General features: G+C 31.6%; 113 protein-coding genes, 1 tRNA gene and 1 riboswitch (2 of these 115 running past the window's edge). Of the genes, 69 read left to right on the top strand and 45 right to left on the bottom strand.

The window, feature by feature from the left end; genetic code table 11:
* The 5 genes from M890_RS0101720 to M890_RS0101700 form a co-directional block, all read right to left on the bottom strand.
* Positions 1-547 carry the 5' portion of a hypothetical protein gene (locus M890_RS0101720; RefSeq protein WP_028281861.1) on the bottom strand. The gene continues 176 nt to the left of window position 1, outside the view, so only the first 547 of its 723 coding nucleotides appear in the window; its start codon is at positions 545-547; its stop codon lies off the left edge, out of view.
* A gap of 82 nt (positions 548-629) precedes the next feature.
* Positions 630-2,624, bottom strand: coding sequence for an NAD-dependent DNA ligase LigA (gene ligA / locus M890_RS0101715; RefSeq protein ID WP_028281860.1), 1,995 nt, complete (start codon positions 2,622-2,624; stop codon positions 630-632).
* A 1-nt stretch (position 2,625) separates the two neighbouring features.
* On the bottom strand, positions 2,626-4,227 hold the full coding sequence (locus M890_RS0101710) for a hypothetical protein (protein ID WP_028281859.1): 1,602 nt from the start codon (positions 4,225-4,227) through the stop codon (positions 2,626-2,628).
* Positions 4,227-5,090 carry a peptide chain release factor N(5)-glutamine methyltransferase gene (gene prmC / locus M890_RS0101705; RefSeq protein ID WP_028281858.1) on the bottom strand — a complete coding sequence of 288 codons (864 nt, stop codon included), beginning with the start codon at positions 5,088-5,090 and terminating at the stop codon, positions 4,227-4,229. Before prmC ends, M890_RS0101710 begins: the two co-directional genes overlap by 1 nt.
* 3 nt (positions 5,091-5,093) lie before the next feature.
* The gene (locus tag M890_RS0101700) at positions 5,094-5,585 is read right to left on the bottom strand and encodes a GNAT family N-acetyltransferase (protein WP_028281857.1); all 492 of its coding nucleotides are present in this window, start codon (positions 5,583-5,585) and stop codon (positions 5,094-5,096) included.
* Positions 5,586-5,650: 65 nt separating this feature from the next.
* On the opposite strand from M890_RS0101700, the gene M890_RS0101695 reads away from it, so the two are divergent.
* Genes M890_RS0101695 through M890_RS0101675 form a run of 5 tightly spaced genes read left to right on the top strand, consistent with a single transcriptional unit; the run spans position 5,651 to position 9,316 of the window.
* On the top strand, positions 5,651-6,106 hold the full coding sequence (locus tag M890_RS0101695; RefSeq protein WP_028281856.1) for a hypothetical protein: 456 nt from the start codon (positions 5,651-5,653) through the stop codon (positions 6,104-6,106).
* Positions 6,087-7,196, top strand: a complete 1,110-nt coding sequence (ribD, locus tag M890_RS0101690; protein WP_036597019.1) for a bifunctional diaminohydroxyphosphoribosylaminopyrimidine deaminase/5-amino-6-(5-phosphoribosylamino)uracil reductase RibD — start codon at positions 6,087-6,089, stop codon at positions 7,194-7,196. The genes M890_RS0101695 and ribD overlap by 20 nt, the downstream gene beginning before the upstream one ends.
* A 30-nt stretch (positions 7,197-7,226) precedes the next feature.
* Positions 7,227-7,838, top strand: coding sequence for an HAD family hydrolase (locus tag M890_RS0101685; RefSeq protein WP_028281854.1), 612 nt, complete (start codon positions 7,227-7,229; stop codon positions 7,836-7,838).
* Positions 7,838-8,701 carry an EamA family transporter gene (locus M890_RS0101680; RefSeq protein WP_028281853.1) on the top strand — a complete coding sequence of 288 codons (864 nt, stop codon included), beginning with the start codon at positions 7,838-7,840 and terminating at the stop codon, positions 8,699-8,701. The genes M890_RS0101685 and M890_RS0101680 overlap by 1 nt, the downstream gene beginning before the upstream one ends.
* 3 nt (positions 8,702-8,704) lie before the next feature.
* Complete coding sequence (locus M890_RS0101675) at positions 8,705-9,316, top strand: IMPACT family protein (RefSeq protein ID WP_028281852.1); 612 nt, start codon at positions 8,705-8,707, stop codon at positions 9,314-9,316.
* Here the strand turns inward: M890_RS0101675 and M890_RS0101670 are convergent.
* On the bottom strand, positions 9,305-9,709 hold the full coding sequence (locus M890_RS0101670) for an acyl-CoA thioesterase (RefSeq protein ID WP_028281851.1): 405 nt from the start codon (positions 9,707-9,709) through the stop codon (positions 9,305-9,307). The two genes, M890_RS0101675 and M890_RS0101670, sit on opposite strands and share 12 nt — an antisense overlap.
* Before the next feature lie 185 nt (positions 9,710-9,894).
* Here M890_RS0101670 and dnaA point away from each other — a divergent pair, with 185 nt between their 5' ends.
* From dnaA to M890_RS0101655, 3 genes are read left to right on the top strand one after another with little or no spacing between them, the layout of a single operon-like run.
* Positions 9,895-11,322 carry a chromosomal replication initiator protein DnaA gene (gene dnaA, locus M890_RS0101665; RefSeq protein ID WP_028281850.1) on the top strand — a complete coding sequence of 476 codons (1,428 nt, stop codon included), beginning with the start codon at positions 9,895-9,897 and terminating at the stop codon, positions 11,320-11,322.
* Positions 11,323-11,334: 12 nt separating this feature from the next.
* Positions 11,335-11,796, top strand: coding sequence for a low molecular weight protein-tyrosine-phosphatase (locus tag M890_RS0101660; protein ID WP_028281849.1), 462 nt, complete (start codon positions 11,335-11,337; stop codon positions 11,794-11,796).
* Between the two features lie 20 nt (positions 11,797-11,816).
* Positions 11,817-12,530 carry an SAM-dependent methyltransferase gene (locus M890_RS0101655; RefSeq protein ID WP_028281848.1) on the top strand — a complete coding sequence of 238 codons (714 nt, stop codon included), beginning with the start codon at positions 11,817-11,819 and terminating at the stop codon, positions 12,528-12,530.
* Here M890_RS0101655 and M890_RS0101650 read toward each other — a convergent pair.
* The 5 genes from M890_RS0101650 to dapF form a co-directional block, all read right to left on the bottom strand.
* A complete protein-coding gene (locus M890_RS0101650) occupies positions 12,527-13,165 on the bottom strand; it encodes a hypothetical protein (RefSeq protein ID WP_028281847.1) in 639 nt (212 codons plus the stop codon). The genes M890_RS0101655 and M890_RS0101650 overlap by 4 nt on opposite strands.
* A gap of 106 nt (positions 13,166-13,271) precedes the next feature.
* Positions 13,272-14,177, bottom strand: coding sequence for a DUF2279 domain-containing protein (locus M890_RS0101645; RefSeq protein ID WP_316929338.1), 906 nt, complete (start codon positions 14,175-14,177; stop codon positions 13,272-13,274).
* Positions 14,178-14,182: 5 nt separating this feature from the next.
* A complete protein-coding gene (gene mltG, locus M890_RS0101640; RefSeq protein WP_028281845.1) occupies positions 14,183-15,226 on the bottom strand; it encodes an endolytic transglycosylase MltG in 1,044 nt (347 codons plus the stop codon).
* Positions 15,216-15,749 (bottom strand): GNAT family N-acetyltransferase, encoded by a 534-nt coding sequence (locus tag M890_RS0101635; RefSeq protein WP_028281844.1) that lies wholly within the window; start codon positions 15,747-15,749, stop codon positions 15,216-15,218. The genes mltG and M890_RS0101635 overlap by 11 nt, the downstream gene beginning before the upstream one ends.
* Positions 15,743-16,522: a diaminopimelate epimerase gene (gene dapF / locus M890_RS0101630; protein ID WP_028281843.1), complete on the bottom strand. Its 780-nt coding sequence runs from the start codon at positions 16,520-16,522 to the stop codon at positions 15,743-15,745. Before dapF ends, M890_RS0101635 begins: the two co-directional genes overlap by 7 nt.
* A gap of 125 nt (positions 16,523-16,647) precedes the next feature.
* Here dapF and M890_RS0101625 point away from each other — a divergent pair, with 125 nt between their 5' ends.
* From M890_RS0101625 to M890_RS0101615, 3 genes are all read left to right on the top strand, one after another.
* Entirely contained in the window at positions 16,648-18,060 is a 1,413-nt protein-coding gene (locus M890_RS0101625) for a S1C family serine protease (protein WP_028281842.1), read from the top strand.
* Between the two features lie 151 nt (positions 18,061-18,211).
* On the top strand, positions 18,212-19,660 hold the full coding sequence (locus tag M890_RS0101620; protein WP_028281841.1) for a glyceraldehyde-3-phosphate dehydrogenase: 1,449 nt from the start codon (positions 18,212-18,214) through the stop codon (positions 19,658-19,660).
* 129 nt (positions 19,661-19,789) lie between these two features.
* Positions 19,790-20,419 (top strand): hypothetical protein, encoded by a 630-nt coding sequence (locus M890_RS0101615; protein WP_051437421.1) that lies wholly within the window; start codon positions 19,790-19,792, stop codon positions 20,417-20,419.
* 265 nt (positions 20,420-20,684) lie between these two features.
* Here the strand turns inward: M890_RS0101615 and M890_RS0101610 are convergent, their stop codons facing one another.
* Positions 20,685-21,533, bottom strand: coding sequence for a DUF2911 domain-containing protein (locus tag M890_RS0101610; protein ID WP_028281839.1), 849 nt, complete (start codon positions 21,531-21,533; stop codon positions 20,685-20,687).
* 140 nt (positions 21,534-21,673) lie between these two features.
* Here M890_RS0101610 and M890_RS0101605 point away from each other — a divergent pair, with 140 nt between their 5' ends.
* From M890_RS0101605 to M890_RS0101510, 21 genes are all read left to right on the top strand, one after another.
* Positions 21,674-22,003: an ArsR/SmtB family transcription factor gene (locus tag M890_RS0101605; RefSeq protein WP_028281838.1), complete on the top strand. Its 330-nt coding sequence runs from the start codon at positions 21,674-21,676 to the stop codon at positions 22,001-22,003.
* Positions 22,004-22,037: 34 nt separating this feature from the next.
* Positions 22,038-22,508: a DUF6428 family protein gene (locus tag M890_RS0101600; protein WP_028281837.1), complete on the top strand. Its 471-nt coding sequence runs from the start codon at positions 22,038-22,040 to the stop codon at positions 22,506-22,508.
* A 1-nt stretch (position 22,509) separates the two neighbouring features.
* Positions 22,510-22,998 (top strand): GNAT family N-acetyltransferase, encoded by a 489-nt coding sequence (locus tag M890_RS0101595; protein WP_028281836.1) that lies wholly within the window; start codon positions 22,510-22,512, stop codon positions 22,996-22,998.
* A gap of 223 nt (positions 22,999-23,221) precedes the next feature.
* A complete protein-coding gene (locus tag M890_RS0101590) occupies positions 23,222-23,878 on the top strand; it encodes a TetR family transcriptional regulator C-terminal domain-containing protein (RefSeq protein ID WP_028281835.1) in 657 nt (218 codons plus the stop codon).
* Between the two features lie 67 nt (positions 23,879-23,945).
* Positions 23,946-25,256, top strand: a complete 1,311-nt coding sequence (locus M890_RS0101585; RefSeq protein ID WP_028281834.1) for an ABC1 kinase family protein — start codon at positions 23,946-23,948, stop codon at positions 25,254-25,256.
* Complete coding sequence (locus M890_RS0101580) at positions 25,257-25,874, top strand: flavin reductase family protein (protein ID WP_028281833.1); 618 nt, start codon at positions 25,257-25,259, stop codon at positions 25,872-25,874.
* A 256-nt stretch (positions 25,875-26,130) separates the two neighbouring features.
* Complete coding sequence (locus M890_RS0101575) at positions 26,131-27,555, top strand: SDR family oxidoreductase (protein WP_028281832.1); 1,425 nt, start codon at positions 26,131-26,133, stop codon at positions 27,553-27,555.
* Between the two features lie 4 nt (positions 27,556-27,559).
* Positions 27,560-27,700: a DUF2256 domain-containing protein gene (locus M890_RS16590; RefSeq protein WP_232219124.1), complete on the top strand. Its 141-nt coding sequence runs from the start codon at positions 27,560-27,562 to the stop codon at positions 27,698-27,700.
* On the top strand, positions 27,670-28,983 hold the full coding sequence (locus M890_RS0101570) for a DASH family cryptochrome (RefSeq protein ID WP_028281831.1): 1,314 nt from the start codon (positions 27,670-27,672) through the stop codon (positions 28,981-28,983). The genes M890_RS16590 and M890_RS0101570 overlap by 31 nt, the downstream gene beginning before the upstream one ends.
* Before the next feature lie 71 nt (positions 28,984-29,054).
* Positions 29,055-30,587, top strand: coding sequence for a cryptochrome/photolyase family protein (locus M890_RS0101565; protein WP_028281830.1), 1,533 nt, complete (start codon positions 29,055-29,057; stop codon positions 30,585-30,587).
* A 293-nt stretch (positions 30,588-30,880) separates the two neighbouring features.
* A complete protein-coding gene (locus M890_RS0101560) occupies positions 30,881-32,365 on the top strand; it encodes a cryptochrome/deoxyribodipyrimidine photo-lyase family protein (RefSeq protein ID WP_198018187.1) in 1,485 nt (494 codons plus the stop codon).
* A gap of 113 nt (positions 32,366-32,478) precedes the next feature.
* Positions 32,479-32,907 carry a hypothetical protein gene (locus M890_RS0101555; RefSeq protein ID WP_028281828.1) on the top strand — a complete coding sequence of 143 codons (429 nt, stop codon included), beginning with the start codon at positions 32,479-32,481 and terminating at the stop codon, positions 32,905-32,907.
* Entirely contained in the window at positions 32,908-33,186 is a 279-nt protein-coding gene (locus M890_RS0101550; protein WP_028281827.1) for a TIGR03643 family protein, read from the top strand.
* An 80-nt stretch (positions 33,187-33,266) separates the two neighbouring features.
* Positions 33,267-33,944, top strand: a complete 678-nt coding sequence (folE, locus tag M890_RS0101545; RefSeq protein WP_394331858.1) for a GTP cyclohydrolase I FolE — start codon at positions 33,267-33,269, stop codon at positions 33,942-33,944.
* A gap of 4 nt (positions 33,945-33,948) precedes the next feature.
* Positions 33,949-34,173 (top strand): hypothetical protein, encoded by a 225-nt coding sequence (locus M890_RS0101540; RefSeq protein WP_028281825.1) that lies wholly within the window; start codon positions 33,949-33,951, stop codon positions 34,171-34,173.
* A 98-nt stretch (positions 34,174-34,271) separates the two neighbouring features.
* Positions 34,272-34,955: an SDR family NAD(P)-dependent oxidoreductase gene (locus tag M890_RS0101535; RefSeq protein ID WP_028281824.1), complete on the top strand. Its 684-nt coding sequence runs from the start codon at positions 34,272-34,274 to the stop codon at positions 34,953-34,955.
* Between the two features lie 4 nt (positions 34,956-34,959).
* A complete protein-coding gene (locus M890_RS0101530; protein ID WP_028281823.1) occupies positions 34,960-35,502 on the top strand; it encodes a glutathione peroxidase in 543 nt (180 codons plus the stop codon).
* Entirely contained in the window at positions 35,499-35,960 is a 462-nt protein-coding gene (locus M890_RS0101525) for a TspO/MBR family protein (protein ID WP_028281822.1), read from the top strand. Before M890_RS0101530 ends, M890_RS0101525 begins: the two co-directional genes overlap by 4 nt.
* Before the next feature lie 10 nt (positions 35,961-35,970).
* Positions 35,971-36,432 (top strand): SRPBCC family protein, encoded by a 462-nt coding sequence (locus M890_RS0101520; protein WP_028281821.1) that lies wholly within the window; start codon positions 35,971-35,973, stop codon positions 36,430-36,432.
* 3 nt (positions 36,433-36,435) lie between these two features.
* Positions 36,436-37,740 carry a cryptochrome/photolyase family protein gene (locus tag M890_RS0101515; protein ID WP_028281820.1) on the top strand — a complete coding sequence of 435 codons (1,305 nt, stop codon included), beginning with the start codon at positions 36,436-36,438 and terminating at the stop codon, positions 37,738-37,740.
* A gap of 174 nt (positions 37,741-37,914) precedes the next feature.
* Positions 37,915-38,274 carry a nuclear transport factor 2 family protein gene (locus M890_RS0101510; protein ID WP_028281819.1) on the top strand — a complete coding sequence of 120 codons (360 nt, stop codon included), beginning with the start codon at positions 37,915-37,917 and terminating at the stop codon, positions 38,272-38,274.
* Between the two features lie 65 nt (positions 38,275-38,339).
* Here the strand turns inward: M890_RS0101510 and M890_RS0101505 are convergent, their stop codons facing one another.
* The 4 genes from M890_RS0101505 to M890_RS0101490 form a co-directional block, all read right to left on the bottom strand.
* Positions 38,340-38,723 (bottom strand): lipocalin family protein, encoded by a 384-nt coding sequence (locus M890_RS0101505; protein WP_028281818.1) that lies wholly within the window; start codon positions 38,721-38,723, stop codon positions 38,340-38,342.
* A 5-nt stretch (positions 38,724-38,728) separates the two neighbouring features.
* Positions 38,729-40,045 (bottom strand): UDP-N-acetylglucosamine 1-carboxyvinyltransferase, encoded by a 1,317-nt coding sequence (murA, locus tag M890_RS0101500; protein WP_028281817.1) that lies wholly within the window; start codon positions 40,043-40,045, stop codon positions 38,729-38,731.
* An 8-nt stretch (positions 40,046-40,053) separates the two neighbouring features.
* Positions 40,054-40,713, bottom strand: a complete 660-nt coding sequence (locus M890_RS0101495; protein WP_028281816.1) for a DUF4290 domain-containing protein — start codon at positions 40,711-40,713, stop codon at positions 40,054-40,056.
* A 72-nt stretch (positions 40,714-40,785) separates the two neighbouring features.
* Entirely contained in the window at positions 40,786-41,079 is a 294-nt protein-coding gene (locus M890_RS0101490) for a DUF493 family protein (protein ID WP_028281815.1), read from the bottom strand.
* Positions 41,080-41,168: 89 nt separating this feature from the next.
* Here M890_RS0101490 and M890_RS0101485 point away from each other — a divergent pair, with 89 nt between their 5' ends.
* The 5 genes from M890_RS0101485 to M890_RS0101465 all read left to right on the top strand — a co-directional run bounded on the left by M890_RS0101485 (position 41,169) and on the right by M890_RS0101465 (position 45,704).
* Positions 41,169-41,711, top strand: coding sequence for an AAA family ATPase (locus M890_RS0101485; RefSeq protein ID WP_028281814.1), 543 nt, complete (start codon positions 41,169-41,171; stop codon positions 41,709-41,711).
* Complete coding sequence (locus M890_RS0101480) at positions 41,711-43,612, top strand: RecQ family ATP-dependent DNA helicase (RefSeq protein WP_028281813.1); 1,902 nt, start codon at positions 41,711-41,713, stop codon at positions 43,610-43,612. The genes M890_RS0101485 and M890_RS0101480 overlap by 1 nt, the downstream gene beginning before the upstream one ends.
* The gene (gene fmt, locus M890_RS0101475; protein WP_028281812.1) at positions 43,609-44,559 is read left to right on the top strand and encodes a methionyl-tRNA formyltransferase; all 951 of its coding nucleotides are present in this window, start codon (positions 43,609-43,611) and stop codon (positions 44,557-44,559) included. Before M890_RS0101480 ends, fmt begins: the two co-directional genes overlap by 4 nt.
* A gap of 192 nt (positions 44,560-44,751) precedes the next feature.
* Entirely contained in the window at positions 44,752-45,024 is a 273-nt protein-coding gene (locus tag M890_RS0101470) for an HU family DNA-binding protein (RefSeq protein ID WP_028281811.1), read from the top strand.
* Positions 45,025-45,143: 119 nt separating this feature from the next.
* Positions 45,144-45,704, top strand: coding sequence for a YqgE/AlgH family protein (locus M890_RS0101465; RefSeq protein ID WP_028281810.1), 561 nt, complete (start codon positions 45,144-45,146; stop codon positions 45,702-45,704).
* On the opposite strand, the gene M890_RS0101460 is transcribed toward M890_RS0101465, so the two are convergent.
* Both M890_RS0101460 and M890_RS0101455 read right to left on the bottom strand, forming a co-directional pair.
* Positions 45,701-46,543 carry an aminotransferase class IV gene (locus tag M890_RS0101460; RefSeq protein WP_028281809.1) on the bottom strand — a complete coding sequence of 281 codons (843 nt, stop codon included), beginning with the start codon at positions 46,541-46,543 and terminating at the stop codon, positions 45,701-45,703. The genes M890_RS0101465 and M890_RS0101460 overlap by 4 nt on opposite strands.
* Positions 46,544-46,595: 52 nt before the next feature.
* On the bottom strand, positions 46,596-46,982 hold the full coding sequence (locus tag M890_RS0101455) for an START-like domain-containing protein (protein WP_028281808.1): 387 nt from the start codon (positions 46,980-46,982) through the stop codon (positions 46,596-46,598).
* A 142-nt stretch (positions 46,983-47,124) separates the two neighbouring features.
* Here M890_RS0101455 and M890_RS0101450 point away from each other — a divergent pair.
* From M890_RS0101450 to M890_RS0101415, 7 genes are all read left to right on the top strand, one after another.
* Positions 47,125-47,198, top strand: a tRNA-Met gene (locus M890_RS0101450).
* Between the two features lie 202 nt (positions 47,199-47,400).
* Positions 47,401-48,174, top strand: coding sequence for an XRE family transcriptional regulator (locus tag M890_RS0101445; RefSeq protein WP_028281807.1), 774 nt, complete (start codon positions 47,401-47,403; stop codon positions 48,172-48,174).
* Complete coding sequence (locus M890_RS0101440) at positions 48,171-49,502, top strand: exonuclease domain-containing protein (protein WP_028281806.1); 1,332 nt, start codon at positions 48,171-48,173, stop codon at positions 49,500-49,502. The genes M890_RS0101445 and M890_RS0101440 overlap by 4 nt, the downstream gene beginning before the upstream one ends.
* A 464-nt stretch (positions 49,503-49,966) precedes the next feature.
* Positions 49,967-50,482, top strand: a complete 516-nt coding sequence (locus M890_RS0101435; protein WP_028281805.1) for a GNAT family N-acetyltransferase — start codon at positions 49,967-49,969, stop codon at positions 50,480-50,482.
* 550 nt (positions 50,483-51,032) lie between these two features.
* A complete protein-coding gene (locus tag M890_RS0101430) occupies positions 51,033-55,709 on the top strand; it encodes a M14 family zinc carboxypeptidase (protein ID WP_028281804.1) in 4,677 nt (1,558 codons plus the stop codon).
* Positions 55,710-55,886: 177 nt separating this feature from the next.
* A complete protein-coding gene (locus M890_RS0101425; RefSeq protein WP_028281803.1) occupies positions 55,887-60,539 on the top strand; it encodes a DUF8693 domain-containing protein in 4,653 nt (1,550 codons plus the stop codon).
* A gap of 246 nt (positions 60,540-60,785) precedes the next feature.
* Entirely contained in the window at positions 60,786-66,155 is a 5,370-nt protein-coding gene (locus M890_RS0101415; RefSeq protein WP_051437420.1) for a DUF8202 domain-containing protein, read from the top strand.
* A 259-nt stretch (positions 66,156-66,414) separates the two neighbouring features.
* On the opposite strand, the gene hisS is transcribed toward M890_RS0101415, so the two are convergent.
* The 7 genes from hisS to rpsF all read right to left on the bottom strand — a co-directional run bounded on the left by hisS (position 66,415) and on the right by rpsF (position 73,752).
* Positions 66,415-67,785: a histidine--tRNA ligase gene (hisS, locus tag M890_RS0101410; RefSeq protein WP_028281801.1), complete on the bottom strand. Its 1,371-nt coding sequence runs from the start codon at positions 67,783-67,785 to the stop codon at positions 66,415-66,417.
* Positions 67,786-67,912: 127 nt separating this feature from the next.
* A complete protein-coding gene (locus M890_RS0101405; RefSeq protein ID WP_028281800.1) occupies positions 67,913-68,380 on the bottom strand; it encodes a DUF6495 family protein in 468 nt (155 codons plus the stop codon).
* A 5-nt stretch (positions 68,381-68,385) separates the two neighbouring features.
* Positions 68,386-69,324: a glycerophosphodiester phosphodiesterase family protein gene (locus M890_RS0101400; RefSeq protein ID WP_157243242.1), complete on the bottom strand. Its 939-nt coding sequence runs from the start codon at positions 69,322-69,324 to the stop codon at positions 68,386-68,388.
* An 87-nt stretch (positions 69,325-69,411) separates the two neighbouring features.
* Positions 69,412-72,528, bottom strand: a complete 3,117-nt coding sequence (locus tag M890_RS0101395) for a TonB-dependent receptor (protein ID WP_028281798.1) — start codon at positions 72,526-72,528, stop codon at positions 69,412-69,414.
* Positions 72,529-72,657: 129 nt separating this feature from the next.
* Complete coding sequence (gene rplI, locus M890_RS0101390; RefSeq protein ID WP_028281797.1) at positions 72,658-73,101, bottom strand: 50S ribosomal protein L9; 444 nt, start codon at positions 73,099-73,101, stop codon at positions 72,658-72,660.
* A gap of 13 nt (positions 73,102-73,114) precedes the next feature.
* Positions 73,115-73,411, bottom strand: coding sequence for a 30S ribosomal protein S18 (gene rpsR, locus M890_RS0101385; RefSeq protein ID WP_028281796.1), 297 nt, complete (start codon positions 73,409-73,411; stop codon positions 73,115-73,117).
* Positions 73,412-73,413: 2 nt separating this feature from the next.
* Positions 73,414-73,752: a 30S ribosomal protein S6 gene (rpsF, locus tag M890_RS0101380; RefSeq protein ID WP_028281795.1), complete on the bottom strand. Its 339-nt coding sequence runs from the start codon at positions 73,750-73,752 to the stop codon at positions 73,414-73,416.
* 212 nt (positions 73,753-73,964) lie between these two features.
* Here rpsF and M890_RS0101375 point away from each other — a divergent pair, with 212 nt between their 5' ends.
* Positions 73,965-74,660, top strand: coding sequence for a LytR/AlgR family response regulator transcription factor (locus M890_RS0101375; protein WP_028281794.1), 696 nt, complete (start codon positions 73,965-73,967; stop codon positions 74,658-74,660).
* A gap of 70 nt (positions 74,661-74,730) precedes the next feature.
* Here the strand turns inward: M890_RS0101375 and priA are convergent, their stop codons facing one another.
* The 4 genes from priA to nadC are packed head-to-tail and all read right to left on the bottom strand — an operon-like array spanning position 74,731 to position 79,465.
* Positions 74,731-77,184, bottom strand: coding sequence for a replication restart helicase PriA (gene priA, locus M890_RS0101370; RefSeq protein WP_028281793.1), 2,454 nt, complete (start codon positions 77,182-77,184; stop codon positions 74,731-74,733).
* Between the two features lie 30 nt (positions 77,185-77,214).
* Entirely contained in the window at positions 77,215-77,634 is a 420-nt protein-coding gene (locus M890_RS0101365) for a DUF2147 domain-containing protein (RefSeq protein WP_028281792.1), read from the bottom strand.
* 2 nt (positions 77,635-77,636) lie between these two features.
* Positions 77,637-78,566 (bottom strand): YihY/virulence factor BrkB family protein, encoded by a 930-nt coding sequence (locus M890_RS0101360; RefSeq protein ID WP_028281791.1) that lies wholly within the window; start codon positions 78,564-78,566, stop codon positions 77,637-77,639.
* Between the two features lie 38 nt (positions 78,567-78,604).
* On the bottom strand, positions 78,605-79,465 hold the full coding sequence (gene nadC, locus M890_RS0101355; RefSeq protein WP_028281790.1) for a carboxylating nicotinate-nucleotide diphosphorylase: 861 nt from the start codon (positions 79,463-79,465) through the stop codon (positions 78,605-78,607).
* Positions 79,466-79,600: 135 nt separating this feature from the next.
* Here nadC and M890_RS0101350 point away from each other — a divergent pair, with 135 nt between their 5' ends.
* The 5 genes from M890_RS0101350 (at position 79,601) to M890_RS0101330 (ending at position 84,627) form a co-directional block, all read left to right on the top strand.
* Positions 79,601-80,431 (top strand): hypothetical protein, encoded by an 831-nt coding sequence (locus M890_RS0101350; RefSeq protein WP_028281789.1) that lies wholly within the window; start codon positions 79,601-79,603, stop codon positions 80,429-80,431.
* A gap of 25 nt (positions 80,432-80,456) precedes the next feature.
* On the top strand, positions 80,457-80,930 hold the full coding sequence (gene rlmH, locus M890_RS0101345; RefSeq protein ID WP_028281788.1) for a 23S rRNA (pseudouridine(1915)-N(3))-methyltransferase RlmH: 474 nt from the start codon (positions 80,457-80,459) through the stop codon (positions 80,928-80,930).
* Between the two features lie 32 nt (positions 80,931-80,962).
* The gene (locus M890_RS0101340; protein WP_028281787.1) at positions 80,963-81,541 is read left to right on the top strand and encodes a non-canonical purine NTP diphosphatase; all 579 of its coding nucleotides are present in this window, start codon (positions 80,963-80,965) and stop codon (positions 81,539-81,541) included.
* Between the two features lie 245 nt (positions 81,542-81,786).
* Entirely contained in the window at positions 81,787-83,667 is a 1,881-nt protein-coding gene (locus M890_RS0101335) for a DEAD/DEAH box helicase (RefSeq protein WP_028281786.1), read from the top strand.
* Positions 83,668-83,781: 114 nt separating this feature from the next.
* Positions 83,782-84,627 (top strand): carboxypeptidase-like regulatory domain-containing protein, encoded by an 846-nt coding sequence (locus M890_RS0101330; RefSeq protein WP_036597017.1) that lies wholly within the window; start codon positions 83,782-83,784, stop codon positions 84,625-84,627.
* 83 nt (positions 84,628-84,710) lie between these two features.
* Here the strand turns inward: M890_RS0101330 and M890_RS0101325 are convergent, their stop codons facing one another.
* Together M890_RS0101325 and M890_RS0101320 are read right to left on the bottom strand one after the other, a co-directional pair.
* The gene (locus tag M890_RS0101325) at positions 84,711-85,370 is read right to left on the bottom strand and encodes a TrmH family RNA methyltransferase (protein ID WP_028281784.1); all 660 of its coding nucleotides are present in this window, start codon (positions 85,368-85,370) and stop codon (positions 84,711-84,713) included.
* A 62-nt stretch (positions 85,371-85,432) separates the two neighbouring features.
* Entirely contained in the window at positions 85,433-86,260 is an 828-nt protein-coding gene (locus M890_RS0101320) for a hypothetical protein (protein WP_028281783.1), read from the bottom strand.
* 104 nt (positions 86,261-86,364) lie between these two features.
* Between M890_RS0101320 and M890_RS0101315 the strand changes: the two genes are divergently transcribed.
* From M890_RS0101315 to M890_RS0101305, 3 genes are all read left to right on the top strand, one after another.
* The gene (locus tag M890_RS0101315) at positions 86,365-87,036 is read left to right on the top strand and encodes an SIR2 family NAD-dependent protein deacylase (protein WP_028281782.1); all 672 of its coding nucleotides are present in this window, start codon (positions 86,365-86,367) and stop codon (positions 87,034-87,036) included.
* A gap of 2 nt (positions 87,037-87,038) precedes the next feature.
* Complete coding sequence (locus M890_RS0101310; protein ID WP_028281781.1) at positions 87,039-87,965, top strand: DUF4421 family protein; 927 nt, start codon at positions 87,039-87,041, stop codon at positions 87,963-87,965.
* A gap of 117 nt (positions 87,966-88,082) precedes the next feature.
* On the top strand, positions 88,083-89,090 hold the full coding sequence (locus M890_RS0101305) for a hypothetical protein (RefSeq protein WP_028281780.1): 1,008 nt from the start codon (positions 88,083-88,085) through the stop codon (positions 89,088-89,090).
* Here M890_RS0101305 and M890_RS0101300 read toward each other — a convergent pair whose 3' ends face one another.
* Both M890_RS0101300 and M890_RS17000 read right to left on the bottom strand, forming a co-directional pair.
* Positions 89,091-90,728 carry an ABC-F family ATP-binding cassette domain-containing protein gene (locus M890_RS0101300; RefSeq protein ID WP_028281779.1) on the bottom strand — a complete coding sequence of 546 codons (1,638 nt, stop codon included), beginning with the start codon at positions 90,726-90,728 and terminating at the stop codon, positions 89,091-89,093. It abuts the gene before it with no gap.
* Positions 90,729-90,911: 183 nt separating this feature from the next.
* On the bottom strand, positions 90,912-91,052 hold the full coding sequence (locus M890_RS17000) for a hypothetical protein (RefSeq protein ID WP_316929336.1): 141 nt from the start codon (positions 91,050-91,052) through the stop codon (positions 90,912-90,914).
* 1 nt (position 91,053) lies between these two features.
* Between M890_RS17000 and M890_RS0101295 the strand changes: the two genes are divergently transcribed.
* From M890_RS0101295 to M890_RS0101285, 3 genes are all read left to right on the top strand, one after another.
* Positions 91,054-91,716, top strand: coding sequence for an RluA family pseudouridine synthase (locus M890_RS0101295; RefSeq protein ID WP_316929335.1), 663 nt, complete (start codon positions 91,054-91,056; stop codon positions 91,714-91,716).
* Positions 91,717-91,748: 32 nt separating this feature from the next.
* Positions 91,749-91,937 carry a hypothetical protein gene (locus M890_RS0101290; RefSeq protein WP_157243241.1) on the top strand — a complete coding sequence of 63 codons (189 nt, stop codon included), beginning with the start codon at positions 91,749-91,751 and terminating at the stop codon, positions 91,935-91,937.
* 127 nt (positions 91,938-92,064) lie between these two features.
* Entirely contained in the window at positions 92,065-92,511 is a 447-nt protein-coding gene (locus M890_RS0101285; protein ID WP_028281776.1) for a KTSC domain-containing protein, read from the top strand.
* A gap of 94 nt (positions 92,512-92,605) precedes the next feature.
* On the opposite strand, the gene M890_RS0101280 is transcribed toward M890_RS0101285, so the two are convergent.
* Both M890_RS0101280 and M890_RS0101275 read right to left on the bottom strand, forming a co-directional pair.
* Positions 92,606-93,850, bottom strand: a complete 1,245-nt coding sequence (locus M890_RS0101280) for a glycosyltransferase (protein ID WP_028281775.1) — start codon at positions 93,848-93,850, stop codon at positions 92,606-92,608.
* 25 nt (positions 93,851-93,875) lie between these two features.
* Positions 93,876-94,349, bottom strand: a complete 474-nt coding sequence (locus tag M890_RS0101275) for a heme-binding domain-containing protein (RefSeq protein ID WP_028281774.1) — start codon at positions 94,347-94,349, stop codon at positions 93,876-93,878.
* A gap of 35 nt (positions 94,350-94,384) precedes the next feature.
* Here M890_RS0101275 and M890_RS0101270 point away from each other — a divergent pair, with 35 nt between their 5' ends.
* From M890_RS0101270 to M890_RS0101260, 3 genes are all read left to right on the top strand, one after another.
* A complete protein-coding gene (locus M890_RS0101270) occupies positions 94,385-94,948 on the top strand; it encodes a hypothetical protein (protein ID WP_028281773.1) in 564 nt (187 codons plus the stop codon).
* A gap of 93 nt (positions 94,949-95,041) precedes the next feature.
* Positions 95,042-96,385, top strand: coding sequence for an adenylosuccinate lyase (gene purB / locus M890_RS0101265; RefSeq protein ID WP_028281772.1), 1,344 nt, complete (start codon positions 95,042-95,044; stop codon positions 96,383-96,385).
* 1 nt (position 96,386) lies between these two features.
* On the top strand, positions 96,387-96,590 hold the full coding sequence (locus tag M890_RS0101260; protein WP_028281771.1) for a hypothetical protein: 204 nt from the start codon (positions 96,387-96,389) through the stop codon (positions 96,588-96,590).
* A gap of 79 nt (positions 96,591-96,669) precedes the next feature.
* Here M890_RS0101260 and M890_RS0101255 read toward each other — a convergent pair whose 3' ends face one another.
* The 4 genes from M890_RS0101255 to M890_RS0101240 are packed head-to-tail and all read right to left on the bottom strand — an operon-like array spanning position 96,670 to position 98,784.
* Positions 96,670-97,212 (bottom strand): GFO_1091 family lipoprotein, encoded by a 543-nt coding sequence (locus tag M890_RS0101255; protein ID WP_028281770.1) that lies wholly within the window; start codon positions 97,210-97,212, stop codon positions 96,670-96,672.
* A gap of 4 nt (positions 97,213-97,216) precedes the next feature.
* On the bottom strand, positions 97,217-97,816 hold the full coding sequence (locus M890_RS0101250; RefSeq protein WP_028281769.1) for a GFO_1090 family protein: 600 nt from the start codon (positions 97,814-97,816) through the stop codon (positions 97,217-97,219).
* A 7-nt stretch (positions 97,817-97,823) separates the two neighbouring features.
* Positions 97,824-98,288, bottom strand: a complete 465-nt coding sequence (locus M890_RS0101245) for a PG0215 family putative anti-sigma factor (protein WP_028281768.1) — start codon at positions 98,286-98,288, stop codon at positions 97,824-97,826.
* Positions 98,275-98,784: a GFO_1088 family ECF-type sigma factor gene (locus M890_RS0101240; protein WP_028281767.1), complete on the bottom strand. Its 510-nt coding sequence runs from the start codon at positions 98,782-98,784 to the stop codon at positions 98,275-98,277. The genes M890_RS0101245 and M890_RS0101240 overlap by 14 nt, the downstream gene beginning before the upstream one ends.
* Positions 98,785-98,893: 109 nt before the next feature.
* Here M890_RS0101240 and M890_RS0101235 point away from each other — a divergent pair, with 109 nt between their 5' ends.
* Complete coding sequence (locus M890_RS0101235) at positions 98,894-100,330, top strand: GFO_1087 family putative carboxy terminal peptidase (RefSeq protein ID WP_028281766.1); 1,437 nt, start codon at positions 98,894-98,896, stop codon at positions 100,328-100,330.
* Between the two features lie 16 nt (positions 100,331-100,346).
* Positions 100,347-101,066 (top strand): Dph6-related ATP pyrophosphatase, encoded by a 720-nt coding sequence (locus M890_RS0101230; RefSeq protein WP_028281765.1) that lies wholly within the window; start codon positions 100,347-100,349, stop codon positions 101,064-101,066.
* Positions 101,067-101,153: 87 nt separating this feature from the next.
* On the opposite strand, the gene M890_RS0101225 is transcribed toward M890_RS0101230, so the two are convergent.
* Both M890_RS0101225 and M890_RS0101220 read right to left on the bottom strand, forming a co-directional pair.
* Positions 101,154-102,200: a YncE family protein gene (locus M890_RS0101225; protein ID WP_028281764.1), complete on the bottom strand. Its 1,047-nt coding sequence runs from the start codon at positions 102,198-102,200 to the stop codon at positions 101,154-101,156.
* Positions 102,201-102,208: 8 nt separating this feature from the next.
* Positions 102,209-104,059, bottom strand: a complete 1,851-nt coding sequence (locus M890_RS0101220) for a TonB-dependent receptor plug domain-containing protein (protein WP_028281763.1) — start codon at positions 104,057-104,059, stop codon at positions 102,209-102,211.
* A gap of 31 nt (positions 104,060-104,090) precedes the next feature.
* A riboswitch (cobalamin riboswitch) is annotated at positions 104,091-104,314 on the bottom strand.
* A 128-nt stretch (positions 104,315-104,442) separates the two neighbouring features.
* On the opposite strand from M890_RS0101220, the gene M890_RS0101210 reads away from it, so the two are divergent.
* The 7 genes from M890_RS0101210 (at position 104,443) to M890_RS0101180 (ending at position 110,146) form a co-directional block, all read left to right on the top strand.
* Entirely contained in the window at positions 104,443-105,654 is a 1,212-nt protein-coding gene (locus M890_RS0101210) for an ABC transporter substrate-binding protein (protein WP_316929334.1), read from the top strand.
* Positions 105,651-106,682 carry a FecCD family ABC transporter permease gene (locus M890_RS0101205; RefSeq protein WP_028281761.1) on the top strand — a complete coding sequence of 344 codons (1,032 nt, stop codon included), beginning with the start codon at positions 105,651-105,653 and terminating at the stop codon, positions 106,680-106,682. Before M890_RS0101210 ends, M890_RS0101205 begins: the two co-directional genes overlap by 4 nt.
* Before the next feature lies 1 nt (position 106,683).
* Positions 106,684-107,478, top strand: coding sequence for an ABC transporter ATP-binding protein (locus M890_RS0101200; RefSeq protein WP_028281760.1), 795 nt, complete (start codon positions 106,684-106,686; stop codon positions 107,476-107,478).
* A 96-nt stretch (positions 107,479-107,574) separates the two neighbouring features.
* On the top strand, positions 107,575-108,960 hold the full coding sequence (gene rmuC / locus M890_RS0101195) for a DNA recombination protein RmuC (RefSeq protein WP_028281759.1): 1,386 nt from the start codon (positions 107,575-107,577) through the stop codon (positions 108,958-108,960).
* 12 nt (positions 108,961-108,972) lie between these two features.
* Positions 108,973-109,338, top strand: a complete 366-nt coding sequence (locus tag M890_RS0101190; RefSeq protein WP_028281758.1) for a DUF8785 domain-containing protein — start codon at positions 108,973-108,975, stop codon at positions 109,336-109,338.
* Between the two features lie 2 nt (positions 109,339-109,340).
* Complete coding sequence (locus M890_RS0101185; RefSeq protein WP_028281757.1) at positions 109,341-109,592, top strand: hypothetical protein; 252 nt, start codon at positions 109,341-109,343, stop codon at positions 109,590-109,592.
* The gene (locus M890_RS0101180) at positions 109,592-110,146 is read left to right on the top strand and encodes an acyl-CoA thioesterase (protein WP_028281756.1); all 555 of its coding nucleotides are present in this window, start codon (positions 109,592-109,594) and stop codon (positions 110,144-110,146) included. Before M890_RS0101185 ends, M890_RS0101180 begins: the two co-directional genes overlap by 1 nt.
* Positions 110,147-110,198: 52 nt before the next feature.
* Here M890_RS0101180 and M890_RS16330 read toward each other — a convergent pair whose 3' ends face one another.
* From M890_RS16330 to rpmH, 3 genes are all read right to left on the bottom strand, one after another.
* Positions 110,199-110,828: a T9SS type A sorting domain-containing protein gene (locus tag M890_RS16330; protein ID WP_028281755.1), complete on the bottom strand. Its 630-nt coding sequence runs from the start codon at positions 110,826-110,828 to the stop codon at positions 110,199-110,201.
* Between the two features lie 72 nt (positions 110,829-110,900).
* Positions 110,901-113,753: a carbamoyl-phosphate synthase large subunit gene (carB, locus tag M890_RS0101170; RefSeq protein WP_028281754.1), complete on the bottom strand. Its 2,853-nt coding sequence runs from the start codon at positions 113,751-113,753 to the stop codon at positions 110,901-110,903.
* A 101-nt stretch (positions 113,754-113,854) separates the two neighbouring features.
* Complete coding sequence (gene rpmH, locus M890_RS0101165; RefSeq protein ID WP_028281753.1) at positions 113,855-114,016, bottom strand: 50S ribosomal protein L34; 162 nt, start codon at positions 114,014-114,016, stop codon at positions 113,855-113,857.
* Positions 114,017-114,227: 211 nt separating this feature from the next.
* On the opposite strand from rpmH, the gene M890_RS0101160 reads away from it, so the two are divergent.
* Positions 114,228-114,806 (top strand): tetratricopeptide repeat protein, encoded by a 579-nt coding sequence (locus tag M890_RS0101160; RefSeq protein WP_028281752.1) that lies wholly within the window; start codon positions 114,228-114,230, stop codon positions 114,804-114,806.
* Between the two features lie 62 nt (positions 114,807-114,868).
* On the opposite strand, the gene cls is transcribed toward M890_RS0101160, so the two are convergent.
* Positions 114,869-115,343: the end of a cardiolipin synthase gene (gene cls / locus M890_RS0101155; protein ID WP_028281751.1), read on the bottom strand. It continues 983 nt past the right edge of the window; the window shows 475 of its 1,458 coding nt (coding positions 984-1,458); its start codon lies beyond the right edge, outside the window; the stop codon is at positions 114,869-114,871.

Genomic DNA, 115,343 nt, shown 5'->3' with positions numbered 1-115,343 from the left:
AAAACAAAAGTAAACCTTGCTTTGTTTCGTGGTATAAATAATGTATTAACGACAATGATAATACCAACAATATCAACACGTTATAAGCTACTTCTATAATAAAATCTAAAGAGTACACAGACAATTGTGCATCTTGCATAATCATTTGATTTAATACATAAATTATATATGCATTAAAGAACAATAAAACTACTAAATGGAGTTTAAACTGTTTGAATAATAATTTAAAATTAAAATCTTTAACTAAAAAAATTATTAAGGATGCATAAGTTGCAATTACTAAATAATTAGCAACATAATAAGCCATAGTATCATTACCGTAAAATACTATTTTTAAAATTTCTACTAAAGAAAAGCCTATCAAAAAAAATCCAAAATAATGGTTAGTTTGTTTTGTTTGACTATAATACAAATAGGCAAACAATGGAAACACTAATATCCAGGAGTAATCCGACAAGTTTGGTGCACTAAATATGCGACCTGTAACGGTTAGTATAACGAGAATTACTAGGATTATCGATACTAAATTAAACTTAGTTAACTTCATCATTTTTACATTTGGGAAGACAAATATACAAAAATAATGTTACTAAACGATAAAATTAGCTTTTTATCGATGTTTTATGCGCTTATTCTAAGCTAGTTAGGAAATCATCCTCTGTAATCATCTCTATATTTAACTTATCTGCTTTGTCTTTTTTACTTGGTCCCATATTATCTCCTGCTATGATATAGCTGGTTTTAGAAGAGATTGAACTACTAACTTTACCACCATTATCTTCAATAAGTTTTTTCAACTCGGTACGTGAAACTTTATAAAAAACTCCAGATACAACTATGTTGTGACCTTTTAACTTTTCTGTTTGATTAGCTAGTTTTTCTGCCGAAATCTCTAATTGCAGACCATATTGCTTGAGTCTTTCAATAACTTTTTGATTTTCTGGGTTTGAGAAAAAGTCGACTACACTTTCTGCTATTCTAATTCCTATTTCATTTACTTGCTCTAAATCTAATACAGATGCAAATGCTAAAGCATCAATACTTTTATAGTGCTTAGCTAAAGTTTTTGCAACAGTTTCTCCAACAAACCTGATACCCAATGCAAATAATACACGCTCAAAAGGAATTTGTTTAGAAGCTTGGATACCTGCAATTAAATTATCTGCACTTTTTTCTGCCATACGATCTAACGGTAAAATTTGATCTTTAGTTAAATCGTACAAATCGGCATAATTATGTATTAATCCTGCATTAACTAAAAGCGCAACGGTCTCGCCTCCTAAACCTTCAATATCCATTGCTTTTCTAGAAATATAATGTTGGATACGTCCTATAATTTGCGGATTACAACCATTATAATTGGGACAAAAATGTTTAGCTTCTCCTGCTTCTCTTTGTAATAACGTATTACATTCTGGACAATGGGTTATATAAACTGTTGGTTGAGAGTTATTAGGTCTTTGAGATAAATCTACAGCTATGATTTTAGGAATAATTTCGCCTCCTTTCTCAACAAATACAGTATCACCTTCTCTAATATCTAATTTTTCAATTTGATCTGCGTTGTGTAATGAAGCACGCTTAACTATGGTACCAGCTAACTCTACTGGTTCCAAATTAGCAACAGGTGTTATAGCTCCTGTCCGTCCTACTTGATAACTTATTGTATTTAAAACAGTGCTTACTTGTTCTGCTTTAAATTTATATGCCATAGCCCAACGTGGCGCTTTAGATGTAAAACCAAGCTCGTCTTGATGATGCAGATTATTAACTTTTACAACAATACCATCAGTTTCATAAGGTAACTCATGTCTTGCTGTATCCCAATGGTTTATAAAAGCAAATACGTCGTCAATTGTTTTACACAACTTAACTTCTCTTGGGACTTTAAAACCCATTTGTCTTGCTTTTTCTAAACTTTCAAGGTGAGTTTTATAATCAAAATCACCACCTACTAAACCATACAACAAACAATCTAAAGGTCGTTTTGCAACTTCTGCACTATCCTGTAATTTTAAACTTCCAGATGCTGTGTTTCGTGGATTTTTATAAGGTTCTTCTCCATTAGCAATACGCTCTTCATTCATTTTATTAAAACCATCAAAGGGTAAAATAATTTCTCCTCTAATCTCAAACTCTTCTGGATATGGTCCTTTAAGTTGTAAAGGCACAGAATTAATTGTTTTAATATTTGCTGTAACCTCGTCACCTTGCATACCATCACCACGTGTAACCGCTTTAAGCAAACTACCATTTTGATACGTAAGATTTATTGAAGCGCCATCATACTTTAACTCACATACGTATTCAATTTCTCCATCCACCATTTTTTTTACTCTAGCTTCCCAATCTTTAAGATCTTCAAGAGAATACGAATTATCTAAACTATACATCCTATGCTTATGCACAATGGTATTAAAGTTTTTAGTTACCTCTCCTCCAACACGTAATGTTGGTGAATTTGCATCAAAAAATTCAGGGTGTGCTTCCTCTAAAGCTTGTAACTCCTTTAGTTTAATATCAAACTCATAATCACTTATTGTTGGACTATCTAAAACGTAGTAGTTATAATTGTGTTCGCGTAATTGTTCTCTTAAATCGTTAATCTTTAATTGTATGCTCATATTATATGCCTTCTAGCATTTCTAAAAATTGCTGTTTAATCTTGTATTTATAGTAAAAATAATTGTCTGAATCGGAATAGCACTCTGATGCTCCCCAAAATTTCACAATAAACTCGGTATTGCTTAACCAATAGAGCTCCAAGTCATCAGAGGTTTTTTCAAAAGTTATGTGATCATAGTTTTCTTCTAAATTATAATACAACTCAAAAGTCTTTATAATTTTACCATCCACTATTTTGTCTATAAATAATGTTCGTTGACTAGGACACTCAGTATCATAATCTATAGAGACTACCATATCTTTTTTAGGCGATACATAAGGGTAACCTCCTGCGTATTGACCTAATAATTCTCCTGTGCTTTGGCTTATAAAATCAAAACGTTGATAATCAAAAACCATGTGATAATGTACCAAAAACATATCATTAAAACCTGGGTTTTTAGTAACACTATATGTTTTTGTAGGACTAAACTCGGAGTTGTAAGTTGTGTCTTTATACATTACTTTTTTACCATTTTTAGCCAATAAGGTTAAGACTTTATCCTTCTTGTAAAGTTTGGTAACATCTATACTATTTGGTTGATATAACACTCGGTTTTTATAATCATTAATATTCACTTGTTTTACATCAAACAACTCATTAAGAGCTATTGGGTGTAAAGCATTTTTTTTAATAGTTAAGCCATCATAATTATAATGATTACCATCATCACTATAAGGTTTAAAAAAATAAGCTTCAGGCACGTAGCCTATATTTGCTTTATCAATATAAAAATTCTGGTCTTTTTTTAAAGCTTTAGGATTAATAATCACTTTAGCATTGCGACTATAAATAATTTGACCATTATCTATAATTTTTGTTTTATCTGCTGTATAATCAATAACCGAAACGGTTTCTAAATACTCATAATTACCAACGTTATTACCTAAACTATCCTTTATAATTAAACCGTCTTTAGCTTTTACAATCCTTTGTTCAAAGTTTGCTTTAAAATGATCCAAAGTTTGATAATCTATTAGTGGTAAATAATTAAATGTAATACTATCACTCTGTTTTTCAAATATTCCGTTTGGCTTTAAATAGTAATGGGTTGCCTTATTTAGCTGTTTGCCATGAACAAATAACTTATTATTATAAACATAAGTTTCCGTTTGATTCATTTGGGTGGTTAAGTCGTAATAAGAGACGTCAATTGCATCAATAAACTGATACTTATTAGTATAGTTTGCAAGTTTATATAGCATTTTTTGATCTTCATCAAATTGATAGACTACAAAGGACTTATAATTATTATCAAATCTTACATCTAACGCTATTCCAAACTTAGAAATAGTGTCGTGCTTTCTAAAAATTTGATTAATATTTAAAGCCTTACTTTGGTCTTTAGACAAAATATTAAAGGTATTAAACGACCTAGAGGTTATTAAACAAGGCTTTTTTAAGTCTGCAACAGCAACACTTGACAAAAAATCATTTTCAAAATTTTCAATAAAATCGGCATTTATAATGCTTACAGATTCGGTTGCATTATCATGCTGTGATTTGGACTGTTTACATCCAAAACCAACTAACACAACCATTATATAAATAAACTTTTTCATTAATTTATAATTCCACTAACCATACGATCTTTACCAAAAATATCTTGTTTTAATTCAATATTTTTAAAGCCATACTCCTGTAAAAGCTTTACCATATCTTCTCCAAGATATTCATTTATTTCAAAATATAGTCTACCATTTTTATTTAAATAACGTGTGGCAAATTGTGTAATTGCTTTATAAAAAATCAAAGGATTATCATCCGCTACAAATAATGCTAAATGTGGCTCGTTTTCTAAAACATTAGCATTCATAAATTGTTTTTCTAATTGTCTAACGTATGGAGGATTAGAAACTATAGTATCAAATTTTAACGCTTTAAATTGCTTATCCCAAATAGATGAATCTAAAATATCTGCCTCAATAAACGTAATAGTTACATTATTTAACGTAGCATTTTGTTTAGCTACATTAATCGCTTTCGCGGAAACGTCTAGCGCATAAACATTAGAGTCGGCAAGGTTTTTTGCTAGACTTACAGCAATACAACCACTACCTGTACCAATATCTAATATTGAATGTGATTTAGAAGGTTTTGAATTGTCAATAATTAAAGAGACTAACTCTTCTGTTTCTGGTCTTGGTATAAGTGTATTTTGATCCACTTTAAATGGTAGCCCAAAAAACTCTGTTTGACCTAACATGTATTGTATTGGTTTTTGTTGTTTTAAAAGCTCTAAAGCTTTAAACAACGGAACCTGCTCATTAGTAGTCACACTTAAATTTGTGTTTAAAGCAACGTCTAACCTAGAAATGTTACAATAATGCTCTGTTAACATAAAAAAAAATGTAAACACTTCGTCAGGTCCATAAATATGGTCCAATTCCTTATGAAATAATTCTTTAAGCGCTTTAATTAACATGAGTTATAAATGTTTTTCCATCCATATTCCACAATTAAAATGTCCTGTGCTTCCTAGTGGTCCATTTAAATGTTTAAACCCATTGGTTTCGTATATATGAATGGCTTCTTTTAATATCGGAATTGTTTCTAAATACGCACGATTAAATCCAAGTGACTTCCCTTTTTCTAAACATTTTTCAAATAGTTTTTTTCCATAACCTTTTCCGCGTAAGCGATTAGAAAAATACATTTTCTGAATTTCAAACACCTCAGATTCCATACCATTTAAAGGTTTTAAACCTCCTCCTCCTTCTACAACACCATTTACTAAAACCACGTAATACACTTCGTTGTTCTTAGCATATGACTCAAACATTTTTGGTGTCTCTGGGTCTGCATAAGCTGTCCCAACTAAAGGCAAATTATATTCTATAAAAACTTCACGAATAACAGCTTCGATTTGCGGATTATCTTGTGGTTGGATTTCTCTTATTTCAATAATAGTATTACTCACTTTTATATAGTATTTTTACGCCTTCTTTTAGAGGATGAAGATACATTAAATCCAAAAATAGATATATGAAGAAAACATTAATCTTATTAACAATATTAACCTGTTTTTTTAACTGTAAAGTCACAGAAAAACCAGAATTTATTAGGGTAGAAAATATAAAAGTATTAGAATCTTCATCAAAATTTATAACTGTTACTGCAGACGCTCTTTTTTTAAACCCAAATAGTATTGGTGGAAAAATTAAAACAGATGGTATACAAGTGCTTGTTAATGATAATCCTATAGGTGTTGTCTCTAGTGTTAGTTTTGATGTACCAGCTAATAAACAGTTTACAATTCCACTTCAAGCAAAGTTACCAACAGACAGCCTATTAAGTAATAAAAACTTAAGTGGTTTATTAGGTAGTTTTTTTAGCAAAAAAGTAAAAATTCAATACTTAGGAGATATAAAGTACAAAGTTTTAGGCTTCTCACACGCCTATAAAGTTGACCGAACTGAGGATGTTAAAATTAAACTATAATTTGTCAGATCAATTATACATAACACGTGCTTTACAAATTGCCAAAAATGGTTTAGGACTTACACGTCCAAACCCTATGGTTGGCTGTGTAATTGTATATAATAACACTATTATAGCCGAAGGTTTTACCAGTGAATATGGTGGTAACCATGCTGAAGTTAACGCTATTAATAACGTCCAAGACAAGGCGTTATTAAAAGAGGCTACTATTTATGTAACGCTTGAACCTTGCAGTCATTACGGAAAAACACCTCCTTGTAGCGATTTAATTATTTACCATCAAATACCAAATATAGTTATTGGCTGTGTTGATGATAATCCTGAAGTCGCTGGAAAAGGAATTAAAAAATTATTAGAAGCTGGAAGAAACGTTAAAGTTGGTGTTTTAGAAGCAGAATGTAAAGCACATCATAAGCGTTTTTTTACTTTTCACAACAAAAAAAGACCATACATTATTTTAAAATGGGCAGAATCCAACGATGGATTTATCGCACCAAAATCTAAAAACGAACAAAAACCAGTATGGATTACCAACACCTATTCTAGACAATTAGTCCACAAATGGAGAACTGAAGAACAAGCCATATTAGTAGGCACCAACACCGTTTTACATGATAATCCAACACTAAATGTTAGAGATTGGACTGGTAATAATCCATTACGCGTCGTATTAGATAAAAATAAAGCCTTAAAAGCAGACTGCAATGTTTTTAACGCTAAAGCGGAAAGCTTATTAATTTATCATAATAATAAAGCGACCCAAAACACAAAACAAACGTGGTCCATACATCCACCAAACAATACAATGGTTGGAGATTTAAATGCAGTAATAGATTTTAGTCAAAAAGAAAATCAAGCACAACAAATTTGTGACACTTTATTTAAACACAACATCAACTCTGTAATTATTGAAGGTGGCTCTAAAACATTACAACTTTTTATTGACGCTGGACTTTGGGATGAAGCTAGAGTTTTTAAAGGTCAAACTATTTTTAAAGAAGGTGTAAAAGCACCTAAATTACAAGGCAAATTAATTAACCAGTCATCCATTTTAGACGACTTACTATATATTTACAAAAACACTAATTAAGTTTTGCTTTAGCAAAATGATACTAACCCTATGATAAAAACCCTAATATTTGATTTTGGAGATGTCTTTATTAATTTAGATAAAGCAGGTGCAATGACCAACGCTTTAGAGCTGTTTGACGTTGATGAATTATCAGAAGAAATTGTTGCTTTTAATAGTTTTTACGAACAAGGTCTTATTGATACCAACGAGTTTATAGATTTTTACATGGGTAATTTTCCAAAATTAACAAAACAACAAATCATCGATGCTTGGAACTACATTATTTGTGATTTTCCAGTTAAACGTTTAGAGTTTATACAACAATTAGCAAAAGACAAAAAGTATAATCTAATATTACTAAGTAATACTAATGAGTTACATATTGATTGTATTAAAAATCAGGTATCGTTTTATGACGAATTTAAAAATGCGTTTGACAAATTTTATCTTTCACACGAAATACAATTACGTAAACCAAACAAAGATATATTTCAGTTTGTACTAAATGAAAACAACCTAAAACCAGAAGAATGCCTGTTTATAGACGACACTACAGAAAACACAGAAACAGCAAGTCAACTAGGCATTAACGTTTGGAACAATAACCCAAAAACGGAGGATGTAATAGATTTATTCACCATTAAAAAAGACTTGTTTTAATGTATTTATTACTTAGTATATGTGCGTCTACATTAATTTTTGTCATCTTTAAAGTTGTTGGTAAACGCAACATAAATACGTTACAAACTATTGTTATTAATTACTTTACAGCTTTTACTTATGGTATTTTAAGCTATGATGCACCTATAATTGTAAGCGATATTATACAATCTAAATGGTTTTTTGGCGCAATAGGTTTAGGTTTTTTATTTATTGCCATTTTTAACGTCATGGCATTAACAGCACAACGTAATGGATTATCTGTAGCTTCTGTAGCAAGTAAAATGAGTGTAGTAATACCCATTATATTTGGACTATTTTTTTATAACGAAAGTTTGGGTTGGCAAAAAGCTTTAGGTATTGTATTAGCTTTATTAGCTGTATACTTAGCATCCTATAAAGCAAAAACAGACCAACGTTTTTCAATTAAAACATTATGGCTGCCTATTATATTATTTTTAGGGTCAGGTACCATAGACACATCTATAAAATATATTGAAACTACTTTTTTAGCAGACAACGGAATTCCTATTTTTTCTGCTACAATATTTTTTATAGCTGGAGTGATTGGGATTGGCTTGCTTTCCGCGAAAGCGATACAAAAACAATTTACTTTTGACCCAAAAAGTATAGTCTCTGGTGTGATTTTAGGTGTGGTTAACTACTACTCTATTTATACTTTATTAAAAGCTTTAAATGCCGAAAACTTTGAAAGCTCGACCATTTTTACAGTTAATAATGTAGCTATAGTCATGCTAACAACCTTAATTGGTTTATTATTATTTAAAGAGCGTTTATTGACTAAAAACTGGATTGGTATTGGGATAGCTGTACTGTCTATTATATTAGTGACATTATCATAATTCATGGAAAAAGACACTTACAAAACAATAACAAAACCGTCAGAAGAAGTCTTATTTAAAGACAAAAATTCTAAATTTTTTGGGTATGCATTTCCTGTAAAAACAGAAGAAGCTGTTAAACAACATATAGAAGATTTAAAAAAACAACATCATCAAGCTAGACATTGGTGTTATGCTTACCAAATTGGCACAGAAACTATTGCCTACAGAGCCAATGATGATGGCGAACCTAATAATAGTGCAGGCATGCCTATTTATGGACAAATCCAATCATTTGACGTAACCAACGTATTAATTGTTGTTGTAAGGTATTTTGGAGGTGTTAAGCTTGGCGTTGGTGGTTTAATAAATGCATACAAAACTGGAGCTCAAATGGCTTTAGAAGCTTCAAAAATTGTAACACGCACTATTAACATTGACTATCTTATCAGTTTTGATTATAAAAATATGAATAAGGTTATGCGTGTAATTAAAGAGAAAAATTTAAAAGTTATTAACCAAAAATTAGAATTGGATTGTCAAATCACCATCTCTGTTAGAAAAAAAGAAGCACAAACTATTTTCGAAATTTTTGATACAATTTACGAAGTTAAAATTAAAGACTTAGCTATTTAAAGCTTCTAAAAAATATTTAGGCGGTCTAGTTGGTCGTCTAGTTTTCATGTCTAAAAAGGCTAAAACTACCGTTGCTGTACATAAAATTTGTTGCAAATCATTCAGTATTTCATATTCAAACTCGACTAACGCAGTTGGTGCTTTTTTTAATGTAGTTTTTACTGTAATTACGTCGTCATAATATGCTGATTTTTTGAAATTTATAGACAACGATACAACAGGTAAACCAAGTCCTTCTTCTTCCATTTTTCTGTAAGAAATCCCTAATTTACGCAACCACTCAATTCTAGCCATTTCTAGATATATTGCGTAATTCCCATGATGTACAATTCCCATTTGATCTGTTTCTGCATATCGTACTCTTATTTGAATTTCATCTTGCATTATACCCATAGTCTTGATTTTTTTTTGTAGTTTCGAATGGTTGGTTAACATGCACAAAAAAAACTATAAATTCAATAGTAAATGATTTTTTTTTTACGTTTTTTGTTCACATATTTGCCAAGCTAACAAACAGAGTTGTCTTATTGCTATTATTGGGACAAATTAACTAATAAAAAATACTTTTTACAATTAACATGAGTGTAACTGCGCAAACGGTCTGGAATAACTGTCTTCTATTTATAAAGGATAATATCCAACCACAAGCATACAAAACTTGGTTTGAACCAATAGTCGCGGTTAAACTAACAGACAATGCATTAAGTATCCAAGTCCCTAGTAAATTTTTTTACGAATGGTTAGAAGAGCATTACGTAAAATTATTAAAAGTCTCTTTAACTAAAGAGTTAGGTGAAACTGCCAAACTGGTTTACATTATTAAAATGGAAAACACGTATGGTAATAAACAACCGTTTACAGAAAAAATTCCGAGTTCTAACAGAAGTGCAGTAAAGTCTCAAAATGTAGATGTACCTCTAAATAACAAAAATCCGGAATTAAGAAATCCATTTATAATTCCTGGAATTAGAAATGTAAAAATCGAATCTCAACTTAATCCAAACTATAATTTTGATAACTTTTTAGAAGGTGATTCAAACCGTTTAGCACGTAGTGCAGGTTTAGCAGTCTCTGCAAAACCAGGTGGAACATCTTTTAATCCCTTATTAATTTTTGGTGGTGTTGGTTTAGGTAAAACACACTTAGCGCACGCTATTGGTGTTGATATAAAAGATAAATACCCAGAAAAAACTGTTTTATATATCTCTGCAGAAAAGTTTACGCAGCAATATATAGACTCGGTTAAAAAGAATAATCGTAATGATTTTATACACTTTTATCAATTAATAGATGTATTGGTTATTGATGATGTTCAGTTTTTATCTGGTAAGTCTGGTACACAAGACGTCTTTTTCCACATATTTAATCATTTGCACCAAAACGGAAAACAAGTTATTTTAACAAGTGACAAAGCTCCTGTAGATATGCAAGATATTGAGCAACGCTTATTATCTAGATTTAAATGGGGATTATCTGCCGAGTTACAAACTCCGGATTTTGAAACACGTGTGTCTATCTTAAAAAACAAATTGTATAGAGATGGTGTAGAAATGCCAGAAGATATAATTGAATATGTTGCTAAAAACATAAAATCTAATATTAGAGAGCTTGAAGGCGCCATTATTTCATTAATTGCTCAATCTTCTTTTAATAAAAAAGAAATTAACATTGAGTTAGCTAGACAAGTCGTAGAGAAGTTTGTTAAAAACACAAAACGTGAAGTTTCAATAGATTATATACAAAAAATAGTATCAGATTATTTCCAAATGGATGTTGATACGTTACAATCTAAAACAAGAAAACGTCACATTGTACAAGCTAGACAGCTAGCCATGTTTTTTGCTAAAAAGTTTACAAAAGCCTCTTTAGCTAGTATTGGTTCTCAAATAGGAAAACGTGATCATGCAACAGTACTACATGCTTGTAAAACCGTTGATAATTTATCAACTACAGATAAGCAATTTAGAAAGTACGTTGAGGATTTAACGAAAAAACTTTCAGTTTAATTTTTATTTAAAATGACTAAAATTTTAATGGTCTGCCTAGGAAACATTTGTCGTTCTCCTTTGGCTGAAGGTATCCTACAATCTAAATTAGATAACAATTTATTTGTTGTAGATTCTGCAGGCACTAGCAGTTACCATATTGGCAATAAACCAGATCCAAGATCTATTGCAATTGCCAAAAAAAAGGGAATTGATATTACCCAACAACAAGCTAGACAATTTGTAAAACAAGATTTTTTAGATTTTGATATTATTTATGCAATGGATAATTCTAACTATAATAATATTATTGCTTTAGCAGAAAATGATAAACAAAAATCAAAAGTAAATTTAATATTAAACGAAAGTTATCCTGAACAAAATCTAGACGTACCAGATCCATATTATGGTGGAGACAAAGGTTTTGAAACTGTATTTAACATGCTAGATGAAGCTTGTAATAAGATTAAACTTAGGTTAAGTAAACTAACATAAGTTTTATATATTTATAAACTATGACAAAAGGTAAATTATATTTAATTCCGTGTACACTTGGAGAGTCCAATCCATTTCATGTTTTACCTGCTCAGGTTAAAACAATTATTGATAGTTTGGATACTTTTGTTGTTGAAAATTCCAAAGCAGCTAGAAAATTTATAAAATCAATAGCTCCAGAAAAGCAACAATCTAGCTTAACACTATTTGAATTAAATAAATTTACAGAAGCTGCAGATTTACCTAATTTTATACAACCTTGTTTAGAAGGTAAAACTATTGGTTTAATATCTGATGCTGGTTGTCCTGGAATTGCAGATCCTGGAGCTGACGTTGTTAGTTTAGCTCATAAAAATGATATACAAGTTGTTCCATTAGTTGGACCATCCTCCATCCTATTAGCTATGATGGCTTCTGGTATGAATGGACAGAGTTTTGCATTTAATGGCTATTTACCAATTGATAAAGGCGAGCGTAAAGCTGAATTAAAACGTTTAGAACGTTTAAGTTTTGAACACAACCAGACACAGTCTTTTATTGAAACACCTTACCGAAATAATAAATTATTAGAGGATTTATGCAACACTTTAAGCGAAAGCACAGAAATTTGTGTGGCTTGTGATATTACTTTACCAACTGAGTTAATTAAGACAAAAACGGTAAATCAATGGAAAAAAAATAGTGTTGACCTACATAAAAGACCAACACTATTTATAATTCATAAAAGCTTTTAAGCGCTTTCGTATTTAACTTTAACCTTTTTAACAGGTTTAATTAATGAGGTATCATAACCCGAAAACTTTTTCATGTAATATCTAATGGTTGCGCCATTTGCGTCAGCAAAACCGGTTTCGCCATAACTTCTAAGAAATTTTTTAACACTTCCTGGACCTGCTAAATGTGCAGCAGCAAGTATACCAGACTCTGTTACCTTAACGCCTTTAATCAGTTTTCCTTTAAAACGTTTAATATCCTTACGTAAAACCCATTTATTACGCTGTGTATTAGCTATAAATGCTTTTTCTTGTAATTCTGGATTATTTAAAAATAGTTGAGGATGATGGATACCTAAGACTTTTAAGGTGCTTTTCCCAAATTGATATTTACCCAAGTAACCAAACTGGTTAACTCTAAAATAATCATTTTGAGACTCTTTAAAACCTAAAGCTTCTTTAAAACCTGTAAATGATTTACCTAAATGTGGCGAAAATAATTTTTGTTGATTTATTGCTAAATCCTGATTATCTAAATCATTAATATCGTATCGCTCAATTAGTTTAGCATTACCTTCTGTTTGATTAAAAACAACCAAAACTAATATAGATATGGTAAGTACTAATGATATAAACTTTCCAATATTTTTTTTCATTTGTATTGATTTAAAAGTCTAATAATTATTAAGGGATAGACTTAAATTTCAGCGTGCAAATATACGAAAAATAATTAAATACTGATAATCAATATGTTAACTTATGTTAAAAGTATAAAACATGTCCTTTTAGCTTTCCGTTTTCATTTAATTGTAATGTTGGGAAAGGTATTTTAACAACATTTATAAGGTTAAATACCTGTTTTAAAAATGTTGAATTTGTATTAATTTTAGTTAAGTCCATATCTAAACTTAAATAAAATTGTCTACTCCTATTTTGGTTTGGAAAATTTATGTTTTGAAGACTTGCATTACCATACAAAAGTCCATCAACGCCATAACCCACAGCTACATTTAACCATTTAGGTAATTTACTGTCTTTAAAAAACGAATGTATATTTGCACTTAACCAATAGGTTTGTCCATTATAATCTTTAATCATTTCTTCTAATAAACCCGCTCCTAATTTATTAGGATTTTGATTGGCATATGAGCTTTGATTGAAAGAGTATTTTAATTGAATGCGTTGTTCATCCCAAAGTAATTGTTGTCCAATATACAAACCTGTTCCTGCTGCATTTGCTGAAAAATCTCCCCAAGAAAAACCCCATTCTTCTGAAAAACCATCTAAAACTTCGACAGCTGTTAAAAAAGAAAAGCCTAATGTTGCTCCAAATAACAACTGATTTTTTTTGCTAACACCACTCCAATTTAAAGTTTGAGCTCCAAATTTACCTAATTGATACGCAGAAAAACTATGACCTAATTTATCCATTTTAAACCACTCTGAATTATCGTTTGTGGTATGAAATTTTGAACGTTCATAATCTGAATACCATAACGTATTTAAACCAACTATTGACAAAGTGGCCAAACTGGTTTGAGTAATTATTACACCTTGTTTACGTTTTGTATTAAGTGTGTCACTAGGTTTAAAAAACGAATCATCATCAATTTGCCCTAAAGCTAAAATTGAAGTCAATAAAAGTAATAAAGTGATTATTTTATTCAAAAAAATTATCTGTTAACTCCTTGACTATTAATCCAACGTACGTATTCGTTTTTATTGGCATTATGCTGACTTAATGTTTTAGCAAATTTATGATAACCAAAGTTTTGCACATTAGCGACAAAGTAATAGTAATCATGAGATTCTGGATTTAATACAGCGTCAATTGCTGATACGTCAGGCATTGTTATTGGTCCAGGAGGAATACCTGCATATTTATACGTATTGTATGGCGAATCAATTTCAAGGTCTTTATATAGTACACGTTTTATAATTTGATCAAAATCGTTTTCTTTTAATTTTTTAGAAAATATAACTGTTGGATCTGCTTGTAATGGCATTCCTTTTTTAATACGATTTAAATATACTCCTGCTACTCTTGGTCTTTCGTCAACTTTAGCAGTTTCTTTTTGAACTATAGAAGCTATTGTCATAACCTCGTTAACTGAAAGGTTTAAAGCTTTGCGTTTAGTTTGTCTAGTGGTATTCCAAAAACGGTAATATTCTTTTAACATACGGTCTCTAAAACCTTCTGCAGATGTATTCCAGAAAAACTCATAACTATTAGGGACATACATATTTAATACTGTCGCTTCTGTAAACTTGTGCTCTTTTAAAAAAGCATCCTCAGTCATTACTTTTAAAAGTTGTAAGCTATCAGGTTCTATTTGCTGTGCAATACGACCAGCAAGATTTTGAATACGTTCTTGATTATTAAAACTTAATTTAATTGGGATGTTTTTACTCCTAATCGAGTTTATAATATCATTATTACTCATGTTTTTAGTAATTGCAAAACGTCCTGCTGTGATATTGCTTATATATTTTTTTTGCTTTGCCAAAGCATCAAAACTGTCAATATCTTTTAATAGAGGTACTAATTGCGCTCTTACCTGATCGTAATTTGCATTGGTTGGAACATATATATAAGCTTTGTCATTATTAAACGCTGTGTTTTGCTTAAACATGGCTCCATAAATAAAATAGGCAAAATAAGCTGCAACTACTAATCCAATTAAGGCTATAGCTAATAAAATTTTTTTAATGTACATCTGTATTAATCAATTGAAATAAATATTCGTTTTTAAAGTGACCGTCTAAATAATTCCAGTCTTTTTTTAATCCTATCTCTTTAAAGCCTTGACTTTTAAAAAGCGCTAAACTTGCGGTATTGTCTTCACTTATGTTACAATATAATTGATGTAAATCTAAATGTTTAAAACAATAATTAGTCAATAATTGCAAAGCTTCTTTACCATGCCCTTTTTGTCTATTAGCAGTATCTTTTACTAAAATACCAATGCCTGCTCTTCTGTTTTTATAATCAAAATCAAATACATCAATCATTCCTATTGCATCTTGATCTTTATTACAAATGACTAAACGTAATTGTTTGACTTCGTAAATATCTTTGTGTGCATGATCTAAATACTGTTTGATTAGGTATTTGGAATATGGTGTTATCGTATTGCTAATTTCCCAAATGGACTCATCATTTTCAATCTCGTGTATAAATGACAAATCTTCTGGCTCTAAGGCTCTTAAATTTATATGTTTACCTTGTAATGTTAGCATGTAATTTCGCCTTTAAAAACCTGTGTTGCAGGTCCTATTAGCATGACATTTTTATAGACGTTATCTGTTTTAGTAAAGGATACTTTTAACTGTCCTCCTTGTACTTTTAAATTAATTACTGAAGCATTAATTTGACCTGTCTTATGCATGGCTATAGCGACTGCTGTTGCACCTGTACCACATGATAAGGTTTCATCTTCTACTCCTCTTTCATAGGTTCTTAACGCATAAGTGTCATCCTCAATTTTTTGAACAAAATTTACATTGCTTCCTACTTTATTATAAGGTTGTCCATTTCTAATTTTTGAGCCTTCCGTTTTAACATCAAAATTAACTAAGTCTTCAACACACTGAACGTGATGTGGTGATCCTGTGTCTAAAAATTGATGGTTTTCAAAAACTTCAATGGTATCCACATCTTTCATTTGTAAATGTATTAAACCATCTGTCAATTTTGCATAATGCAAACCGTCTATCGCTTCAAAAGTGGTCTCATGTTTTACAATCTGCAAAAATTCCGCGAAAGCGACAATACAACGTCCACCATTACCACACATTGTACTTTGGTTTCCGTCTGCGTTGTAATAAACCATTTTAAAATCTACGTCTGGATGATTTTCTAGTAAAATCAGTCCATCTGCACCTATTCCAAATCTACGATCACATAAAAATGCAACAAGTTTGGTATTATTTTTGTCGAATAAGTTTTGTCTATTATCAATCATGACAAAGTCATTACCTGTTCCTTGATATTTATAAAAAGTCAATGTCATTGGGCTGAAAAATTGAAGCACAAATATAAGTTTTTTCAGTTGTTAAAACGTCGTTAAAGTTGAAATAGACATTCAATATTTAATTAATTTTAATCGTTATCTAATAAATCTAAACTAAGTATTTTATGAAGAAGATGTTAACTTTGGTTTTAGTTTCGGTATTAGGAGGTGCAATTACTCTAGGAACATATAAAACCTTTCTTGAAAAAGACAACGTACAAATTGCAACTAACACTACGCTGGATAATCCTGTTTTTTTACCTACCAATTATAAAACAACCACAACTGCATTAGCTGCTGCTGAAGGGATTAATTTTACTAATGCTGCAGATAAAACAGTACATGCTGTAGTCCACGTTAAAAATGTGGCGTTAAATACAGCGCAACCTACCTTACAAGATTTATTTTATGGTCGCGTACCACAAAAAAGGCAATTGGGTACAGGTAGTGGAGTAATTATATCTCCTGATGGTTATATTATTACCAACAATCATGTTATTGAGGACTCGCAACAATTAAGTGTTACCCTTAATGACAACCGTACATTAACTGCTAAAATTATTGGGTCAGATCCAAAAACAGATATTGCTTTGTTAAAGGTAGAAAGTGATGAGCAATTACCTTATACAACATTTGGTGATAGTGATACTGCTAAAATTGGCGAATGGGTTTTAGCTGTTGGTAATCCGTTTAACTTAACATCTACAGTTACTGCAGGTATTATTAGTGCAAAATCAAGAGATTTAAGTGGACAAAGCACACAGTCTTTTATACAGACTGATGCTGCTGTAAATCCAGGAAACTCTGGAGGTGCTTTAGTAAACACTGCTGGTGAGTTAATTGGTATTAATACAGCAATTACCTCTCAGACTGGATCATACATTGGTTATTCGTTTGCTGTACCAAGTAATATTGCAAAAAAAGTGGTACAAGATATTATGGAGTTTGGTAATGTCCAAAATGGTATTTTGGGTGTCATTGGTGGATCATTAAATAGTACTTATGCAGAAAAGTTAGGTGTTGGAGAAACTGAAGGTTTTTATGTGGATGATGTTGAGGAAGACACTGGTGCTGCAGAAGCTGGTATTAAAAGTGGTGATATTATTAAAATGATTGATAATATTAAAATTAAAAAATTCTCTGATTTAAGAGGGTTTTTGGACACTAAGCGTCCTAATGATGTTGTTAACGTAACTTTATTACGTGATGGCCAAACCAAAGAGGTTGCGGTTACTTTACTTAAAAACAACACCTATATTTTACCTGTTATTGGAGTTATTAAAAATGCAAAACCAGAAGACTTAAAAAAATACAAAACTAAAAATGGTGTAAAAATCACTAAAGTTAATGGTACCTATGGTCAATATTTACAAAGAGAAGGTATTGAAGCAGGTAATATAATTACTGCTATTAATAATGTAAAAGTAAATACTATTGAGGATGTTGATCAAATTTTAAAAAACAGAGATACGTACCAACCTTTAAGTATTGAGCTAATAAACTCCAAAGGAGAGAAAAACAGATATGGTTTAAGGTAATTAATTATCCAACTTAAATTTAAAGCACTTAATTGTAAAAATTAAGTGCTTTTATTTTTTTACACTTTTTACTTTACGAAATCGTTTGAAATCTATACTTTTGCCGAAAATTTAGAAGTCTAAATTAACAACACACACTAAATAATTTAAAATGTCCATTAACGAAACTTACGAAAACGAATTAGCGTTTCAAGCAGACAGAAGACGAGCTACCGTAGAATTTATTAAAATTGTTAGCGATTTATGGTATGACAAATCTATCGAATTGGTGATTTTTAGAAACCAATTAATTGACAGAAATGTATCTGAAATTTTAAACCTGCATGAATATGCTGGCGAATTTGTACAAAAACCAATCTCAATATTTGATTCTGTAGAGATTGCACAAGCTATCAAAACTTTAGACGTTCCTCCTGCTAAATTAGATATTGGTAAATTAACTTATGAGTATCATTTAGAAGAAAAAAAATACAGTAATGCTTTAGCATTTGTATCTAACAAACTTAAAGGTGCAAGCAACACTAAAGATATCACACCTAAAGATGTAGTCCTTTACGGATTTGGACGTATTGGTCGTTTAGTTGCTAGAGAGTTAATGACACGTACTGGTAAAGGAAGCCAATTACGTTTACGTGCAATAGTAACACGTGGTAAATTAGATGCTACGGTTTTAGAAAAACGTGCTGCTTTATTACGTAACGACTCTGTACATGGAGATTTTTCTGGTACTGTAACTGCTGATATTAAAAACGAAGCCTTAATTATTAACGGAACAACTGTAAAAATAATTAATGCTAACCAACCAGAAGACATTGACTATACCAAATATGGTATTAATAATGCGTTAATTATTGACAATACAGGTGTATTTAGAGATAAAGAAGCCTTAACTAGACTTAAAAACTCTCCAGGTGCTGATAAAGTATTATTAACTGCTCCAGGAAAAGGGATTCCTAATATTGTTTATGGTGTTAACCATCTAGAAAATGATCCTGATAAAATAGACATCTTCTCTGCTGCATCTTGTACAACTAATGCTATTACTCCTGTTTTAAAAGCAATGGAAGATACTTACGGTGTAAAAAGTGGACATCTAGAGACAATACACGCTTATACTAACGATCAAAACTTAGTAGACAACTTCCATAGCAAATACCGTCGTGGTCGTGCTGCTGGATTAAACATGGTAATTACCGAAACTGGAGCTGGTCAAGCAGTCTCTAAAGCTTTACCAAGCTTTGAAGGTAAATTAACATCTAACGCTATTCGTGTACCTGTACCAAATGGATCTTTAGCCATTTTAAATTTAGAGCTAAGCTCTAAAGCTAGTATTGACAGTATTAATGCAACATTAAAAAAATATGCATTAGAAGGCGATTTAGTAGAGCAAATTAAATACGAAATGAGTGACGAGCTAGTGTCTACAGACATAATTGGTAGCTCTGCACCTTCTATTTACGATAGCAAAGCAACCATTGTTAGAAAAGATGGAAAAAACGCAATATTATATGTATGGTATGATAATGAGTATGGTTATAGTCATCAAGTTTTAAGATTAGCTAAGCATATTGCTAAAGTAAGACGTTTTACGTATTACTAACATCCAAATTTTAATTACAAACGTATATATAAAAGCCTCGCAATTGTGAGGCTTTTTGTTATATTTAAGCCTTATAGCAAACCTTTTTTTTATATTTTCGCAAAGACGAAAGACAACAAACAAAATACAATGCGTAAAACAAATTATCTATTAGCAGCTTTTTTTATTTTACTTTTTACTTTTACTGCTACTGCACAAACTGAAACCGAAGAAGAAGATGACCAATTATCTTTAGATTCTGGAACTCTAGAAAACCAATTTGAATATCTTACAAAAAGATCTAACAACTGGAGAGATGCACGTGGACAATCTTATGAAGTTGTCAGAAACGAATGGATTGCAAAAATTAAATCGCACACTTTAGATTCACTTAAAGCTTTAAAAAAAGAACTTTTAGACACTCAAAACAAGGTCGCTTCTCAAAGCCAAGAAGTATCGCAGCTAAAAAGCACCTTAAGCAATACAAAAAATAACCTTGAAGAAACAAATCTTGAAAAAGATAGCATGTCTTTATTTGGTTTACAAATGAGTAAAACTGGTTATAACACCTTATTGTGGTCTATTATTGCTGGTTTATTAGCTTTTCTATTTTTCTTTATATATAAATACAAAAATAGTAATGCTATTACTAAAGAAGCAAAATTAAGATTAGAAGAAACTGAAGAAGAGTTTGAAGAACACAGACGTAACGCTCTAGAGCGAGAACAAAAAGTAAGACGTCAACTTCAAGACGAACTAAATAAAAACAGAAACAGCTAGCATTAAGCTGCCTTTTCTATACATTATTAAAATCTGCAAATTAATATTTGCAGATTTTTTTTGCATAAAATTCATTTAATCTAAAACATATATGGCAATGTTTACATTACTTAAATAGCGAATGATCAAACAATAAATAATAGCGCTTTCGCGGAATCTAAGCCTGTACATATTAAAACACTTTAAAATCTATTGCTTACATAATAAAAAAAGCGCAACTCATTGAGTTACGCTTTTAAAAAATTTTAAGATTAAAAACTTAATACTATAATCCTCCCCATTCTTTTAATGAGTCTGTATTCATTTTAACATAATCAGCATTACCTGCTTTTTTAGCAAGCTCTAAAGACGCTTTAGCTGCCTTAATAGCTCCTTTTTTATCTCCTGCTTTTGCGTTAATTAAAGATTGTTGACGTAACCACCAAAATTTAGGTTCAGCTTTAGTCATCTCCACAGCTTTATTCATCCAAATTACTGCTTGATTAATATCTTTTCCAGCTTCTAAATAGTAACGTGCTGAGGCATAGTAATCATCTGCACTTGGTCCATTCATTGTTTTTTCAATAGCTGAAGTAACAGTCTTATCTGTAGGTACTGCTATTTTAAAGGCTACATAAACTTTTTCCCACATGATACCTACCATTGCAGAATCATTTGTTAAATCATCAAAAGACAATGTAAACGTTTCAATGTCAATTGGTAATGGATATACTTCTGCTGTTACTTTTGCCACTACTTTAGTTTCATCCCATTTTTGTGGTGTTCCCCAATTTTCAGTGTCTGCATAAAAAACAACATCCCAACTGTCTTCATTTGGTGTTGTAAATATAGCGTAAGAGCCTGCTTTTACATTACTATCTCCAATAGTAACATCTGTACTAAAAGTAATAATTGTATTTTGGTTTGCTCCTGTTCTCCATAGCTTTCCAAAAGGCACTAAATTTCCAAAAATCTCTCGACCTCTCATGGATGGTCTAGAGTATTCTAATGTAATGTCAGTCAATCCAACTTTTTGTTCCATTTTTTGAAATGGACTTGGTTGCGGAGTTTCAATTTGTGCATTAACAGCAAACGATACCGTTAATATCATAATTAAAGTAAATAGTTTTTTCATGGTTGTAATTTTATTTTATAGTGTATAAAATTAAGCATATCTAAAAGCTTGTTTGTTAATAAAAACTTAAATTAAGATTTTATTAAGACAAAAATCAAAATATTAATCGTAATATTGCGATATACAAATAAGTTAACAGTATGGGATTAATTAAAACCGAAAAATTTTCAGAATCACAAAACCAAATTGCACTTTTTGCAAAAGCATTTGGGCATCCTGCTAGAGTAGCTATTATACAGCATTTATTTAAAATTAATGCGTGTGTATGTGGTGATTTAGTAGAAGAAATTGGGTTAGCACAACCCACAATCTCACAACATTTAAAAGAACTAAAAAACTTAGGCTTAATCCAAGGGACTATTGAAGGTACTAGTGTTTGCTATTGTATAAACAAGGACAATTGGACAGCCATGAAAACTCTTTTAAATGACTTTTTTAACAACAATTTAGACAGCAACACGTGTTGCTAACATCAAAATATTAATCATAATAACACATTAAATTATGACACTTTCAGAAATTAAAAAACACTTATCACAATTAGAGACTATTTCTTTTACACTGCCTGATGGTAGTTTAGTCCCAAACCATTTTCATGTTACAGAAGTAGGCAAAGTAACAAAGCATTTTATAGATTGTGGCGGAACTGTAAGGGAAGAGAAAAAAGTAAATTTTCAATTATGGAATGCAAATGATTATGATCACAGATTACATCCTGAAAAACTGGTTAAAATTATCACGCTTTCTGAAGACATCTTTAATCTTCAAGATTTAGAGATTGAAGTAGAATACCAAGGAGAACAAACCATTCAAAAATTTGGTTTAGAATTTCAAAACAATTCGTTTCAACTAACATCATTAGTAACCGATTGTTTAGCAAAGGATAAATGCGGAATCCCAGAACCAAAACAAAAACTACAATTTTCAGACTTACAATCAGGTGAAACATGTACTCCAGGTTCTGGATGTTGTTAAAATGAAAATTATTACCATAAATAAAGCCAATTTTTCAGAAGTACAATCCATTTATCATGATGGTATTGCTACTGGAGTTGCAACGTTTGAAACAGTTGTACCTGATTGGGATTATTGGAATAATAACCACTTACCTATTGGTCGTATTTTAGCAATAAAAGACGACCAATTTTTAGGTTGGGCAGCTTTAAGTGCTGTTTCAAAAAGAAAAGTATATTCTGGTGTTGCAGAGGTTAGTGTTTATGTTTCAAAACATTTTAGAGGCCAAAAAGTGGGAGATTTCTTGCTAAAAAAACTAATTATAATTAGTGAGCAACATAATATATGGACGCTACAAGCCGGAATTATGAGAGCAAATAAAGCTAGTCTAAGACTTCATATCAATAATGGTTTTAGAATAGTTGGTTACAAGGAAAAAATAGGACAATTAAATGGCATTTGGCTAGACAATGTCATACTAGAAAGGCGTAGCAAAACTGTTGGTTGCTAAATTAAAAATGCAGATAAAGTTGTAAACCACACAGATTTATTCTTATCACTACCTAGCTCATTTTAAACTAATTTTAATAGAACATCAAGCTTACTTATTCTTCAATTTCAGTGTAAACTAAAACTAAAAACAGTACATAACATAAACTCATGTTAAATTTTGTTTAACTTTAATTAAACATCGTTAAACATTTTGTATCTTTATGCTATCAAATTTTCATAGGATGGCAAAAAAGAAAAACATAAGCAGTAACGACATTATTTCATTTTACATGGATTATGTCTTAGAACATAACGAACAACCTAAATCAGTTTACGCATTCACGAAGCATAATAATTTTGAGGAATCTAAATTTTATGAGCACTTCGGAACATTTGATGCTATAGAAAAAGGAATCTTCAAAGCCTTTTTTGACAACACGCATCACGCCTTAGAAGCTAGCGAAGAATACGCACATTTTGAGCCTAGAAATAAATTACTAAGCTTCTACTTTACTTTTTTCGAAAATCTTACCGCTAACAGAAGTTATGTGGTATATGCTTTACACAAACATAAAAACAGTCTTAAAGGCTTCGCTGCGTTATCAGAGCTTAAAGCAAGTTTTGCACACTATATACAAGAATTAGGTATCGAGCTTATAGATATCAAACAAGAACAGCTAAACAAAATTCAAGATAGAGGTCTTACAGAAACTGCATGGTTACAATTATTATTAACCATGAAATTTTGGATGGATGATACCTCTGCTTCGTTTGAAAAAACAGACATTTTTATAGAAAAATCTGTGAACACTAGTTTTGATGTTCTTAACGTCATGCCTTTAAAAAGCATTATTGACTTTGGAAAATTCATTTTTAAAGAAAAAATTAAGATGAATTAATACATTCTTCATTTAGAATGTTTGAGGTACTAAAAAATGTATCAAGAATAACTTAAATCCACAACTATTGAAAACGATAGACAAAATACCAACTTCAAAAATTTCTAGAGCAACTAAACTTGTTACTACTGGAGCCAAAGTTGGTGTTAATTACCTAAAATACTATGGTGACAAAATCACTAAAACTGAAGCCGAAGCTAAAGCTAGACTTAACGAAAATAATGCGGAAGACATTTACGATGGTTTAAAGCAATTAAAAGGAAGTGCACTTAAAGTAGCGCAAATGTTAAGTATGGAAAAAAGTATTTTGCCACAAGCTTATGTAGAGAAGTTTTCATTGGCACAATTTTCTGTACCACCACTTTCTGCACCTTTAGTTAGTAAAACTTTTAAAAAATATTTCGGGAAATTACCAAGCCAAATTTATGACTCTTTTAATCTAAATTCTGTAAATGCTGCCAGTATTGGACAAGTGCATTTAGCCGAAAAGGATGGGAAAAAACTTGCTGTGAAAATTCAATATCCAGGAGTCGCAGATAGCATTGCTAGCGATTTGGCTATGGTAAAACCTATTGCCATAAAAATGTTTAATATTAAAGGTAAGGACTCTGATAAGTACTTTCAAGAAGTAGAAAACAAATTAGTAGAAGAAACCAACTATATTTTAGAAGTTGAGCAAAGTAAGGCTATTGTTGAAGCGTGTAAACACATTCCTAATCTCAAGTTCCCTAATTATTATGAAGATTTATCTTCAGAACGTATCATAACTATGGATTGGATGGAAGGCGAACACCTTTCTGAATTTACTGCTTACAATAAAAACCAAAACAAAGCGGATCAATTAGGACAAGCCCTTTGGGATTTTTATATGTACCAAATGCATGTAATTAAAAAAGTACATGCGGATCCGCATCCTGGAAACTTCTTAGTCTCTAAATCTGCCGATTTAATTGCTTTAGATTTTGGATGTATGAAGGAGGTTCCTGAAGATTTTTACGTGCCTTATTTTGAATTAGCAAAACCAGAGGTTATAAATAATAAAATCTTATTTACCGAAAAAATGTACGAATTAGAGATTTTAAGAGAAGAAGACACTCAAGAAGAGTTAGATTTTTTCTCCTCAATGTTTCATGAGTTGTTAAGCTTATTTACAAAGCCTTTCCACGAAGATACTTTTGATTTTTCCGATCCAGAATTTTTTAACGCTATTTCAGAAATGGGACAACGTTACAGTAAAAGTACAGAGTTAAGAAAAATGAATGGAAACCGAGGTTCTAAGCATTTTATTTACATAAACAGAACCTTCTTTGGTTTATATAATTTAATGTTTGACTTAAAAGCAAAAAACGTTCAAATCAACAATTACAAATCCTTATAAATGGCTTATTTTAATTTAAAACAGATTCAAGAATTAGAGCATTTGTATAAAATTAATTTAATTAATAGTTGCTCTGGTTTTAAAAGTGCTAATTTAATAGGCACAAAATCTAATAATGGACAAGAAAATGTAGCTGTATTTAGTTCGGTAACACACGTTGGAAGTAATCCACCTTTATTGGGCTTTTTTTGTAGACCAACAACGGTAACACGTCACACGTATGATAACATAAAAAACACAGGTGTTTATACTATTAATCACATTGATTTAGACAATTTTGAAGACGCACATCATACGTCTGCTAAATACGACCAATCGATTTCAGAATTTGATATGACTGGTTTAGAGTCAGAATACAAAGACAATTGCAAAGCGCCTTTTGTTAAAGGAGCTCCAATTCAACTAGAAATGAAATTTGTTGAAGAATATCTAATCAAAGCTAATAACACAATTTTAGTAATAGGAGAAATACAAGGTTTGTATATTAATGGTGATTTATTAGAAGACGATGGATTTATAAACCTATCCAAAGCAAATATTGCTGCTATTAACGGATTGGATGGATACACAATCCCTAAATTAGAAAAACGCTTAGAATACCAAAGACCTAAAAAATAAAAAGAATAATAATGGTTTGAAATAAAACCAAACTATTTCAGATAGAAAGTCCCAAATTTCGACACAGTCGGAATCATCAATTTGGAGAAATAAAGAGTGAAGAAACGTAACTGCGAAGCAAAGTTTCAAGCATCAAGTTTCAAGAACGAATGTTCCGCAGGAATTTCCTCAAATTGATTTGAATTTTTGGTTCGTATTGTTTCAAGACAAAATGAACAGAAATAAATAAAATTACATAACAATTAAAACCAAACCCATGAGAATATTAGTAACAGGAGCAACAGGTTACATTGGTAAGCGCATTATCCCGTTACTATTAGAACAAGGACACACTGTAGTTTGTGCTGTTAGAGGTAAATTACGTACAGAACGTAAATATTCTGAAGAAGAAAACTTACACGTTATTGAGGCTGACTTTCTAAAGCCTGAAACTCTAAGTAATATTCCAAAAGATATTGATGCTGCCTATTATTTGATTCATTCTATGTCAAATTCGGTAGATCAATTTCATCAAATGGAAGAAGACTGCGCGGTAAATTTCAAAAATTATATTGAAACAACTAACGCCAAGCAAGTCATTTATTTAAGTGGTATTACAAACGACACCAAATTATCCAAGCATTTATTATCTAGAAAAAATGTCGAAACAACCTTGCAATCCCAGCACTACGCCTTAACTGTTTTTAAGGCAGGTATAATTGTTGGTTCTGGTAGTGCTAGTTTTGAAATTATAAGAGATTTAGTAGAAAAACTTCCAGTAATGGTTGCGCCTAAATGGTTAAATACAAAAACACAACCTATTGGCGTTAGAGATGTCTTAACGTTTTTAATTCGTGGTCTTGGAAACCAAAAATTATATAATACTTCACACGATATTTTTGGACCAGAAGTCATGACATATAAACAAATGTTATTAAAATTTGCTGAAGCCAGAAAACTAAAGCGCTACATATTAACTGTACCTGTAATGACACCAAAACTGTCTAGTTATTGGCTATATTTTGTGACGTCAACGTCTTATAAATTGGCTTCATCATTAGTAAATAGTATGGGTATTGAAATTATTGGCGAAAAAAGTAACATCAACCAATTATTAGACGTCACGCCTATGTCCTACAAACAAGCTGTAGAATTAGCTTTTGTCAAGATTGAAGGTAACGATATTATCTCAAGCTGGAAAGATGCACTTATTAACAGTAGATTTAAAAAACGAGCATCCACACAATATTTAAAAGTACCAAAACACGGTTGCTTTACAGACATAAAAGAACGCAAAGTCAAAGACGAGCAGCGTACACTTGAAAAAATTTGGGCTATTGGTGGCGAAAATGGTTGGTATTACGGTACATTTTTATGGAAAATCAGAGGTTTTTTAGATAAACTAGTTGGTGGTATTGGCTTGCGTCGTGGACGCACAAATAAAACAAATATAAAAACTGGAGATGCCTTAGACTTTTGGCGTGTCCTTTTAGCAGATAAAAAAGAACAGCGTCTAATACTCTTTGCAGAAATGAAACTTCCAGGAGAAGCTTGGTTAGAGTTTAGAGTTGCCAAAGGTAAAGTATACCAACGTGCCACTTTTAGACCTCGTGGACTAGCTGGACGTTTGTATTGGTATAGTGTATTACCATTTCATGGTTTTATTTTTAAAGGGATGATTAACAAATTAGCTAATGCCTAAAAACATAAAAAAACAAAATCTATCAACCAAAATATGCCCAACGTGCAAATTGCCATTTACTTGGCGTAAAAAATGGGAAAAGAGTTGGAATGACGTAAAATATTGTAGTGAAAAATGCAGACGCAACAAAACAAAAACAGCCTAGTTTGGTTTAAAAACGACTTAAGAACACAAGATAATATTGCACTTAAAAAGGCAATAGAAAACAGCAATACTGCCATTGCTGTTTATTGTTTTGACCCAAGACAATTTAAAAAATCCCCTTTTGGATTTAAAAAGACAGAAAACTTTAGAGCGCAGTTTTTAATCGAAACTATAACAGATTTAAAGCAACAGTTAAAGCTGCTTAATATTCCGTTGTTCGTTTACACGGAAACTCCAGAACACGCTATCCACAATTTAGTTAAGCAACATAATATTTCGACTGTTTATCTTCAAAAAGAATGGACAGATGAAGAGGTTTCGGTTATCAATCAAGTAAAAGCTAATCTTTCAGATGACATAAAATATATTGAAACTTACGACCAGTTTTTATACCATCCGGAAGATATTCCGTTTAAAACGGAAGCATTACCAAACGTGTTTACACAATTCAGGAAACAATGCGAAAAACTGAGTACGATCAGACCTTTAAACGTCACTAATTCAGCTACAGCTGAAAACTTCAACATAACAAACAACACAACAATTCCTACTTTAGAAACTCTAGGATTGGATGCTATTACTCCGCATCCTAATAATGCGTTTCCTTTTAAAGGAGGAGAAACCGAAGCTTTTAGACGTTTAAATAATTATTTTTTCGAAACCAAAAAATTAGGCTTTTACAAAAAAACTAGAAACGGATTAATAGGTACAGACTTTAGTTCTAAGTTCTCTCCATGGTTAGCTAACGGAAGTTTATCTGCTAAACAAATTTATCATGAAGTTATACGTTTTGAAAACCAACATTTAAAAAATGAATCTACTTATTGGCTAATTTTTGAATTGATTTGGCGTGATTATTTTAAATACGTATCATTAAAACACGGTAACCAACTATTTAAAATAGGTGGTATTTTAAACAAGCAATACCACTGGTCTACAAATCAAACAAAAATTAAACAATGGATTGATGGCAACACGCCAGAACCTTTTGTTAATGCTAACATGCTTGAGCTAAAAAAAACAGGTTGGATGAGTAATCGTGGACGACAAAATGTTGCCAGCTATTTTGCAAAATCTTTAGAATTAGATTGGCGTATTGGAGCAAGTTATTTTGAAAGTATGCTTATAGATTATGATGTGCATAGCAACTACGGAAACTGGATGTATGTTGCAGGTGTTGGAAACGATCCAAGAGACCGAAAATTTAACGTAAAACTACAAGTAGAACGCTATGATACTAACGGAAAGTATCAACGTTTATGGCTGCAAGACACCCTTTTTTAATATTCGTCCGTTTAAGTGTTTTATAAGCTCAAGTAAAATACACAAAGAACTAAACAGAAAACAAACAAGCATTGAAAACATTAAGACTAATACTTGGCGACCAACTAAACAGTAAACACAGCTGGTACAAAGACAATCCAGAAAACACAGTATATTGTTTGTTTGAAATGCGTCAGGAAACCGACTACGTGACACATCATATCCAAAAAGTTATTGGATTTTTTGCTGCCATGCGCGATTTTGGTCAACATTTAAAAGACCAAGGTTTTACTGTCCAATATTTAAAACTAGACGACAGTAAAAACACCCAAAGCTTAACAGACAACCTTAAGTTACTAATAGAGGAACATGACATTACTAAATTTGAATATCAATTACCAGACGAATACAGATTAGACGAACAATTGACTACTTTTTGTAACTCGGTAGATATTGATACAGAAGCATTTTCAACAGAACATTTTTACACAAAACGTCAAGATTTAAAACAGTTTTTTAAAGGTAAAAAGCAATACCTAATGGAAAACTTTTATCGTGAAATGCGTAAAAAACACGATATACTAATGGTTGCAGGACAACCTGAAGGTGGGAAATGGAATTACGACAAAAGCAATCGCAATAAATGGAAAGCCGAGCATCCCATTCCGCCTTACAAATATTTCAAAAATGATATTGAAGCTATTGCAACGCTAATAGAAAAAGAAGACATTAAAACACTTGGAACATTAGACACAAAAACCTTCAGTTATCCTATAAACAGGCAACAAGCACTAGAGCAACTTAAATATTTTTGCGAGGTATTGCTGATTCATTTTGGAGATTATCAAGATGCCATGCACACAGACCAAGTCTATTTGTTTCATTCTAGACTGTCTTTTGCTATGAATCTAAAATTGATTTCACCTAAAAATATAGTAGATACTGTACTTAATTATTGGCGCAAACATGGCGAGGATATAAATATTAGTCAAGTAGAAGGTTTTATTAGGCAAATCTTAGGTTGGAGAGAATATATGCGTGGCATGTATTGGGCTTTAATGCCAGAATATAAAACGCTTAATTATCTTGAAAACAATAATAATCTGCCAGATTTTTATTGGACAGGAAACACAAAAATGAATTGCCTAAAACAATCCATTACCAATAGTTTAGACAATGGTTATGCACACCATATCCAACGTCTTATGGTTACTGGTAATTTTGCATTATTAGCACAAATAGATCCTGATCAAGTGGATGCCTGGTATTTGGGTATATATGTTGACGCTGTAGAGTGGGTTCAGCTTCCTAATACAAGAGGGATGAGTCAATTTGCAGATGGCGGAAAAATAGCAACAAAACCATATGTATCTAGCGCAAGTTATATTCACAAGATGGGAAACTACTGCGACAGTTGCCACTATAATAAAAAAGAAAAACTAGGCGACACAGCCTGTCCTTTTAATAGTTTGTATTGGAATTTTTTGGATGACAAACGTAAACAATTAGGCGATAATTTCAGAATGAAAATGATGTACAGCCTATTAGATAAAATGGAAGCTAAACAACTAAGTAGCCTAAAAGAAAGAGCACAACAAATTATTGAAAATCCTGATAGTTTTTAAAAAACACCTCGATACAATTTTTAGAGAAAAACTAAAAACAGTCACACAAACGTCACTTCGAGTGGTTTGTGAGGTACGAGCAAATTGTATCGAGAAGTAGTAAAAGTGTAAAGAACAAAATAGCATCTCGATACAATTTTTAGAAAAAAACTAAAAACCACTCGATGTGACGATTACGTAAAACAAGAGATAAAACAGAATTAGAAACTCAAAATAGACATGCAACGTCAATTCGAGTGATTTATGAGGCACGAGCAAATTGTATCGAGAAGCAATAAAGAAAAATCAATAAAATGAAACAAAACCTAAGCATAGTATGGCTAAAACGCGACCTTCGACTACAAGATAACGAAGCCATTACTAATGCTTTAAACTCAGGTCAACACACGCTCCTACTCTACACTTTTGAAGATTTTTTATTACAAGACAAACATTATAGCCAGCGTCATTGGGACTTTGTAAAACAATCTTTAGAAGATTTAAACGCACAGTTAAAACCATACAATTCCAAAGTATTGGTTGTCCAAAATGACATCCAAAAGGTTATAAAAACTATCAACATAACTTTTAACGTCACCAACGTATTTTCTCATAAAGAAACAGGTCTTTTATCTACGTTTAAACGAGATATCGCTTTCGCGGAATTTTTAGCCAAAAACACTATTGTTTGGTCAGAAAATGACAATAATGGTGTGCAACGTGGACTAACCAACAGAAATACATGGTATCAGAATTGGGACAATTATATGATGCAAGCCGAGTTTCTGTTTCAACCGAAACCAAATCAATTACTACATATAAGTCAAATTGAAACTCTTGAATCGGAACTAAACACAATTTCCGTGTCAACGAAACATTCAATAACATTTCAAAAAGGAGGCACAACAACAGGATTAAAATACATGCAATCGTTTTACAACGGACGATACAAAAACTACATGTATCACATCTCAAAACCTTTAGAAGCTAGAACAGGTTGCAGCAGATTATCACCTTACATTGCTTGGGGAAACTTATCCATAAAACAGGTTATTAATGGCGCATCAGAGGTTGTAAAGCACACCAAATACAAACGTCATTTAAATGCATTTGTATCCAGACTGCGTTGGCAAGCTCACTTTATCCAAAAGTTTGAAATGGAACACCTTATGGAGTTTAAAAGTGTTAACAAAGGCTATCACCAACTAAATAAACCTGTAAATTTAAAATATCAAGACGCTTGGAAAAACGGACAAACAGGCTTTCCATTAATAGATGCTTGCATGCGTTGTTTAAAAGAAACTGGCTATCTAAATTTTAGGATGCGAGCCTTAGTAGTGTCTTTTTTTACACATAATTTATGGCAACCTTGGCAAGACATGAGCCAGCATCTAGCAAGCCTATTTTTAGACTTCGAGCCTGGTATCCATTATCCGCAAATACAAATGCAAGCTGGCGAAACTGGCATTAATACCTTACGTATTTATAACCCATTAAAAAATAGTTTAGAGCACGATCCAGATGGTAAATTTATTAAACAATGGGTTCCAGAATTGGCTAATTTAGAAGCGCCTTTTATTCACAATCCAAGTGATATGTCTTATTTTGATCAACAACTAACAGGCTTTCAACTTGGTACAGATTATCCTTATCCAATAATTGACGAGAAGCAAACTAGAAAATACGCAAGCGACACACTTTGGAACCTTAAAGATAATCCATTAGTCAAAAAAGAAAGTTATCGTATTTTAAAACGACATACTTTAAATGACCGTAATAAATTACTTCGCAATCAATAACTTACTTCTATCTAAGCATAATTAAATTCAATATGTTAAATTTTGTTTAACAATACTTAAAAAAAGTTAAACATTTTGTATATTTGAGTATAATTAAAAGAAAAGATTAAGATTTGTTATTAAACACGACACATAACAATAAAGAAAACAACAAGCTAATTGATGATATAGTTGGTAAACCTTTTAGTCTTATACAGTCTATCAAAATGAGAGGTGTCGGATCTAAAAGGATGATTGTTGATGAGGTTAGTCCTAATATGGCATCAATTTTGAATACAGTTAGTGACACTAATTACGGAAATATAGAGTTAAGACCAATTGGTATATTAATACATATTACTAAAGGCTTACAAAACTTTACTTGGGCAATTCCATATTATCAATTAGTAGTTTACAAAATAAATGGGTCAAGTATTCATTCTAACGGAAAATTTATTCATTTTAGAAACAATAAGACCTTTAAGGAAAATAAAAAGTTTTTTGATAAGTTAATGAATGAGAAAATTAAATATGACCAACAATTTAATTTTTCGCCACAATAAATGATAAAAGAGTTTACAATAGAAGAATTAGATCGCATTATTGAGATGGCATGGGAAGACCGCACACCTTTTGACGCCATTACATTTCAATTTGGATTAAAAGAGCAAGACGTCATTACATTAATGCGTCGCGAAATGAAACCTAGTAGCTTCAGGTTATGGAGAGCCAGAGTACAAGGCCGAAATACAAAGCATAGCAAAAAAAGAGTATTTGAAGACGGTCGTTTTAAGTGCTCTAGACAAAAACAAATTACCCACAATAAAATATCTAAACGTTAGATATTTATAAAAACTGCTTTGATTTGGCTTGATTTACCAAATACAGCATATAAAAAGAAAAAATGATTAAACAAAACGTAATGCCAACCCTAAACCATCAAGACCTTAATGGTATTGACTATCAAGACATTGGAGATGATCACATGTATACAGGTCTTGAAACACCTATGAAGAGTGACGCTTTCAAATTTTCTGATGAAGTAAAGAAAGAAAAAATTGCTATTCTTTTTGAAGAAATTATGGACGTTATGGGTTTAGATTTAACCGATGATTCATTAAAAGGCACACCAAAAAGAGTGGCCAAAATGTACATTGATGAAATATTTTCTGGATTAAACCCTCAAAATAAGCCAAAAATTGCGTTATTTGACAATAAATACAAATACAATCAAATGTTGGTAGAGAAAAATATTACTTTCTACTCCAACTGCGAGCACCATTTTGTACCCATTATTGGTAAAGCTCATGTGGCTTATATTTCTTCAGGGAAAGTAATAGGCTTATCAAAATTAAACAGAATTGTTCAGTATTTCGCTAAACGTCCTCAGGTACAAGAACGCTTAACAAACCAAATAGCAGAAGAGCTAAAAGCTGCATTACAAACAGATGATGTTGCTGTAATTATTGATGCCAAACACTTATGTGTATCGTCACGAGGTATTAAGGATGAAACTTCTGCAACAGTGACGACTTTTTATGGTGGAAGATTTAATACACCAGAAAAAATAGCCGAATTACAAAATTATTTAAAAGAGTAGCATTATGAGTATCGTAGAAAAAGCAATAGAGTTTACAGAAAAAAAGCACAAGTTTATTACAACAAGTGATCGTATTCTTGCGTCAAGAGAAGCTAAAGATTTAATCCTTGGTTTGAATGAGCTTTACAAAGAAAACAAAGATCCTAAGTTAATGGATATAATGAAAGATTTGACTGCTATCAAACAAAAGATTGAAAAACGATTAAAAGGAAGACCATCTGCTGCATAAGCATTAGATAATAATCTAAATTACATATTAGTGGTATTACTTAATAGGAGCAATCTTATTAATACCACTTTTTTTATACCTAAAAACGAAAAATAGCCATGAAAAATTTAGTAATAATTGGAGGTAGTAAAGGTATTGGAAAAGCCATTACCCAAACCTTTTTAGACACACACAAGGTCACAAACATTAGTCGCACTAAACCAGATTTTAACCACCAAAATCTGACACATTATAATTGCGATATTTTAACCGAAGATCTACCTGAACTAGAGGCTGTAGATACATTAATTTACTGTCCAGGAAGTATAAACCTAAAACCTATAGGAAGACTTAAATTAGATGATTTTAGAGCAGATTTTGAGATTAACGTTATAGGTGCAGTAAAAGCTATACAAAAATATCTTGATCCTTTAAAAAAAGGCTCAAATCCATCTATTGTATTATTTAGTACAGTAGCTTCCAAATTAGGAATGCCATTTCATGCAAGTGTAGCTGCTTCTAAAAGTGCTATTGAAGGATTAGTAAAATCTGTAGGTGCCGAAATGGCTCCAACTGTAAGGATTAATGCAATAGCACCAACAGTTACAGATACTGAATTAGCCTCAAAATTATTGCGTAACGAAAAAATGATTGAAAACATAACAGAAAGACACCCTTTAAAAAAGTTTTTAAATCCACAAGAGGTTGCAGACATGGCTCAGTTTTTAACGTCAGATAAAGCATTATCAATCTCTGGTCAAGTCTTTGAAATGGATTGTGGTATAGTAAGTTTTAAAATCTAAAAACATGAATCCATTTAAAGCATTTGTTGCTACATTTTTTAGTAGAAGTAATTCTAAAATAGATTTAAAAAATCTACCTAGTATTTACGATATTAAAATTAATAATTTACAAGGCAAACCAATATTATTAAGCAATTTTAAAGGCAAATATATCTTATTTGTAAATGTTGCTTCTAAATGTGGTTTTACACCACAATACAAAGATTTACAACTTTTGCACGACACGTATAAAGAAAAATTACAAATTATAGGTGTACCATGTAATCAATTTGGAAATCAAGAACCTGGAGATGCTAATGCTATAGAGGAATTTTGTGAAGTAAATTACGGAGTTTCTTTTTTGATTACCGAGAAAATAGATGTTAAAGGACAAAACCAACATCCTTTATATGCTTGGCTTACACAACAACAAAAAAACGGTAAAAGTAATTCTTCAGTAAAGTGGAATTTTCAAAAATATATTGTTAGCCCTAAGGGACAGTTGATAGACTACTTATACTCTACTACTAACCCAAACAGCTCTAAAATCACAAAATATTTAAAATGAAGCAACTTTTACTTTTCTTAATGTTTAGCGTCATTAATTTTGGTGGATTAGCTTTTGGAAGTTGGTTAATGGATAATGGTCCTTTATCAGATTGGTACACTAATTTAAACCAAGCACCTTGGACTCCTCCTGGTTGGATTTTTGGTGTTGCTTGGACAATCATAATGTTATGTTTTTCGGTTTATTTATCCAAATTGTTTACAGTAATAAAAACTAAACAACTAATAACTGTTTATATCTTACAAGTCATTTTAAATGTTAGTTGGAATTTTATATTTTTTAATTTACACCAAGTATTATTTGCCTTAATGACCATAATACTGCTTACTGTTGTTATTTTCTACATGTTTTTTAAATATAAAAAAACTGCTAATAACATCAGCTTCTTATTATTGCCATACATGGTTTGGCTATTAATTGCTACATCTTTAAACGCTTATATTTTAATATATAATTAGACTAATTATTATGAAAATTTATCGACTACATAAAAAACAAAACTTACCCATAAGTAAAGCGCAAGCTTGGGATTTTTTATCAGATCCAAAAAACCTTAAAACAATAACTCCAGATTACATGGGATTTAATATCTTGTCTGGAGCTGACAGACCCATGTTTGCAGGTCAAATTATACAGTACATTGTCACACCAGTTTTAGGTATAAAAACAAAATGGGTAACAGAAATAACACATGTTAAAACAGGTGAATATTTTGTAGATGAACAGCGTTTTGGACCTTATGCCTTATGGCACCACAAACACTTTATTAAAGAAATTGATGGTGGTGTAGAAATGGAAGACATCATAGATTACAAAGTCCCTTTTGGCTTTTTAGGACAGCTAGTACATCCAATAATAGTAAAACCTAAACTAGAAGAAATTTTTAATCACAGAACAAAAAAATTAGAAGAACTTTTTGGAAAATATTAATACATGAAAACACCCTTAAACATTTTTTGGTTTAGACGCGATTTAAGATTAGATGATAATGTTGGTTTTTTAAACGCTTTAAAATCTGACCATCCTGTATTACCAATTTTTATATTTGACAAAGCCATATTAGACCATTTACCAAAAGATGATGCTCGAGTAACCTTTATTTATAATACGTTACAAAACATGCGTAATACATTGCAAGAAGAGCATCAAAGTAGTATAGCAATGTATCATGATAATCCAAAAGATGTTTTTAAAACTTTAATGGATGAGTACACTATTGATACGGTTTTTACAAATCACGATTACGAGCCTTATGCAACCAAAAGAGATAAGGAAATAGAGGAAATACTTTCTGAAAACAAAATCAAATTTAAAACCTACAAAGATCAAGTTATTTTTGAAAAAGATGAAGTTGTAAAAAAAGATGGTGACCCTTATGTTGTTTACACACCATACATGCGTGTATGGAAAGAAAACTTTAAATCACTTGAATTAGAGATTTATTATACTAACTCGTATTTAAACAATTTAGTAGAACATACAAGATTGCCAAATTTAAGTTTGTCCGATATTGGTTTTACAAAATCATCACAAAAAATAGAAGACTACACAGTCACGCCAACATTAATTCAAAATTACGAAGCTACTAGAAACTTTCCTGCTAAAGATGCCACTTCAAAACTAGGACCTCATTTGCGTTTTGGAACGGTAAGCGTTAGAAAAATGATTAAAAAAGCTATTGCTGAAAACAATGAAATTTTCTGGCAAGAACTAATTTGGCGAGAATTTTTCATGCAAATATTATGGCATTTTCCACACACTCACAAAGAAGCTTTTAAGGCAAAATATGATCGTATAGAATGGCGTAATAATGAAACTGAATTTAAAGCTTGGTGTGAAGGCAAAACAGGTTATCCTTTAGTAGATGCTGGAATGCGACAACTTAACCAAACAGGGTTTATGCATAATCGCGTACGTATGTTAGTGGGTAGTTTTTTGTGTAAACATTTATTAATAGATTGGCGTTGGGGAGAAGCTTATTTTGCCGAAAAACTTCATGATTATGATATGTCTAGTAACGTTGGTAATTGGCAATGGGTAGCTGGATCAGGTGTTGATGCCTCACCATATTTTAGAATATTTAATCCAACAACTCAAATTGATAAATTTGATAAACAACATAAATATATTAAACAATGGGTTCCGGACTATCAGGAACTTACCTATCCACAACCTATTGTTGACCATAAGGAAGCTAGAGAACGTTGTCTAAAGGTGTATAAGGAAGCGGTTGGCTAATCTCTTGTATATTTGACCTTTAAAATAATACAACTAGCGTTTATTAGTAATTTTAAATACTAATAACAGTAATATTTAACAATACTTTCTAAACATCAATACACTCACAATTAAGTATTAATAAATTGATTTACAATTTATTACTATCTTTATATTCAAATAAAATCAATTATTATGAATACAAATGAAGTTGCCCAACAATGGGCTAATATGTGTAAAGAAGGTAAAAACTTAGAGTGTATTGAAAAATTATATGCAGACAATGTGGTTTGTAAAGAAATGCCAGGAATGCCAGGAGAAATAACCTCTGGAAAACAAAATATTTGGAATAAAAGTAAAGAATGGCTAGAAAATATGGAAGCGTTTCATGCTAGTTCCATTAGTGAACCTGTTGTGGCAGGTAATTTTTTTACTGCAAAAATGTCTTTTGATTGTACATTTAAAGACAGAGGAAGACAACAAATGGAAGAGGTTTGTGTTTATGAAGTTAAGGATGGTAAAATAGTTAGTGAGCAGTATTTTTATAATATATAGTAAGTCTAATACCTTTTTAAAACTAAAAAAAGCTTCAGTTTTTAATTGAAGCTTTTTTTATAATTTTATTTTCTTTTGAAATAAATTTCAATAACAACGTCCTCTTCTTTATTTACTGATTTCATAATAAGATTTTCGTTATCTAATTTCACTATTTTGTATTCTTCTTCAGGAACATATTCTTCTTTAACTGTTAGTATATTTTCATCTTCATTATATGTCCAAGTTCCAGAATGTTCAGTATCAATAGTGCCTTCATTAGTTATATACGAATTAACTATTCCATTTTCCAAAAATTCAATATAATTCCTGTCTTCTTCTTTTTCTTGCTCAACTGTATTGACCGTTACTTTATCAATTTCCCATTTACCTAATATCTTATCTATTGATTGAAAAGATAATAATGTAAATACTAATACTATAATTAATGGTGTTTTTAAGCTTTTCATAGGTATTAATTTCCTTCTAAACGTTCTATTTTTGCTCCAATAGCTTGTAAACGTTCTACAATTTTTTGGTAACCTCTATCTATTTGTTCAATATTATGTATTGTTGATGTTCCTTTAGCAGATAAGGCAGCAATTAATAATGAAATACCTGCTCTAATATCTGGAGACACCATTGTTGTTGCTTTTAACTGAGACTTGAAATCATGACCCATTACTGTTGCTCTGTGTGGATCGCAAAGTATTATTTTTGCTCCCATATCTATAAGTTTATCTACAAAAAACAGACGACTTTCAAACATTTTTTGATGTACTAAAACTTCTCCTTTTGCTTGAGTAGCTACTACTAAAACAATACTAAGCAAATCTGGCGTAAATCCAGGCCAAGGTGCATCTGCTATTGTTAAAATAGAACCGTCAATATAGTTTTGTATTTGGTAACCATCTTTATGTGCTGGAATATAAATATCATCTCCTTTTCTTTCGACAGTAATTCCTAATTTTCTAAACACATTAGGTATTTGACCTAAATCATCCCAACTTACATTTTTAATAGTTAGTTCACTTTTAGTCATTGCTGCTAAACCAATCCAACTACCTATTTCAATCATATCAGGTAGCATTGTATGCTCTGTTCCGCCTAAGCTATCTACACCTTCAATGGTTAGTAAATTAGAACCAACACCAGAGATTTTTGCTCCCATGCGGTTAAGCATTTTGCAAAGTTGTTGCAAGTAAGGCTCGCAAGCTGCATTATAAATAGCTGTAGTACCTTCTGCTAAAACAGCAGCCATAACAATGTTAGCTGTACCTGTTACTGACGCTTCGTCTAAAAGCATATCTGTACCAATTAATTTATCTGCTTCAACACCGTAAAAATAGTCTTCACGATTGTATCTAAATTTTGCTCCTAAGTTTATAAACCCTTCAAAGTGAGTATCTAGTCGACGACGCCCAATTTTATCTCCTCCTGGTTTTGGGATATACCCTTTACCAAAACGTGCTAATAAAGGTCCAACCATCATGATTGACCCTCTAAGTCCACTACCCTCTTTTTTAAAATCGGCAGTTTGCATGTAGTCTAAATTTACTTCGTCTGCTTGAAACGTGTAAGTTTCGTCTTTTATCTTATTAACCTTAACGCCTAAATTTCCCAAAAGGGTAATTAATTTATTAATATCAATAATATCAGGAATATTATTTATGGTTACTTTTTCTGGAGTTAATAAAACTGCACATAATATTTGTAATGCTTCGTTTTTTGCGCCTTGAGGCTGTATATCTCCTTTTAATTGGTGACCACCTTCAATTTTAAATGTTCCCATAAATAGTATTAGTATCTTTTTCTGTTTCTATTTTGATTATTGTTTTTCTTTTGTCCTGATTTTTTATTAGAACTATTAGAATACTTTTTACCACTAGAGGCTTTCATTAATCTAGTCGAGTCGGTTAAATCTTCGTCTGTATTTTTTAAATTAATTTTACCATCAGACAATTCATATAAATGATCATAAATCACATCATCTTCAACAGTGTCTTTATTCCAATTTAAAAAACACTTTTTCATGTGGTTAGCAATGGTATAAGTCAATGCTTCCTTCATTTCTCCATCTTCCCAAGTATTAGCAACATCAATCATGGTTTTAATATTATTACCATAAAAACGATATTTTGGAAAATTTTGAGGGTATTTTAACGGTTGAGGACGTTCTGATAATTCTTCTTTTGATGGTGCTCCATAAGGAGAGTCTGCATCCAACTCAAAATTTGACATAATAAACAGTTGATCCCATAGCTTATGCTGAAAATCTGCTACATCGCGCAAATGCGGTTGCATGTTTCCCATGACTGCTATTATAGATTTAGCTAGTTTATTACGCTCTTCTTTAGTCTCTTGTGCTTTAGCATGATTAATCATTTTTTGGATATGGCGTCCATACTCTGGAATGATTAAATGTTCACGCTCTGTGTTGTACTCTATGTCGTCTATCAAAATAAAAAAAGTGTAGAAATTTATATGTGTTGCATTGAAGTCTCTAATGCTTGTGCAAAATACAAAAAAAATCTAAAGACTAATCACGCCTTCAACTTTTTCTGTAACTTCTAGATACTTTTCTATAACATGTTCAGGATTTCTCATTGTTACATTAATAGATATACTTGTATATTTACCGTTGCTAGACTCTTTAGTTTTTATTACTGATCCCATATTATCAAATATAGCTTCAACTTCGGCAATTTTTTGTAAATCGGATAATACAATAAATTTGTACAAATATTCATTTGGCCACGTTGCTGTGTCCTCTAATTGCGACTTTAATTTTGCGTAAAATTCTTCTGGATTTGGTGTCTTGTTCATACCTATTTTATAAGCAACAAATATACCATTTTGTTTATATTTTTTTTTAAAGAATATATTTCGGATTTTTACAAATAAATTATTTCCCTTTGAAAGCAAAAAAAATAGTAATTACAGGAGGTCCAAGTACCGGAAAATCGGCAATCATAAACGAATTAACTAAGCGTGGTTACACATGTTACGAAGAGATTTCTCGTCAGGTAACACTAGAAGCAAGAGAAAAAGGTGTTGATCAAATGTTTTTAACACAACCTTTGTTATTTAGTGAGCTACTATTACAAGGTCGTGAGCAACAATATTTAGATGCAGTAAATAGTGATAGTGAATTTGTTTTTTTAGACAGAGGTGTTCCTGACGTTGTGGCATACATGGATTATGCAAATGAAGCCTATCCAGATAATTTTGTACAATCTTGTAAAGATAATATTTATGACTATGTCTTTATTTTAGCACCTTGGCAGGAAATTTACCAAAGCGATGCTGTGCGTTATGAAAGTTTTGAAGAAGCCAAAATCATACATCAAAACCTTTTAAAAACTTATAAAAAATACGATTACCACTTACAAGATGTCCCGTTTGGTAGTATAGAGACTAGAGCGCAACATATAATTGATGTTGTTAAAGCATTATAATGACACATCCAATAAACATATTAGAACGTTATTGGAAATTTACGGATTTTAGACCATTACAGGAGGATATTATTAATGCTGTAATTAATAATGAAGACACTTTTGCACTACTTCCAACAGGAGGCGGAAAAAGTGTTTGTTTTCAAATTCCTGCTTTAGCAAAAGAGGGTATTTGTATTGTAATATCACCATTAGTAGCTTTAATGAAGGATCAAGTTAATGCGCTTTTAAATAAAGGTATTAAGGCTATTGCTTTGACAAGCGGAATCTCAAATAAAGAAATAGACACACTTTTAGACAATTGTATTTACGGTAATTATAAGTTTTTATACTTATCTCCAGAACGTTTACAGCAAGAGCTAGTGCAAGATCGTATTAGACAGATGAATGTAAATCTAATTGCTGTGGATGAAGCCCATTGCATTAGTCAATGGGGAAACGATTTTAGACCTGCTTATAAAAACATAAACATATTACGTCAATTACATCCAACAGTTAACCTTATAGCTTTAACAGCAAGCGCAACGCCAGAAGTGGTTGAGGATATTATAACCGAATTGGATTTTATTAGTCCAAAAGTATTTAAACAATCTTTTTATAGACCAAATATTGCTTATATGGTTTTTGAAGAAGAAGATAAATACTTTAGACTTGAAGCCATTTTAATTAAAAACAAACAACCCTCTATTATTTATGTTAGAAACAGACGTTTAACATTAGAAATAACGCAATATTTAGAAAGTAAAAATATTACAAGCACATATTATCATGGAGGATTAAATAATACAGTTAAAGACCAACATTTAAATGATTGGTTAAGTAGTAAAAAGCAAGTCATGGTTGCTACCAATGCTTTTGGAATGGGAATTGATAAATCTGACGTAAAGACAGTCATACATATTAACTTACCTGATAGCATTGAAAGTTATTTTCAGGAAGCTGGACGTGCAGGTCGTGACGAAGCTAAAGCCTATGCTGTAATATTAAAAAACAAAAATGATAACATCGCTTTAAACAATCAATTTTTAAAAGTCTTACCAACTGTGGATTTTGTTAAAATTGTGTACAGAAAATTATGCAGCTATTTTCAAATATCCTATGGTGAAGGCTCTTACCAAACTTTTGATTTTAATTTTAATGACTTTTGTAAAACATACAAGTTTAATACTGTAACCACCTATAATACTTTAAACATATTAGATAATACAAGTGTTATTACTTTAAGTAAGCAGATTAATAAACGTATAGAAGTACAATTTTTAATTAGTAGTCATGCTTTATTTAAATATTTAGATTCTCATAAAGATTTTGATATTATTATAAAATCCATTTTAAGAACCTATGGCGGAATTTTTGAGCACAGTACTAAAATTAATAGTAGCTTAATATCAGATAAAGCAGGAATTAAAGAAACACGACTTATTAATGTTTTAGAACAATTAGCAAAAGACGAAATCATAACATTACTAATCAACAAAACAGATGCTCAAATAACGTTTATCGAGCCTCGTGAAGACGAAAAAACCATAAACCGTATCGCCTCTATTATTACACAACAAAATACATTAAAGCAAAAACAAGTTAAAGCAGTATTAGATTACGTTAACAATGATCAACTTTGTAAAAGCATACAATTATTAACTTATTTTGGAGAGAAAAATATAGAACCTTGTGGGATTTGTAGTGTTTGTATTTCCGCGAAAGCGAAACCTAAAACAGACTTTAAAATAGTTAAAAACAAAATAATTGAAAGCTTGGAATTTGGAGACAAAAACTCTAAAACCTTATTTACAACGTTACCTTTTACCGAAGCGGAAATTAATAAATCACTAAAAACACTATTAGAAGAAGACATTATTGTAATTACTAAAACTAATAGTTATAAATTAAAGCACATATGAATAAAGATATAAAAATTGTATTTATGGGTACACCAGAATTTGCGGTAACGACCCTTAAAACTATTTTAGACCATAACTATAATGTTGTTGGTGTTATAACAGCACCTGATAAACCTGCTGGACGTGGACGTAAAATGCACGAATCCGCAGTTAAAGTTTTTGCAAAACAAAAAGGCTTAAATATACTACAACCTACTAATTTAAAAAGTGAAGCTTTTTTAAAACAACTAGAAGCTTTGGAGGCCAACCTTCAAATAATAGTCGCTTTTAGAATGCTACCTAAAGTTGTTTGGGATATGCCAAAGTATGGTACTTTTAATTTACATGCCTCTTTGTTACCTAATTATCGTGGTGCTGCACCAATAAATTGGGCAATCATTAATGGCGAAACAAAAACAGGTGTATCAACCTTTTTTATAGACGAAAGAATTGATACTGGCGAAATGATTTTACAACAAGACATAGCGATTGATCCCTCTGAAAACGCAGGAAGTCTACACGATAAATTAATGATGTTAGGTAGCGACTTAATAATAGATACTATAAAACTTATTGAAAAAGGTGATGTCACAACAACACCACAACCAGAAGATGCTATTTCTAAAACAGCATACAAACTTAACAGAGACAATTGTAAAATAGACTTTACGCAACCAATTGATGCTATTTACAATAAAATTAGAGGACTAAGTCCATATCCTGCTGCTTGGTGCGAATTACACAATAATAAAGAAATCTTAGATATCAAAATTTACAAAGCAGAAAAAGAACTAGAGGACCATAACATGGAAATTGGTACAATTATTAGCGATAAGTCCACACTTAAAGTATCTGTAAAAGAGGGTTTTATAAATATTTTAGAAATAAAACTACCAGGAAAACGCAATATGGAAGTAAAATCTCTTTTAAATGGTTACAATTTTGACGAAGACGCAAAACTTCGCTAAACCCTTAGTATCATTGATATTACTATAAACCATTAAAAAAACGTCATCTTTATTAACAAATGCTATAAGTTATTAACAAATGTGCGCATTTCCCTTGCTATTACTTGCATAGTAGCATAATCCGTATAAATTTGTAAAAGGATTTAACAAAAACTGTTAATCAACTATTTATTAATAATTAAAATTAAAATTATGAACAAAACAGATTTAATCGATGCTATGGCAGAACACGCAGGAATTACTAAAGCAGCTGCAAAGAAAGCTTTAGAATGTGCGTTAATCGAAATTGAAGGATCTTTACAAAAAGGTAATAGAGTTTCTTTAGTAGGATTTGGTTCTTGGTCAGTATCTAAAAGAGCTGCAAGAGACGGAAGAAACCCACAAACTGGAAAAACTATCAAAATCAAAGCTAAAAACGTTGTTAAGTTTAAAGCTGGTTCTGATTTAGCAAATGCTGTAAACTAGTATTTGTTTAAAATATTTCAAAAAGCCTTCATTATTGAAGGCTTTTTTTATTTTATATCCTCCATAAACTTTGTTTATTAAATAAATAATACTACATTTAAAAAACAAATCCTTTTAAAATGACTACAACCAAACCAAAAAAGGGTGACTTATTAATCGCAGAGCCTTCTATTATAGGAGATATGTCTTTTAATAGATCTATAGTATTACTTACAGATTATAATAAAGAAGGTGCTATAGGTTTTATTCTTAACAAGCCCTTAAATTATACTATAAGCGATTTAATTCCCGAATTAGATGCGTCATTTAAAGTCTACAATGGTGGACCTGTAGAACAGGACAATTTATATTTTATACATAAACGTCCAGACTTAATACCAAATAGTGTAGAAATATCTTTAGGTATATTTTGGGGTGGAGATTTTAATGTCGTTGCCAACCTTATTGCTGAACAAAAAATCACAGCTAATGACATTAAATTCTTTTTAGGTTATTCTGGTTGGGAAAGCAACCAATTAGAAACCGAACTAAAATCTAACGCATGGGTTGTGACTAAAAACACTTACAAAAAAGATATTATTGAAAAAAACTACGAAACTTTCTGGAAAGAAAAAATGGTAGAACTTGGTGGTGACTACTCCATTTGGTCTAATGCTCCAGAAAACCCAAGTTATAATTAGCCTATTCTAACTTTAACGTTAAGTTTTTGTAATAACATTTTAGCGACCTCATTTTTAAACACCTTTTTTCTGTACTTAGTAATAGGTTGTATGCCTTTAATAACATTTGTTATAAACAATTCATCTGCCTTTTGAAGCTCAAAAGGAGAAATAGAGGCTTCCTCAATCGTATAATCTGGTAACAGTTTAATTATATCTACTAATTGCTTTCTTAAAATACCTTTTAAACAGCCATCACTTAATGGTGGTGTTTTAATTATATTTCCTTTTACTAAAAATAAATTTCCATTTAAGGCTTCTACAACACTTTTATTGGTATTAATTAACAAACAGTTATCTAATTTATTTTCTCTTGCATAAATGCTTCCTATTACATTTAAAGCTTTATTATTTGACTTAAGTGTTGTCAATAAGCTTGGAGATAAATAATGGTCTTTATACAAGTCTACCTCATAATTATTATCGTTTAAAAGATAAAAATCACTATCTATCTTTTTAACACTAATTATAAAGTTAATATTATTATCCTCAGGTAAATACAATCCACCTTCTACTCTATCAATTTGGATTTTAACACGAGCAGATTGTGTTTTTAAGTTGTTTGCTTCTAAGGTGTTTACAATTTGCTCTTCAATAAATTCCATCGTAAAATCCATAGGTATTTGCATTCGCATTATACGCATGGATGCCATTAATCTAAAATAATGATCCTCAAAAAATAATAATTTACCGTGAACAGCTTTTATAGTTTCAAAAAGTCCATCTCCATAAGAATACCCACGATTATTATTAGAAATTACTAAATTATTTTCTTGAAGTTTACCGTTAAAATTTATCATAAAAAAAGTCCCATTTTTCAATGGGACAAATATACTTTAAATGTATTTATTTTTATGCAGAACCTAATACTTGTTTTAAATCAGAAATTTGATTAGTCCATAACATTTTAGCTTCATCAACCTCATCTTCTTCTGCAAAGTCTGTAATAATTATGGATACATCTTTTGTTATTTCATCAACTTGAATTTTTATTTCGAAAAAATATGGCTCATCTTCATCCGCTAACCATTTAAACTTAATACGTTCACCGGATTTTTTTGTAACTAATTTAGCCTGCTCCTCAGAACCATCCCAAATAAATTTATATAATTCTCCTCTAGAATTTACATTATCAGCAAACCACTCCGACAACCCTGAAGGTGTCGATATATATTGGTATAGTAATGATGGTGAAGCATGTACAACAAACTCCATCTCGTACTTAATTTTATCTTCCATTTAATTGTAGTCTTGTAATATTTATTTTGTCCAATATATACATTAATTAATAAGTTTAGAAAATATTTCAAATAAAAATTTTTATTTGAAATATTGTTTGCTAACACGAATAATGTTTTTATATTTGCACTCTCAAAATTATGGCGAGGTAGCTCAGTTGGTTAGAGCGTTGGATTCATAACCCAGAGGTCACGAGTTCAAATCTCGTTCTCGCTACAAAATTTATACATTAAAAATCAACGGTTTAGTCTTCTAAACCGTTTTTTTTATGCTTAATTTTAAACAGATTATTACATTTGCATACGAAAGTGAATACGATAGTGCATACGATTTTAAGTATAATTTTGGTATAAATAATTAGTGTTAATTTAAATCAAAACTACAAATACAGCCTAATATTGCCTATATTTGTAGCACTATGAATTACATCGCTACCAATATAAAACATTTAAGAAAACTTAAAAAGCTATCTCAAGAGAGACTTGCCGAAGAGTTAAATGTTACCAGATCCCGAATTGGGTCCTACGAAGAAAACCGTTCTGCACCAACTATTGAATTTTTAATTGCGTTTTCGGATTATTATAAAACACCTATAGATATTTTACTGCGTAACGATTTGACTAAAACCAAAGACTTCTCGTTTATACAATTAAAGAATCAGCGTGTCTTGTTTCCAATTACAGTTGATGATGATAATGAAAATTTAATAGAAATTGTACCTACCAAAGCTTCGGCTGGATATTTAGCAGGATATGACGATCCCGAATATATTGAGCAACTTCAAAAAATAAAATTGCCTTTTCTTCCTACAGGAAAACATCGTGCATTTCCTATTAAAGGAGACTCCATGTTACCAATGAAGGATGGCTCGTTTGTAATTGGTCGTTTTGTAGAAGATAGAAGCGAAATTAAAAGTGGTCGCACCTACGTACTGGTGACTTTAAATGATGGTATGGTTTATAAACGCGTGAATAATACTATTGATTTAAACAACTCATTATTACTAATGTCAGACAATAAAACCTATAATGATTATAGTGTACCAATAGATGAAGTCCTAGAAATTTGGGAATTTACTTGCAGTATTAATACACAAGAATACACACAAGAAGAATTAAAAATTAGTAGCATTCTGGGTATGTTTAATGAGTTGGGTGTCGAATTAAAAGCTTTAGAGAAGTCTATAAAATGATATATACTATTATTGATGTTGAGACTAGTGGTAAAAGCAACAAAATTACCGAAATCTCTGTTTTTAAATATGATGGCACACAGGTAATTGACGAGTTTACCTCTCTAGTTAATCCAGAAGTATATATACCAGATTACATTACGTCTTTAACAGGTATTGATAACGCTACAGTTGCGGATGCTCCTACGTTTGCAGAAGTGGCAAATGATATTTTAGCTATAACTGAAGGCACTACTTTTGTAGCGCATAATGTTAATTTTGACTATAATGTTATTAGAAATGAATTTAAGGCTTTAGATATTGATTTTAATAGAAAAAAACTATGTACTGTCCGTTTATCACGAAAGCTATTACCAGGTCATAAATCGTATAGCTTAGGAAAATTATGCAAGTCTTTAGACATTACTATTGTAGACAGACACAGAGCAAGAGGTGACGCAGAAGCAACCGTTATTTTATTTGAAATGTTACTTAATCAAGAAGCAGCAGATAAAGTATTTGCTGATTTCTTGAAAAAATCATCTAAAGAAGCTACCTTACCTTCCCACTTACCTACCTCTGTTTTTAATAAATTACCTAATTCGGCTGGTATATATTATTTTAAAAATAAAAAAGGAGAGATTATATATATAGGCAAAGCTAAAGACATTAAAAAACGTGTTTTAAGTCACTTTTACAGTAAAGCGCAAAAATCCTTAGACCTATGTCGCAATACTGCTGATATAGACTTTGAGTTATCAGGAAGTGAGCTTATTGCATTATTAATGGAAGATGCAGCAATTAAGCAGCACTATCCAGAATATAACGTCGTATCCAAACGAACTCCAAAAGCCTATGCTATTTTTAATTACGAAGATAGACAAGGCATTACACACCTAGCGTATAATACATTAAAGGCTACCCCAAATCCAATTGAAACATTTTCTAATGTTACGGATTGTAGGCTGTATCTAGAACAACTTTGCACAAAGTTTGCGTTATGCCCAAAATTTTGCCATTTACAAGATGGTGTTGTACAATGTTCGCATTATAAAATAACAACTTGTAAAGGTGTTTGCGCAAACCAAGAAAGTGTAACTGATTATAATTTACGTGTCTCCTCAGCAATTGATTACATTAATAATAACAAGGAAAACGTAGTTTTAAAACAAAAAGGCAGACATAATCAAGAAGAAGCATTTGTGTTAATTAAAGATAATATCTACTTAGGCTATGGCTTTATTGACAAGTCTGAACAAATCAATAATCCTGAAGATTTAGAAACCTTTTTGATCCCACAAAAAGAAAACTTTGATGTTTGGAAGATATTGCGTAGCGTTTTAAAGTAATATTTATTAAGATTTGATAGTCTGTCTTAAATCTATCTAAAGTCGAACTTTTATTTTATAAATACGGTATTTATAATTGTATGAAATCCAATAGCATGATATAAAAAATTGAACTACTTTATATCCTGCAGCAAAAAATTAAATACAGATATTATAACTTCAATTTAAGACGCTAATTTCTTTATTAAAAACACCTAAAGTATTATTCTAAACCAAACATTATTTTTGATTGTACTATTTTGTAAAATGCAATAACCCTGTTTGATTTAACTAATGGTCATTCATCTGGAAAAGATAACAATCTCTTTTAAAAATAGAATTAAGGCAAAGACAGCTTTTAATTAATATTTAAATAATTCACCTTAACACATTAATTCTGAATTAATATTTTAACGTACATAAAACATAAACACCTAATTTTGGAAAAAAAATAATACACACTACAACTTAGTATTTTAAGATCAATGATTAAAATTATAAAGGCAACTTCTGAAGATTCAGATATAATTGCAACATTAGGACAACAGACTTTTAGAGAGTCTCATGGTAACAGTGCGCCAAAGGAAGATATTGATCGTTTTATTTTAAACACCTACAATACAGACACTATTTTTAAAGAGTTTGAAAACAAAAAGGCATTATACCATTTATTGTATTACGATAACCAATTGGCTGGATTTTCTAAAATCCAACTACAAACGCCTAACGCAAATATTAGCAACGAAAACATCTCCAAATTAGACAGAATTTACCTCTTAGAGGCGTTTCAAGGTAAACAATTAGGCGTTAAATTATTGGATTTTAATATTGCACTCTCTAAGCAACATAATCAAAATGGATTATGGTTAGTCGTATGGGTAGAAAACAAAAAAGCCATTCAGTTTTATAATAAAATGGGCTTTAAAATAGCTGGTGCTTATAATTTTAATATTTCAAAAACACATAGTAATCCTAATCACGTTATGTTTTTAGAGTATTAATTACAATTTTTTAACTATAACCACAAGGTGTTTACAAGCGTAAAACACCTTTTTTTATGCTAAAAAAGCAAACAAGTAAATCTGTAAACGACTAATTACAATGATAATAACAACATTTATCTACAAAATTGAGTTTTTAACACATATTAATCTAACGGTATTACGTGATATTACAAATTTGTTCATAAAAGATTTATTAAATAGACTAAAAAATTAAGGTTAACTAAATACTACTTAACATTTCAACTGAATCAAAAAAAAAAAGGCTGTAAAAAAGTAAAGAAACCTCTTACTTTTTATCCAAAAATCATGAGTTTTTAAGACACAATTATAAAATTAAGTTAACAAAAATTGCAGTTTATCGAATATTTTTACAAATTTTTACACTTTATCGATAAAAAATGCTTTTTGTAAATCGCTTATTTTCAATATTTTAACACTAAAACGTGTATTTTATCGTATTTTTATGCACTTAAAAGAGTTATTTCGTAATATTTTTCTTAGTTTAGCGGTCTAATTATAAAATCCTTTACACCTCAAACCAACAACAATGAATAAAATTACATTACTTATTCTTATTACACTTACTTGCACCTTCTCTTTTTCACAAGAAAAACATTCACGAGTTAAAATCATAAAACCAAATCAAAGTATAATTAATACAATTGCGTCGCATGGTATTGATTTAAGTTGTGGATCAAAACATGACAACGAGGATTTAATAATTGAAATCTCTCAAGACGAAATAAACCTGTTACAACAAAGTAATATCCCTTTTTCAATTGAAATTGACAACTTAGAACAATTTTATGTTCAAAGAGCCAAAAAAGATTTACCATTAGCACAAGCACAATTAAATGCTGCTAAAGCTAGTGCAGCAAATTATCAAAGAGCTTCTATTTCTAATGTGGTTATGGACAACATAATACAATACACTGGATGCGATGAGATTGATTTTGCAGTTCCTCAAAATTTTAACCTTGGGTCAATGTCTGGATGTCTAACTTTTCAGGAAATGAAAGATGAGTTAGATGATATGCGTCAATATTCTGAAGATAACGAATTGGACATTGTATCTATTAAAGCTAATGCATCCTCTTCAGGTCAAAAAACATGGGGAAATCCAACTAATAACTATGTTAATCAACAAAACAATGGACCTACAACCTACTCTGGTGTGGGATCTACACGTTGGGATCCTGAAACTATTTATTACATAAGAATAACTGGAGATGAAAGCACAAGTCCTGAAGGCTCTAAACCACAAATGTTATTTACATCAATGATCCACTCTAGAGAGGTAAGTGCATTAATGAATAATATATATTTTATGTGGTACATCATTGAAAACTATGACACTGATCCTGCAATAAAAGAGTTAGTTGATAATAACGAATTATATTTTGTACCAGTTGTAAATCCTGATGGGTTACGCTGGAATGAAACCTTAAATCCTTCTGGTGGAGGACTACAACGTAAAAATCTAAGACCTAATACAGGAGGTACTGGTAGCAATCGTGGTGTTGATTTAAATAGAAACTTTGATTACTTCTGGGCCTATAATAATATTGGATCCTCTGGAACTGCTTCTAGCGGAACCTATAGAGGTCCTGCACCTGAGTCTGAGCCTGAAACCCAAATTATGGTCGATTTTATTACGTCTAGAAATATCAAATCTGGTGTATGGAATCACTCATATGCAAACTCGGTTCCTCATCCTTATGGTGGAATACCAAATGCTAGCACAGGACGTGAAGACGAGTATTACAGATGGCATGAAGAAATGACCAGATATAACAGATACCTTTATGGAGCAACTATTTTTTACGAATCTAACGGTTTACCTGACGATTGGATGATGGGTGGAGCTGCTGACAATAACAACTCGACAGGTTCTGGTCAAGGTATTATTGCAACTACTCCAGAGCATGGAAGCGAAGGTTTTTGGCCAACTCCATCGACCATCATTCCAATAGCACAACAATCTATGCGTATCTCTTTAGCGACTGCTTATTACGGAGGGAAATATGCCAAACTACACGATTTAACACAAAGTAACATTACATCTCTATTCGGGAACAGCCTAGATTTTGGTATAGAACGCATTGGACAAACAGCAAGCGATTTTACTGTAACGGTTACTCCAATATCGTCTAATATTGCAAGTATTTCTTCTCCTATTACAGAAACAGGAATGGCTGTACTTGAACAAAAAAAAGTAAGCTTTACAATAAATTTAAATCCTAGTATTTCACCAAACGAAAGAATAGTATATAACGTCAAACTATCTAACGATTTTGGAGTAATTTATGAAGCTGTTTATGAAAAATATTACCAACCAAACATATTGTTTCAGCATAATCCTGATACTGATGGATTGACAGGTTGGACACAAACTGGAGGATGGACTACTACAACAAACTCATACGATGGTAGTAGTGCTATAAGCACAGGATCTTATACTGCTAATGCTTCAAAAACATTAACAACGACTAATAGCTATGATTTTTCAAATTCAGATGAAGTAACTATTCAATTTTACTCTAAATGGGATATAGAAAGAAATTATGATTTTGCAGAAGTTTTAGCTTCTCCAGATGGTGGATCAAGTTGGATTTCGCTTTGCGGAAATTATACTAAACCTAATGCAACAAGCGCAACAACTAGCCATGATAACAAAAGTAACACTTATGCTAACTATCAAGCTAATAGTGCTGGGCAAATATATGATGGTGACCGAATGGATAACTGGGTTATGGAAGAGTTTTCAATTGACAGTGATTATGCTTCAATTTTAAATTCTGACAATGTAAAAATTAGATTTAACTTCAGGACTGACGCATTAAATGTTAATGAAAATTACTCAACAACTAATGATGGTTTTTTTATTGATGACTTCAAAATTATAGGCATCACTTATGCTTGTGAACCTACAGTACCTACCAACGTAACTGTGACAAATATTACAACTGCTACTGCAGAAGTTAATTGGGATGCTGGTGTATTAGCATCTTACGATTTACGTTACAGAGAAACAGGTTCTGGATCTGCTGGATGGACAACCATTACAGACATTGCAACTAATAATTATACTATTTATGGCTTAAATGAGGCTACAGATTATGATGTTAGAGTAAGAACAAAGTGTACTTCTAGTAATTCTAATTACAGCGCAATAACTAATTTTACAACAACGACCTCTGCTCCTTGTACAGGAACAGCAATTGCTACTTTTCCCTACACTGAAAGTTTTGAGAATACATTAGGTGTTTGGACAGATCAAACCTCACCTACTGACGACTTTGATTGGACAATTAAACTACAAGAAGGCGATGGTAATTCTACACCATCAACAGGCACTGGACCTTCTATAGCATCAGATGGTACTTACTTTATTTATATAGAAGCATCAGACCCTAACTTTCCTAGCAAAACAGCTAGCTTATTAAGTCCATGTATAGATTTTTCTGACAGAGAAAATGCGTCATTCACTTTTGATTACCACATGTTTGGAGCTTTTATTGGTGTATTAACAGTAGATGTAAGTACAGATAATGGTGCATCTTACGTTACCTTAAGTGATTATACACTTTCTGGTAGTCAACAAGCTAGCCATACAGAAGCTTGGAAAACTCAAATTGTTGACTTATCATCTTTTGATGGTCAAGTTATTAAGTTAAGATTAAGTGCTACAACTAGCTCTAACGCAGTTGATGGATGGTCTGGAGACATTGCAATAGATAAAATAGGGATTACATCCGACGTCGCTAGCTCTGCGCCTCCAGTTGCTAATTGTCAAAATATAAATGTACAATTAGATGCTACCGGAAATGCAACAATAACAGCATCACAAATAGATAATGGATCAACAGACGATGTTGCAATAACAACCTACAGTATAGACATAGACACTTTTGACTGTTCTAATGTTGGTACTCCTGTTACCGTAACTTTAACTGTGGAAGATGCAGATGGTCAAACTGATACTTGTACAGCTACTGTAACTGTATTAGACCAAATTAAGCCTGTATTTGCTAATGTTCCAGAAAATATTGTCTTGACTTGTGGCACTAATAACCCAACTTGGACAGATCCAACTGTAACAGATAATTGTGATAATACGTTAACAGCTAACAGAACAGACGCTACTGGATTAAATAGTGGAGATACTTTCCCTAACGGAATAACAACAATTAGTTACAACGTGACAGATGGGTCAGGTAATACTGAAACAGCATCTTTTACCGTAAATATAGTAGTAGACAACACAAATCCTGTAGCTAATACACAAAATATAAATGTGCAATTAGACCAAGACGGAAATGCAACCATTACTCCTGCTGATGTTAATAATGGATCAACAGATGATTGTGCAATTGCTTCTTACAGTCTATCACAAACCAATTTTGATTGCTCTAATATTGGAGAAAACACAGTAACTCTTACAGTTACAGACACAAATGCTAATATTGATACAGCAACTGCAACCGTTACCATATTACAACAAGATGCACCAGCAACTGCTTGTTATGAAACAGCAACTTACAACTCGAGCACTTGTACTTGGGATGTTACAGGTACACCGCCAGAACCTATTATTACAAATGTTTCTATCTGCTCTAACGAAACCTACACATGGTCAGTTAACAGTGTAACATACAATGGTGCAGATGGAGATACATCTGTTACAGTAACTGGTTCTGGATGCGATGCAGATCAAACTTTAAACATTACTGTAACACCTGCTACTAACACGTATTATGCAGATTTTGATGAAGATGGTTTTGGAGACGCAAGTAACTCAATATTAACATGTACGCAGCCTATTGGATATGTAACAGATAATACGGACTGTGACGACACTAATGACACTGTCTATCCTGGAGCTACTGAGATTCCGCAAAACGGAATTGATGAAGACTGTAATGGATCTGACGAAACTGAAACTTTAGGAGTTACTGAATTTGCAAATGATAATATAGTTGTTAGTCCTAATCCTTTTAATGCGTTTATTGATATTAAACTTCCAACTAGATTAAATAACGAAACTATATCTGTTTCAATATTTGACTTAAATGGTAGAGTGATATACAATAAGATAACGCAACCTACTAACGGAAAAATTAGACTAAATCAATTAGAAAGCTTAGAACAAGCTCCTTACTTTTTAAGAATTTCTGATTCTAAAAACACGTTTATTCAAACTCAAAAACTAATTAAATTTTAAATAGAAACAACCTAAAAGCAAGCTATAAATACTACAAACCGTTTAAAGCAAAAAACTATCCATTCGTCGACAGATAAATGCTTTCTAACTAAATTCAACCTATTTACTGCTTGCTTAAATTTAAATTTGCATCATATTAACAAAAAAAGATTTCCCCTCAAATCGACCTTTTAAATTATGAAAAACTTTACCCTCAACAAAACCCTACTTATTATTTTAGCTGTATTCAGCTTAGCTAACAGCTATAATGTGTTGGCTCAAACCGAAACGACTTTAGGATTCTATGATTTTGAATCTGGAACGCAAGGTTGGACCCAGTCCACTCAAGCATACAGAGCAACTAATACCTTTTATGCTTACGATGGAAATACTAGTTTTTGGTTAAGAGATAATTTGGGTAACAACTCTTCAATGACTTCGCCTTCTTTTTATGTTGGAGCATATGACAAAATTGATTTTAAATTTTTCTTTACTACCTATAGTATGGAAAATGGTGAGGACTTCTTTGTAGAATATAAGGCTGGAAATATAATTGGAAGCGGTAGTTGGCAAACAGTTGCTAGATTTGTTAGTGGAAGTGTAGCAAATAAAAATGGTGACTTTCAATCAGGTAATTCAACTATATTTTATAGTAAAACAGTAACATTAATGGCTACTGATTTTAATTTTCCTACAATAGGATCTGGTACATTCAGGATAAGATGTGATGCAAGTGATACTAATGATTATGTAATGATAGATAATATCACAATTACTGGTACAACTTTTAACAATCCAACTACTGGTCCTGGAGGTGTCGTTAGTAATTTAGACTTATGGTTAAAAGCAGATCAGTTAGATGGATCTAATTATGGATTAGATGGTGCAAACGTTAGTAAATGGGTAGATAACGGAAAAGGAAATAATGCAGAAGTTGTTGTAGCAGGACAAGAACCAGTTTACAGAGATAATGCATCAAAAAACATGAATTTTAATCCGGTAATCGAGTTTGAAAACAACAACAATACCTCTCAAGCAGATATGACCTATTTGACAAATAGGGATGAGTTAAAGGGAACTGGTGGATTTAGTACTAATGATGTTTTTGTAGTCTTAATGCCAGATCCAGAAATCACAACTTCAATGATACCTTTGGATACTTTTACTGGATCGGATCCATTAACAGATAGTTTTACTGAGGATGTTACAGGTTTTGGATATGGGTCTTATACAGCAAGAGTAACTAATGAACGTCTTTCCTTTTGTATAGGTACGACCAGTGAAACACCATCAAATCCAACCGAAAATGGTTACGGAATAGCTGATACAAATTCAGGGACTGACTACAATCAAATACAAATTATTAATGTTAGACAAAACAATGCTAACAATAATATGGAGTTGTACTTTAATGCCAATCAAGTTGGAAATGAAACTAATGACCTTTCAAGATACGCAACTATTAATAATGGTAGATATTGGTTAGGTAGAAGTCAATATTGGAATGGTAGTTTTGATGGTAGAATTGCAGAAGTAATTACTTATAACTCTAGAAAATCAGACAACAACTTAACACAAGAACGTAACAGAATACAGTCGTATTTAGGTATAAAATATGGAATCACTTTAGGTGTAAACGGTATCTCTCAAGATTATGTTGATAGTCAAGGAAATGTAATTTGGGATCAATCTGCAAATGTTGGTTACAACTATGATATTGCAGGAATTGGACGTGATGATAGTGCTGAGTTAGACCAAAGACAATCAAGAAGTATAAATTCTGAATTAGATGCTACAGGAGAAACTAGAGGGTTAATTACTATAGGGTTAACTGACATTTACGACACTAATAGCTTAAACAAAGCGTCAAACCCTGTGTCCTTAAATAATCGCGAATACCTAACATGGGGAAACAATAATGCAGATTTAAATGCAGCTCCAGAGGTAATAAGTGTTGACATGAGTAGTGGTATACCAGGCCTATCAACTTTAGTTAGTTTTTTAGGTATGCAACGTATTTGGAAAGTAGTAGAAAATGGTGGTGATATTGGTAAAGTAAAAGTTTCAATACCTCAAAATGCAATTAGAAACATTACGCCTCCAGGAAGTTACTATATGTTTATTTCGGATACTCCTGTTTTTGACCCAACTGCTGACTACAGATTAATGACCTTAAATGGGACTAATCTAGAGACTAGCTACGATTTTGATGGAACAAAATACATAACATTTGGATATGCATCACAAGTAGAAGTAACAAGATCTGTTTATTTTAATGGAGCCAATAGCTACATGGACATGGACAATAATTTAGATTTAAACCCTTCTGCTTTTACAGTTTCAGCTTGGATAAAAAGAGAAGCAAGTGATACTGGAACAAAATCTATTATTTCCAAAAGAAATAATCCTTTTAACTCAGGATACGACCTTCAAATTATGAATAATAATCGTATTAGAATGTATTGGAAAAATGGTAGTAATCAAATATTAACTAGTAATACAAGAATTCCTGATAATGAGTGGCACCATATAGCTTTTATTTATAATGGCACAATATTATATTTATATATTGATGGTGTATTAGATAAATCTGCAAACAAATCTGCTCCTTTAAACACAGACGAATCGTTTTTAGTAGCTGCTGCATCAAAAACGTCAACTACACAATTTTTTAGAGGAAACATTGATGAAATTAGAGTTTGGGATACTGATTTAAGCATTAATCAAATCCGCTACTTAATGAATCAAGAAATTGAAGACAACGGTTCGTTTACTAGCGGAAAAATAGTACCTAATACAATTACTAATAATGAAGTGGCAGCATTACCTTGGAGTAATTTAAAAGGATACTACCCAATGTCTATTTACACCTATACTAATACTAACGATGCTTCAGGAAGCAATATACAAGGTGCTTTAAAAAACTTAAATACTGTAGACTTTCAGACTGCACCTTTACCATACACAACAAGTGCATCTGGTGATTGGGAAAATAATAGCACATGGACTAATGGTAATACCTTCTACATTCCAGGATCTACATCAATAGTAGATGCAGATGTTACTGTAGATTGGAATATAGTAGAAATAAGTCATGACGTAACTTTAGATAATAGCAACTTACCAGCTATTAACAATGATAACAGAACTGTATTAAGTTTAAATGTTATTAATAATACACTATCAGTAAATGGTGATAACAATTTAAATACAGGGTATGGATTAACTGTATCTCACTATTTAAAATTGGATGGTAAAATAGATTTACAAGGTGAGTCACAATTAATTCAATCTTTAAATAGTGATCTAGATCCATCAAGTACAGGAACTATTGAGCGTGACCAACAAGGAACAAAAGACTTATTTACATATAACTTCTGGTCATCTCCAGTTGGTGTAACAAATAATAGTACTAATAACAATGCCTATACTTTACCTCAGGTATTTAAAGATGGTACTGACCCTAATAATCCGGTTGACATAAACTTTATAACTAATAGTTACAATGGTACTTCAGGATCACCAATTGGTATTGCAGATTATTGGATATGGAAATATTCAAACCAATCTGGAGCTTATGCAGACTGGCAACATGTTAGAAGCACAGGGTCACTTTTAACAGGAGAAGGATTTACATTAAAAGGAGTTACTAATACTGGTAATGATTTGTCACAAGAACAAAACTATGTTTTTGTAGGTAAACCAAACAATGGTGATATTAACCTACCAATTACTGCAGGAAACGAATATTTAGTTGGTAATCCATATGCATCAGCATTAGATGCGCACCAATTTATAATGGACAATGCGCCAACAATTGAAGGCGCAGGAAGTACAACTGGAACATTATACTTCTGGGAACATTGGGGAGGAGGATCTCACAATTTAGCAGATTACCAAGGTGGATACGCTACTTATAATTTATCAGGATCAACTCCTGCTGCAAGTTATGGTACTAATGATCCGTTAGTAGCTACGGGTGGTACACCAGTTAAATTACCTGGTCGTTATATACCAGTATCTCAAGGATTTTTTGTTAAAAGTGAAAACACTGGTACAATCAGATTTAATAATGGACAACGTATTTTTGAAAAAGAAGGAGTTTCTTCAGTATTTGTAAGATCTACTGCTGATGCTGCTACAACAGCTAACAGTTACAATGCTGATACTAGATTAAAAATTAGATTAGGCTTTAATTCTGTTAACACTGTGCACAGACAATTATTAGTGACTCAGGATAGTAATGCTACTTCTACTTATGATTGGGGTTATGATGGTGAAGCCAAAACAGAGCAAATGGACGATATGTATTGGATGATTAGCGATAATAAATATACAATCCAAGGTACAGACGTAATAGACCATTCTACTATTTTACCATTAGGACTACACGTTGATAATGATGGAATAAATACTATTACTATTGATGCTTTAGAAAATGTTCCAGATGATTTAGACATTTACATCTACGACAACGTAACAAATATTTATCATGATCTTAGACAAGGAGATGCTACTTTAGATTTAACAACTGGAGCTTATTTAGATAGGTTTGATTTAAGATTTAGCCAAGTATCTAGTCTATTATCTACAGAAGATTTTGAAATAGAAACAACAATTAACTATTACTATGCAAATAGCTCTAATACAATAGTGATAAACAACCCTAAACTAGAAAATGTAAAAACGGTAAGTCTTTATAATGTTTTAGGACAAGAAATTATTTCTTTTGATGAATTTGAATCTTCTGATTTAATTGAATTAAAAACTAATAAAATAAGTACTGGTACTTATATATTAGAAATAAAAACAAATGATGGTAAATTATCTAAAAAAGTTTTAATCGAATAAATAGCCCAAATCTACTTTATTCTTATTATCTGAAAAAACCAAGACAGCTGTCTTGGTTTTTTTTATTTTCTTTATTAAAACATCTAACAAAACCAAATAATCCATATTTTATGCATTTAAACCCATAAGTAGCACTTCAAATTAATGAAAAGTGTATTTCATCGAAAATATTTGTATTTAAACTAATAAATCGATAGTTTTATCTCGAATTATGAATTAGTCCCCAAACTAAACACATTCCTGCTTATGACAACCTTTACTTTTAAAGCATTGCTAGCTAACTTATTCAGTAAGAAATACATATTACTAATAAGTCTATTTACATTATGTAATACAATTGCTCAGACATCACTTGTACAAGTATCTGTTGATTGGCCAAGTTGGTCCTCTGAAAACAGAGTTGAAATTTATAATCCTGGAGGCACATTATTAGCCACTATTGATAATGGTTTTGATGGTAGTGCTAATAACTCGTACAGCACTACATTAGATTTAGGATGTATTACAGATGGTATTAATTATTACGCAATACTTTATGATACCTATGGTGATGGTTGGAATGGAACAACATCTAATATAACAATTACATCTAGCGGTACCACTGTATTAACAAACTCAGGTAATGGAGCAACATCTGGAGGTGTCACTCAATTTTTTAATGTTTCTGGTGGTTGCGCAACAAGTTGTACCTCGATAGTAAGTAGTTTTCCTTATAATGAAGGATTTGAGTCTGGATTAGGAAGTTGGACACAGGATACTAGTGACAATTTAAATTGGACAAGAAACTCAAATGGGACACCTTCAAATGGTACAGGACCTTCTAACGCTAATGGCGGAAATTGGTATTTATACACTGAAGCTTCAAGTAATACAAACCGAACAGCAAACTTATTAAGTCCATGTTTTGATTTAACTGGAGCGACTTCTGCACAATTTTCATTTTACCATCATATGTATGGTAGTAATATGGGAACCCTAAATGTAGACTTAAGTACAAATGGCGGAACAACCTTTCCTGTCAATCTTTGGTCACAAAGTAACCAAGTACAAACTAATAATGGGTCTCCATGGGTTTTAGTTACTATTAACTTGACCGCTTATGTTGGACAATCTATTAACATAAGATTTTCTGGAAACACCGGAAATGATTACAGAAGTGACATGGCTATTGACGATGTTTCATTAACTGCTATAACCACACCTCTGCCAGAAATTAATATTACAGGAAACAGTACCACCATTAATAGTGGTGATAATACACCTAGCACAATAGATGATACAGATTTTGGATCAATTAATGTTGCTTCGGGTAGCAATACAAACATGTTTATAATTAACAACGATGGGACTCTGCCTTTATCATTAACAGGTGGATTACCTTATGTTAGTATAACTGGTCCAAACGCTTCGGATTTTACCTTAGCTAGTATTCCTACCACTCCAATTGCTGCAGGAAGTAATACTACTTTTAGCATCACCTTTGACCCTTCTTCAAATGGATTAAGATCTGCAATAATTACTATTGCTAATGACGATTCAAATGAAAACCCTTACACTTTTTACGTTCAGGGTTATGGAAACACACCATTATCTGAAGGTCCTGGAGGCGTTACTGCTAATCTAGAAACATGGTTAAAAGCAAATGATGGTGCTGGAGTTAGTGACAATCAACCTTTAACAACTTGGTATGACCAAGCTAAAACTAATCATGCCACAGTAAATATGGCAGGACAAGAACCTACGTATAGAGACCATCCTAGTTATAATGTTAACTTTAATGCTGTTGTAGATTTTGACAGCTCTTATAGTTTAGCTCCTACAGATAATGATTACTCGTATGACGATACAAATGGAGACTTTTTAAAGAGTGACTCTGGTTTTTTTACACAGGATATGTTTGCTGTAATTTTACCTGACAACAACATTAACACTACTTTTGGAAACATGGATATATTTTGTGGTGACGAAGATCTATCAACCAATACCGAAGACGTTACAGGCTTTGGATATGGTCGTTACTCTGCAAGATTTACAAATGAAGTCTTTGCTTATTGCGTTGGACCAACTACTAGTTCTGCTCCTTATACAGGATATGGTGTTGCAGATAATAACACTACCACAAACTATAATAATGTAGGTATTTTAAATGCTAGAAATAATACTGCTGCGACTAGACAGGAATTATTTTATAATGCTAATAATGTTGAAACAGTACAAAATGATGTTGCCGATTTTTCTAATGTTAATGATTCACGTTATTGGATTGGAAGAAGCGAAGGTTACGAGGCTGCTGCTAATGCAAGAATAGTAGAAATCATTTCATTTTCTTCTCGTAAAAATGATGCAAATCTTTTGGATGAACGCAATAGAATACAATCGTATTTAGCCATTAAATATGGTGTTACTTTGGGTGTAAATGGTACGTCTCAAGACTATGTAGCTTCGGATGGATCTGTAATTTGGGATGTATCTGCAAATACAGGATTTAATTATGATATTGCAGGAATTGGACGTGATGATGATTCGGATTTAATCCAAAAACAATCAAAAAGTGTAAATAACTCAAGCATTGTAGCTATATCATTAACTAACACTGCTTTAACAAATAACTTAAACTCAAGTACATTTAGCACTGATAAAGAATTTTTAGTTTGGGGTAATGATGGTCAAAACACTAATACTTCTGGTGCTTCTGTTACTGTAAGTTTAGGACCTGCTACTATTACCACTATTACAGATGTAATGAACAGAAAATGGAAAATTGTAGAAACTGCTGGAGATGATATTGGAACGGTTGAGGTATCTGTATTTGATACAGATTTAACAGGATTACCTCCTTTAACAGGTAATGATGCTTATGTTATGCTTGTGTCTGATGACGCTGGTTTCACAACCAACTTACAAACGGTATTTTTAGATCCAAGCACTTTTAATGGACAAGCTACTAGAGAAGGGACTTATGATTTTGATGGTACTAAATATTTTACTTTTGGTGTAGCACACGAAGAGGTTAAATCTAGACATTTAGGATTTGATGGTGTGGATAATTTTACTTTAGTAGGTAATAAAGTAGATCTAGCTGGAGACTTTACAGCTTCGGCTTGGGTAAAACCTGAAGGTTCAAATGACTTATCTAGTGACAAAACAATAGTAGCTAAAAATGATGGTGTGGATGGTTACAAATTTTTCTTAACGGATAATAATACTGTAAGTTTTTCTATAGGAAACAACCCATCGGACAGAATAAACTCTATTACAACTTTGCCTAACGATATTTGGCATCACGTTGCAGTAATCTATGACAATAACATTGCTAGTCTTTATATAGATGGTGTTTTAGATAACTCTAAAACTATAATCAACCCAACACCTAATGGTGCCGAGTTTGCTATTGGTGCAATTTATATTGATAAATTAAATGTATTAGACTTTTTTAAAGGAGATATTGACGAAATCAGAATTTGGGACCAAGCATTAACCTTGACTCAATTAAGATATGTTATGAATCAAGAATTACAAAAAGCAGGAACTGCTGTAAATGGTGTTGTAGTACCAAATACTATCACTAAAAATGATATAGAAGTTGTTGATTGGTCAAATCTAGAGGCTTATTACAACATGAATTCTTATATTGGAACGCATCTTAACGATGTTTCTGGGAATGGAAACAGAGGTAGCCTTACAGATCCAAATCAATTTACATTAGAATATCAATCCTCTCCTCTACCATATAACACAACAAATGATGGTAGTTGGGATAATAATAGCACTTGGACAAATGGAGCCGAATTATATATGCCTGGTACTGCAAGCATAGTAGATCCTAGCATTACTATTGATTGGAATATTGTAAAAACTAACCACAATCTAACATTAGACAACAACACACTTCCTTCTGGAAATAATCAAAACAGAACAGTTTTAGGTTTATTTGTAGAAAGCAATAAGCTAACTGCTAATGGTGACACTAGTTTAAATCAAGGAAACGGTTTAACTATTACACACTATTTAAAATTAGACGGTAAAATTGATTTAGAAGGCGAATCACAATTAATTCAAACATTAAATAGTGATTTAGATGTTACAAGTTCAGGAATTTTAGAGCGTGACCAACAAGGTACTCAGGATTTATATACTTATAATTACTGGTCATCTCCTGTTGGAACAAGCAATGCTACTACAAATAATAACAGCTATACATTACCAACAATCTATAAAGATGGTACCAATCCAGCTGCTCCAACCAACATCAACTTTATTACTAATAGTTATAATGGTACTTCTGGAACACCAATTGGTATTGCAGATTATTGGATATGGAAGTATGCTAACCAATCTGGTGCTTATGCTGATTGGCAACATGTAAGAAGTACAGGATCTTTACTAATTGGCGAAGGTTTTACTATGAAAGGTGTAGCAAACACAAGCGGTAATGTAGCTTTAGAACAAAATTATGTATTACAAGGAAAGCCAAATAATGGTGATATTACGTTACCAATTACTGCAACTAACGAATATTTAATTGGTAATCCTTATGCATCTGCAATAGATGCACACCAATTTATAATGGACAACGCACCAACTATCTTAGGAGCAGGTGGAACGACTGGTACATTATATTTCTGGGAACATTGGGGAGGAGGCTCTCACATACTTGCGGAATACCAAGGTGGATATGCTACCTATAATTTATCAGGTGCAACTCCTGCTGCCAGTTATGGTACTAATGATCCTATGGTAGCTACAGGAGGTACACCTTCCAAATTACCAGGTCGTTACATTCCAGTAGCTCAAGGATTTTTTGTTAAAAGTGAAAATACTGGTACTTTAAGATTTAATAATAACCAACGTGTTTTTGAAAAAGAAGGATCGTCTTCTGTGTTTGTAAGAATGTCTGCTGAAAATTCTGTCGCAGATAACTATAATTCTGACTCAAGATTAAAAATTAGGTTAGGGTTAAATTCTGTTAACGGAATACACAGACAATTATTAGTTACTCAAGACAGTCATGCTACTCCAGGATATGATTGGGCTTATGATGGTGAGAAAAAAGATGCTCAAATGGATGACATGTGTTGGACTATTGATAACAATGACTACATTATACAAGGTACAAACGTCATAGATCAAAATACAGTGTTACCAATAAGTTTAATTACAAATACTGCTGGTAATAATACACTTACATTGGATGCTTTAGAAAATGTACCAAATAGTTTAGACATCTATTTACACGATCTTGTAAATGCAACTTATCATGATTTAAGACAATCAGATTTTATAGTTAATTTACCTGCAGGAGAACATAATAACAGGTTTGAATTAGTATTTAGCATTCCACAAAACAGTTTAAGTGTAGATAATAATATTTTAGCAAACGACATAAACGTTTATTACTCTAACAACCTTCAAAGTATTGTTATTAATAATCCTAAGTTAAACACTATTGCATCTGTTAATTTGTACAATATATTAGGTCAGCACATCACTAACTTTAAAGATATAAACACACAAGATTACATAGAATTAAATTCTGGCGAGTTAAGTACTGGAAATTATATCATCAAATTAAAAACTAGCGAAGGTGAAATTTCAAAGAAAGTTTTAGTTGAATAAGTATTGCCCCAAATCATTTTATAATTCACTAAAAAGAAAAGCCGAAACATATGTTTCGGCTTTTTAATTGTATACTATTTAAATGTTTAGAATTAAGATTATAATTAGAAAAAAAAGTACTGACAAAATATAATTATAGACACTATTGTTTAAATCTTGGTATTTTATTTTTCCTAAAAAGTAAATCCATCTTATGGTTTGACCTGAAAATCTAAGAATGAAATCAATAATTATTTCTGCAGAAAAATCCAATAAACAACTATTTCAGTTTAGTAACTAAAGCCTCTAAATCCACTTTGTCCTGTTCTCCTGAAATCATATTTTTTAAAGTGAATTGATTATTTTTCAATTCCTCCTCTCCTACTAAAACTACATATGGTATGTTACGCTTATTGGCATAATTCATTTGCTTTTTCATTTTGGCACTATCAGGATACAACTCGGCATTTATATTGTTTTCTCTTAACGCTTTAATTGCTTTTAAGCTAAATAAGGATTCTTTATCTCCAAAGTTAATAAACAATACTTCTGTAGATTTTGTAATAGTTTCTGGAAACAGTCCTAATTCTTCTAAAACTAAATAAATACGATCTAATCCAAAACTAATGCCTACTCCACTTACATTTTTAAGACCAAATATTCCGGTTAAATCGTCATAACGACCTCCTCCACCAATGGATCCCATTGCAACACCTTCTGGTGCTGAGACTTCAAATATTGCGCCTGTGTAATAATTTAATCCTCTAGCTAAGGTCACATCTAATTGTAATTTAGCAGATTTTAAACCTAATGCAGTGATAGCTTCATTAATAAAACTTAACTCTTCTATTCCTTTTTGACCTTCTTCAGAGGTATTTAAAATAGATTTTAAGCTTTCTATTTGTGTACCAAAATCACCCTTTAAAGTAAATAAAGGTTGAAGCTTAGCTATACCTTCTTGAGATATACCTTTACTAAGCATTTCTTCCTTTACCTTATCCTCTCCTATTTTATCTAATTTATCTAAAGCTACAGTAAAATCGATTAGCTTATCACTTGCTCCAATAACCTCAGCAATACCAGATAATATTTTACGATTGTTAATTTTAATTGTAGCACCTTCTAACTTTAGAGCTGTAAACACGTTGTCATATAGTTGTACAAACTCTACTTCTTGCCATAAACTGTCACTACCAACCACATCTGCATCACATTGGTAAAACTCTCTAAAACGTCCTTTTTGAGGCCTATCTGCACGCCAAACAGGTTGCATTTGATAACGCTTAAACGGAAACTCTATTTCGTTTTGATGTTGGACTACGTATCTAGCAAATGGTACTGTTAAGTCGTAACGCAATGCCTTTTCAGAGATTCTTGGAGTTATTTTTCCTGAATCCTTTAAAGCATATAATGTCTCGTCCACTTTTGATAAAAAGTCACCAGAATTCAAAATTTTAAAAATCAAGCGATCACCTTCTTCTCCATATTTACCCATTAAGGTATCAGAGTTTTCAAAGCTTGGTGTTTCTATTGGCTGAAATCCAAAACGTTGAAATTGTGATTTTATAGTACTAAATATGTAATTACGTTTTGCAACTTCTTCTGGATTAAAATCTCTTGTTCCTTTTGGTATACTTGGTTTTTGTGCCATATATATTCCTTATATTATAAGGATTTTTTTAGTGTTACTTTTAATATTCTGTAGATTTAACAGAATAACAAAAATACTGGTTTTAATTTTAATTTCTTTTAAGGACTATTGTGTTTTCAGGAATTAGTTAGTTGATTAACTTATTCATGTACTCGTATAATTCTCCTTTAGTAATATTACTTCCAGATTGTATTAGCTTAAATTTATCTAAGTTTTTATCCTCAGAATAGTCTTTTTTGCCTTGTGTAAATGTTACTGACTCGTCCATTAAATTTTCGCGCAACCAATTAAAACCATCAGGTGTTGTTACATCTATTGGACCATCTATCTTGATACCTATTACGTGCATGTGGTCGTCATTAAAAGCAAATAAGTGTAAGTTATGTGCAGATATTTGCTCCACATAATTTACTTGGTTTAAGACACCTTCCCAAACTAAATCACTAAAAATATCTAGTTCTTCTTCAGCTACTTCTGGTTTTTCCTTTTTTAAAGTTTCCCACTCGTCTGCTGTAATAGTTTGTGTTGCTAAAAAGTTTATAAACTCTTTATGTAATTCTTCAAATTGTTCTTTTGTAAGTCTAGAATACTTCATTTTTTCTATTTCTTAATATTTAACGCTTTAGCGACCTCAAATGGTCTGTCTGTTGCAAAAACATCTATTCCTTTGTCTTTCCATATGGTATATGGCACTTCTCCTTTAGCTTCGGCTTGTTTGTCTAAGTTACCCAAAGTCCCTAAAATAGTTTTAATACCATATGATTGAACTGTTTTATAAAAGTCGTTTGGTGATAACTTTGTACCTGTAAAGGCCAACATATTTTGAGTTGGTATGTTAGAATGTAATAACCAATCCAATTCTTTTTGATTTCTAGCAGAAACAGATAATAATAAATTAGGTGCTAATTTATGTGCTTCTGTTGCTTGGTCCATATCATAAGTTATAATTATTGATACATCTTCTGCTTCAACTTGCTTTACTAATGCTACAATAGCATCAAAAGACACGCTTTTTTTCTTGTCTAGAGTTAACACAACGTTGTTTTGTTTAGCCCATACTAAAACGTCTTTTAAAGCTGGAATTTTAAAAGTAGTCTCATTACCGTAATCATCTTGTAGATTAAAAGCCTGAAGCTCTTCAAACGTATATTTATTTAATCTATCTGTCCCTGTGGTTGTGCGCTCTAAAGTATTATCATGCATTAGCACTAATACATTGTCTCTAGTTTGTGCGACATCAATTTCATAAATAGCAGGTATGCTATCGTTAATGTATTTTAAGGTTTCTAAGCAGTTTTCCGGATAGTTTTTTAATCCTTTACCACCTCTATGCACACTGATAATAACATCTTGGTCTGGTGAATATTTAAAAGCGCTAATTAAAGCAGAAGGTTTTAATGTTGGTGTTGTAACTTCTGTTTCATTTACAACAGTTGACTTTTTATCATTATTCTTGCACGATATAAAGCTAATTACAATTATTAAAAAATATAGTGGCTTAATGGCTTGCTTTCCGCGAAAGCGATTTAATAACTTCATTGAGTATTGGTTTTTGTATTTTTTAGTGTAAAAAAAATGCGCTCCTGTAAAGGAGCGCAAATTTAAAAAATATCTGTGACGTATGGACTAGAAAATGTATCTAACTCCAAATTGTGCTTGCCATCTTGATAAAAGACTTGTGTCGTATGAAAAAGTTTCGGTTACACCAGTAAATGTATAGGTTGGCACACCAGATGCATCTACATCTACACCAACTGGTTGTACAGATGTTGGTTGTTGTACTACTCCCCAATCACTATTTAATAAATTACCTAAGTTTAATATGTCAACACTAAATTGGATTGTGTTATAATTATCACCACCTACGTTAAATTTATAGTCTTGTAATAATTTAAGATCCCAACGTCCTCTCCATGGTGCTAATGCTCCGTAACGCTCTACATAATCACCACGACGATCACTTAAGTAGTCATCTTGTTGTATAAAGGCTTCAAAAGCCTCTGCTTGTCCTGCACCTGAGAATTGCATTTGTTGTAACTCTGAAGAAGTTGGAACATATAATAAATCATTTAAGTTAGATCCATCTCCATTTAAATCTCCTCCATACGTGTAGTTAAAACGTCCACCTTGTGCGTATTCAAAAAATGTAGAGATGGTAGTAGCCCACTTGTCTTTACCATAAGTAAACTTTTTACTTGCTACACCAATAAAACGGTGTGTGTCTCCATATTTAGAGTAAGACAACACGTCGTTGTTAGCATTACCAACTACTGGGTTAAATGCAAATGCATCACCTGTAATTTCTGCTTCAATTGAGTTAACATCTTTTGAATTTAAATAGTTGTATGCTATAGTTGTATACAATCCGTTATCAAATGTCTTTTGTGCTTTAGCTGTAAAATTCCAAACACGACCTTTATCTGAGTTTGTAAATACATAAGCATTATTAATAATGTCTCCTGAAGTGTAAATTGGTCTTGTGTCTCCTGGAGCATTTAGTGTTCCTGACGGATTACGTAATCCCCAATTTTGTACATGCGCTCCATTAATATCCTTAGTATAAGAGATATCTCCTGTTGCTATAATACCGTTTTTAAATCTGTAATCTGTACCAATATTTGTTCTCCATACTTGTGGGAATTTAAAATCTGGATCTACCATTTGGTAAAAGAAAACTTCTGGATTAGCAATTTGGTTACCTAACCATACAAATGGTAAACGACCTGTAAATAAACCTGTTCCACCACGTACTTGAAAGCTGTTATCTCCTTTTACATCGTAATTAAAACCAACTCTTGGAGAAATTAATACTTTGTTTGAAGGCATTTTAGTGTTATCTAAAAACACACCTTCTCCTGTATTTGGATTGATATACTCAATACCTGGAGCATAACAACATGCTCTGTCAATAACCTCTTGTGCTTTAGTAGAAGAATCAAAAAATAATGGTTTGTCAAATCTTACACCATAGGTTAATTTAAAGTTTTCTGTAACATTCCATTCATCTTGTAAATAAAATGCTAATTGTCCAACATTTGTTTCTGCTAGAGCAAATCCTCCTGCAACACCTTCTCCATTGGCTTGTAAACTAGCATCTGCAGCAGCAGCTTCGTTAAATAAATTTTGTAATTGACCAGAATCCACAAAGTTTTGGAAATCATCCATTGTTGTTGTTGGGAAGAAAACACCTTGGGCACCATAAGCACCTAAATTAAAGGAGTTATCAAACTGAAATTTTTCATATGAAAAACCAACAGTATACGTATGGTCACCTTCTACATAATTTAAATTGTTAGAAAATTGAAACACTTTTTGGTCTAATCTGTTATTAATTGAAAATGGCTCATGACCAGCAATAATATAGTTAGATCCGCCATCTGTTATTGTAATAGTTGGTGCTGGCGAAGATAATGCGTCTCTAAAATCATCAAAATGAGTATAACCCATTTGAAACTTGTTAGTCACATTTCCTGATAAGGTAGAGTTTAACTCAACTTGTACTGACTGTATATTGTTATTAATCTCATAACCTGTATTTTCAAATTGTAGTGTATTAGTATTAGGACCTCTAAATCCTAATGCAGATGGATGGGCTGGTTTTTCTTTAGAGGCATTTAAAAAATTATAAATTACCGCTAAACGATTATTATCGTTGATATTCCAATCTAATTTAAATAACCCTTTAGTAGAGTTTGAATCGTAATTAAATCCTTCAAATCTTCCTGGATCGTATCCTAAATCTAATAATGCATTTTGGACAGTCAGTAAATCTTCAAGTTCTACTCTACTCTCGTTAATTGCACCTGTACCTCTATTTGGGGCAAATCCGTTTGTTCCTAAATCTGAACGCTCGTCTTTTTCAAAGTTTGCAAAAAAGAATAGTTTATTTTTAATTACTGGACCACCAATACTAATTCCGTATTGATTTTGCTCTAAATCTGATTGAAACACGTCTTCTCCTCGTATTTTACCACCAGTCATGTCTTCATTTCTTGTAAAACCATAAACTGTTCCATGAAACTCATTAGTTCCGCTTTTAGTTACTGCATTAACTGCTGCACCTGTAAAACCAGATAATGTTACATCATAAGGTGCTAACGAAACTTGTATTTGATCGATTGCATCTAAAGATATTGGTTGCGAGTCTGTTTGACCTCCAGGAGTTGCTGCATCTAAACCAAATGGATTATTAAATACTGCTCCATCCAATGTAAAGTTGTTAAACTGGTCGTTTCTACCTCCAAAAGAGTTTCCTGATGATGAAGGCTCTAGCCTTGTAAAATCTGAAGCTGATCTAGAAATTGTTGGTAACGTAGTTAATTCACGTCGTCCAACACTGGTTTCTGCTCCTGTTCTATCACTTCCAAAAGTTCCGGAAGATGAACCTGTGATAACAACCTCATCTAATGAAACTTCACTAGAGTTCATAACCGCATCTAAGTTTGTTGTTTTACCCAATGTTAAATAAACATCAGAAAAAATTTGATCTTGAAAACCTACATAAGTGATAGATACTTTGTAAGGACCACCAACCCTAAGGTTTAGTAAATTGTAACGACCATCAATATTTGTAATGGCACCATACTTTGTTCCAGTAGGTTCATGTACAGCTACAACGTTGGCACCAAATAATGGTTGATTAGCGTCTTCAGTAATAAGTCCTTTAATGTTAGCTGTAGTAACTTGTGCAAAACTTAATACGGTAAATAGCAATAATGCTATAGTTAAATTTAGTTTTTTCATTGTGTTGTGTGTTTGTGAAACATTATGCATGCATAATATTTAACAAAAATATAACAAAAAAAGCCACTCTAAATAGAGTGGCTTAAATATTATGGTATAATTTATTAACGTATTGTTAACAAATCTAAGTTATGCTTGCGCTACAACTTCAAATTCTAAATCAACATTTACAGCTCTGTGTAAACGTACTGCAGCGTTATACTTACCTAAACGCTTAACTGTAGTTACAGAAATGTATTTTTTATCGATGTCTTGACCTTCTTTAGCTAATGCCTCAGCAACGTCAATGTTGTTTACAGATCCAAATAATTTGTCTCCTTGACCAACTTTAGCAGCGATTTTAATTTCTAAAGCTTTTATTGCTTCAGCCACTTTATTAGCTTCTTCAACTTCTTTAGTTTCTTTGTAAGCACGTTGCTTTAAAGTTTCTTCTAATACTTTTTTAGCAGATTTTGTTGCTAAAACAGCATGACCTGTAGGGATTAAAAAGTTTCTACCATAACCGTTCTTAACCGTTACAACATCGTCTTTAAATCCTAAATTCTCAACGTCTTGTTTTAATATAAGTTCCATTGTTATGATATTTTTATTTTAATAAATCTGCTACGTATGGCATTAAAGCTAAGTGACGCGCTCTTTTTACAGCTACAGACACTTTTCTTTGATACTTTAATGACGTACCTGTTAAACGTCTTGGTAAAATTTTACCTTGAGCGTTTACAAATCCTAATAACCAATCTGCATCTTTGTAATCTACGTACTTGATACCAGACTTTTTGAAACGACAATACTTTTTGTTTTTGTTAGTTTCAATATTTAAAGGAGTAAGATATCTGATTTCTCCTTCTTTTTTTCCTTTTGATTGTTGTTCTATACTTGACATAATTACGCTTTTTGTTTAAGTTTAGCTCTTCTACGTTCCGCCCATGACACTGCATGTTTGTCCATAGTTACAGTTAAGTAACGCATAAAACGCTCATCACGTCTAAACTCTACTTCTAAAGGATTAATTACTTCTCCTTCTACTTGGTACTCAAATAAGTGATAAAATCCACTTTTTTTGTTTTGAATTGGATAGGCTAACTTTTTAAGTCCCCAATCTTCTTTTGATACCATCTTAGCTCCTCTAGAAACAAGAAAATCTTCGTATTTCTGTACTGTTTCCTTTATCTGTGTCTCAGATAAAACGGGATTTAAGATGAAAACAGTTTCATAATGATTCATAAAAATCTAATTTATTTGTGTTAAAAATGAGTGCAAAAATACTTCTTTTTATTTAATCTCACAAATAGTTTTTAATCTAAATTTAAACTTAATTTACATCCGAATTATAATCTTAATTAAATGTTAAAACTTACATTTTAGCGATGTTTTTTGGTTTTAATCCCGATTTTTTGTACTATTGTCGATAACTTAACCTATAAAGAACATATACTATGATATTAAATTGTGTAGTAGTTGATGATTCAGCGATACAAAGACTTTCTATTGTAAAATTAATAGAGAACAATAATCATCTAAATTTAATTGCTGAGTACAGCAGTGCTTTAGAGACCAAAAACGGTTTAAACACCCATAAAGTTGATCTTATCTTTTTAGATATTGAAATGCCTGTTTTAAATGGTTTTGAATTACTTGATGTACTAAATAATAAACCCCAAATTATTTTTGTTACAGGTAAAACAGAATACGCTTTTAAGGCATTTAATTATGATGCGACTGATTATTTACAAAAACCAATTACTAGAGAACGTTTTAGTCAGGCTGTAGATAAAGCTGTAGAGCACCATAAATTAAAGTTAGATTACAACCAAGAAGAAGGAGAACACATCTTTGTTAAGAGTAACCTTAAAAAACGTAAAGTTTATATTAGAGATATTAAATGGATTGAAGCACTTGGTGACTATGTAAAACTAGTTACAGAGGATACCAGTTTAGTGGTATTATCTACAATGAAAGCTTTTGAAAACGAATTACCTGATGGTAAATTTTTAAGAATCCACAAATCTTACATTGTAAATCTTGACAAGGTTGATCGCTTTAACAGTAAAAATGTTGAAGTTGGGGCTTATGAAATCCCGTTAAGTAGAAACAAAAAAACACAATTAGTAGATGCTTTAAACAGTATCTAATCACAAAATATAATGCCCTAAAAAAACCTGCTTTTAAAAGCAGGTTTTTTTTATCTAAAAGTTAGTTAACTTAATAGTTATCGACGTTAATAACAACTCTAACACCTTTAAAATTAGCAATAGCCTCAAAACTAGTATGTACTTTTTTGATAGCTTCTTTAGTTTTTCCTAAAGGTTGACCTTGCGGTATTTTTATTAAAATGTTTTTGTGATATTGGTTTCTTATTCTTGATATTGGCGGAAACTCTGGTCCTAAAACATTATGCTTAAACAACTGTGTTAATGCTTTAGCCAACCAATCTCCTGCTAAATCTACCTTATTATAATCCCTATGTTTTAATGTTATTTTTATCAATCTATAAAATGGTGGATACTTATAATTATAACGCTCTTCTAACTGCTCTTTATACATTCCAATATAATCATTGGTAGATACTTGTTGCAAAATTTTATGGTAAGGATTATACGTCTGGATTAATACTTTTCCTTGTTTTTGGGTACGTCCTGCTCTACCAGAAACTTGCAACATTAATTGAAAACTTCTTTCATGCGCTCTAAAATCCGGAAAGTTTAACATATTATCGGCATTCATTATTCCTACCAACTTGACATTTCTAAAGTCAAGTCCTTTAGTTAACATTTGCGTACCAACTAAAACGTCTATTTCTTGCTGCTCAAAAGCTGTTATAATTTTTTCGTAACCAAACTTACCTCTAGTGGTATCCAAATCCATACGACCTACTTTAAGGTCTGGAAACAACAGTTTGACTTCGCTTTCTATTTGCTCTGTCCCAAAACCTTTAGTGTCTAATCCTGGAGTACCACAAGCCATACATTTTAATTGCATAGCACTATTATAACCACAGTAATGACAACGTAACTGTTTACGGTATTGATGATACGTTAAGCTAACATCACAATTAGGACATTGTGGTGAGTGCCCACACGTATTACACTCTACAATAGGAGAATACCCTCGTCTGTTTTGAAATAGTATAATCTGGTGTCCATCTGCAATAGCTTCAGTCATTTCTTCTATTAATCTATCAGAAAAATGACCTTTCATTTTTTTTCGTTTCTGCTTATCTTTAATATCTACAAGCTCGATATCAGGCAATTGCACGTTATTGTATCGTCGATTTATTTCGACTAAACCGTATTTGTTTTCTTGTGCATTGTGATAGCTTTCAATACTTGGAGTTGCACTTCCTAATAGTGTTTTGGCTTTAAATATTGAAGCTAATACCACAGCGACATCTCTGGCATGATAACGTGGTGCTGGATCAAACTGCTTAAAGGACGACTCATGCTCCTCATCGACGATAATTAAACCTAAATCGTTAAATGGTAAGAAAATGGACGATCGTGCACCTAAAATTATTTTCGCTTTCGCGGAATTATTTAGCACTTGGTTATAAACCTCGACACGCTCATGAGCAGAATACTTGCTATGAAATACTGCTACTTGCTCTCCAAAGTAATTTTGAAGTCGTGTAACTAATTGGGTAGTTAACGCTATTTCTGGCAATAAGTACAACACTTGCTGCCCTTTTGCTAGAGATGTTTCTATTAGCTTAACATACACTTCCGTTTTTCCAGAACTAGTTATACCATGCAATAACACGACGTTTTGTGTCTGAAAACTAGTTTGTATTTGCTGTAAGGCTTCGGTTTGATACTGATTTAATGATTTAGAATCTTCATTCTCCTCTCCTTCATACACCACACGATCTGTTTGGATATGATAATCCTCCAAAATATTTTTATTAATTAAAGCCTTTACGGTTGCAGAAGACGCTTGACTTTCTGTAATCAAATCTGTTACTTTAACAGGTTTTTTGGTCTTTGCCGAAATGGAAAACAACGTTAGCACAACATCGCGTTGCTTTTTAGCACGACTACTTAACGCTTCTAATAATTGATTTAACGCTTCTTGACTATTGTAAGCGTCTGTTAGCTTGACATACCTAACATATTTTGGTTTATACTTATCGTAGATTTCTTCATTTAAAATAATGGCTTCTTTTTCTACTAACCGCTTAACAACCGGAAGTACATTTTTTTTATCAAGAATATTAGATATATCCTGAATTTTAAGTGACGATTGATGCTGCAATGCTTCGTAAATCAAATACTCGTCGTCTTTTAAATCGTTCTCATTTAATTCTAAAGCATTATTTTTACTTATTATCGTTTCGCTTTCAAGCAAAAAAGCATTGGGTAATGCAGCACGCATTACTTCGCCTTCTGTACACATATAATATTTTGCAATCCATTGCCATAATTGCAATTGCTTTAGGGTTACTATGGGTTGTTCATCTAAAATTTGATGAATCTCCTTAGCTTCGTAAATAACTGGAGCTGTTTGATGTATTGCTGCTACAATACCTGTGTAAATTTTTGTTTTACCAAAAGGGATAGACACACGCATTCCAATAGTTAAAAACTCGCTTTCTGCTTGCGTAATGCTATACGTAAAACGTTTTTCTAAAGGTATTGGAAGGATGACATCTATAAAATGCAATGCTGTATGTTGTTATATTTGTTAATTGGACTATTGTACTCTTTCCCAATATTGTGTCGAGTAGAAAAAACCAATATAACCTCTAACTTGAAGTTTACCTTCATCTGTTACAATTAGTCTTAAATCGTACTCTTTACCGTTTTGTGGATCTACGATAGTTCCGTTTTTAAAGTATTTACCATCTTTGGTCATACTTTTGATTATATCTAATCCTAAAATTGGTTTATTATAGTCGTCACCTTTACACTTTACGCAAGGTAAGTCACGTCTTTCTTTATTAAAAATCTCGATAATTTTACCAAAGACTTTTCCGTCTTTTTTGTAAATCTGCACAATAGACTTAGCTTCTCCAGTCTCGTCATCAATGGTTTTCCATTTTCCTAAAATATCTTGTGCGTTTACTGAAAAACCAAAGATTAATACTATTACAATGATGATACTCTTTTTCATAATTAAAAACTTTTTCGTAGTTGTTTTAAAGACATGTTTAACTCAAAACCTAATAATAAAATATTGGCATTAAGCCATAAATAAAATAATAAAATTAATAGTGCTCCAATTGATCCATATAACTCATTATACTGAGCAAAATTTTCAATATACACTCCAAATAAAAAGGAGGTTACTAAAATTAAAATAGTGGTAAATAATGCACCAATTGAGAAAAATTTAGACGACTTCCCTTCTGCTGTACCAAAATAGTACAACACTGCTGTTGCTATATATACCATGACAACAAAAAATCCGTACTGTGCTAAGGTACTCCAAATGCTAACTTGTCTTTTGGCAATATAGCCATGATTTGTTAAATTATCGATTACATAAATATTAAAATATCCTAAAACTGCAACGGTAATTATAAGTAAAAACGATAAAATTAACGCAATACCTAACGCGTAAAAATATTGCTTAAACACATTGCGCGTTAATTGGTCGTGATACGAGTTTTCAAATCCAGAAAACAAAGCATTTATACCATTAGCCATTAAAAAAATGGATAACAAAAATACGGATGACAACAGTCCTCCATTTTGATTTCCGCCAATGTTATTAAATATATTATCCGAGAAAAAATCTGATGTAGTTGGAGGCAAAATTGACTCTAAAAACACCAAAAAATCTGTTTGAAAATCTTCTATTGGAATATACGGAATAACAATAATTACAAATAACAAAAACGGAAATAAAGCCATAAAAAAGCTATAAGCAATTGCACTTGCTCTTGCTGTTAAGGCTCCTCTAGCGATACCTATAATATACAACTCGATTAAATCGTATAATGATAATCCCTCTAATCCAGGCAATTTAAACCTGCTCAATAATTTAACCAAAAGGTTAACTACTGGGATTTTACTAAGCTTTTCTTCTATTGCTTGAGACATTATTTAGATAAAATTATTGTACTGTTACAGGATGTGTATTAATCAACTGCTTTTAAGCTTAAATCCATGTTATAAACAGAATGCGTTAATGCGCCTGAGGAAATAAAATCTACGCCACATAAAGCATATTCTCTAATTGTTTTTTCATTAATACCTCCTGAACTTTCTGTTAAACATTGGTCACCAATTAATTTAACTGCAGTTTTAGTGTCTTCGTAATTAAAATTATCTATCAAGATTCTGTAAACGCCATCCGATTTTAAAATTTCTTTAATTTCGTCTAAATCTCTAGCTTCTACAATTATCTTTAAATCACGATTGGTCTCTTTTAAATATTGCTTTGTTTTATCAATAGCTTTTGTAATACCTCCTGCAAAATCAATATGGTTATCCTTAAGCATAATCATGTCATAAAGTGCAAATCTGTGGTTTTCTCCTCCTCCAATTTTTACAGCCCATTTTTCAATAGCTCTAATACCTGGAGTAGTTTTACGTGTGTCTAAAACTTTAGTCCCTGTGCCTTCTAACAAATCTACAAATTGTCTGGTTTTTGTTGCAATAGCACTCATACGTTGCATAGCATTTAAAACTAAACGTTCTGCTTTTAATATAGATTGTGATGCACCAGTAACATAAAATACGACATCACCATATTTCACTCTACTTCCATCCTCAATCAAAGTCTCTACAACTAGGTTTGGATCTACATATTTAAAAACTTGTTTAGCAAACTGGACACCAGCTATAATACCTTTGTCTTTAACTAACAATTTAGCTTTACCTTGAGCTGAAGCTGGAATACAAGATAATGAGCTATGATCACCATCTCCAACATCTTCTCTAATAGCGTTTGTAATAATTAAATCTATTTCTTTATCAAATTGGGCTTGACTTATCATGTGTTTCTTATTTGATGTAAAAATAACAAATGCTTATTGAATAATAATTTAAGAAACAGTATTTTTGAAAATAAATCTACAACTATTGACCTTTAAACCATTACAAATCTAATTTGTAAGCCTTCAAATTTACTTATGCTTAATCGTATTATTTTTTCGCTACTATTACTATTACTTTTTAGCGCTTCAGCACACAGTCAAAACACTGTTTACATAGATGAAGACTTTTCAACAATGGATTCCATCAGCTATTTTAAAAAATGTAAAGGGATTACAAAAAAGTGCCTACAATATAAAACAGATTCCCTTACGGTTAATAAGTTATCACCTATGTATAGATTTGGTAAGCTAAAAACTGACGAGTATAATCAAATTAAAACCTTAATACAATCCAAGTCTAATAACACTAAGGAAAATAAATATATTGTTATAAAATATTATGATTCTATTTTTGGCTTTGAAAGAGCAGAAAAAATTCATTCACAGCATTTTAAATACAAATTCCCTGGTAATGTTGAGGATGTTAGTAAAGCAGAGAAAATAGAAACACACCCTTTTAATTTAGAGCTTTTTAAAGAAGAAAGGGCAGATTGGCAAAAAAGAAGACAGAAATGTATTGAAAAATATGAAAACCACTACCCATTAGATTTTATCCATATGTATAACGCTGAAGAAAAGGCATTAAACACCTATGTGGATTTTGAATGGATTAAAGATCAAGGTGCTTTTAAAAACAAGTTTTTTGACATTCAAAATAATTACAATTTATTAATTATAAAATCTGATGGCGAATACTTTTTAAGTGGTGGACATCTTGCAAATTCTAGATTTGAAAAACTACTTAAAACTGACGATTGGACCAAGTTTAAAGCCGATCTTGAAGCATCTAACACTAAAAAATTTACCGACGGAAAAGGTATATTTAGTAAATATGAATTTTACCATAACAGCAAACACTGCTTTTAACACAAAAGCATTACACAATTAGTATATGACTATCAAACTGCTGGCTATAGGCAAAACAGACAACAAGCAATTACAACAGCTAATTGATGATTACACCAAACGTTTAGGCTTTTACGTAGGCTTTGATTTAGAAATTATTCCTGATTTAAAAAAAGTAAAAAACTTAAGTGAAGACCAACAAAAACAAAAAGAAGGCGAGCTAATTTTAAACAAATTAAAGCCTACAGATGTTTTAATTTTATTGGATGAAAATGGAAAACAATTTGATAGTGTTGGTTTTTCAGATTATTTACAAAAACACATGAACTCTGGTGCAAAGCAAATTGTATTTGTTATTGGTGGACCTTATGGATTTAGTCCAGAAGTTTATGCCAAAGCACAGGGTAAAATATCATTATCAAAAATGACTTTTTCTCATCAGATGGTTAGACTGTTTGTTATAGAGCAATTATATCGTGGCTTTACCATTTTACGTAATGAGCCTTACCATCATAGATAAACCTATTTACATTAATTACACAACCTATTTTTATGCAACTTGTTTTCGCAACAAATAATCTAAATAAAGTTAAAGAAGTCCAAGCTTTAATTCCTGCACACATAAAACTACTTAGCTTAAAAGATATTGGCTGTTTTGAGGATGTTCCAGAAACACAACCTACAATTAAAGGTAATGCTATTCAAAAAGCAGAATTTATAAAAAAACATTATGGATATGATTGTTTTGCAGATGACACAGGATTAGAAGTTGAAGCATTACATGGAGCTCCAGGTGTTTTTAGTGCTAGATACGCAGGACCACAACGTAATGACAACGATAATATGGATTTATTACTTAATAATCTTAAAGACAAAAGTAATAGAAAAGCACAATTTAAAACCGTAATAGCACTACATTTAAAAGACCAACTGCAAACTTTTTCTGGCATTTGCAAAGGGGAAATAACCACTACAAAACATGGTGACAAAGGATTTGGTTACGATCCAATTTTTAAACCTATTGGACACACACAAACCTTTGCCGAAATCTCTTTAGATAAAAAAAATAGTATTGGTCATCGTGGTAAAGCAGTACAATTATTAGTTACTTTTTTAAATAATCTTAAATAAAGTTTATATAATATTCCTATACATAAAAATGTCAAACACCTATTGTTTACAGTATTTTAAAGGGATAAAATATTAAAAATTGTAAATCAGAAATAAAAACGTACCTTTGCACCTTGAAAAACCCAAGAGGGTTTATTTATTCCTCAGAGAGAGGATGTGTTATTAGAAGTTTAGGTTAAGTATATTCAATGCGCTTCTATTTGTAACACCAAACAGATTGACATTGAAATACATAATATAAAAGAATGAGCACATTCCAAGATTTAGGTCTAAACGAAGATCTATTAAAAGGTATTGCAGATTTAGGTTTTGAAACACCATCTGAAGTACAAGAAAAAGCAATCCCAATTTTATTAAACCAAGAAACAGATTTAGTAGCATTAGCGCAAACTGGAACTGGTAAAACTGCAGCATTTGGTTTTCCAATGTTACAAAAAATTGATGTAGATAGTCGCACTACTCAAGGTTTAATATTATCTCCAACTCGTGAGCTATGTTTACAAATAGCTAACGAGATGAAAGCTTACGGTAAATACCTTAAAGGGTTAAACGTAGTTGCTATTTATGGAGGATCAAGTATTACGGATCAAGCAAGAGAAGTAAAAAGAGGTGCACAAATTATTGTAGCAACTCCTGGTCGTATGAAAGATATGATCAACCGTCGTTTAGTAGATATTACTAAAATTCAATATTCTGTTTTAGATGAAGCAGATGAGATGCTAAACATGGGTTTTAAAGAAGATATTACAGATATTTTAGCTGGTACTCCAGAAGACAAAAACACATGGTTATTCTCTGCAACTATGCCAAAAGAAGTGGCAAGTATTGCAAGAGATTTTATGAACAGCCCACAAGAAATTACTGTTGGTCATAAAAACCAAAGTACAGATAATGTATCGCACGAATACTATTTAGTAAATGCACGTGATCGCTACCAAGCTTTAAAACGTTTAGCAGATGCTAATCCAGATATTTTTTCAGTTATATTTTGTAGAACAAAACGTGATACACAAAAAGTAGCCGAAAACTTAATCGAAGATGGTTATAGCGCAGGAGCATTACATGGAGATTTATCACAAAACCAACGTGATATTGTGATGAAACAATTTAGATCTCGTCAAATACAAATGCTTGTTGCAACAGATGTTGCTGCACGTGGTATTGATGTAGATGATATTACACACGTAATTAATTACCAATTAAGTGACGAGATAGAAACTTATACACACCGTTCTGGTCGTACAGGTCGTGCAGGTAAAACTGGTGTATCAATGGTAATTGTTTCTAAAAGCGAAGTACGTCGATTAAAAAGTATCGAACGTATTATCAATCAAAAATTTGAATTAAAAGAAATTCCTAACGGGATGGAAATTTGCGAAGTACAATTAATGTCTTTAGCAAACAAAATTCATAATACAGAAATTAATCACGAAATTGATAAGTATTTAGAAGACATCAACACGTTGTTTGCTGATACATCTAAAGATGAATTAATTAAAAAATTCTTTTCTGTAGAGTTTACACGTTTCTTTAATTACTATCAAAAATCTAAAAACTTAAACGTTACTGCTGGAGACTCTGGTCGTGATGGTGGTCGTGAAGGAAGATCACAATCCTCTGGAAGTGCTACACGTTACTTTATTAACGTTGGAGAAAAAGATGGTTATGACTGGATGAAATTAAAAGATTTCTTAAAAGAAGTTTTAGATTTAGGTCGTGACGATGTCTTTAAAGTTGATGTTAAAGAAACATTCTCTTTCTTTAATACAGAAAAAGAGCACCAAGAAAAAGTCTTAGCATTTTTTACAGATTACAAGGACAATGGTCGTTTTGTTAATGTAGAAGTTACAGAAGACAGAGGCGGAAGTCGTGGTGGTGGTCGTGACAGAAACCGTGGAGGTGGCGGAAGACGTCGCGATGGTGGAAATAGTGGCGGAAGACGTCGTGACGACAAACCAAGAGGAGAAAGAAGAAGCTCTAGAAGAAGCGATGACAGTTCTAGTAACAGAAGTGACAGACGCAGAAGTAGCGATAGTGGCTCTGAAAGATCTAGTCGTTCTAACAGAGATAAATCAGAATTTAAAACCTCTCACTCTAGACCAACACGCTCTAGACGTAAAGAGTAATAACACATACTAGTTAACTTAAAATTAAACCTTTTTGTTAATATTTAGTCAAAAATAAAAGAAGACGCTATTTATAGCGTTTTCTTTGTTATTTTTATAACTGAAATTTCATACATGAAGTACTACTTAATTATTTTACTAGTTGGTTTAAGCACAACTTTTGGTTTCTCTCAAACTAAAAAAGAAAACACAAAAGCAGTAACTTCTGTCAAAAAAAGTATTGACTCTTCTGCTGTAAAAGCAGAATCTACCGTCAAAGGTATTATTATTGATGCCACTTCAAGACAACCCTTAGAAAACGTAAATATTGTTAATCTAAACCAAGTTATAGGTACAGCCACAAATGTTGATGGTGAATTTGAATTGCGCGCACAAGCAAATGACACCCTTCACCTATCCTATTTAGGATTTAAATCTATTAAAGTAAAAGTAACCAATGACTGGGTTGATCAAATTGAAAAATCCACCATTACCTTAACAGAACTTGCTTTAGCTTTAGAAGAAGTTGTTGTTACAGGATTAAAATTAACTGGATATTTAGAAGTAGATATTAAACAAGTTAACATAAACACTAATTACAGATATAGCATTTCTGGACTATCCAATGGTTATGAAGCTGGAAAAAAACAGCCAAGCGCTGTAACTAAGGTTTTAGGTTCTATATTTAATCCTCTAGACTTTTTATACAATACCTTTAGTAGTAAAGGCAAAGAACTTAGAAAGTTAAAAAAAATGAAAGAAGATGACAATATACGTAACACTTTAGCTGCACGTTTTGACAGAGAAATGTTAATTGCACTATTAGGCGTAACTAAAGTTGATTTGGATGAAATTGTTAGCCAATGTAACTACTCTGAAGAGTTTGTAACAACAGCTAACGACCTTCAGATTTTGGATGCTATTAGTGAGTGTTATGAAGAGTATAAGGTTTTAAATCGTGGTCGAAAAAAACGCATATAATTTTGACAGATTAATGACATAAACACAAAAGCTCAAATTAAATTAATTTGAGCTTTTTTTAATTATTTGCAGGTATATTAAGTCTATACTTGATTACTATAAAAACGTTCAACAATTTCATCGTAACTTTTAATAGATTTTTTACACCAATCTAATCTTTTCTCTAGTTTTTCCGTTTCAGTCAATTGCCAGTTAATATCTGTTTTTTTTAGCTTAGATGTTGCATGTTGCAAAATAATTGCAGCACTAACAGATATGTTTAAACTTTCTGTAAAGCCTACCATTGGTATTTTTAAAAAACTATCAGCTTGGTTTAAAACTGCATCAGACAATCCTTCGGTTTCTCTTCCAAAGAAAAAACACGCCTTTTGTGTTACATCAAAATCGTATAAATCACAATCGTCTGTATGAGGTGTTGTTGCAACAATTTGATACCCTTTTTGCTTTAAGTCCTTAATGCAATCTGTTACAGTATCAAAACGGTTTAAATCCACCCATTTTTGCGCTCCCATTGCTATTTCTCCATCAATACTTTTGCTGTTAATTTCTTCTACAATATTTAATTCTTGTAAACCAAAAACATCACAAGTACGCATAACAGCACTAGTGTTATGTAATTGATAAACATCCTCTGTAGCTACAGTAAAATGCTTTGTGCGTTGATCTAAAACTTGTTTAAAACGTGTTAACCTATGCGCTGTTAAATACGTTTCTAGATGTTGTAATAATTTTAAGTCTATCATGTTATAAAAATAAAAAACCTGATGGTTTTAGCATCAGGCTTTAAAATAGTTTTATGTTTTAATTAGTTGGCTCCTATATTACCTTGTGCTAATATTATACCTAAATTAGTAGCACTTAAATGCACATTTACATACCCATTTACAGATAAAACATCGTCATATCCAAAAGGTGAACCGTCATCTAATTTAGCAACATTAGTTTTACTAATTTTTGAAATTACTGGATTAAATGTAAAAGCAATAGCTCCTGGTGCTGTTGCTACACTTCCTGAATGTATATGTGCTGGATGTACGCCTCCTTCTGGACTACCAACTAAAGATATTTCAGCAAGAGCTTCTCCATTCACACGTTCTGTAAAAGTTATAGTTCCAGAAATATCACTAACATCAACTTCACTTAAAGGGTAACTTACCGTATTTGTTGTCAGTATATTTTGACCAATATCTGACTGTGTTACTATAACTTGACTAGTTTCACTTTTATTAATCACTATGTTACCATCAAAGTCTAATAAAGCTTCATAAGATATAAAGGTACCATCTTCTAAAGTAGAAAAGGTGGTTCTACTTTTTCCAGAATTACCATCTATAGGTACTAAGTTTATTGCCACTTCTGTATTAGTTGCATCATAGTCTGCTGCTGTATCAAAAACAATTTTTGCTGGATAAGACTGGTTAGATTCGGTTCCAACCAAATTAACCTCTATAGTAATGGTACTGTTAGAATTTTTAAAATATTCTATAGTACCAAAAATATTAGAGTCTTCAAATGCTTCTATATTAAAAATTTCTGAAGTTAAAGACGTTATTTGCTCAGAGGAATCATCATCTGAACAATTGGTAAATAATGTAATTGAAAAAACAATTAAAAGGTACTTGAGGGTTTTCATGGATTAATTTTTTAAAATGAATAACTTAATTTTTTACTAAGCTTTAAGATATTAAAGGGAATTAATCTTAAGTTTATAAGCGAAATTCAAATGTAGTGAAAAAAATGAAACATTTAGTGGTACTCACTGGTGCAGGTATTAGTGCAGAAAGCGGAATTAAAACGTTTAGAGGTGAAGATGGGCTTTGGGAAGGTCACGATGTCATGCAAGTAGCATCTCCTGATGGTTTTGAAGCTAACCCAGAATTAGTCCTTGAATTTTACAACCAACGCAGGCGTCAATTATTACAAGTAAAACCTAACAAAGCGCATTTAGAGCTTGCTAACTTAGAGAAACATTTTAAAATTACAATTATTACTCAAAATATTGACGATTTACATGAACGTGCAGGCAGTACAAATGTAATCCATTTACATGGCGAATTACTAAAAGCACGAAGTACTAATACCGAAAACTATGTTATAGATTGGAAAAAAGATTTAGTCCTTGGTGATTTAGACAACAATGGACACCAATTACGACCACATATTGTTTGGTTTGGAGAAGCTGTACCATTAATAGATAAAGCTGTAGAAGTTTGCGCTACTGCAGACAAATTATTAATTATAGGTACCTCATTACAAGTGTATCCTGCTGCTAGTTTAATGCATTATGTGCCAGAAAACACACCAACCTTTTTTATTGATCCTGACCCTTCAATTTCTAGCACAAAAAACTTAACTGTTATAGCTGAGACTGCTACAAAAGGGATTAACACATTTATCTCTGTTTTATAATTATGAGGAATTGTCTTGTAGTATTTATTTTACTTTCATGCTCAGTTGTTGTTGGTCAAAACTCAGTGCTTTCGTTTAGAGAAAACCTATTAGTAAAATCAAATATTAACACGCAAAACGAATCTTTTTCAATACAAAATAACAACCAATCCATACTTGTTAATGCTAATAATACTTATAGATTGGAAGTTGGCGCAAACTATAAATTTTTAGGCTTAAAAATTGGGTTTTCACCAAGCAGCAGATCTACTGATTTTAAATCAAAATTTTTAAATTCGCAATTAAATATCTTTTTAAAACAATGGATACAGAGTTTTGAATACCACAAAGTTCAAGGATTTTACCAAGATAACAATGCGCAGTTGTTGGCTCAATTTCCGGATTTAAAAACAACTAGTTGGCTTGGTACAACCTCTTATGTTTTAAATAATAATTTTTCGTTGAAACATTTAACACATCTAAATGAATGGCAACGCGAAACTGCAGGAAGTTTTGTACCAACTTTAAAGTATGGTTTTAATAGATTAAGTAATAGTATTGATTATCAAAAAGTAGCAGATAATAGTTTTGACGTTTCCTTTGCTCCTGCTTATTATTATACTTGGGCTTTTAAGGAACATTGGTTTATCTCCTCCTCTATTGCTCCTGCTTTAGGTGTTAGATTTACTACCGAAAAATTAAATAACATAACAAACAAGGATACTTTTATCTCTCGTGCTTTAGACTTAACATTACAATTTGGTTACACTTCTGAAACCATTAGTGCTGGAGCAAGTTTTAATTTTGATTCTAACGCTATAAATAAAGATCTTACACAAAGTATGGTTAATGATAAAAGTTATGCAAGCCTATATTTTGGATATAGATTTACACCTCCAAATTTTTTAAAACGAACGGTTGAACAAATAGAATCCACCTTAGGCTTATAAAAAACAATCAAACAAATTGAAAGCCAACAGGTTAAATATATTAAATCAAATTAGTTATTATCGTTAAGGTGTTATATATTTAATCAATAATCGCTATTAACCAACCACTAAATAACTATGAATACTAAGAAGATAGACCTTCTTAATATTGGACTTATTGTTATATCATTATTGATTGCAATAAAAATTCCTTTTGAATTGTTTTTGTTCTCTTATGCTATTTTAGGACCATTACACTATTTAACCGAAATTAATTGGTTAAAAGATCGTAATTACTTTGTACAAAAAAATATAAAATGGACCTATTTTTTTACTGTTTTTGCCATAATACTGGCTATATACCCTGTTTACAAATTTTTAGATTTAGGCTTAAATAATAGCTTTAATGATCTTTTAAAATTAATAAACAAAAACACAAACGCTTTACTGCTAATAGGTTTTATGCTTGCTGTAGGATTAATATTTGTTAGCAAAGTTAAACATCTAATACTCATATTATTTATTGCTGTTGTATTAGCCTTCACTTTAACTTTATATGTGCCAAAATATTTATTATTTATTGGACTATTTTTACCAACACTAATACATGTGTATCTATTTACTTTTTTATTTATAGTTTTTGGTGCTTTAAAAGCTAAAAGCAAGTATGGTTTTATATTGGCTTTTATATTGTTGTGTGTTCCTATTATTATTTGGAAAATTCCAATAAATGCCAAAGGTTATAATTTGTCTCAAAGTGCTATAGACACTTATGTAGACAGTAATATGATGGGAGTTAATAGCACTATTGCAGGCTTTTTAAATCTATTTGAAAACGGAAAATTTTATGCACTATCAGAAGTAGGATTAAAAATTCAAATTTTTATAGGTTTTGCTTATACTTACCATTATTTAAATTGGTTTTCAAAAACGTCAATTATTGGTTGGCAAAAAGCTATTTCTGTTAAAAAAGGGCTTTTAATACTAGGCATATGGACAGCTTCCATTGCATTATACTTATATGATTATAAAACAGGATTAGTTGCTTTATTCTTTTTAAGCTTTTTACATGTATTTTTAGAGTTTCCTTTAAACGCTTTAACTATAAAAGAAGTTTTTTCTATTAAAAACTATAAGCTAAAATAGCTATTTCATTAAATTAATATCTGCAATACTTTTAATACGGTTTCGTTCTAAAAAGGCATCAATAGTTTCAAAATGCTCAATAACACGTTGGTCTTTAAATTCAAATACTTTTTCTGATAAACCTTGTAAAAAATCTCTGTCGTGAGATACTAATATTAATGTTCCGTCAAATGTTTTCAAGGCTTCTTTTAAAACATCCTTAGATTTTAAATCTAAGTGGTTTGTAGGCTCATCTAGTATTAGTAAGTTAACAGGCTCTAACAATAACTTAACCATAGCTAGTCTTGTTTTTTCTCCTCCAGATAACACACCTACTTTTTTATCTATATCATCACCTTTAAACATAAAACGACCAAGAATATTTTTAATTCCTGTTCTTACATCACCTTTTGCAACCTCATCTACAGTTTGAAAAACCGTTAAATCATTATCTAATAAAGCTGCTTGGTTTTGTGCAAAGTAACCAACTTGTACGTTGTGTCCAAGACTACATTCTCCTTCATAATCAATTTGCCCTAAAATAGCTTTAATCATTGTAGATTTACCTTCTCCATTGCGTCCAACAAAACTGACCTTTTCGCCTCTTTTTATAGACATATTAGCATCACTAAACACGACGACATCATCATATTTTTTAGTCAAATTTTGAACAGATACTGGATAATCACCTGATCTTGGTGCTGGTGGAAAACTAAGTTTTAAAGATGAATTATCAACTTCATCAATCTCTATAATTTGTAGCTTTTCTAGCATACGTTCTCTAGAAGTGACTTGGTTGGTTTTAGAGTAAGTCCCTTTAAAGCGCTCAATAAAAGCCATATTATCTGCAATAAATTTTTGTTGCTCTTGATACGCTTTAATTTGATGACTACGTCTATCTTCTCGTAATTGTAAATAATGGCTATAATTAGCTTTGTAGTCGTAAATACGACCCATAGTCACCTCAATAGTACGATTGGTTATATTATCAATAAACGCTCTGTCATGCGATATTACCATTACTGCATTTGCTTTATTGACTAAAAAGTCCTCTAACCATATAACAGACTCAATATCTATATGGTTTGTTGGCTCATCTAATAAAATTAAATCTGGCTTTTGTAATAAAATTTTAGCTAGCTCAATACGCATACGCCATCCACCAGAAAACTCGTTGGTTAAACGCGTAAAATCTTCTTGTTTAAAACCTAAACCTTTAAGTGCTTTTTCCACTTCGGCATCGTAATTAACATCCTCTAAAGCATAATATTTTTCGCCTAAATCAGATACTTTTTCAATGATAGCCATGTACTCATCGCTTTCATAATCTGTTCTAGTTTCTAAAGCTTTATTAAGCGCTTCCATTTCGTCACGCATAGCATAAACGTGCTTAAACGCTTTTGCTGCTTCTTGAAAAACAGTACAATCATCCTCTGTCAATAAATGTTGCGGTAAATAAGCAATAACAGCGTCTTTAGGAGCTCTAACATGACCTCTTGTTGGTTTTTGCTCGCCTGCAACAATCTTCATCATGGTTGATTTACCTGCACCATTTTTACCCATTAAAGCGATTTTGTCTGTTGGATTAATTACAAAAGACACTTCGCTAAACAAGGCGGTTCCGCTAAACTCTACTGCTAAATTATCTATAGAAATCATAGTCTGTTTTTTAAAGTTGCGAAAGTAATAAAAAGTGTGGATTTACTTCTATTTAATATTTGATTTTGTCTGTTATTTCAAGTACCTTCGGTATTAATCAAATCCATAAATAATTTTTACAGATATCAATTTAACTCAAACTCATATTGCGCCTAAACAGCATACACGAATTAGACTACAAGATTATGCGGTTGGTATTTTTAAAGCTGCATTAACAAAATCTGCCTTAAAAAAAGCTCTAAAAAAACAATACATAACGGTTAATGGCAACATTGCAACATCTGCAACATATATACATGGAGGCGAAACCATTTGTCTAACCATAATGCAAGATGCACCACCAAGAAAAAACTTTGTTTTTAAATTAGATGTTTTATTTGAAGATGAATATCTAGCTGCTATACACAAACCAGCAGGTCTTTTGGTTAATGGTAATAGCTTTAAAACTATAGCCAATGCACTTACACAAAATATTACAAGAAGCACACTTAGCGATGTTACAAAACCACAACCTGTACATAGATTAGATTTTCCTACTACTGGTATTTTATTAATTGGCAAAACCAGTAGCAGTATACGCGCCTTAAATACTTTGTTTAAAAACAGAGCGATAAAAAAAACATATTACGCAGTTACAATTGGTGTTATGCAACCAGAAGACCTCATTACAACTACTGTAGATGGTAAAACTTCAAAATCAAAATATAAGGTACTTCAAACCGTAGACTCTGTGCGATTTAAAAAATTAAATTTAGTCCAACTAGAACCCTTTACAGGAAGGAAACATCAATTACGCAAACACCTTTCTGGTATTGGTAATCCCATTTTAGGAGATAAAGATTATGGCTTTGAAAATCTAATCTTAAACGGAAAAGGACTTTACCTACACGCCTACTCTTTACAATTTACTCATCCTTTTACTAATGAAAATTTATATTTAAAGGACGAATTACCAAAACGGTTTAAAAAATTATTTAAAGATATTTAATGATATTATTTTTTTCAAAACATCTAACACCAATGAAACGCTTTTATTTCACCTATTTTATAATTATTGCAGCTACTGTATTATTAATTGTCAATATTTATAATCTAGATTTTAATAACATTAACAATGGACCATTTAACGGAATAATATCTAACATTCTTATAATCATTGCCATGATACTTACCATGAGAGATATAAAAAAAAGAGACAGTAAAAACTAACTATTTTAAGATTAGTTAGCTGTTTTATAGATTATAAATTGTAAATAGATTAATTTATTATAACTTTCTAACCTTCAATTCAAAACAAAATAGTACTTTCGCGCCTTATTTAAAAAAAGCATCTGTTATGAAGCGTATTAATGAGTACAAAAAACTATTTAACGTAGACCAAGATTTATCTTTAAAAACGTTAAAAACATCTTACCGTAATTTGGTTAAAGAATGGCATCCTGATAAGTTTCAAGCAGGTGATGAAAAAGCGCAAGAAGCAGAATTAATGAGTCGCAAAGTTATTGATGGATACCACTTTTTAGTTAGTATCTCTCCAGAAACTATTGAGGCTAATAAAGAAGAATACGCAGTAACAATTACTAGTCCTATTATGGATTGGAAACATAAAGGGTTGTTATTAGAAGTTACTTTTTTAAATGGAGATACTTATGAGTACTTTGGTGTAAATAAAGCGTTATACATTAAGTTTTCTCAGAGTGATAAACAAACACGTTTTGCTAAACGTAGTATTTTTAATTCTTTTCCTTACAGAAAAATTAAAAAGAGTGAAGTTACAGCTTAATTGCTATTACTTTATACACATAAAAAAAGAGCTAAAATTTAAAATTTTAGCTCTTTTTTTGTTTAAAATTATTTGACTACTAGACTTTAATTCTTTAGTCTTTAGGTTTATTTTTTTCTTCAATCCATTTGCTCATAAACTTAGTACTTTGCATGGTATGATGCATTAGCATTTGTCCATAAAAGTGTTGTTGTCTATGGGCTTTTAATCCAGCTTTAAGTAATTCTATTTTATATAATACATCCTTAGTATAAATAGCTTTATCATACAATGTATTAATTATCATAAATCCATTTTTTTGCTTCCCATTCCAATAAATTTTATTGGAATACAACTCCACTGCTTGTTTGGCAAAATTCTCAGGATCATCAGCAATAAAAGCATTAGTATCTTTTAAGGTTCCGTACATACCTTCTGCTCCAATAGTTGTGGTAACACATGGTGTACCATTTAGCATAGCATCTATTAATTTACCCTTAAGTCCTGCACCAAAACGTAATGGTACTAAACATACTTTAGCATCCTGCATTACCTGGTTAACATCATTTGTAAACCCCTTAATTAAAAAGCCTTCCTTAGGACTATTTAATTGCATCGCTTTTTCTGACACATAGGATCCATACACATGCATTTCGGCTTTAGGTAATTCCTTTTTAATACGAGGCCAAATTTCTGATTTCAAAAACATGACTGCATCCATATTAGGTTTATGCATAAAATTACCAATGGTAATAAAATGGTTTCGATCTTTAAATTTTGGGCTGTTTTTTTGGGTGTCTGGTGACAATGGATCAAGCAAAAACGGTAAATAATACAATAAATGCTCGTCTATTTTAAATTGATTTACTAAAATCTCAACCTCAACCTGAGAAATAATAAATGATAAATCACAACGTAAAATGCTTGCTATTTCGCGTTTAGCGGTATCGTTTTGTAAATAATTTTTATCAAAAATAGCCTGATCTTTAAACGCTTGCTCACGTCCTTTACGTAAACAATGTAAATCTTCGGTATCTAAGATACGTAAGGCATCTGGACATTGCTCTGCTACTCGCCAACCAAACTGCTCCTCCACCATAAATCTATCAAAGATAACAATGGATGGATTTAGGTCATTTATAAACGTATCAAAACTAGCATCATTTAATACAATATTTTGACTATTAACACCTATACTTGACAAGTCAAACGCATTGTCTGTTTTAGCACATGCACTTGCAAAGGTTATTTCATAATTAGCCGATTGAAATACTTCAATCAGTTGCATCATCCTACTTCCAGCTGCAGAACTTTTAGGTTCTGGCCAAACAAATCCAATTATTAAAATTTTAGGTACCAATAGAGGGATATTTAGATATTAAAATTTATTCTGCTTTTGGAGCTAATGCATAGCCCATTCTAACTTGATTTACCCAATCCACAACTGCCTTTATTTGTGCATCAGACAAGTTAGCATCTCCATGTGTCCAAGTATAACTTGGTAATGGCATTTTCTTTTCTTCAACTTCTTCAGCAATTTCTTCAAACTTATGGTCTTTACGTTTTATAGAATAATCTGACCATTTAGAAAAATCTAAATGCTTTTTACCGTCCTCAACATGTTCATTCAACCAAAAATTGATTGGTGTAATTTTATCATACCATGGATATTTAGTATTACTGCTATGACAATCAAAACATGTGGTTTCAAGAATGGTTTTAACTTCTGGAGAAGGTTTTGTTTCGTTTAAAAAAGCGGTTAAATCCTCTGTGTTACCTTGGTTTTTCTCAGGCGAAAAAAATTGTGCAACTATAAAAACCAGTAATAAAACTAGTCCAATCTTTTTAAGTAATTTCATTTTAGTTATTTTTAGACTTTAAAAATAATAAATCTTTGACTACTGACGCTTTATATCAAGAATTAAATTATGTTAATCATTCTCGTGAAAAACGTTTGTATTATGCACACCTGCTGTTAGCTAACACTAATTTAATACCTAAGATTTTAGATATTATGTTTATGGTTGACGACAAAATATCTCCACGTGCTGCTTGGGTTTTAGAGTTTATGTGCAAAGAAAACCTAGAAGCTTTAATCCCTTATCTGGATACATTTACAGAAAACATGGGTCGTGTGCACTTAGATTCGGCAGAAAGACCTGTCGCAAAAATATGTGAATATATAGCTATTGCTTACTATGGTAAAACACCTTCTAAATTAAAAGAGGCTTTACTTCCGAAGCATCGGGAAAAAATTATTGAAGCTTGTTTTGATTGGTTAATCACAGATGCAAAAGTCGCTGCTAAAGCCTATAGCATGAATACTTTATTTTTATTTGGTAAAGATTATGATTGGGTCCACCCAGAATTAATAACCATTTTACAACGTGATTTTGCCTCACAAAGTGCTGCTTTTAAAGCCAGAGCAAAGCAAATTTTACATAAAACTAGAAAGTAAAAATTATTATTTTAATTAATTCTTAAAGCGTAATCCTTTAGTCTTCCCGTTAAAAAAACTATATTTATAGCTTGTTAAAAAACAACTATTTTTATGTCTTTAAATCAACTTAATGCGATCTCTCCAATTGATGGTCGTTACCGAAATAAAATTGAAAAACTACAAGATTTTTTCTCTGAAGAAGCACTAATTAAATACCGTGTTTTAGTAGAAATTGAATACTTTATTGCTTTATGCGAAGTCCCACTACCACAACTTAAAGGTGTAGATTCTAGTAAATTTGAAGCCTTGCGTGACATTTACAAATCGTTTACTACTGAGAACGCTCAGGCTATAAAAGATATTGAAAAGGTTACCAACCATGATGTTAAAGCGGTTGAGTATTTTATAAAAGAACAATTTGATGCTTTAGGTTTAAGTGAATTTAAAGAGTTTATCCACTTTGGTTTAACGTCTCAGGATATTAATAACACAGCAATCCCTTTAAGTATTAAGGATGCTATGAACGAGGCTTACGTACCAGAATACTTAAATGTTTTAAAAGAATTAAAACGTCTTGCTGAAGAGTGGAAAGATATACCAATGCTAGCTAGAACACATGGTCAGCCAGCATCTCCAACACGTTTAGGTAAAGAGATTGAAGTTTTTGCTGTACGTTTAGAAGAGCAATTTAACTTATTAAATGATATACCAAGTGCTGCTAAATTTGGTGGTGCAACCGGAAATTTTAATGCACATAAAGTGGCCTATCCAACTATAGATTGGAAAACTTTTGGAGGAACATTTGTACAAGAAAAATTAGGATTATACCACTCGTTTCCAACAACTCAAATCGAACACTATGACCACATGGCTGCGTTGTTTGATTGTTTAAAACGTATTAATACTATTATTATAGATTTAGATAGAGATATTTGGACCTATGTATCTATGGATTATTTTAAACAAAAAATTAAAGCTGGAGAAGTTGGTAGTAGCGCAATGCCACATAAAGTAAATCCAATAGATTTTGAAAACAGTGAGGGTAACTTAGGTATAGCTAATGCTATTTTTGAACATTTATCTGCAAAACTACCAATATCAAGGTTACAACGTGATTTAACGGATAGTACTGTTTTACGAAATGTTGGTGTCCCATTTGGACATACTTTAATTGGTTTTGGATCAACGCTTAAAGGTTTAGGTAAATTATTATTAAACCAAGCTAAATTTGAGGCTGACTTAGAAAACAATTGGGCTGTCGTTGCAGAAGCAATACAAACCATATTAAGACGTGAAGGTTACCCAAACCCTTATGAGGCTTTAAAAGGATTAACTAGAACCAATGAAGCGATTAATAAAACATCTATTTCAAATTTTATTGATACCTTAGAGGTTAGCGATGCTATTAAAACAGAATTAAAAGCCATATCACCAAGTAATTATACAGGTATATAATATGTTTAATGACAATACATCTTTAATACTTTGCACTGTAACTTTAATACTTTTAATTGTTGGAGGTATTACAGGCTTATTAAATAATCCATTTTACGTTGCTTTAGTTGTTTTTGTTTATCTAACAGTAATTTTAAATTTAGTATTAGTTAAAAAAACTAGTCATAGTGATGATGATTTTTTTGAAACAAAATTTAAAAAATAGCCATAAAATAATGGTTATATAATATAAAAAGGCTTATCCATTGGATAAGCCTTTAACATTTACATTAAACTATAGTTATTTATTTAAAAATATCCATAAGGCTTTTAAACTGAGCTTGATCTACATCTGCGTTTTGAATCTTATTAGACAGTTTCATTAACTGTTCAGGTTTCATGTTATTACCTAACACTCTAACAATAGTAAAGCCCATCTCTTTAGAGCTAGCAAGTACTAAAAACTCGTCAACCTTGTCGTTTTTTCCATAGGTGTTAATTTTTACATTTACACCATTGTCTTTAAACTCCATCAACTCTTCGTACTTTTTATTATTAAAGACAGCTTTAGCTTTTTCAAGCTCCTGACCATACCTATCTTTATTTTGGTCATTAACTTTATAAGCTAATACATCAAGCTTTTTAATAGATTGATACGCTTCTTGTTCTTCTTTATTTAAATCTGCTTTAGAAAAATCAATAACGTCTGCAGCGATATCAAAAGACAAAAACTCTGGCTTTTCCTGATGATCTACAAAGTAAGTTTGTATAGAGTTTTCGTCTTTACAACTTACTAATATTATGGATATACTAAACAGTGCAAATAATAATTTGATTGATGTTTTCATAAATTTATTTATTGCTTTTCTTTTCTAACTCATCACCTCCTGGAAGATCCATTTTGTTTACCAGTTTAGATATTTGACGTAAATCAATATTTCCTGTAAAGGATACCACAACGGTTTCTAGGCTTCTGTTTTCGCCATTAATTTTTATTTTTGAGTCTTTAGTCACTGCTCCTAAACCATTAATATGCATTAGTAACTCACTAACATGGTTGTCGTCTTTACCTTCTTTAATATAGACTTTCATGACTACACCATTATCTTTCATTACCATTAATTCTTCTAAAGTTCCGCTTTTTGATGCGACCCAAGTTGCAACATCTTTAGCTATTGCTTTATCATCTGTTGCCATAGTTTTAAAACTAGTGATACTATTTACCATATCCATGTAGGCTTTAGCTTCGGCATCATCTGTATCGATATCCATTTTTGCAAGCATTTGAAACATTTTAGGCTTTAATGACAAGTAACTTACTTTATCATTGTCACTATATTTTTCAAAAATATCTTGCTGAGCCATTCCTGTTAAGGGTAACATTAAAACAGCCATTACTAGTAAGATTATATGCTTTTTCATTGTGTTTGTATTTATAGTTATTGTTTTCATTTTTAATTTATTTTTTAATTGTTCTTTGTATTGGACTTTCCATTTGTTTTAAATAGTCAACTTGTGTGCCAGCTTTAGTTATAGCATCTAAGTAGTTAACTTGTGCTTTACCTTTATTAAGTGTTTGTGATACTAAAGACAAATAGGATTTAGCTTGATTATAGGCTAGTCTATCGGCTTCTGTTATCGTGTCTTGCTTAGGTAAATTAAAATAAATACCAACCATTAACACTGCTACTGCTGCAACGCTTAACCACTTAAAATTAATTTTCTTTTTAGTGTTTAGTGGTACGTTTTTAGTAAAGGTTTCTTGTTGGTTTACTACATAGTAAGCAAAAATAGCTTTGTAATATTCTAAATGTGGTGCGACAGTGTCTTGCGAAAAATAGTCTTTTAACTGTGCTTCTTCTTGTAGAGTGGTCTCGCCATTCTCGTACTTTTCTAGTAATTTTTCTATATTATTTAATACCATAATTATGTGTATTAGTTAATTTTTCTCTTATAATTTTTCTTGCTCTTGATAGTGCTACACGTACAGCTGTAGGATTCATATCTAACATTTTTGCTATCTCATCAAAATCATATTGCTCTATATCTCTTAATTGGACTACCATTTTTTGCTGTTCAGGCAAATCTTCAATAATCTTTGCAACCCATTGTAAACTATCATTTAATTCTATTTGCTTTTGTAATGCAACATTATGGTCTTGATAATTACTATGTACTATTTTTAAATTTTGCGACTGTTTCGACTTTAATTTATCTAAACAAAAGTTTTTAGTCATGGTCATGGAAAATGCTTCCACATTTTTATAATTTTCTATCTGACTTTTGTTTCGCCATAATTTTAACAACACCTCTTGAGTGGCATCTTCTGCTTCTTCTCTAGACACTAGTAATCGTTTTGCTAAACGAAAGACCTTATCTTTAAAAGGCATTACTAATTTTAAAAACTCTGACTGCGTCATTTTGGTTGGTTGGTTTCTATTACGACGAACAACTATTATAATTGTTACAATTTATTTTCAATATAAAATAAAGTAAGTACTTTTATAATGAAAAAGAACCTTTAGCGCTATGAAAATTATTAATATAAAATACCTAGTCCTTATACTTCCGTTTATTATTTTAGGCTGTTATGAAGATATGGACGACAACCCAATCTCTGACACAGAGATTAAAGACTTTATTTGGTCTGGACTAAATACGTGGTATTATTGGCAGGATCAAGTTATAGACTTGGCAGATGACCGGTTTTTAGATACCACAGATTACTCTGAATTTTTAAATAGTTTTGATACGCCTGATCAAATGTTTTATAGCTTATTATCTGATCAAGACCGTTTTAGTTGGATTGTAGACGATTATTTTGCTTTAAACAATACTTTAAATGGTGTGTCTAAAAGTAACGGAATGGAATTTGGTGTTGGTTTAATTGATGGTGGCAGCAATGCTTTTGGTGTTGTACAATATGTATTACCAAATACAAGCGCATCTACAAACAACTTACAACGTGGAAACTTTTTTTTAACCGTAGACGGAATACAATTAACTGAAAACAATTACAGAAACTTATTATTTTTTGGAAACGATACCTATACTATTGGTCTTGCCGAATTGGATACATCCGACAATCTTGTTTTAACAGGTCAAACCGTTACGCTTACTAAACAAGTTTATGAAGAAAATCCGATTTTAATAGCTAATACCTTTACTGTGGAAGGTATTAAAGTTGGTTATTTAATGTATAATCGTTTTACAAGCGGTTATGACCAACAGCTTAATAGTATTTTTGGTCAATTTGCTGCAGAAGGTGTCCAAGACTTAGTCCTAGATTTGCGTTACAACCCAGGAGGTAGTGTTAATAGTGCTATTAATTTAGGAAGTATGATTGCTGGAGAACCAACAACCTCAGTATTTTTAAAACAACAATGGAATAATAAAATACAAGCCATCCTAACCGATGAGCAGGTTAATAAATATTTTACAAATCAACTCTCTGACGGTACATCTATTAATACCTTAAACCTAAATAAAGTATACATTTTAGCGCAAGGTAGCTCTGCATCTGCTAGTGAGTTGGTTATAAATTGCTTAAGACCTTACCTTGATGTAATACATATTGGTGATGTTACTGTTGGTAAAAATGAGTTTTCAACCACCTTATATGATAGTCCAAGTTGTAATTATAGTTGCACCACAGGTATTAATCCAAATCATACTTGGGCAATGCAGCCTTTAGTTGGTAAAAGCGAAAATGCTGATGGTTTTTTTGAATATGAAACTGGTTTGATACCAACATTAACTTTAGAAGAAAACGTAGCAAACTACGGTATTTTAGGGCAACAAGACGAACCACTTCTAGCAAGAGCCATACAGCATATAACTGGTAATGGACGTTTTAGTAACCAACCTATGTTAAATACCTTAAAAATAGAAGATTACTCTAAGCTTAACACAATTACAAAGGACAATATGTACATTGATAGTGAAGGATTAAACGTATTTAAATAAAGAAACGCAAAACCTATTGGGACATAAAACTTATTTTAACTGGAGTTCAGGTAAAGATTCTGCTTTAGCACTTTACCATTTATTACAAGACGAAACTTATTCTGTTGAACAATTAATTACCACAGTAAATACACACTATAATCGTGTAACTATGCATGGTTTACGTAAAGTATTGTTAATTGCACAAACCGAAGCTTTAGGTATTAAATCCAGTCTAATAGAACTTCCAGAAATGCCAAGCATGGACACTTATGAAGACATTATGCTAAAGACTGTAACCACGTTAAAGGATGACAATTTTACACATAGTGCTTTTGGCGACATCTATTTAGAGGACTTAAAAATGTACAGAGAAACCCAATTAGCCTCCCAAAACATAAAAGCTATATTTCCATTATGGAAGCGCGATACAAAACAACTTATTACTGAGTTTTTGGCGCTCGGTTTTAAAACCATAGTGGTTTGTGCTAATTCTAAATACTTTGATAAAGATTTTGTTGGGACTATTATAGATGAAAATTTTATAGACAACCTACCTGAAGGTGTTGATCCTTGCGGAGAAAATGGCGAATTCCATACCTTTTGTTTTGATGGGCCAATCTTTAAAAACCCAATCCCGTTTACCATTGGAGAAAAAGTATACCGAGAATATAATGCGCCTAAAACCAATGATAATGATATCTGTAAAAGTGATGCCGAAACCTATGGTGTTTGGTATTGTGACTTAATTCCGTAACTATCACCTTAAGTATAAAATATAAAAAAGCCTCTAAATAATTTAGAGGCTTTTTAATGGTTGGTTTGTGGTTTTATTAACTATTTCTTAGTTGAAGTACACTTTAGAAGCAATAACTCCAACGTCAAAACTATTGGTTTCTGATCCAGAAGATAAATCATATACTTTTAAAGTACTATTTCCTGAAAAGTTTCCAGCATCTGTTACATATAGCAAGTTGTTTTTTACTGCCATTCCATAAGCACTAGTAGCAGTAATGTCAAATAATGAAGCTGTTGGTAAACTAGTATCTGTATCTGACAATCCATATACTGCATTATCTAAAATGTAATAAGTATTACCATCACTATAACTCATTAAACCTGGATGTTGCCCTATTCCAAAAACAAAAGATGATACAATAGCGTTATCTGTAACATTTATTTTTGTTATTGCTGCTGGTGTTTCGTTACCTGTCCATGGTTCGTTACCTCCAGAAAGCACAACCAAATGACCTTGATTATTTATGGCCATTTCGTCTGGTTTAGATTGTACAGTAATTGTGTCTGTAGTGCTATCCACAGTATTAATTACTGTTACTATATTATTAGTATTGTAACCTCCTTTATGTGATACAAACACTTTATCCAAATTAACTAAAACTTGCTCTGGTCCTTCAGCAACAGCTATGGTAGATGTTACTGTATTAGAGTTTAAATCTACAACAGCAATGTAATCATCTGTAGCATCATTTGGATCAGCCCAATCAGAAACGTAAGCAGTATTACCATCAAAAGCAATATATCTTGGTAACGTTAAACCAGTGTCTATCGTTCCTAATTTTTCAAAAGTATAACGATTAACAACTGTGATTGTTCCTGCATCAACAACGATATAAGCCTTATCATTATTAAAACCTACAGATTGTAAATACACGCCTAAGTTTTCATTATTAACATTAAAATAGACTTGATTTTCTGTTACAGAAAAATCATTTGATATGTAAGAAATTGAAGATGGTCCACCTTCTGCACTTACAAAAATTCCGTTTTCATAAGCTCCTAAAGGTTCTGGTTGTGTAAACGCATCGTCATCATTAGAACAAGAAAATACTAATAATGATAAGGTTACAATTGAGTAAATGATTTTTTTCATAATTTGATTTAAAATTTATAGTGTAATTGAATATTAAAATTTCTGTTTGGCATTGGTCTAAATGCTACGTTTTGATATAGTTTATTAAACAGATTATTTACTTTTAATCCCAACTCTAATTCATGATTAGAATGTTGTAATACTTTATAATTAACGCCTAAGTTGGCTACATTATAAGATTGTAAACTATAAAATGGACCTTTTAAATTATCGGAAGTTGTAAAGACGTCTCCATTAAAAAGCTGCTGATAATGTGCGCTAAACCTTTTAAAGCTATAAGCTAATGTGGCATTAGCTTTATGAAAAGGCACATAAATTAATTGCTTATTAGTTTCTAAATTTTCTGAAACTGTGTAAGAATAATTTGAGCTAAACGTTAATTGGTGATTATCATATTTTTTATTAATAGTCAAACCAACTTCTGCACCATAACTATGGGCTTCAGCTATATTTTGTGGTGACCAAAACCCAGAGATATTTGGTTTCCATTGTATCAAATCTTGCGACTTAATATAGTAGGTATTCAACTGTAGTTGCAACCAATTAAAGTCTAAAACATGACCTAAATCAAATTGATAAGACGATTCTGGCACTAAATCAAAATTACCTCCAGGTTGCCAAAACAAATCGTTAAATGTTGGAATTCTATAATTTTTTGACCCATTAATTTTGACCTTATAAAACTTGGTAATCCCAATCAAAGCGTCCATTGAAAACAATAATGGACTAGTAAAATCAGAGGTCACATCTTGTCTTACATTAAAACCTAAGTTTAAATTAGTGCTTGGATTATATTGCAATAACCCTGTAGCAGAAAAGATTGATCGCTCTGGATTACCAAAACTACTGCCTTCACCTTTAAAAAGATTGTAATCCAAGATACTAGTAACACTTAACTGCTTAGATAATTTATAATTAAAATTATGTTTTGCTAGAAAAGTATTGACTTGTCCAAAAGTATAAAACTCAGAATTTTTGTTTTGGTAAAATTCAAAATACTCCTTTAAATACGCGACTTTAAAATTAGATTTATAGTTTTGATGTGTACTAACCCATTCCAACATCGACCTAGAGTTTTCATCTTCATATTTACTTTTAGATGGTGTTGCAGTTGTTCCGGAAAACTCACGTTCACCAATAAAAGATTGATGGTATAATTTAATTACATCTTTTTCAGAAATAAAATACCCTAAATTAACATTAAGACTTAGATTATTAAATGCACCATTTTCATTTATTTTATCAGAGTCTAAATATTTGTAATCGTTATCAGAATCTATAAAATTTACCCCTAAATTAAAAGCAAATTTATCTTGTCCGTAATCTGTAACAAGACTAATGTTTTTACTTTCAAAACTGCCATAGTTAAGTTTGACCTCATTTTTTAAATGTTTCGTAAAACTTAATCTGTTATCCAAATGCACACTACCTCCAATTGCTCCACTTCCGTATTGCACACTACCTCCTCCATTTCTAATAACCACTTGATTAATGTTATTGGTATTTATGGTATTAAAATCCGTTTGACCATTTAACTGAGAGTTAATGTTTATACCATTCCAAATCACAGCAGTTTGCGAGGCATTAGTCCCTCTAAACGATGGTGAAGACACCATCCCATAACCGTTTTCTTTAAAATAAATATTAGAATTAAATCGTAATAAATCCGTAAAATTAGAAGTGTTTTTACTTAAAACAGAGTCTTTTAAAACAGTAACTTTAAATCCTGCAGCATTTTGTTTCAACTTAATATCACTAAGCTCAATAACATCTAAATATTGAACAGAGTCTAGCTGTGTTTGTGCAAAAGACACAACACTACAACATACAGCAATTAGTAATACAATAGTTTTTTTCATAAATCTTAAAGATCTTTCTCCCGAAGATCATATTAGATGACAAATTCTGGCAGGTCTCCTGACTTGTTATATGTTACTCTACCTTCCCATTTTTAATAAAACAGTGGTCTAAGTTTGAATAACATCCTTTAAAAGGTGTCCAACCAATGTTGAACATAAACTTACAGTTGCGGGAACAGTTCTGGATTTAAACCAGATTCCCTTTTAATCGACTTTGCATTAGCACAAAGTCAAACCAAAATTCAGCGCGAATGTACTATTTTAAATTAATTCATTCTTCATTTTTCTTATTCATTTTATAGATTAAATAAATAAAGCCAATTAAAAAATGTAATAATATAATTCCTCCTACTATATATATTGTTAAATTTGAACCGTCTCTCATGACTAAAATTTTATATAAATTTAAAGGAAAATATTCCGCTAAAGCGCTACTAATGTTACAAAACAAAGCTTTTTTACTACTATTACTTTCATTTTTATTATTTCTAAACTGTAAGGAAGATCCAGGTATTGACAGTAAACTTCCTACTTTAATACAAGAGGATAATAGTATCGCTTACGCTGAAGGATTTAGTATTACAAATCACAGCAATTTTAAAGTACTAACCGTTAACAACCCTTGGCCTAAAGCAGAAAAAACCTATAAGTACGTTTTAATTAGTAAAGAAAACGCTGCAAAAACGTCGTTTATGAAAGACGAATATGATGGCATAATCATTACTCCTGTAACGTCTATAGTAGTAACCTCTACAACGCATATTCCTGCTTTAGAGCTTTTAAATGAAGAAAAATCGTTGATTGGTTTTCCTGGTAGTGATTATATTTCATCAGAAAAAATCAGACAACGTATTGATAATGGACACGTTAGAGAATTAGGTAAAAACGAAGGTTTAAACACCGAAGTGTTATTAGAATTAAATCCAAATGTAGTGGTTGGGTTTGGTGTTGATGGTACAAGCAAATCTTTAAAAACAATAAGTAATGCCAGAATACCTGTAATTTATAATGGTGATTGGGTAGAAAAAACACCTTTGGCTAAAGCCGAATGGATTAAGTTTTTTGGTGCTTTATTTAATAAAGAAAAACAAGCAGATTCTGTTTTTAAAACTATCGAAACCAACTACAAAGCAGCAAAACAATTAGCGCAAAGCGTAACTGAGCAACCAACAGTCATTAGTGGAGCAATGCATAAGGATGTATGGTATTTACCCAATGGAACAAGTACCGAAGCTCAATTTTTAAAAGATGCAAATATCAATTATTTATATGCTGACACTAAATCTCAAGGCAGTTTGGCTTTAAGTTTTGAAGCTGTTTTTGAAAAAGCAAAACATGCTAATTTATGGTTAAGTCCATCTTATTATAGTAGTCTAAAGGCTTTACAAACAGCTAATACACATTACACACAGTTTGATGCTTTTAAAAATAATGCTATCTACTCTTTTGCAAATACAACAGGAAAAACAGGAGGCGTTTTGTATTATGAACTTGGTTTATCTAGACCTGATTTAGTATTAAAGGACATCATTAAAATTTGTCATCCAGACTTATTGCCAGAGTATCAAACTTACTTTTTTAAACCGTTAAAGTGATAACATCCAAATCTTATACCATTCCCTTTATAGTATTAGCAATACTGCTTGTACTATTATTTTTGGTAAACATAAGTTTAGGATCAGTATCCATAACTTTTAATACTATTATAGACAGTTTTTTTACAAATTCGGATAGTTTAAACAATCATCAATATATAATACAAAACTATCGTTTACCAAAAGCCATTACAGCTGTATTAGTAGGCTCTGGTTTAGGTATTTCTGGGTTATTAATGCAAACCCTTTTTAGAAATCCTTTAGCTGGTCCTTTTGTCTTAGGGATTACCTCTGGAGCAAGTTTAGGTGTTGCATTAGTTATTTTAGGTAGCAGCATTTTTGGTGGATTTTTAGCTACTTTTTTACTTACTAAATGGAGTTTAGTAATTGCTGCAAGTTTAGGTAGTTTTTTAGTGTTATTATTAGTCCTAATTGTATCTTCAAAAGTTAGAGATACTATGGCTATATTAATTATCGGATTAATGTTTGGTAGTATTACAGCTGCAATAGTTAGTGTACTATCCTACTTTAGTAGTGCAGAACAATTACAGCAATACATTTTTTGGGGTTTTGGTAGTTTAGGAGATTTGGACTGGAACGAGGTTAGTATTTTTGCTATCATTTATTGTATTGGTATCCTATTTAGCATTCTATCAATAAAAGGACTTAACACCTTATTGTTAGGCGAAAATTATGCTAAAAGCTTAGGCTTAAACATTAAACAAAGTCGATTATTAATTATTATTGCTACTAGTCTACTAGCAGGTACTATTACTGCTTTTGCAGGACCAATAGCCTTTATTGGCTTAGCTATTCCGCATGTTACTAGACAAGTTTTTAACACGTCCAATCATAAAATATTATTACCTGCTGTATTTTTATTTGGTGCCATTATCATGTTAATTTGTGACAGTATTGCCCAATTACCAAACACAGATTACATGCTACCTATTAATGCTATTACCTCTTTATTTGGTGCACCAATTGTAGTTTGGTTGTTAGTAAGACAACGTAAAATGGTCTTTTAAAATGAAAGAAAACAACCAACATAACATCCTAAAAACTGATAATTTAACTGTTGGTTATCAGTCTAAAAAAACACAAACTATTGTAGCATCAAATATTAATATTGGTTTAAATAAAGGCGAATTAATTGGATTAGTTGGTGGTAATGGGATTGGTAAATCCACACTTTTAAAAACACTAACAAAGGTTATATCTCCTTTAAGTGGTCAAGTTTTAATAAATAATCAAAGTTTAGATAACTACTCTAATTTAGAACTTGCCAAAACTTTAAGTTTAGTGTTAACAGAGCCTATTGCTGCAAAAAACTTAACCGTGTTTGAATTGGTTGCTCTAGGACGTCAACCTTACACCAATTGGGTTGGAAATTTGTCTGACACAGATGTAGCAATTATAAATAATGCAATCAAGCAAACAACTATTGAAGACTTAAAACATAAAAAATGTTTCGAGCTTAGTGATGGTCAACTTCAAAAGGTTATGATTGCTCGTGCTTTAGCACAAGATACCGATTTAATTATTTTAGACGAACCTACGTCGCATTTAGATATGTATCATAAAGCATACATCCTAAAACTGCTTCAAAAATTAGCAAAAGATACTGGTAAAACCATCTTATTTTCGTCTCATGAAATAGATTTAGCCATCCAATTATGCGACAGTATGATTGTCATGTCAGATCAGGGAATTGTAAGTGACACACCATGTAATTTAATCGAAAAAGGTGCGTTTTCTAACCTGTTTCCTGAAGATATGATTGTTTTTGACGAAAAAACAGGCAGTTTTAGGGTTAAAAAGTAATCTTTCCTTTGAAATTTAATCATAATTAGAATTTCAAGCTTAGCTTCGCACTAAAAGACAAATTAACTATCTTTGATTAAATTCCTTTTATTTTAAATGAACGACAACATTATCCTTGTTTTGGCTATTTTAATTGCTGCTATAATTGGTGGTTATTTAGGTATGCTTTTCACTAAACTTAAAAGTAAAAGCGAAAAAAGCACCTTGGAAGAAAGGAATGCTAATTTACAACAGCAACTATCGGATTTAAAACAGTTTTACACCACTGAAAGCGAAAGACAAAACGCAACATTTAACACCCAATTACAAGAGTTGAAACAAACTATTTCTAAAATTGAAATAGAACGCGAAGGTATCCGACGTGAAAAGGATATTTTAAATGAAGATTTGGCTAGAAAAAATGCAGATTTTGAAAACTTACAACAATTAAATTTAAAACGTGATGAAGAGCTAGAACTTAGACAAGAACAGTTACGTAAAGATTTTGAGCTATTAGCAACTAAAATTTTAGATGAAAAAAGCGAAAAATTCACCCTTCAGAATAAAGAAAACATCAAAAATATTTTAAATCCACTACAAGAAAAAATACTAACCTTCGAGAAAAAAGTAGATGATACTCAAAAGGAAAGCATTAGTATGCATAGTGCTTTAAAAGAGCAACTATTAGGTTTAAAAGATTTAAACCAGCAAATGACCAAAGAAGCTACCAACTTGACTAGAGCGTTAAAAGGCGATAGTAAAATGCAAGGAAATTGGGGAGAATTAGTGCTAGAGCGTGTCCTTGAAAAATCTGGTTTAGAAAAAGACAGAGAGTACTTTGTACAACAAAATTTTACAAGAGCAGATGGTACACGAGTTTTACCAGATATTGTTTTGCATTTACCTGACAATAAGAAAATGATTATTGACAGTAAAGTGTCTTTAACAGATTACGAACGCTATGTAAATGCAGAGGATGATGCGCGCGAAATATATTTAAAAGCGCACATTAATTCTATTAGAAAACATGTAGACCAATTATCTGACAAAAAATATGAAGATTTATATGATATTGAAAGTCCTGACTTTGTGCTACTTTTTATACCAATCGAGCCTGCTTTTGCAGTAGCTATTAATGCGGACAATAGTTTATACAACAAAGCATTTGAAAAAAACATTGTTATTGTTACGCCTTCTACTCTATTAGCAACTTTAAGAACAGTTGATAGTATGTGGAATAATGAAAAACAACAACAAAATGCTATCGAAATTGCACGACAAGCAGGAGCATTATATGATAAATTTGAAGGTTTAGTCAAAGACTTAACAGGTGTAGGAAAAAAAATAGACGATGCAAAAAAGGATTATTCGTCTGCAATGAATAAATTAGTAGAAGGTAAAGGTAACCTTATTACAAGCGTAGAAAAAATTAAAAAGTTAGGTGCTAAAGCAAAAAAAGCCTTGCCTGAAGCCATTATAAACAGAGCTAAATCACAAGATTAATATCCATAAACCATGATAAAATTTTTAATTAAAGCATTAATAACCATAGTCCTAATTATTGGAGCCTACTTTTGTTTCATCTATTTTGTAACTTACAGTGAAGGTGTTAGAGCTGGAGAATTAGTAAAATTTAGCAAAAAAGGCGTAATGTTTAAAACATGGGAAGGCGAAATTAGTCAAGGTGTGTCTGAAGCACAACGTTTTGAATTTTCTGTTGAGGACAACGAAAAACAAGTCATTAATGACTTAAATAGACTACAAGGTAAGTTTGTCAAGTTATCTTATTTTGAGCGTTACAAAACGTTTTTTTGGTTAGGTGATACAAAATATTTTATTACTAAAGTTGAAGAAGATAAAACGCGACGTTCCAATTATTAATTATGACAGAGTCTACTCAAAATACTATATACAAATGGAGCTTGAGAGCTAAATATATTTATATATTTATTTTAGGAGCTGGTCTACTGTCTTTTGGTTTTGACACACTTTTAGATCCTGGTAAACTGAGTAAAAGAGAAGAATTAAACAACTTTATTATAGTCATGTGCCTCTTTTTTGGACTGGCTTTAATTGTTGTTGGATTTTACAGAAAAAATCAAATTGAATATTACATAGAACAACAAAAACTATAATGAAAGCATATAAAAAAGCAGACGATTCTAGAATTAGTATTTCCGAATTAATGTTACCATCACACTCTAACTTTAGTGGTAAAATACATGGTGGTTACATTTTAAATTTAATGGATCAAATTGCTTTTGCTTGTGCCTCTAAACACTCTAAAACCTACTGCGTAACCGCTAGTGTAGACACTGTAGATTTTTTAAGTCCCATTGAGGTTGGTGAACTTGTGACCATGAAAGCCTCAGTTAATTTTGTTGGTAATACATCCATGGTTGTAGGAATACGTGTTGAAGCCGAAAATATCCAAACAGGCGTTGTCAAACATTGTAACTCGTCTTACTTTACAATGGTTGCAAAAGATGATAATGGACAATCCATGGAAGTTGCTGGACTTATTTTGAATGATAAGGTTGAAGTCAAACGCTTTTTAAAAGCTATTAAGCGAATGGAGACTAAAAAACAACGTCAATATGAGTTTGACCACGAAGACTTCTCACACACAGATTATCTACCAATTTTAAAAGATTACAAAGTTAGAATAGATTTACCTGATAATTTTTAAATAAAAAAAGCCTTCATTTTCTGAAGGCTTTTTTTATACTTAATTGTTTGTATTAAATTTTTACAAATCGTTTAGTTACTGTTGTTCCAGTAGTAATTGCTGTTATTTTTATTAAATAGACACCATCATTCCAATTAGATATAGACAAACTAGTCTTTAATTGATTCAATGTTTTTGATAGTACTTTTTTTCCTAAAACATTATAAACTTCAATTGTCAAATCTTCTTTAATCTGAGAAGGTATTTCTACATTTAAAGTCGATGTTGCTGGATTTGGATATAAGCTTATTGCTGATAAACGCTTTGCAAAATCAGGTACACTTAATGTTCCTTCTGGTACTACTGTAATTACACCAAACATACTTGTTGGATGTGGATTACATTGGTATGTATTTGTACCAATAGACGTAAACGTATGTGAAAATGTTGCTCCAGTAGTCATTAAACTGCTTACAAAATTATCAGAGGACGTGCCTCCAGTTCTTACTACATTATGCGTACCAGTAGAATACCAATTCCAAATTACTGTATCTCCAACCTCAATGGTCCGATCTGCATTATTATTAGGTCCAGTTGCATTAGAGTTAGAGCCAAAACTCCAATCTATTGTAACGGTCTGGTTTTGTGCTGATACGCTTAAAGCTACAAAAGCAAATAAAATAAATAGTAGTTTTTTCGTCATAATCTCTTTTTAATGTAAAATACAAAAAAATATTATAACTCACTTAAAACCAATAATTTATTTTTATACCATCTACTTGCTTAAATACATTTTTCGTCTAGCGTATAAATCGTAAAACTGATCATCTTTAAGACTTTCAATAAATAAAATACTTTCTCCAGTACTCTTCATTTCTGGTCCTAATTTTTTATTTACATTATGAAACTTATTAAAAGAAAATACTGGCTGCTTAATAGCATAACCTTCTAATTTAGGTTTAAAATCAAAATCAGTTACCTTCTTCTCTCCTAACATAACTTTAGTTGCATAATTTACATAAGGCTCTCCATAAGCTTTAGATATAAACGGAACTGTACGTGATGCTCTTGGGTTAGCTTCAATTATATAAACAATATCATCTTTTATAGCAAACTGTATGTTTATTAATCCTACCGTATTTAGTGCTAAAGCAATTTTCTTGGTATGATCTTTTATTTGTTGCATTACAAACTCACCTAAATTAAAAGGTGGTAAGGTTGCATTACTATCTCCAGAGTGGATTCCGCAAGGCTCAATATGCTCCATGATACCAATGATGTAAACATTTTCTCCGTCGCAAATGGCATCTGCTTCAGCTTCAATCGCTCCATCAAGATAATGGTCTAATAATAATTGATTTCCTGGCATTCTGCGTAATAAATCAACAACATGCTCTTCTAAATCTTGTTTATTAATTACAATCTTCATCCCTTGTCCACCAAGGACGTATGATGGTCTTACTAATATTGGAAAATCTAATACATCTGCAATTGCAGCAGCTTCATCTGCTGTTGTAGCAATATCAAATTTTGGATAAGGAATATTGTTTTCTTTAAGTAAGTTAGAAAACAACCCTCTGTCTTCTGCTAAATCTAGGGATTCAAAGCTAGTTCCTAAAATTTTGATTCCGTATTTAGATAATTTTTCAGCAAGTTTTAAAGCTGTTTGTCCACCTAATTGTACAATAACACCTTCTGGTTTTTCATGTCTAATTATATCGTAGATGTGTTCCCAAAAAACTGGTTCAAAATATAGCTTGTCTGCAGTATCAAAATCGGTTGAAACCGTTTCTGGATTACAGTTAATCATGATAGTTTCATAACCGCATTCTGCAGCAGCTAATACACCATGTACGCAACAATAATCAAACTCGATACCTTGTCCAATCCTGTTTGGTCCAGAACCTAAAACAATTACTTTTTTCTTGTCAGAAACTATACTTTCATTATGTGCATAACGTGTTCCGTCTGCTGTTTCTACATCATTTTCAAACGTGGAGTAATAATAAGGTGTTTTTGCCTCAAACTCGGCAGCACAAGTATCTACTAATTTGTAAACACGATTGATACCTAACTCATCTCTTTTATTATATACTTGACTTTCTAGACAGTTTAGCATGTGTGCTATTTGTCTATCTCCATATCCTTTTTGTTTTGCTTCAAGAAGTAAATCTCTTCCTATAGTATCAATTGTAAAAGTCGAAATTTCTTTTTGTATTTGGTGCAATTCTTCATATTGACGTAAAAACCACATGTCAATTTTTGTGATTTCGTGTATACGACTTAGAGGGATTCCCATTTGAATGGCATCATAAATTACAAAGACACGATCCCAACTTGCGTAGGTTAACTTCTCTATAATCTGCTCGTAATTAGTATATCCTTTACCATCTGCACCTAAACCATTACGTTTAATCTCTAAAGATTGTGTTGCTTTGTGAAGGGCTTCCTGAAAAGAACGTCCAATACCCATCACCTCTCCTACAGACTTCATTTGTAGACCTAAAGTACGATCACTTCCTTCAAACTTATCAAAGTTCCAACGTGGTATTTTTACAATAACGTAATCTAAAGTCGGCTCAAATAATGCTGATGTAGATTTAGTAATTTGATTTTCTAACTCGTCTAAATGGTAACCTATTGCTAACTTTGCAGCTATTTTTGCAATTGGATATCCTGTTGCTTTACTTGCTAAAGCTGAAGAACGTGATACACGAGGGTTAATCTCGATAGCAATAATATCTTCATTTTCATCTGGACTAACTGCAAATTGTACGTTACATCCACCAGCAAAATCACCAATATTACGCATCATGTGGATAGCCATATCACGCATTTTTTGATACGTTTTATCGCTTAATGTCATTGCTGGAGCTACAGTAATAGAATCTCCTGTATGGATACCAATTGGATCCATATTTTCAATAGAACAAATAATTACTACATTATCGTTTGAGTCTCTAAGTAATTCTAGCTCGTATTCTTTCCAGCCAATTAGCGCTTTATCAATCATAACTTCGTGAATTGGAGAAATTTCTAATCCACGTGTTAATAACTCGTCAAAATCTTCTTCTTTATATACAAAAGACGCACCTGCTCCACCCAATGTAAATGAAGCTCTAATTATTAAAGGAAACCCAAACTCTTGAGCAATTTCTTTACCTTTTAGATAAGAAGTTGCTGTTGCTTGAGGTGCCATAGGCACACCTATTTTAAGCATCAACTCTCTAAACTGCTCTCTATCCTCTGTAATATTAATGGCATCAATATTTACACCTATAATCTCTACACCAAAGTCTTTCCAAATGCCTTTTTCATCTGCTTCAATACATAAATTAAGTGCAGTTTGCCCACCCATTGTAGGTAATACTGCATCAATTTGTGGATGCTCTTTTAAAATTTGAACAATAGATTTAGTATTTAGTGGCAACAAATATACATGATCAGCCATACTAGGGTCTGTCATAATTGTTGCTGGATTAGAATTGATTAAAATTGTTTCGATTCCGTCTTCTCTTAAAGATCTTAGTGCTTGCGTACCAGAGTAATCAAACTCACAGGCTTGACCAATAACTATAGGACCTGAACCAATAATAAGAATAGACTTTAACTTAGGATTTTTTGGCATTTTTGTTTGTTTTTTTCGATTATCAAAAATAGTAATTATTAGATACAAAAAAAGGCGTTACACCTAAGTAACGCCTCTAACATGTTAACAATTGTTAAACATTATTTTTTATGTCTAGTTTCAGATGAAACAGATATTTTCTTTCTTCCTTTAGCACGACGACGAGCTAATACCTTTCTACCATTAGCAGAAGCCATTCTTTCTCTAAAACCATGTTTATTTCTTCTTTTTCTCTTTGATGGCTGAAACGTTCTTTTTGGCATTGTCTTATTTTTTTAAAATCTGAATAGTATATGTTTTATTTAGTTTTAGGCTTTACGTAAAACTGAGCGCAAATATACAACGAGTTTTTTATTTCACAAACCTAATTTAAAAAATATTTTTAAAGATTTTTTTAGTTTCTTTGTACTCCAATAAAAATAACGCTTAAAAACGTTACAAATCAAGTAATACAAGACTTTTAAAATTAAAAAAATGTACAATAAAGTAATAAAATTAATATTAGCAATCGGAATTTTTGGTGTAGCCATCTGGCAATTTGTGGAAGGAAACATAGGTAATGGTATCATGTACATCTTTTTAGCGCTAATATTTGTCTTCTTATATTTTAAAAATGAATTTATTTTATTAGCCTTTTTAAAATTAAGAAAACAAGATTTTCCTGGTGCTAAAAAATGGTTAGATAAAATTAAAAACCCAGAAACTGCTTTGGTTAGAAAGCAACAAGGATATTATAATTTTTTAAATGGTATTATGGTGTCACAAGATAATATGACTGAGGCTGAACGTTACTTTAAGAAAGCAGAACAACTAGGTCTGTCTATGGACCATGATATGGCTATGGTAAAACTTAATTTAGCTGGTGTTGCAATGTCTAAAAGAAGAAAGCAAGAAGCAGTGACATTATTAGCTGAAGCACAAAAACTTGATAAACAAGGTATGTTGACTGATCAAATTAAAATGATGAAAGAAAACATGAAACGTGCTCAAGCACCTAAACAACACTTTGGTCAAGGAGGATCAATACGTGCTCAAAAGAGACGTAGTAGATAATTTAACTACGTAATACATAAAAAAAGGTCAAACTAGTTTAAAACTAGTTTGACCTTTTTTTTTTACAGTAAAGGCGCCCAAAGTCTACAATAGGCTTCCTGTATACGCTTCATATTAGAGCGTGTTGTCCATTGCTCTAAATTAATCTGTATTGCACTTTCTAGGTCATTGTTAAATATGGCTTTGGCTTCAATAGCCTTTTCTTTATTATAGATTAGTGCATTAATTTCAAAATTAATATTGAAACTTCTATAGTCCATATTGCAAGTCCCTATGGTTGTAAAAACATCATCCACGACCATAGTTTTTGCATGAATAAAACCTTTTTCATATCTATAAATCTTGACATTTGCGTCTAAAAGTTGTTCTAAATATGAATTTGTAGCGTGCTTAGCTGTCCATGAATCTGATTTGTCAGGAATTAACAGTCTTACGTCTACACCACTTTTTGAAGCCACTTGCATAGCGGTAATGATTTGATCATTTGGTATAAAATAAGGTGTTGTAATGTATACATAATCTTCGGCAGTTACGATT

The sequence above is a fragment of the Olleya marilimosa CAM030 genome, assembly GCF_000518485.1.
Taxonomy (GTDB): Bacteria; Bacteroidota; Bacteroidia; order Flavobacteriales; family Flavobacteriaceae; genus Olleya; species Olleya marilimosa.
The sequence above is the reverse complement of the archived record's forward strand: the minus strand, read 5'-3'. Positions and strand labels throughout refer to the sequence as shown.

Coding starts and splice junctions, on each gene's coding strand:
- ribD (WP_036597019.1), top strand. CDS start 6,087: ATGTTAAAATTAAACTATAATTTGTCAGATCAATTATACATAACACGT.
- murA (WP_028281817.1), bottom strand. CDS start 40,045: ATGGGAACATTTAAAATTGAAGGTGGTCACCAATTAAAAGGAGATATA.
- M890_RS0101190 (WP_028281758.1), top strand. CDS start 108,973: ATGATAAAATTTTTAATTAAAGCATTAATAACCATAGTCCTAATTATT.
- M890_RS0101240 (WP_028281767.1), bottom strand. CDS start 98,784: ATGACGCAGTCAGAGTTTTTAAAATTAGTAATGCCTTTTAAAGATAAG.
- hisS (WP_028281801.1), bottom strand. CDS start 67,785: ATGGCACAAAAACCAAGTATACCAAAAGGAACAAGAGATTTTAATCCA.
- M890_RS0101415 (WP_051437420.1), top strand. CDS start 60,786: ATGACAACCTTTACTTTTAAAGCATTGCTAGCTAACTTATTCAGTAAG.
- M890_RS0101400 (WP_157243242.1), bottom strand. CDS start 69,324: ATGAAGTTATTAAATCGCTTTCGCGGAAAGCAAGCCATTAAGCCACTA.
- rlmH (WP_028281788.1), top strand. CDS start 80,457: ATGACTATCAAACTGCTGGCTATAGGCAAAACAGACAACAAGCAATTA.
- M890_RS0101580 (WP_028281833.1), top strand. CDS start 25,257: ATGGCTTATTTTAATTTAAAACAGATTCAAGAATTAGAGCATTTGTAT.
- M890_RS0101255 (WP_028281770.1), bottom strand. CDS start 97,212: ATGAAAACATCAATCAAATTATTATTTGCACTGTTTAGTATATCCATA.
- M890_RS0101660 (WP_028281849.1), top strand. CDS start 11,335: ATGACTAAAATTTTAATGGTCTGCCTAGGAAACATTTGTCGTTCTCCT.
- M890_RS0101435 (WP_028281805.1), top strand. CDS start 49,967: ATGATTAAAATTATAAAGGCAACTTCTGAAGATTCAGATATAATTGCA.
- M890_RS0101600 (WP_028281837.1), top strand. CDS start 22,038: ATGACACTTTCAGAAATTAAAAAACACTTATCACAATTAGAGACTATT.
- M890_RS16330 (WP_028281755.1), bottom strand. CDS start 110,828: ATGACGAAAAAACTACTATTTATTTTATTTGCTTTTGTAGCTTTAAGC.
- M890_RS0101685 (WP_028281854.1), top strand. CDS start 7,227: ATGATAAAAACCCTAATATTTGATTTTGGAGATGTCTTTATTAATTTA.
- prmC (WP_028281858.1), bottom strand. CDS start 5,090: ATGTTAATTAAAGCGCTTAAAGAATTATTTCATAAGGAATTGGACCAT.
- M890_RS0101605 (WP_028281838.1), top strand. CDS start 21,674: ATGGGATTAATTAAAACCGAAAAATTTTCAGAATCACAAAACCAAATT.
- M890_RS0101440 (WP_028281806.1), top strand. CDS start 48,171: ATGATATATACTATTATTGATGTTGAGACTAGTGGTAAAAGCAACAAA.
- M890_RS0101365 (WP_028281792.1), bottom strand. CDS start 77,634: ATGAAAAAGAGTATCATCATTGTAATAGTATTAATCTTTGGTTTTTCA.
- M890_RS17000 (WP_316929336.1), bottom strand. CDS start 91,052: ATGGTTAGACAAATGGTTTCGCCTCCATGTATATATGTTGCAGATGTT.
- M890_RS0101405 (WP_028281800.1), bottom strand. CDS start 68,380: ATGAAGTATTCTAGACTTACAAAAGAACAATTTGAAGAATTACATAAA.
- M890_RS0101510 (WP_028281819.1), top strand. CDS start 37,915: ATGAATACAAATGAAGTTGCCCAACAATGGGCTAATATGTGTAAAGAA.
- M890_RS0101220 (WP_028281763.1), bottom strand. CDS start 104,059: ATGAAAAAAACTATTGTATTACTAATTGCTGTATGTTGTAGTGTTGTG.
- M890_RS0101680 (WP_028281853.1), top strand. CDS start 7,838: ATGTATTTATTACTTAGTATATGTGCGTCTACATTAATTTTTGTCATC.
- M890_RS0101180 (WP_028281756.1), top strand. CDS start 109,592: ATGAAAGCATATAAAAAAGCAGACGATTCTAGAATTAGTATTTCCGAA.
- M890_RS0101200 (WP_028281760.1), top strand. CDS start 106,684: ATGAAAGAAAACAACCAACATAACATCCTAAAAACTGATAATTTAACT.
- rplI (WP_028281797.1), bottom strand. CDS start 73,101: ATGGAACTTATATTAAAACAAGACGTTGAGAATTTAGGATTTAAAGAC.
- M890_RS0101675 (WP_028281852.1), top strand. CDS start 8,705: ATGGAAAAAGACACTTACAAAACAATAACAAAACCGTCAGAAGAAGTC.
- M890_RS0101210 (WP_316929334.1), top strand. CDS start 104,443: ATGACTAAAATTTTATATAAATTTAAAGGAAAATATTCCGCTAAAGCG.
- M890_RS0101275 (WP_028281774.1), bottom strand. CDS start 94,349: ATGAAATTACTTAAAAAGATTGGACTAGTTTTATTACTGGTTTTTATA.
- rpmH (WP_028281753.1), bottom strand. CDS start 114,016: ATGCCAAAAAGAACGTTTCAGCCATCAAAGAGAAAAAGAAGAAATAAA.
- M890_RS0101490 (WP_028281815.1), bottom strand. CDS start 41,079: ATGAACAAGACACCAAATCCAGAAGAATTTTACGCAAAATTAAAGTCG.
- M890_RS0101460 (WP_028281809.1), bottom strand. CDS start 46,543: ATGATAAATTTTAACGGTAAACTTCAAGAAAATAATTTAGTAATTTCT.
- M890_RS0101550 (WP_028281827.1), top strand. CDS start 32,908: ATGATAAAAGAGTTTACAATAGAAGAATTAGATCGCATTATTGAGATG.
- M890_RS0101185 (WP_028281757.1), top strand. CDS start 109,341: ATGACAGAGTCTACTCAAAATACTATATACAAATGGAGCTTGAGAGCT.
- M890_RS0101560 (WP_198018187.1), top strand. CDS start 30,881: ATGAAACAAAACCTAAGCATAGTATGGCTAAAACGCGACCTTCGACTA.
- M890_RS0101525 (WP_028281822.1), top strand. CDS start 35,499: ATGAAGCAACTTTTACTTTTCTTAATGTTTAGCGTCATTAATTTTGGT.
- M890_RS0101160 (WP_028281752.1), top strand. CDS start 114,228: ATGTACAATAAAGTAATAAAATTAATATTAGCAATCGGAATTTTTGGT.
- M890_RS0101425 (WP_028281803.1), top strand. CDS start 55,887: ATGAAAAACTTTACCCTCAACAAAACCCTACTTATTATTTTAGCTGTA.
- M890_RS0101340 (WP_028281787.1), top strand. CDS start 80,963: ATGCAACTTGTTTTCGCAACAAATAATCTAAATAAAGTTAAAGAAGTC.
- folE (WP_394331858.1), top strand. CDS start 33,267: ATGCCAACCCTAAACCATCAAGACCTTAATGGTATTGACTATCAAGAC.
- M890_RS0101335 (WP_028281786.1), top strand. CDS start 81,787: ATGAGCACATTCCAAGATTTAGGTCTAAACGAAGATCTATTAAAAGGT.
- dnaA (WP_028281850.1), top strand. CDS start 9,895: ATGAGTGTAACTGCGCAAACGGTCTGGAATAACTGTCTTCTATTTATA.
- M890_RS0101300 (WP_028281779.1), bottom strand. CDS start 90,728: ATGATTTCTATAGATAATTTAGCAGTAGAGTTTAGCGGAACCGCCTTG.
- fmt (WP_028281812.1), top strand. CDS start 43,609: ATGAATAAAGATATAAAAATTGTATTTATGGGTACACCAGAATTTGCG.
- M890_RS0101360 (WP_028281791.1), bottom strand. CDS start 78,566: ATGTCTCAAGCAATAGAAGAAAAGCTTAGTAAAATCCCAGTAGTTAAC.
- M890_RS0101520 (WP_028281821.1), top strand. CDS start 35,971: ATGAAAATTTATCGACTACATAAAAAACAAAACTTACCCATAAGTAAA.
- mltG (WP_028281845.1), bottom strand. CDS start 15,226: ATGTACATTAAAAAAATTTTATTAGCTATAGCCTTAATTGGATTAGTA.
- rpsF (WP_028281795.1), bottom strand. CDS start 73,752: ATGAATCATTATGAAACTGTTTTCATCTTAAATCCCGTTTTATCTGAG.
- M890_RS0101245 (WP_028281768.1), bottom strand. CDS start 98,288: ATGGTATTAAATAATATAGAAAAATTACTAGAAAAGTACGAGAATGGC.
- M890_RS0101395 (WP_028281798.1), bottom strand. CDS start 72,528: ATGAAAAAACTAAATTTAACTATAGCATTATTGCTATTTACCGTATTA.
- rmuC (WP_028281759.1), top strand. CDS start 107,575: ATGAACGACAACATTATCCTTGTTTTGGCTATTTTAATTGCTGCTATA.
- M890_RS0101590 (WP_028281835.1), top strand. CDS start 23,222: ATGGCAAAAAAGAAAAACATAAGCAGTAACGACATTATTTCATTTTAC.
- M890_RS0101445 (WP_028281807.1), top strand. CDS start 47,401: ATGAATTACATCGCTACCAATATAAAACATTTAAGAAAACTTAAAAAG.
- nadC (WP_028281790.1), bottom strand. CDS start 79,465: ATGATAAGTCAAGCCCAATTTGATAAAGAAATAGATTTAATTATTACA.
- M890_RS0101535 (WP_028281824.1), top strand. CDS start 34,272: ATGAAAAATTTAGTAATAATTGGAGGTAGTAAAGGTATTGGAAAAGCC.
- M890_RS0101530 (WP_028281823.1), top strand. CDS start 34,960: ATGAATCCATTTAAAGCATTTGTTGCTACATTTTTTAGTAGAAGTAAT.
- purB (WP_028281772.1), top strand. CDS start 95,042: ATGTCTTTAAATCAACTTAATGCGATCTCTCCAATTGATGGTCGTTAC.
- M890_RS0101650 (WP_028281847.1), bottom strand. CDS start 13,165: ATGAAAAAAAATATTGGAAAGTTTATATCATTAGTACTTACCATATCT.
- M890_RS0101350 (WP_028281789.1), top strand. CDS start 79,601: ATGCTTAATCGTATTATTTTTTCGCTACTATTACTATTACTTTTTAGC.
- M890_RS0101595 (WP_028281836.1), top strand. CDS start 22,510: ATGAAAATTATTACCATAAATAAAGCCAATTTTTCAGAAGTACAATCC.
- M890_RS0101575 (WP_028281832.1), top strand. CDS start 26,131: ATGAGAATATTAGTAACAGGAGCAACAGGTTACATTGGTAAGCGCATT.
- M890_RS0101315 (WP_028281782.1), top strand. CDS start 86,365: ATGAAACATTTAGTGGTACTCACTGGTGCAGGTATTAGTGCAGAAAGC.
- M890_RS0101290 (WP_157243241.1), top strand. CDS start 91,749: ATGAAACGCTTTTATTTCACCTATTTTATAATTATTGCAGCTACTGTA.
- M890_RS0101620 (WP_028281841.1), top strand. CDS start 18,212: ATGTCCATTAACGAAACTTACGAAAACGAATTAGCGTTTCAAGCAGAC.
- M890_RS0101480 (WP_028281813.1), top strand. CDS start 41,711: ATGACACATCCAATAAACATATTAGAACGTTATTGGAAATTTACGGAT.
- M890_RS0101225 (WP_028281764.1), bottom strand. CDS start 102,200: ATGAAAAAAATCATTTACTCAATTGTAACCTTATCATTATTAGTATTT.
- ligA (WP_028281860.1), bottom strand. CDS start 2,624: ATGAGCATACAATTAAAGATTAACGATTTAAGAGAACAATTACGCGAA.
- M890_RS0101295 (WP_316929335.1), top strand. CDS start 91,054: ATGCAAGATGCACCACCAAGAAAAAACTTTGTTTTTAAATTAGATGTT.
- M890_RS0101505 (WP_028281818.1), bottom strand. CDS start 38,723: ATGAAAAGCTTAAAAACACCATTAATTATAGTATTAGTATTTACATTA.
- dapF (WP_028281843.1), bottom strand. CDS start 16,522: ATGACATTGACTTTTTATAAATATCAAGGAACAGGTAATGACTTTGTC.
- M890_RS0101285 (WP_028281776.1), top strand. CDS start 92,065: ATGAAGCGTATTAATGAGTACAAAAAACTATTTAACGTAGACCAAGAT.
- M890_RS0101330 (WP_036597017.1), top strand. CDS start 83,782: ATGAAGTACTACTTAATTATTTTACTAGTTGGTTTAAGCACAACTTTT.
- M890_RS0101635 (WP_028281844.1), bottom strand. CDS start 15,749: ATGCTAACATTACAAGGTAAACATATAAATTTAAGAGCCTTAGAGCCA.
- M890_RS0101250 (WP_028281769.1), bottom strand. CDS start 97,816: ATGAAAACAATAACTATAAATACAAACACAATGAAAAAGCATATAATC.
- M890_RS0101310 (WP_028281781.1), top strand. CDS start 87,039: ATGAGGAATTGTCTTGTAGTATTTATTTTACTTTCATGCTCAGTTGTT.
- M890_RS0101625 (WP_028281842.1), top strand. CDS start 16,648: ATGAAGAAGATGTTAACTTTGGTTTTAGTTTCGGTATTAGGAGGTGCA.
- M890_RS0101670 (WP_028281851.1), bottom strand. CDS start 9,709: ATGGGTATAATGCAAGATGAAATTCAAATAAGAGTACGATATGCAGAA.
- M890_RS0101375 (WP_028281794.1), top strand. CDS start 73,965: ATGATATTAAATTGTGTAGTAGTTGATGATTCAGCGATACAAAGACTT.
- M890_RS0101570 (WP_028281831.1), top strand. CDS start 27,670: ATGCAGACGCAACAAAACAAAAACAGCCTAGTTTGGTTTAAAAACGAC.
- rpsR (WP_028281796.1), bottom strand. CDS start 73,411: ATGTCAAGTATAGAACAACAATCAAAAGGAAAAAAAGAAGGAGAAATC.
- M890_RS0101470 (WP_028281811.1), top strand. CDS start 44,752: ATGAACAAAACAGATTTAATCGATGCTATGGCAGAACACGCAGGAATT.
- M890_RS0101260 (WP_028281771.1), top strand. CDS start 96,387: ATGTTTAATGACAATACATCTTTAATACTTTGCACTGTAACTTTAATA.
- M890_RS0101615 (WP_051437421.1), top strand. CDS start 19,790: ATGCGTAAAACAAATTATCTATTAGCAGCTTTTTTTATTTTACTTTTT.
- M890_RS0101325 (WP_028281784.1), bottom strand. CDS start 85,370: ATGATAGACTTAAAATTATTACAACATCTAGAAACGTATTTAACAGCG.
- M890_RS0101455 (WP_028281808.1), bottom strand. CDS start 46,982: ATGGAAGATAAAATTAAGTACGAGATGGAGTTTGTTGTACATGCTTCA.
- M890_RS0101695 (WP_028281856.1), top strand. CDS start 5,651: ATGAAGAAAACATTAATCTTATTAACAATATTAACCTGTTTTTTTAAC.
- M890_RS0101710 (WP_028281859.1), bottom strand. CDS start 4,227: ATGAAAAAGTTTATTTATATAATGGTTGTGTTAGTTGGTTTTGGATGT.
- M890_RS0101655 (WP_028281848.1), top strand. CDS start 11,817: ATGACAAAAGGTAAATTATATTTAATTCCGTGTACACTTGGAGAGTCC.
- M890_RS0101540 (WP_028281825.1), top strand. CDS start 33,949: ATGAGTATCGTAGAAAAAGCAATAGAGTTTACAGAAAAAAAGCACAAG.
- M890_RS0101305 (WP_028281780.1), top strand. CDS start 88,083: ATGAATACTAAGAAGATAGACCTTCTTAATATTGGACTTATTGTTATA.
- M890_RS0101610 (WP_028281839.1), bottom strand. CDS start 21,533: ATGAAAAAACTATTTACTTTAATTATGATATTAACGGTATCGTTTGCT.
- M890_RS0101430 (WP_028281804.1), top strand. CDS start 51,033: ATGAATAAAATTACATTACTTATTCTTATTACACTTACTTGCACCTTC.
- M890_RS0101320 (WP_028281783.1), bottom strand. CDS start 86,260: ATGAAAACCCTCAAGTACCTTTTAATTGTTTTTTCAATTACATTATTT.
- M890_RS0101235 (WP_028281766.1), top strand. CDS start 98,894: ATGAAAATTATTAATATAAAATACCTAGTCCTTATACTTCCGTTTATT.
- M890_RS0101515 (WP_028281820.1), top strand. CDS start 36,436: ATGAAAACACCCTTAAACATTTTTTGGTTTAGACGCGATTTAAGATTA.
- carB (WP_028281754.1), bottom strand. CDS start 113,753: ATGCCAAAAAATCCTAAGTTAAAGTCTATTCTTATTATTGGTTCAGGT.
- M890_RS0101465 (WP_028281810.1), top strand. CDS start 45,144: ATGACTACAACCAAACCAAAAAAGGGTGACTTATTAATCGCAGAGCCT.